The organism is Bacillus sp. 2205SS5-2 (assembly GCF_037024155.1).
GTDB lineage: Bacteria > Bacillota > Bacilli > Bacillales > Bacillaceae_K > Bacillus_CI.
In genome coordinates, this window is sequence record NZ_JAYKTS010000001.1 from 115,343 (window position 1) to 230,685 (window position 115,343).

The 115,343-nt window shown below is 37.0% G+C and carries 101 protein-coding genes, 1 other RNA gene and 6 pseudogenes (2 of these 108 running past the window's edge); 28 read left to right on the forward strand and 80 right to left on the reverse strand.

Annotated features, from left to right (window positions below):
* Window positions 1-810 carry the 5' portion of a LysR family transcriptional regulator gene (locus U8D43_RS00510; RefSeq protein ID WP_335868981.1) on the reverse strand. It extends 69 nt beyond the left edge of the window, so 810 of the gene's 879 nt are visible here — the first part of the coding sequence; it begins with the start codon at window positions 808-810; its stop codon lies beyond the left edge, outside the window.
* A gap of 108 nt (window positions 811-918) precedes the next feature.
* On the opposite strand from U8D43_RS00510, the gene U8D43_RS00515 reads away from it, so the two are divergent.
* The 3 genes and pseudogenes from U8D43_RS00515 to U8D43_RS00525 all read left to right on the forward strand — a co-directional run bounded on the left by U8D43_RS00515 (window position 919) and on the right by U8D43_RS00525 (window position 4,793).
* Entirely contained in the window at window positions 919-2,001 is a 1,083-nt protein-coding gene (locus U8D43_RS00515; protein ID WP_335868982.1) for a citrate synthase/methylcitrate synthase, read from the forward strand.
* 1,314 nt (window positions 2,002-3,315) lie between these two features.
* A pseudogene (locus U8D43_RS00520) lies at window positions 3,316-3,456 on the forward strand (helix-turn-helix domain-containing protein); the annotation flags it as partial.
* Window positions 3,457-3,632: 176 nt separating this feature from the next.
* The gene (locus U8D43_RS00525; RefSeq protein ID WP_335868983.1) at window positions 3,633-4,793 is read left to right on the forward strand and encodes an alpha/beta hydrolase; all 1,161 of its coding nucleotides are present in this window, start codon (window positions 3,633-3,635) and stop codon (window positions 4,791-4,793) included.
* Between the two features lie 375 nt (window positions 4,794-5,168).
* Here U8D43_RS00525 and U8D43_RS00530 read toward each other — a convergent pair whose 3' ends face one another.
* The 5 genes from U8D43_RS00530 to U8D43_RS00545 all read right to left on the reverse strand — a co-directional run bounded on the left by U8D43_RS00530 (window position 5,169) and on the right by U8D43_RS00545 (window position 10,535).
* On the reverse strand, window positions 5,169-5,441 hold the full coding sequence (locus U8D43_RS00530) for an SDR family oxidoreductase (RefSeq protein ID WP_335868984.1): 273 nt from the start codon (window positions 5,439-5,441) through the stop codon (window positions 5,169-5,171).
* Window positions 5,442-5,533: 92 nt separating this feature from the next.
* Window positions 5,534-6,355 carry an aminoglycoside adenylyltransferase domain-containing protein gene (locus tag U8D43_RS00535; protein WP_335868985.1) on the reverse strand — a complete coding sequence of 274 codons (822 nt, stop codon included), beginning with the start codon at window positions 6,353-6,355 and terminating at the stop codon, window positions 5,534-5,536.
* A 713-nt stretch (window positions 6,356-7,068) separates the two neighbouring features.
* The gene (locus U8D43_RS00540) at window positions 7,069-7,638 is read right to left on the reverse strand and encodes a hypothetical protein (protein WP_335868986.1); all 570 of its coding nucleotides are present in this window, start codon (window positions 7,636-7,638) and stop codon (window positions 7,069-7,071) included.
* A 476-nt stretch (window positions 7,639-8,114) separates the two neighbouring features.
* Window positions 8,115-8,330 carry a Type 1 glutamine amidotransferase-like domain-containing protein gene (locus U8D43_RS20870; protein ID WP_442893534.1) on the reverse strand — a complete coding sequence of 72 codons (216 nt, stop codon included), beginning with the start codon at window positions 8,328-8,330 and terminating at the stop codon, window positions 8,115-8,117.
* Between the two features lie 405 nt (window positions 8,331-8,735).
* Window positions 8,736-10,535: a peptidoglycan D,D-transpeptidase FtsI family protein gene (locus tag U8D43_RS00545; RefSeq protein WP_335868987.1), complete on the reverse strand. Its 1,800-nt coding sequence runs from the start codon at window positions 10,533-10,535 to the stop codon at window positions 8,736-8,738.
* A 731-nt stretch (window positions 10,536-11,266) separates the two neighbouring features.
* Between U8D43_RS00545 and U8D43_RS00550 the strand changes: the two genes are divergently transcribed.
* The gene (locus tag U8D43_RS00550; protein WP_335868988.1) at window positions 11,267-12,058 is read left to right on the forward strand and encodes a LysM peptidoglycan-binding domain-containing protein; all 792 of its coding nucleotides are present in this window, start codon (window positions 11,267-11,269) and stop codon (window positions 12,056-12,058) included.
* 782 nt (window positions 12,059-12,840) lie between these two features.
* Here U8D43_RS00550 and U8D43_RS00555 read toward each other — a convergent pair.
* Window positions 12,841-13,059 carry a spore germination protein gene (locus U8D43_RS00555; protein WP_335868989.1) on the reverse strand — a complete coding sequence of 73 codons (219 nt, stop codon included), beginning with the start codon at window positions 13,057-13,059 and terminating at the stop codon, window positions 12,841-12,843.
* Between the two features lie 390 nt (window positions 13,060-13,449).
* Here U8D43_RS00555 and U8D43_RS00560 point away from each other — a divergent pair, with 390 nt between their 5' ends.
* Window positions 13,450-14,325, forward strand: a complete 876-nt coding sequence (locus U8D43_RS00560) for a glycerophosphodiester phosphodiesterase (RefSeq protein WP_335868991.1) — start codon at window positions 13,450-13,452, stop codon at window positions 14,323-14,325.
* A 57-nt stretch (window positions 14,326-14,382) separates the two neighbouring features.
* On the opposite strand, the gene vrrA is transcribed toward U8D43_RS00560, so the two are convergent.
* Window positions 14,383-14,754, reverse strand: a complete 372-nt coding sequence (vrrA, locus tag U8D43_RS00565) for a VrrA/YqfQ family protein (RefSeq protein ID WP_335868992.1) — start codon at window positions 14,752-14,754, stop codon at window positions 14,383-14,385.
* 616 nt (window positions 14,755-15,370) lie between these two features.
* Between vrrA and U8D43_RS00570 the strand changes: the two genes are divergently transcribed.
* Window positions 15,371-15,874, forward strand: a complete 504-nt coding sequence (locus U8D43_RS00570) for a peroxiredoxin family protein (protein ID WP_335868993.1) — start codon at window positions 15,371-15,373, stop codon at window positions 15,872-15,874.
* Window positions 15,875-16,123: 249 nt separating this feature from the next.
* On the opposite strand, the gene gerQ is transcribed toward U8D43_RS00570, so the two are convergent.
* From gerQ to U8D43_RS00585, 3 genes are all read right to left on the reverse strand, one after another.
* The gene (gene gerQ / locus U8D43_RS00575; RefSeq protein WP_442893530.1) at window positions 16,124-16,483 is read right to left on the reverse strand and encodes a spore coat protein GerQ; all 360 of its coding nucleotides are present in this window, start codon (window positions 16,481-16,483) and stop codon (window positions 16,124-16,126) included.
* A gap of 132 nt (window positions 16,484-16,615) precedes the next feature.
* Window positions 16,616-17,092 carry a cell wall hydrolase gene (locus U8D43_RS00580; protein WP_335868995.1) on the reverse strand — a complete coding sequence of 159 codons (477 nt, stop codon included), beginning with the start codon at window positions 17,090-17,092 and terminating at the stop codon, window positions 16,616-16,618.
* Window positions 17,093-17,110: 18 nt separating this feature from the next.
* A complete protein-coding gene (locus U8D43_RS00585) occupies window positions 17,111-17,314 on the reverse strand; it encodes a hypothetical protein (RefSeq protein ID WP_335868996.1) in 204 nt (67 codons plus the stop codon).
* An 886-nt stretch (window positions 17,315-18,200) separates the two neighbouring features.
* On the opposite strand from U8D43_RS00585, the gene U8D43_RS00590 reads away from it, so the two are divergent.
* Window positions 18,201-18,368: a hypothetical protein gene (locus U8D43_RS00590; RefSeq protein WP_335868997.1), complete on the forward strand. Its 168-nt coding sequence runs from the start codon at window positions 18,201-18,203 to the stop codon at window positions 18,366-18,368.
* Window positions 18,319-18,501, forward strand: coding sequence for a hypothetical protein (locus tag U8D43_RS00595; RefSeq protein ID WP_335868998.1), 183 nt, complete (start codon window positions 18,319-18,321; stop codon window positions 18,499-18,501). Before U8D43_RS00590 ends, U8D43_RS00595 begins: the two co-directional genes overlap by 50 nt.
* A 291-nt stretch (window positions 18,502-18,792) precedes the next feature.
* On the opposite strand, the gene U8D43_RS00600 is transcribed toward U8D43_RS00595, so the two are convergent.
* The 8 genes from U8D43_RS00600 to U8D43_RS00635 form a co-directional block, all read right to left on the reverse strand.
* On the reverse strand, window positions 18,793-19,470 hold the full coding sequence (locus tag U8D43_RS00600) for a phosphatase PAP2 family protein (RefSeq protein ID WP_335868999.1): 678 nt from the start codon (window positions 19,468-19,470) through the stop codon (window positions 18,793-18,795).
* A gap of 959 nt (window positions 19,471-20,429) precedes the next feature.
* Complete coding sequence (locus tag U8D43_RS00605; protein WP_335869000.1) at window positions 20,430-20,561, reverse strand: YuzL family protein; 132 nt, start codon at window positions 20,559-20,561, stop codon at window positions 20,430-20,432.
* Between the two features lie 158 nt (window positions 20,562-20,719).
* On the reverse strand, window positions 20,720-22,201 hold the full coding sequence (gene argH / locus U8D43_RS00610) for an argininosuccinate lyase (RefSeq protein WP_335869136.1): 1,482 nt from the start codon (window positions 22,199-22,201) through the stop codon (window positions 20,720-20,722).
* Window positions 22,202-22,543: 342 nt separating this feature from the next.
* A complete protein-coding gene (locus U8D43_RS00615; RefSeq protein WP_335869001.1) occupies window positions 22,544-23,548 on the reverse strand; it encodes an NAD-dependent epimerase/dehydratase family protein in 1,005 nt (334 codons plus the stop codon).
* Between the two features lie 1,595 nt (window positions 23,549-25,143).
* On the reverse strand, window positions 25,144-25,569 hold the full coding sequence (locus U8D43_RS00620) for a YbaN family protein (RefSeq protein WP_335869003.1): 426 nt from the start codon (window positions 25,567-25,569) through the stop codon (window positions 25,144-25,146).
* A 784-nt stretch (window positions 25,570-26,353) separates the two neighbouring features.
* Window positions 26,354-27,484 carry a serine hydrolase domain-containing protein gene (locus U8D43_RS00625; protein WP_335869004.1) on the reverse strand — a complete coding sequence of 377 codons (1,131 nt, stop codon included), beginning with the start codon at window positions 27,482-27,484 and terminating at the stop codon, window positions 26,354-26,356.
* 573 nt (window positions 27,485-28,057) lie between these two features.
* On the reverse strand, window positions 28,058-29,539 hold the full coding sequence (locus U8D43_RS00630) for a BCCT family transporter (RefSeq protein ID WP_442893535.1): 1,482 nt from the start codon (window positions 29,537-29,539) through the stop codon (window positions 28,058-28,060).
* Between the two features lie 428 nt (window positions 29,540-29,967).
* Entirely contained in the window at window positions 29,968-30,339 is a 372-nt protein-coding gene (locus tag U8D43_RS00635; RefSeq protein WP_335869005.1) for a VOC family protein, read from the reverse strand.
* A 194-nt stretch (window positions 30,340-30,533) separates the two neighbouring features.
* On the opposite strand from U8D43_RS00635, the gene U8D43_RS00640 reads away from it, so the two are divergent.
* Both U8D43_RS00640 and U8D43_RS00645 read left to right on the forward strand, forming a co-directional pair.
* Complete coding sequence (locus U8D43_RS00640; protein ID WP_335869006.1) at window positions 30,534-31,373, forward strand: MerR family transcriptional regulator; 840 nt, start codon at window positions 30,534-30,536, stop codon at window positions 31,371-31,373.
* A 60-nt stretch (window positions 31,374-31,433) separates the two neighbouring features.
* A complete protein-coding gene (locus tag U8D43_RS00645) occupies window positions 31,434-32,789 on the forward strand; it encodes an MATE family efflux transporter (RefSeq protein WP_335869007.1) in 1,356 nt (451 codons plus the stop codon).
* Window positions 32,790-33,365: 576 nt separating this feature from the next.
* Here U8D43_RS00645 and U8D43_RS00650 read toward each other — a convergent pair.
* Window positions 33,366-34,868, reverse strand: coding sequence for a malate:quinone oxidoreductase (locus tag U8D43_RS00650; protein WP_335869009.1), 1,503 nt, complete (start codon window positions 34,866-34,868; stop codon window positions 33,366-33,368).
* A gap of 279 nt (window positions 34,869-35,147) precedes the next feature.
* Here U8D43_RS00650 and U8D43_RS00655 point away from each other — a divergent pair, with 279 nt between their 5' ends.
* Window positions 35,148-36,434, forward strand: coding sequence for a DUF2254 domain-containing protein (locus U8D43_RS00655; protein WP_335869010.1), 1,287 nt, complete (start codon window positions 35,148-35,150; stop codon window positions 36,432-36,434).
* A gap of 74 nt (window positions 36,435-36,508) precedes the next feature.
* Here U8D43_RS00655 and U8D43_RS00660 read toward each other — a convergent pair whose 3' ends face one another.
* From U8D43_RS00660 to U8D43_RS00685, 6 genes are all read right to left on the reverse strand, one after another.
* A complete protein-coding gene (locus U8D43_RS00660) occupies window positions 36,509-36,643 on the reverse strand; it encodes a hypothetical protein (protein WP_335869011.1) in 135 nt (44 codons plus the stop codon).
* A gap of 267 nt (window positions 36,644-36,910) precedes the next feature.
* Complete coding sequence (locus tag U8D43_RS00665; RefSeq protein WP_335869013.1) at window positions 36,911-37,090, reverse strand: hypothetical protein; 180 nt, start codon at window positions 37,088-37,090, stop codon at window positions 36,911-36,913.
* Between the two features lie 30 nt (window positions 37,091-37,120).
* Window positions 37,121-38,029, reverse strand: a complete 909-nt coding sequence (locus U8D43_RS00670; RefSeq protein ID WP_335869014.1) for a type II toxin-antitoxin system SpoIISA family toxin — start codon at window positions 38,027-38,029, stop codon at window positions 37,121-37,123.
* Window positions 38,030-38,348: 319 nt separating this feature from the next.
* Window positions 38,349-38,741: a histidine phosphatase family protein gene (locus U8D43_RS00675; protein WP_442893531.1), complete on the reverse strand. Its 393-nt coding sequence runs from the start codon at window positions 38,739-38,741 to the stop codon at window positions 38,349-38,351.
* A 290-nt stretch (window positions 38,742-39,031) separates the two neighbouring features.
* Entirely contained in the window at window positions 39,032-40,999 is a 1,968-nt protein-coding gene (locus tag U8D43_RS00680) for a hypothetical protein (protein ID WP_335869016.1), read from the reverse strand.
* Window positions 41,000-41,041: 42 nt separating this feature from the next.
* Complete coding sequence (locus U8D43_RS00685) at window positions 41,042-42,313, reverse strand: ATP-grasp domain-containing protein (RefSeq protein WP_335869017.1); 1,272 nt, start codon at window positions 42,311-42,313, stop codon at window positions 41,042-41,044.
* A 749-nt stretch (window positions 42,314-43,062) separates the two neighbouring features.
* Between U8D43_RS00685 and brnQ the strand changes: the two genes are divergently transcribed.
* Together brnQ and U8D43_RS00695 are read left to right on the forward strand one after the other, a co-directional pair.
* A complete protein-coding gene (brnQ, locus tag U8D43_RS00690; RefSeq protein WP_335869019.1) occupies window positions 43,063-44,406 on the forward strand; it encodes a branched-chain amino acid transport system II carrier protein in 1,344 nt (447 codons plus the stop codon).
* Window positions 44,407-44,492: 86 nt separating this feature from the next.
* On the forward strand, window positions 44,493-44,948 hold the full coding sequence (locus tag U8D43_RS00695) for a GNAT family N-acetyltransferase (RefSeq protein WP_335869020.1): 456 nt from the start codon (window positions 44,493-44,495) through the stop codon (window positions 44,946-44,948).
* A 685-nt stretch (window positions 44,949-45,633) separates the two neighbouring features.
* Here U8D43_RS00695 and U8D43_RS00700 read toward each other — a convergent pair.
* The 11 genes and pseudogenes from U8D43_RS00700 to U8D43_RS00750 form a co-directional block, all read right to left on the reverse strand.
* Window positions 45,634-46,614 (reverse strand): quinone oxidoreductase family protein, encoded by a 981-nt coding sequence (locus tag U8D43_RS00700; RefSeq protein WP_335869021.1) that lies wholly within the window; start codon window positions 46,612-46,614, stop codon window positions 45,634-45,636.
* A gap of 12 nt (window positions 46,615-46,626) precedes the next feature.
* A pseudogene (locus U8D43_RS00705) lies at window positions 46,627-47,112 on the reverse strand (enoyl-CoA hydratase/isomerase family protein).
* A gap of 184 nt (window positions 47,113-47,296) precedes the next feature.
* Complete coding sequence (locus tag U8D43_RS00710) at window positions 47,297-49,072, reverse strand: acyl-CoA dehydrogenase FadE (RefSeq protein WP_335869022.1); 1,776 nt, start codon at window positions 49,070-49,072, stop codon at window positions 47,297-47,299.
* 7 nt (window positions 49,073-49,079) lie between these two features.
* Window positions 49,080-49,829 (reverse strand): 2-phosphosulfolactate phosphatase, encoded by a 750-nt coding sequence (locus tag U8D43_RS00715; protein ID WP_335869024.1) that lies wholly within the window; start codon window positions 49,827-49,829, stop codon window positions 49,080-49,082.
* 78 nt (window positions 49,830-49,907) lie between these two features.
* Window positions 49,908-50,972 carry a phosphotransferase family protein gene (locus tag U8D43_RS00720; protein WP_335869026.1) on the reverse strand — a complete coding sequence of 355 codons (1,065 nt, stop codon included), beginning with the start codon at window positions 50,970-50,972 and terminating at the stop codon, window positions 49,908-49,910.
* Window positions 50,973-51,030: 58 nt separating this feature from the next.
* Window positions 51,031-51,909 (reverse strand): 3-hydroxyacyl-CoA dehydrogenase family protein, encoded by an 879-nt coding sequence (locus U8D43_RS00725; RefSeq protein WP_335869028.1) that lies wholly within the window; start codon window positions 51,907-51,909, stop codon window positions 51,031-51,033.
* 264 nt (window positions 51,910-52,173) lie between these two features.
* A complete protein-coding gene (locus U8D43_RS00730; protein ID WP_335869029.1) occupies window positions 52,174-52,746 on the reverse strand; it encodes a TetR/AcrR family transcriptional regulator in 573 nt (190 codons plus the stop codon).
* Between the two features lie 87 nt (window positions 52,747-52,833).
* The gene (locus U8D43_RS00735; protein WP_335869030.1) at window positions 52,834-54,441 is read right to left on the reverse strand and encodes a long-chain-fatty-acid--CoA ligase; all 1,608 of its coding nucleotides are present in this window, start codon (window positions 54,439-54,441) and stop codon (window positions 52,834-52,836) included.
* A gap of 261 nt (window positions 54,442-54,702) precedes the next feature.
* Window positions 54,703-55,476 carry an SDR family oxidoreductase gene (locus tag U8D43_RS00740; RefSeq protein WP_335869031.1) on the reverse strand — a complete coding sequence of 258 codons (774 nt, stop codon included), beginning with the start codon at window positions 55,474-55,476 and terminating at the stop codon, window positions 54,703-54,705.
* Window positions 55,477-55,919: 443 nt separating this feature from the next.
* Window positions 55,920-57,152, reverse strand: a complete 1,233-nt coding sequence (locus tag U8D43_RS00745; protein WP_335869032.1) for an acyl-CoA dehydrogenase family protein — start codon at window positions 57,150-57,152, stop codon at window positions 55,920-55,922.
* 474 nt (window positions 57,153-57,626) lie between these two features.
* Window positions 57,627-57,956, reverse strand: coding sequence for a four-helix bundle copper-binding protein (locus tag U8D43_RS00750; RefSeq protein ID WP_335869033.1), 330 nt, complete (start codon window positions 57,954-57,956; stop codon window positions 57,627-57,629).
* 577 nt (window positions 57,957-58,533) lie between these two features.
* On the opposite strand from U8D43_RS00750, the gene U8D43_RS00755 reads away from it, so the two are divergent.
* Window positions 58,534-58,668: a YjcZ family sporulation protein gene (locus tag U8D43_RS00755; protein WP_335869034.1), complete on the forward strand. Its 135-nt coding sequence runs from the start codon at window positions 58,534-58,536 to the stop codon at window positions 58,666-58,668.
* Between the two features lie 254 nt (window positions 58,669-58,922).
* Here U8D43_RS00755 and U8D43_RS00760 read toward each other — a convergent pair whose 3' ends face one another.
* The 3 genes from U8D43_RS00760 to U8D43_RS00770 form a co-directional block, all read right to left on the reverse strand.
* On the reverse strand, window positions 58,923-61,343 hold the full coding sequence (locus tag U8D43_RS00760; RefSeq protein WP_335869035.1) for a heavy metal translocating P-type ATPase: 2,421 nt from the start codon (window positions 61,341-61,343) through the stop codon (window positions 58,923-58,925).
* Between the two features lie 75 nt (window positions 61,344-61,418).
* Window positions 61,419-61,625 carry a copper chaperone CopZ gene (gene copZ, locus U8D43_RS00765; protein ID WP_335869037.1) on the reverse strand — a complete coding sequence of 69 codons (207 nt, stop codon included), beginning with the start codon at window positions 61,623-61,625 and terminating at the stop codon, window positions 61,419-61,421.
* A 14-nt stretch (window positions 61,626-61,639) separates the two neighbouring features.
* Window positions 61,640-61,930, reverse strand: coding sequence for a metal-sensitive transcriptional regulator (locus U8D43_RS00770; protein WP_442893536.1), 291 nt, complete (start codon window positions 61,928-61,930; stop codon window positions 61,640-61,642).
* 1,486 nt (window positions 61,931-63,416) lie between these two features.
* Here U8D43_RS00770 and U8D43_RS00775 point away from each other — a divergent pair.
* The gene (locus U8D43_RS00775) at window positions 63,417-63,563 is read left to right on the forward strand and encodes a hypothetical protein (RefSeq protein ID WP_335869039.1); all 147 of its coding nucleotides are present in this window, start codon (window positions 63,417-63,419) and stop codon (window positions 63,561-63,563) included.
* A 12-nt stretch (window positions 63,564-63,575) separates the two neighbouring features.
* Here U8D43_RS00775 and U8D43_RS00780 read toward each other — a convergent pair whose 3' ends face one another.
* The 5 genes from U8D43_RS00780 to U8D43_RS00800 form a co-directional block, all read right to left on the reverse strand.
* Window positions 63,576-63,800 (reverse strand): hypothetical protein, encoded by a 225-nt coding sequence (locus tag U8D43_RS00780; protein ID WP_335869040.1) that lies wholly within the window; start codon window positions 63,798-63,800, stop codon window positions 63,576-63,578.
* Window positions 63,801-64,477: 677 nt separating this feature from the next.
* A complete protein-coding gene (locus U8D43_RS00785) occupies window positions 64,478-64,936 on the reverse strand; it encodes a hypothetical protein (protein ID WP_335869041.1) in 459 nt (152 codons plus the stop codon).
* A gap of 42 nt (window positions 64,937-64,978) precedes the next feature.
* The gene (locus U8D43_RS00790; protein ID WP_335869042.1) at window positions 64,979-65,206 is read right to left on the reverse strand and encodes a hypothetical protein; all 228 of its coding nucleotides are present in this window, start codon (window positions 65,204-65,206) and stop codon (window positions 64,979-64,981) included.
* A gap of 514 nt (window positions 65,207-65,720) precedes the next feature.
* Window positions 65,721-66,836, reverse strand: coding sequence for an NAD(P)/FAD-dependent oxidoreductase (locus U8D43_RS00795; protein WP_335869043.1), 1,116 nt, complete (start codon window positions 66,834-66,836; stop codon window positions 65,721-65,723).
* A 53-nt stretch (window positions 66,837-66,889) separates the two neighbouring features.
* Window positions 66,890-67,645, reverse strand: coding sequence for a cysteine hydrolase family protein (locus U8D43_RS00800; protein WP_335869044.1), 756 nt, complete (start codon window positions 67,643-67,645; stop codon window positions 66,890-66,892).
* Between the two features lie 269 nt (window positions 67,646-67,914).
* Between U8D43_RS00800 and yxiS the strand changes: the two genes are divergently transcribed.
* Window positions 67,915-68,217: a protein YxiS gene (gene yxiS / locus U8D43_RS00805; protein WP_335869045.1), complete on the forward strand. Its 303-nt coding sequence runs from the start codon at window positions 67,915-67,917 to the stop codon at window positions 68,215-68,217.
* Window positions 68,218-68,376: 159 nt separating this feature from the next.
* Complete coding sequence (locus U8D43_RS00810) at window positions 68,377-68,568, forward strand: hypothetical protein (RefSeq protein WP_335869046.1); 192 nt, start codon at window positions 68,377-68,379, stop codon at window positions 68,566-68,568.
* Between the two features lie 151 nt (window positions 68,569-68,719).
* Here the strand turns inward: U8D43_RS00810 and U8D43_RS00815 are convergent, their stop codons facing one another.
* Together U8D43_RS00815 and U8D43_RS00820 are read right to left on the reverse strand one after the other, a co-directional pair.
* Complete coding sequence (locus U8D43_RS00815; RefSeq protein ID WP_335869047.1) at window positions 68,720-69,814, reverse strand: mechanosensitive ion channel family protein; 1,095 nt, start codon at window positions 69,812-69,814, stop codon at window positions 68,720-68,722.
* A 12-nt stretch (window positions 69,815-69,826) separates the two neighbouring features.
* A complete protein-coding gene (locus U8D43_RS00820; protein ID WP_335869048.1) occupies window positions 69,827-70,582 on the reverse strand; it encodes an exodeoxyribonuclease III in 756 nt (251 codons plus the stop codon).
* A 1,027-nt stretch (window positions 70,583-71,609) separates the two neighbouring features.
* Between U8D43_RS00820 and U8D43_RS00825 the strand changes: the two genes are divergently transcribed.
* The gene (locus U8D43_RS00825) at window positions 71,610-72,743 is read left to right on the forward strand and encodes a CAP domain-containing protein (RefSeq protein ID WP_335869049.1); all 1,134 of its coding nucleotides are present in this window, start codon (window positions 71,610-71,612) and stop codon (window positions 72,741-72,743) included.
* Window positions 72,744-72,804: 61 nt separating this feature from the next.
* On the opposite strand, the gene U8D43_RS00830 is transcribed toward U8D43_RS00825, so the two are convergent.
* Both U8D43_RS00830 and U8D43_RS00835 read right to left on the reverse strand, forming a co-directional pair.
* The gene (locus U8D43_RS00830; RefSeq protein ID WP_335869050.1) at window positions 72,805-73,533 is read right to left on the reverse strand and encodes a DsbA family oxidoreductase; all 729 of its coding nucleotides are present in this window, start codon (window positions 73,531-73,533) and stop codon (window positions 72,805-72,807) included.
* 579 nt (window positions 73,534-74,112) lie between these two features.
* The gene (locus U8D43_RS00835; RefSeq protein WP_335869051.1) at window positions 74,113-74,307 is read right to left on the reverse strand and encodes a hypothetical protein; all 195 of its coding nucleotides are present in this window, start codon (window positions 74,305-74,307) and stop codon (window positions 74,113-74,115) included.
* A gap of 236 nt (window positions 74,308-74,543) precedes the next feature.
* Here U8D43_RS00835 and U8D43_RS00840 point away from each other — a divergent pair, with 236 nt between their 5' ends.
* Window positions 74,544-75,509, forward strand: coding sequence for a sodium:calcium antiporter (locus U8D43_RS00840; protein ID WP_335869052.1), 966 nt, complete (start codon window positions 74,544-74,546; stop codon window positions 75,507-75,509).
* 305 nt (window positions 75,510-75,814) lie between these two features.
* Here the strand turns inward: U8D43_RS00840 and U8D43_RS00845 are convergent, their stop codons facing one another.
* From U8D43_RS00845 to ssrS, 5 genes are all read right to left on the reverse strand, one after another.
* Entirely contained in the window at window positions 75,815-76,267 is a 453-nt protein-coding gene (locus U8D43_RS00845) for an IS3 family transposase (protein ID WP_335869053.1), read from the reverse strand.
* Window positions 76,268-76,654, reverse strand: coding sequence for an IS3 family transposase (locus U8D43_RS00850; protein WP_335869139.1), 387 nt, complete (start codon window positions 76,652-76,654; stop codon window positions 76,268-76,270).
* 47 nt (window positions 76,655-76,701) lie between these two features.
* Window positions 76,702-76,992 (reverse strand): transposase, encoded by a 291-nt coding sequence (locus U8D43_RS00855; protein ID WP_335869054.1) that lies wholly within the window; start codon window positions 76,990-76,992, stop codon window positions 76,702-76,704.
* A 714-nt stretch (window positions 76,993-77,706) separates the two neighbouring features.
* Complete coding sequence (locus U8D43_RS00860; protein ID WP_335869055.1) at window positions 77,707-78,294, reverse strand: branched-chain amino acid aminotransferase; 588 nt, start codon at window positions 78,292-78,294, stop codon at window positions 77,707-77,709.
* 103 nt (window positions 78,295-78,397) lie between these two features.
* Window positions 78,398-78,584, reverse strand: a non-coding RNA gene (gene ssrS / locus U8D43_RS00865) — 6S RNA.
* Between the two features lie 148 nt (window positions 78,585-78,732).
* On the opposite strand from ssrS, the gene U8D43_RS00870 reads away from it, so the two are divergent.
* Entirely contained in the window at window positions 78,733-80,091 is a 1,359-nt protein-coding gene (locus U8D43_RS00870; protein WP_335869056.1) for a dihydrolipoyl dehydrogenase family protein, read from the forward strand.
* Between the two features lie 328 nt (window positions 80,092-80,419).
* Here U8D43_RS00870 and U8D43_RS00875 read toward each other — a convergent pair whose 3' ends face one another.
* Both U8D43_RS00875 and U8D43_RS00880 read right to left on the reverse strand, forming a co-directional pair.
* Entirely contained in the window at window positions 80,420-81,763 is a 1,344-nt protein-coding gene (locus tag U8D43_RS00875) for an APC family permease (RefSeq protein ID WP_335869057.1), read from the reverse strand.
* An 18-nt stretch (window positions 81,764-81,781) separates the two neighbouring features.
* Entirely contained in the window at window positions 81,782-82,924 is a 1,143-nt protein-coding gene (locus tag U8D43_RS00880) for a nitroreductase family protein (RefSeq protein WP_335869058.1), read from the reverse strand.
* Between the two features lie 1,464 nt (window positions 82,925-84,388).
* Here U8D43_RS00880 and U8D43_RS00885 point away from each other — a divergent pair.
* Together U8D43_RS00885 and U8D43_RS00890 are read left to right on the forward strand one after the other, a co-directional pair.
* Complete coding sequence (locus U8D43_RS00885) at window positions 84,389-84,988, forward strand: TetR/AcrR family transcriptional regulator (RefSeq protein ID WP_335869059.1); 600 nt, start codon at window positions 84,389-84,391, stop codon at window positions 84,986-84,988.
* A 117-nt stretch (window positions 84,989-85,105) separates the two neighbouring features.
* Window positions 85,106-85,378, forward strand: coding sequence for a Parvovirus coat protein VP1-like protein (locus U8D43_RS00890; RefSeq protein WP_335869060.1), 273 nt, complete (start codon window positions 85,106-85,108; stop codon window positions 85,376-85,378).
* 252 nt (window positions 85,379-85,630) lie between these two features.
* Here U8D43_RS00890 and U8D43_RS00895 read toward each other — a convergent pair whose 3' ends face one another.
* Complete coding sequence (locus U8D43_RS00895; RefSeq protein WP_335869061.1) at window positions 85,631-86,596, reverse strand: CAP domain-containing protein; 966 nt, start codon at window positions 86,594-86,596, stop codon at window positions 85,631-85,633.
* Between the two features lie 192 nt (window positions 86,597-86,788).
* Between U8D43_RS00895 and U8D43_RS00900 the strand changes: the two genes are divergently transcribed.
* The 3 genes from U8D43_RS00900 to U8D43_RS00910 all read left to right on the forward strand — a co-directional run bounded on the left by U8D43_RS00900 (window position 86,789) and on the right by U8D43_RS00910 (window position 88,857).
* Entirely contained in the window at window positions 86,789-87,040 is a 252-nt protein-coding gene (locus tag U8D43_RS00900) for a hypothetical protein (RefSeq protein WP_335869062.1), read from the forward strand.
* Window positions 87,041-87,157: 117 nt separating this feature from the next.
* Window positions 87,158-87,811, forward strand: coding sequence for an MtnX-like HAD-IB family phosphatase (locus U8D43_RS00905; RefSeq protein WP_335869063.1), 654 nt, complete (start codon window positions 87,158-87,160; stop codon window positions 87,809-87,811).
* On the forward strand, window positions 87,808-88,857 hold the full coding sequence (locus tag U8D43_RS00910; RefSeq protein WP_335869064.1) for an iron-containing alcohol dehydrogenase family protein: 1,050 nt from the start codon (window positions 87,808-87,810) through the stop codon (window positions 88,855-88,857). Before U8D43_RS00905 ends, U8D43_RS00910 begins: the two co-directional genes overlap by 4 nt.
* Window positions 88,858-89,021: 164 nt before the next feature.
* Here U8D43_RS00910 and U8D43_RS00915 read toward each other — a convergent pair whose 3' ends face one another.
* Window positions 89,022-91,349, reverse strand: coding sequence for a UvrD-helicase domain-containing protein (locus tag U8D43_RS00915; RefSeq protein WP_335869065.1), 2,328 nt, complete (start codon window positions 91,347-91,349; stop codon window positions 89,022-89,024).
* 151 nt (window positions 91,350-91,500) lie between these two features.
* Between U8D43_RS00915 and U8D43_RS00920 the strand changes: the two genes are divergently transcribed.
* On the forward strand, window positions 91,501-91,800 hold the full coding sequence (locus tag U8D43_RS00920; protein ID WP_335869066.1) for a DUF948 domain-containing protein: 300 nt from the start codon (window positions 91,501-91,503) through the stop codon (window positions 91,798-91,800).
* A 314-nt stretch (window positions 91,801-92,114) separates the two neighbouring features.
* A pseudogene (locus U8D43_RS00925) lies at window positions 92,115-93,258 on the forward strand (IS110 family RNA-guided transposase).
* A 185-nt stretch (window positions 93,259-93,443) separates the two neighbouring features.
* Here the strand turns inward: U8D43_RS00925 and U8D43_RS00930 are convergent.
* From U8D43_RS00930 to U8D43_RS01005, 16 genes and pseudogenes are all read right to left on the reverse strand, one after another.
* Entirely contained in the window at window positions 93,444-94,301 is an 858-nt protein-coding gene (locus U8D43_RS00930; RefSeq protein WP_335869067.1) for a YihY/virulence factor BrkB family protein, read from the reverse strand.
* Between the two features lie 122 nt (window positions 94,302-94,423).
* Window positions 94,424-95,374, reverse strand: a complete 951-nt coding sequence (locus U8D43_RS00935; RefSeq protein WP_335869068.1) for a tyrosine-type recombinase/integrase — start codon at window positions 95,372-95,374, stop codon at window positions 94,424-94,426.
* A 167-nt stretch (window positions 95,375-95,541) separates the two neighbouring features.
* Window positions 95,542-96,429: a stage II sporulation protein P gene (gene spoIIP / locus U8D43_RS00940; protein WP_335869069.1), complete on the reverse strand. Its 888-nt coding sequence runs from the start codon at window positions 96,427-96,429 to the stop codon at window positions 95,542-95,544.
* The gene (locus U8D43_RS00945; RefSeq protein ID WP_335869070.1) at window positions 96,404-96,958 is read right to left on the reverse strand and encodes an RNA polymerase sigma factor; all 555 of its coding nucleotides are present in this window, start codon (window positions 96,956-96,958) and stop codon (window positions 96,404-96,406) included. The genes spoIIP and U8D43_RS00945 overlap by 26 nt, the downstream gene beginning before the upstream one ends.
* A gap of 315 nt (window positions 96,959-97,273) precedes the next feature.
* Entirely contained in the window at window positions 97,274-97,714 is a 441-nt protein-coding gene (locus tag U8D43_RS00950) for a peptidylprolyl isomerase (RefSeq protein ID WP_335869071.1), read from the reverse strand.
* A gap of 309 nt (window positions 97,715-98,023) precedes the next feature.
* Window positions 98,024-98,224 (reverse strand): cold-shock protein, encoded by a 201-nt coding sequence (locus tag U8D43_RS00955; RefSeq protein WP_335869072.1) that lies wholly within the window; start codon window positions 98,222-98,224, stop codon window positions 98,024-98,026.
* A 239-nt stretch (window positions 98,225-98,463) separates the two neighbouring features.
* Window positions 98,464-99,090, reverse strand: a complete 627-nt coding sequence (locus U8D43_RS00960; RefSeq protein ID WP_335869073.1) for a YczE/YyaS/YitT family protein — start codon at window positions 99,088-99,090, stop codon at window positions 98,464-98,466.
* A gap of 246 nt (window positions 99,091-99,336) precedes the next feature.
* Complete coding sequence (locus U8D43_RS00965) at window positions 99,337-100,470, reverse strand: M20 family metallopeptidase (RefSeq protein WP_335869074.1); 1,134 nt, start codon at window positions 100,468-100,470, stop codon at window positions 99,337-99,339.
* Between the two features lie 337 nt (window positions 100,471-100,807).
* Window positions 100,808-101,401 (reverse strand): annotated as a pseudogene (locus tag U8D43_RS00970) (RNA-guided endonuclease TnpB family protein); the annotation flags it as partial.
* Window positions 101,402-101,567: 166 nt separating this feature from the next.
* The gene (locus U8D43_RS00975) at window positions 101,568-102,611 is read right to left on the reverse strand and encodes an IS3 family transposase (protein ID WP_335869076.1); all 1,044 of its coding nucleotides are present in this window, start codon (window positions 102,609-102,611) and stop codon (window positions 101,568-101,570) included.
* Window positions 102,608-103,120 (reverse strand): transposase, encoded by a 513-nt coding sequence (locus U8D43_RS00980; protein WP_335869077.1) that lies wholly within the window; start codon window positions 103,118-103,120, stop codon window positions 102,608-102,610. Before U8D43_RS00980 ends, U8D43_RS00975 begins: the two co-directional genes overlap by 4 nt.
* 63 nt (window positions 103,121-103,183) lie before the next feature.
* Window positions 103,184-103,690 (reverse strand): annotated as a pseudogene (locus tag U8D43_RS00985) (RNA-guided endonuclease TnpB family protein); the annotation flags it as partial.
* 9 nt (window positions 103,691-103,699) lie between these two features.
* Window positions 103,700-104,098, reverse strand: a complete 399-nt coding sequence (gene tnpA / locus U8D43_RS00990; protein ID WP_335869078.1) for an IS200/IS605 family transposase — start codon at window positions 104,096-104,098, stop codon at window positions 103,700-103,702.
* 452 nt (window positions 104,099-104,550) lie between these two features.
* Window positions 104,551-104,940: a spore germination protein GerW family protein gene (locus U8D43_RS00995; protein WP_335869079.1), complete on the reverse strand. Its 390-nt coding sequence runs from the start codon at window positions 104,938-104,940 to the stop codon at window positions 104,551-104,553.
* 1,041 nt (window positions 104,941-105,981) lie between these two features.
* Window positions 105,982-106,188, reverse strand: a pseudogene (locus tag U8D43_RS01000) (IS1595 family transposase); the annotation flags it as partial.
* Between the two features lie 992 nt (window positions 106,189-107,180).
* Window positions 107,181-107,984, reverse strand: coding sequence for an RDD family protein (locus tag U8D43_RS01005; RefSeq protein ID WP_335869080.1), 804 nt, complete (start codon window positions 107,982-107,984; stop codon window positions 107,181-107,183).
* A gap of 129 nt (window positions 107,985-108,113) precedes the next feature.
* On the opposite strand from U8D43_RS01005, the gene U8D43_RS01010 reads away from it, so the two are divergent.
* Window positions 108,114-109,070, forward strand: a complete 957-nt coding sequence (locus U8D43_RS01010; RefSeq protein WP_335869081.1) for a stage II sporulation protein M — start codon at window positions 108,114-108,116, stop codon at window positions 109,068-109,070.
* On the opposite strand, the gene U8D43_RS01015 is transcribed toward U8D43_RS01010, so the two are convergent.
* The 6 genes from U8D43_RS01015 to U8D43_RS01040 form a co-directional block, all read right to left on the reverse strand.
* Window positions 109,065-110,423 (reverse strand): DUF58 domain-containing protein, encoded by a 1,359-nt coding sequence (locus tag U8D43_RS01015; RefSeq protein ID WP_335869082.1) that lies wholly within the window; start codon window positions 110,421-110,423, stop codon window positions 109,065-109,067. The genes U8D43_RS01010 and U8D43_RS01015 overlap by 6 nt on opposite strands.
* On the reverse strand, window positions 110,374-111,303 hold the full coding sequence (locus U8D43_RS01020) for an AAA family ATPase (RefSeq protein WP_335869084.1): 930 nt from the start codon (window positions 111,301-111,303) through the stop codon (window positions 110,374-110,376). Before U8D43_RS01020 ends, U8D43_RS01015 begins: the two co-directional genes overlap by 50 nt.
* The gene (locus tag U8D43_RS01025) at window positions 111,266-112,417 is read right to left on the reverse strand and encodes a DUF4350 domain-containing protein (protein WP_335869141.1); all 1,152 of its coding nucleotides are present in this window, start codon (window positions 112,415-112,417) and stop codon (window positions 111,266-111,268) included. Before U8D43_RS01025 ends, U8D43_RS01020 begins: the two co-directional genes overlap by 38 nt.
* 30 nt (window positions 112,418-112,447) lie before the next feature.
* A complete protein-coding gene (locus tag U8D43_RS01030; RefSeq protein WP_335869085.1) occupies window positions 112,448-113,074 on the reverse strand; it encodes a DUF4129 domain-containing protein in 627 nt (208 codons plus the stop codon).
* Window positions 113,075-113,103: 29 nt separating this feature from the next.
* Window positions 113,104-114,036, reverse strand: a complete 933-nt coding sequence (locus tag U8D43_RS01035) for a glycerophosphoryl diester phosphodiesterase membrane domain-containing protein (protein WP_335869086.1) — start codon at window positions 114,034-114,036, stop codon at window positions 113,104-113,106.
* Between the two features lie 723 nt (window positions 114,037-114,759).
* Window positions 114,760-115,343, reverse strand: partial view of a lysine N(6)-hydroxylase/L-ornithine N(5)-oxygenase family protein gene (locus tag U8D43_RS01040; protein WP_335869088.1) — the final stretch only. The gene runs 721 nt beyond the window's last position; the window shows 584 of its 1,305 coding nt (coding positions 722-1,305); its start codon lies off the right edge, out of view; its stop codon occupies window positions 114,760-114,762.

Sequence of the window (115,343 nt, forward strand, 5' to 3'; positions counted from 1 at the left end):
AAAAGTTTCAGCTTCAGGAAGGGGAACTATTTTTGACTCGACCTCCAATAATCTCCCTTCTAATAACTCTCTTCTGACAGTAGAAGACGGAAGATAAGAAACCCCTAGCCCTTCCACGATAAATCGTTTAGTTATATGAGAATGGGAAACCTTCATCATCTTCGTTTTCGGATAAATATGCATTATTTTTTTACAAAGTGCTTCCCAATAACCAGGATGATTATGTGTGAGCAAGCGATTGGTTGATAAAATCTCTTCTTCATCTAGCGGGTAAGCAGATTCAAAATCTCTGCCATCATGTGGGGCTACTAAGATGATCTTATCTTTAGAAAGAAGAGTAGTTTCTAAGTCTGGATGGTAACTCTCAAGGACTGAAAGACCCAAATCCACGTTCTCTGAGAATACGGCATTTTCAATATCGACAGAATCAATAATCTGGACAGAAACTTCGACATCAGGATGTTTTTTGACATACTGCTTTAAGACATAAGGGAGAATCGTGTCTGCAATGAGCGGCGAAATCGCCAGTATTAGCTCAGTGGTATAGCCTTGAGTAAAAGATTGGAGATCTTGTCGAGCTTGTTCATGCACCGCAAGTAGCTTCTTCACGTGCTTGTAATAGCGACGACCAGCTTCTGTCAATTTGATTTTCTTTCCTTCGCGCTGAAACAATAACACTCCTAACTCTTTTTCTAATTGCTTTATATGTACAGTGACGGTTGGTTGTGAAATATATAATGCGTCAGCGGTTTTTCGGAAATTTCCTATTTCAGCAGCGAGTAAGAAAGTTTTCATCCAAGTAAATTCCATTTTGTTCCTCCTTATTAACAAATATTATCAAGTTAATTAAAAATATTCAATATTCTTAATTAACAAATTATTATACACTATTATTAACAAAAGGAGGGGATAACGATTATGTTTATTGAAGGATTAAAGGGAGTCGTAGCAGCTCAAACAAGAATTAGTGCGATTGATGGGATGAAAGGGAGGTTGATTTACAGAGGTATCGATGTACATTCATTAGCCATGCAGTATTCATTCGAGGAAGTATCATATTTACTTTGGTATGGACACTTACCGTCAGTGGAATCATTAGCTGCATTAAAAGCTGAAATGAGTTGTCAGCGAACTCTATCGACAACAATCAAAAGACTCATGGAACATCTACCTACAAATATGGACTCGATGAGCATGCTTAGAACCGTCATATCCGCTGAGGGAACGCAAGAATATCAATGGAAACCGACCATCGCAGAGGCCATTAAACTAACGGCTATGATCCCTAGTATAATAGCCTATTGGCATCGAAAAGAGAAGGGATTATCAATAATTGAGCCTAATCCACAGTTTGATCATGTCGAAAACTATTTATATATGTTAACAGGAGAAAAACCAACGCTCGCACAGATAAAAGCATTAGAAACCTACATGGTATTAACATTAGAACACGGAATGAATGCTTCAACATTCTCTGCAAGAGTCACAGCATCAACTGAATCGGATTTAGTTTCCGCAATCACATCTGCCATTGGGACAATGAAAGGACCTCTTCACGGTGGTGCACCTTCGGGAGTTATTTCCTTATTATCAGAAATAGGGGTAGCTGAAAAAGCAGAACCGGTGATTCGTAAAAAGCTATTAAGTGGAGAGAAACTTATGGGATTTGGCCATCGGGTCTATAAAACGCATGACCCGAGAGCCGTCGCACTTCGTGAATCACTGCTAGAAGTAGAAGGGGAGGATGAATGGTTAGATCTTGCCATGACTGTCGAAAATGTGGCCATTAAGGTCCTGAATGAGTTAAAACCAGGAAGATCACTATATACAAATGTAGAATTTTATGCGGCAGCGATAATGAAATCCATTGCATTGCCATCAACGTTATTTACACCTACTTTTACCGCCAGTCGTATTGTAGGGTGGAGTGCGCATGTTTTAGAGCAAGCAGAGAATAACCGCATTTATCGACCTCAAGCTGAATATATTGGCAGCAAGTAAATAACTAGCTTTTTCATAGAAAAAGAAGGATGATAATAACATTGTTATGTAAACTAAAAATCAATAAAATATATTGAGTGAAAGCAGTCATTCGATTAATCAAATGACTGCTGAAAATTAAAAACGAGTTTAAGTAGGAAAAACCCAAAATTCTATAAGAGCCGATCATCCAGTTTTAATAAAATGAAATGGAGGATTTAGTCAAAAATCAGGTGAAATAGCCACAATGTATACGAAATGAGCCAAATTAAAAGGACATGTAGAATTTCTTTTGGTTAAATTAGATTTACCATAACAGAAAAAATATTGCTGCTGGAATAATTATTAGTGAGATACAATTATTAATATAAGATTTTATAAATTTAATGAAGCTAACTGAATAAATCTATATTTTTTCATTCCGTCTCACTATAAGTAGTATACTTTTGATATGAGACTAAATATCATATCTTTATTCGACTTTCTATAATATATATTATGTAAACTAGATAAAAATCTTAAGAGAGCCACAACAAACAGGTCTTCTCTTCTGACGAGTTGCACAAAAGTATAAACTAAAATTCCATAAAAGAATAAACTCCTATACTCCTCTCTTTTTTGTATTAGATCATTATGAAGTATTGAACGTTAACACCAGAATGTTGAAACGAATATTCAGGTGTTTTTTCTCGAATTAACTTTTAAAATCTACGCAATGTTATAAGCTGCTTTTGCATAATCATTTTATTTCACTTATCATACAATTTCATGCTTTTCACAGCTATTACTAAAGTTCATTAACTCCTGTATCGCTAAGCAATTATTAAAAGTAGAAATTTTGCTCTATTATATAATAGTTTATCTTGATGTAGATCTATTACAACTCCTTGAAAAAGCTGATTATTTAATAAGTCCCATTTAGGATTATAAATATCTAAGTAAATACTAGAACCTTCTAGAGTTTTCTTAATTCGATAATAATCAAACTTCAATACTCTTGTTTAAACATCTAATAGTAATTGCCTAGTTTTGCGCTTTTCAATATTGAATTTTTGATATAAGTTTGCGTACATCATATCATAACGAGATGATCCGAGTTTTGGTTCATCCCATATTGTTGGTTTTATTTTAATACCATTTTCAAAGCCTCTATAATCTCTTGTGTAATTTACAAACATATTCCATAGATAATATGTTTCCGTTTCTATATTTAATCAAAACTGTTCTGCAATTGAACCTCTTGCTATTTCTTTTACATAAGATGTGCTTTCTCTTCCTACCTATATCTACAATGCCTTTTTAAGGACTTATAAATTGATACTGAGTTCAGATATAAGGTATCATAAAAATCACGCAGGAATGAATTATGCAGTAAAGCTATATAAAGAAGGAAATATGACTGTAAATCAAATTTGTGAAATTACAAATGTGTCTAGAGCTTCATTATATAGAAAGCTATCAGAAGAGAACAAATAGTCCTTCCTTACCCCATTATCAAGAAAAGGGCCATATTGTTGAAGATTATTGTGCAGATGATGTTATAAGGGGTTGTGGCAAAAGAGTCAAAAATGTTCGCTTTATATTGAAGGAAACAAAGAGAAATTGTTGAAGAATATTGAGAGTAATTATTTTGGGATGAAAAGAGGGGTTATATGGAAATTAAAGAGGTTCAGAGTCCATTTTACGGCCAAAACAGCGATAACGAGTTATATGAAACAATTAAATCGAGGGGTACACCGATCATTGAAACTGACAATGACGGGGTTTATATCCATTTTATATATTTTGGGAATCAAGGGACAAATTCGGTTCATATTTTAGGAAGTTTCCCGGGATGGGAGTTAGAGAAGGGTGAAATGGTTAAGTTAGAGGGCTCCCATATTTGGGTAAAATCCTTTAAAATAAGTCATCCTCTAGCTAGCACCTATTATTTTTCCGTCAATGATAACTATGGAGACAATTGGGGAGAACGCTTTAAACATTTTGTGACAGATCCGTTAAACCCTAGTAAAATGATTTTTTCTGAATCACCAACCGACAAACAAAAAAATAATACTGAGTTGTCTTACTTGACTTTCAACGAAGCTATTCATTCTGTGGATTTCCCTTCTAAGAACCCTAATATTGTGAAACACACCTTCACCAGTGAGCGATTAAATAATCAGCGAAACCTTTGGAGCTATGATCCTATTAAAAACGTTGATACACCGAAGAATCTACTAATTATTTTTGATGGGTCTCAATATACAGAAGCTGTTCCTGTTGCCAATATGATTGATTATTTGCATGAAGAGGGCAAACTATCTCCAACAATAATGGTTGGTGTAGATAGTCCTGATCGTTCTAATGAATTTAATGGGAATAACTCGTTTAATGCATTTTTAACCCAAGAATTACTCCCTTGGATTCAAAGTAACTTCAATGTTAGCCATAACCCTCAACAAACCGCTTTATGCGGGGCAAGCCTGGGTGGTTTGGCATCCTTTTATGCTGCAGTCCATCATCCAGATCTTTTTGGAAAAGTCCTTTCACAATCAGGTTCTTTTAACCGAAAAAAAACAGGAGAATACCACGACAAGTATTGGTCGGTTGATTATCTAGAGTCCATACCTAGACTACCAATTCGTATCTATATGAATGCAGGGCGACTTGAAATGGAGGACTTGCAAAAAGCGAATTTAATCACTTACCAAACACTTATGAATAAGGGTTACGACGTAAAATATGATGTATTTAGCGGAGGCCACGATGTTCTCTGGTGGCGTGAAACGTTTCTGGCTGGCTTGGAGTATTTATTTTGTGTAAATGAATGATCACATGATGGCTTGGGATGTTACAACGTTATTTTATTCAAGAAAATGGCGCTTTATGAAGTAACTAAAGCCTAATTTCTCACACGGAGAAATTAGGCTTTTTATATTTGGATTTCCTTAACGTTGTAAATCCGCATTTTCCTGACGCTACCCCTTCTATAAATTGTGCGACATCTATCCAAAGATTATTAGTTAAGTATTGATAAATACTTGAATCCGGATCATCATTAAAATCACCACATAGAATCTCATACGGTTTAGCAGTATTCTCTTCAAAAATCCAATCGTGTACTGAGTTGATAAACACCTGTTACATGGAACAAGTAAATAGCTGTTAACCTTTCTCTTCAAATAATTCTCTTTTAGCTACTTGTTCTAATGTTTCCTCAGCCTCTTAATTGCCAGGGAATGGGAATTTAATTGCCCACACCATGAATCCCTAGAACGATTTTTAATTTTGTCTGTTGCCAATGCCACAACCGCACGACCTACATACGCTGTTGTTTCGGTTGTTCCATCCTCTGGTCCAAAACCTGAATCTCTAACTCTTTCTGTCCTCATCCAACCTGGGCAAACTGCAAGTGCTGACACGTTGAAGTCTTTTAATTCCCTTGCCATTCCAAGTGTCGTACGATTGATAGCATTCATAGCTAAATCATAATATAAATTACCAGAAATCTGATCCTTGATAAATAATGTCACGTTAATAAAAATATAAAAAGCAAGTGACACCCATCAAATTAATAAGTTTGTTGAATGCTATTGCAATGTTGAATCAAATACTTAGAAAAGCTCAAGGTTTCGTTAATTCGTTTCTCATCAGAATTGAAAACGGTTTCATTTATTTTCCTTCGAATATTTAAAGCTTCATTGATTATGTTATGCCATTCTCTTGGAAGATTTAACAAGCCATATTCACCTGCTTCAAACTTTGAAATTATACTTAATTCCTTTAAGGTGTAGAATTGACGCAACAATCCTAGAACGGTCCATTCAACTTCTTCATCGATATCTGTGGTTGGCAAGTTTTTTATTTGTTCTATTGAATTCTCAATTTTTATGACCCTGCCTGCCCAGTAAGAATTCATATTTTCTAATACATACGAAGTTAGTAAGTTGGAACTAATATTAAAAGATCTTTCTGTTATATCTGAACCTAGTAAACTTATTCCTTTCTTTTTTAAGAGCCACCATGTAATTGGATTAAAATGCGTATAAAATCCTATCTTGCCTCCATTATAGTAAGGGAGGGATGTATTATCGGTAGGACGTAGTTCCCCTAAATCTTCCCAAACAATAAACAAACCGTCCATCTCGGGTTTAACAAATTTGTCGGCAATCACCTTATGAATATCTGTTAGTATTTGAATCTCTTTTTCTGTTAAGCGATTTTTTGTTATAACAACAAAATCTATATCGCTTGAATCATAAATATAAGCATCAAGTACAATTGAACCGTGTAAATATAATCCCTCTAGCTGATTCGGTAATCTTTCTGTCCAAAGACTTATATACTCATTTAAGACCTCATAAATTGAACTATGTAATTCGATGATAATCAACTCCTGACTAAAGTTAATTTATTTTTATTGTTTTGGAATGATACTTAGACGAAGTTAAAGTATTTTAAGTTTCCAATATTCCATTTCATTGACCAATAATTAAAGAAGGAAATAGTCAGAGATCATCGGCTGATCTTCCGTTATTACCCGCATTTGTTGAATAATGTTTAATATGTTTTTCACTTGAAAAAGGGTTAACCTTGAATGACGTCAATTATCTAATCTTCTGTTATTGCCTCTTTTATGGAATTAGAGAAGACTTAAAACTATGGTTCCAAAGGTTCCAACCTGATAATTTTTAATTTCTGTTTTTTGTTTGTGTCCCTTCTTTCTGTACAAGCGTTGCACTCTTTTGAGCTTTTGATTTATATTTAGCTTGTTAGGGTCAACGATAATACAAGCAAACAAAATTATATAGAAACAATACTAACAGATTGAAAGCTCATTATGACTTTATTATATTTTGTGTCCATACAATCCTTCGCACTCACATATCTATTTTATGTTTCCAAAAGTATCGTATCTCAATTACAATTCCTTTGTAATAAATTTTGAATCCAATTTTTGATGTTTCGTTTGGTGGTGATGATAACTGCAATCCTTTTATGTCAGTAGAAAACATTGTAAGTAGTTTAACATCAAATTCTAAACTCTTTTTCCTTTAATATTTTTGCTATCTGCCGTTTCTATATTTAAGTAATCTTGTGTGTTTCTTACAATCTATTCATCATTTTCATATATTGATAAAGAATAAATACAACGAAAGCAATCAAAATGATGTTGCTTTTTACATCGGATTTCGGGAGTCCTAAGTATGATTTTCCAAGAAAGTGGACATCCATATAATTTGATTTATTAGGGCGCCGTCTATTTATGTAAACATCCACCTGAGCAGGAAGTTGACCGGAAGGGTTCTTCCAAATATTTTGACTAATAAACTCATACTTTTCGAATGTGGTCGGATCCGTCCACATTGCTACTATTTGATATGGGGACTGCCCCGTACTCGTATTCCTAGCTCCAAACCCTTTTAACTTAATACCATAATTAATCGTTACACCTGTCACGTCTGCTACTATATGTTTTCCAGTTAACATCATGGATTTTCTTTTTATTTCCAAATACCTTTTATAAAGAAATGGCCCTAAGATCAAACTAGCTCCACCTACAGCGAATATAACTCCCATTTTAAACAGAAAGCCTGAAACTGTTCCCATACCTGATGAATGACGGATATAATATATACCAAGAAACATGAAGACCAGTCCTAAAATGTTAAACATCTTTTAATCTCCTCAACTTTTAAAATTATGTAAAATAATATACTTCGAGAATAATATAAAAAGAAATGTGTACTCTTATTACCGTTACCCACCTCAAGAGATACTTTTCTGACCATTTTTTTAACTAATCTATTCAATTCTATAAGTATATCCTTGCACCCTACACTTCAATAACGGTTAAACCGATGGAAAGCCACCAGTTAAACCCTCATTTTTTCCGGCATTAGTATATTTCCTTTTTCAATTCCCACTGTAGGGCTCGTTTTTCATGATACAGCTCTGAAGCTATTTCATCAAAATCTTTCTAGCCTACATGCTCCTTTTTTAACCCACTCATTTATGCCAAGAAAATTCCACATCAACAACCTTGCTTTTAAACGCAAAGAAGAGCGCTGATCTTATTACAGGTGAACGCCAAATTGTCGAGTAACTTTAGCCGAATAAATTTTAAATGTTACTCCGTTTCTCAGAGTTTATCAATTGTTAAATACCTTCTCCTGTTCTTTCTTTTCTTTACTATACGTAATATATAATTCATGAATCAAGTTAATCTCATCAATATAAACTATTTCGTTATTTATTTCTTTCCTAATGACTTTATCAGCATGTTTCTTTTTTTCTTCTTTTAATAAGAAAAAAGTACTTCCTCCAGAAACATAAATAAAAGTAGTTTTTTCAATAACTTTGTCGATATCTTATCTTGTGCTCTAAATATAACAAGTAAAAAATATTCATACCCCAATTTTAATGACTACTTAAGTCATAATCTATGTGATGTGTAACTTCATCCTCTAGGCTTGCCATAGAAATAAAGGTGACACGTTTATTTTGAAGACGTTATCCAACAAATTTTTAAAAAAATAAATATATCAATAATATCAGATAAAAGAGTGTGGATTATGGTTCTTGCGTTGTTCCTAATATCGGACACTCCTTCTTTTCCCCAACCATCCAGTCCATGTATCAGTACGGCAGATAAGGTGATAGCGATTACATTTCAAAGAATAATATCAAACGTGGAGGCATGATATTGAAAGGAATAGTCTTTTATATACCTATCTATATGGAAGATAACAGTTCTTCGGTACAGCTAGAGGTTATCTTTTTATGCTATCATCGTTTATCCAATTTAGGTATTTCAAACTATCCCTCATAACAGGTTTAAACACTTTTGAAACAGGTATAGATCCAGTTTCTGTTGGTGGTAAACTTGGTTCTTCCACTCCTACATAAACAATCAATTCGGGATCATCAGCTGGAGCCATTCCCAAGAAGGAAAACAAATATTCATTGGAAGCAGTTAAATATCCTCCTCCGTTTGGGTCTGGTATTTGGGCAGTGCCTGATTTACCAGATACTTGATAGTCATTTAATTGAAATTTCCTCCCTGTTCCTATATCGGATGTGACGGTTGAAGTCAAATACTCACGCGTTTTATCGGCAGCTTCTTTGGTGATAGGAGATCGTATGACCTCTGGTTGAAATTGTTTAACAACCCTGTTTGAATCGCTATCTACTATTTTTGAAACTACATAGGGTTTCATCATTTTACCGTCATTGGCAATCGCTGATTCTGCTTGAATCATTTGAAGTGCTGTCACGGTACTCCCTTGACCAAATATTGTAGTAGCTCTTTCAATTGGATTGTTATATTGAAGTATTCCTTCAGCTTCATTATGAAGATTAATCCCTGTTTTATGACCAAATCCAAGTGATTTTAAATAGTTTAAGTAGTTTTCCGTACCAATTTTCCTTAGCAGATTAATAAATGCTACATTTGAGGACCGTTGTAGTCCCTCTAAATATGAAATAGTCCCCCATCCCTTACCTCCATTCCAATCCCTTATTGGTGTAGGGTAGCCTTTTACAAATGACTGACCAGATTTATAAAACTCTTTCGGATCAAATACCATTCGATCAACTGCAGCAGCTAAAGAGAATGATTTCATAGTTGATCCTGGTTCGAAAGATGTTTCAACTATAAAGTTAGACCAACTGTCATCAATCCCTTCTTTTGTATCATTATTGAACGATGGCCTCTGTGCCATAGCCAATATTTCTCCCGTTTTGGGGTTAGATACAATAGCAAACATTTTTCTAGGGTGATATTCGTTTTCAACTGAATTCAATGCATTTTCTAAAATTTTTTGGATATTTCCATCTATCGTTAAATAAACATCATCACCATTATTTGGTGGGTTGATCGTCTTTTCTGAATTCGGTAATACATACCCCCAAAAGTCACTTTCATACCTCAAATGACCATCTATACCAGTAAGGATTTTATTTAAATTTTTTTCAATTCCCATTATCCCTTCAGTGATTGTATTGCCATTCCTTCTCACATCTTCTTGAACAAGTCCGATTGTATGAGAAGCAAACATCCCTTTTGGATAGGATCGTCTATTAGTAGGCAAAAACGTAATTCCAGGTAAATTTTCCCTTTCTATATTTTCTTTCATTTGATTTGTAATTCCGTTTCCTCCAGCTCCCAGCTCAACTTGAAATTTCCCTTTTTTGTTTAATAGTTTGTAAATTTCAGTCTTTTCTAAAGCGATATATTTAGACAACACATCAGCCGTCATTTTCTTGTTGACAACATGGTTGGGATTTTTAGGGTTGGATGTTACTGACTCTGATAAAATCGCTATTATTTTATATGAAGGAGTGTCTTTTGCTAAAACATGATCGTTTCGATCAAATATAGTTCCTCTATTTGCCTTTAATTTTTGATTCTTTAAATATTTACTCGAAGCTTCTGCAACTAAATTTTTCCCTTCTATTTCTCCTGTTACTTGTATATAAAGAAAACGAACAAATACAATAGAAAATAGGAGTAAAAATGTACAGAACAAAACGGCACTTGCCCGATTCATATTTGCCGGTTTTTTATTCATTTAATTCACAACCTTAACCTCTTGTTTTTTCACACTAAGCTTTTACATATAGCCATTCATCGAGTTGATCATCCCTTCCCCCTCCCAAAAAAGAATAAATTATTTTTTAAAATACCTCACCTCATTTGGTTATAGAAGTCAATGTAGTAGAATATTTTTTGGGTAATTTTAGTCAAAATGCTACATATTTCTACAAACACCCAATCATCGTATCACTAATCGATATAATATAAATCCCTCCTTTTTACCGAGAGTAAAGTACTGTTATTAAGTATTATTTTGGAATTCTGAAAACTCGGTAGTTTACGAATGGTAAGGGAAAGTGTTTTTATTTGATCTTGTATTTTGAACGAGAATTGACGTGGATCCTTTATATACATTGAATGGATTTAGATATGATAGATAAAACCAACCATTAGGGAGCATCGCATTTCAATATAGCTATCTACTATCAAGGTGAGTACCAGGTTTCTATTTTCTGACGATCACTCTTCTATGACTTTATATTCAAATCATTCAATCTGACCTATTCTTCCTACTATTTTACCGGTAGGAGGAATAGGTCATCTTTTGTAGTTATATGTAGGGAATCGATGACTGAAAATTGATGGGAACAGGAAAACAATGGGTAAAAAGGATTATAGTGGTGATAACACCATTAGGCTCTTCTCACTCTCTAATGACTAATATATAGTTAGTTGGAAAGTGTTTAGGAAGAGGAGATGGAAGAATTGAAAACAATTCAACTGAGTAGAAGAGAAAGAATAGCAATTGAAAGAAAGAAAGCTCTAAAAGAAAGAAACAAAAAATTAACGACCGCTACTACTATTGGGGCACTAGCCGCCTTATTGCTCTCGAGTGGAAATGTAAGTGCTTGCAGTGAAGAGTATACAATCAAAAAGCATGATACACTTTACAGTCTAGCTAAAAAATATGATGTTTCAATTGATGATCTAAAAGGAAAAAATTCATTACTATCGGATAAAATTTATGAAGGACAAACGCTTTTGGTGCCTTCTCATATTCCAAGTAAAGATGAAAATAAATATTCAGTCCAACCAGGGGATACGTTATACTCGTTAGCCAAAAAGTATGGGACATCAATCAATCATTTAAAACAATTAAATGAGATGGTTTCAGATCAAATTTATATCGGAGAATCCCTAGTGGTTCCTGCTGAACAAATCAAATCAAATACTGGTGAATTATACACGGTTGTTCCTGGTGACACTTTATGGGGCATAGCTCACCGATTTGGAATAAAACAAGAAGACTTGGCTAAATCAAATGATTTGAAAACGAATATGGTACTCATTGGACAAAACTTATTTATACCTGGAGAAGCTGAAGTGACTGAGGCTGAAGTTATAGGGACTTCTGATAAGTTTACTGTTGAATTTAAGAAAAATGGGAAAACATTCTCATTGGAAATTCCTTATGGTACTTCGTCTGTTTATCAAAAAAAATCAGGACAAATTGTAACCATCATACATAAAAATGGTGCTGTGATATCGGCAGCATAATACATATCTATTTTTTAACAGCCGGATTTCTATAGAATTTCGGCTGTGGTGTTATATGGGACACAATCCTAGTCCTCCTTTTCGGCATACCCTTCTTCTGATTCATTTATTTGCCTAGATGGAATTATCCAATGCTCACCCTGCGGTAGATATCGTAACCGAACCCATACAATTTCCGCCAAGGATTAACAGAAGGAATTCGTACGTATCAGTATTGTTGGTGACCCTATATCAACAAGGGCTTAAAATTCCCCATTTTTAACGGTCTAAAATCCTCCAATTTATCATTTTGCTAATACTGATTGAATTCCACCTTTCTGCTTTTTTTCCCGTAAGGCTGTTTTTGCAAAGATTGTGACTTTTCGCACCGATCTATAAACGTTAATATAGCTTTGTTTCGGGCATCATTCACGAACTGCGGAAGTGGCTGCCCTGTGGCGTTATTCATTTGACCCCGAGCCTCAAGCCACTGCAGCTGGATCCGTCTATTTTTAATGGAAATCAACAGTAGTATGGGTGGTTTAATCAAAACTCAGATGAAACAGCCACAATGTATACGAATAGAGCCTCCCGTAAACAAAAGACAACTTTACGAATGATAAGATCTGAATCAATAAAAAACATTGATCTATCACGCTAATTATTCAATAAAACGGGTGCTTCTATGCAATATTAAAAAAGCCATATTTCTCAATTTAATGCTGAGACATTTGGCTTTTTAATTTTGCAATTTCTTAACCTTGTTATTCCGCATTTCCCTAGCGCTACCCCTCTTTGTCCCTTTATTTATTTCCAACTATCGGCTGTTCGGCCACGCATTTTGTGATGACGTTACTAATACTCACCCCATTAATCGTACTGATAAATACACCAGTATTACTAGCGCCGGATCCCAATGAAGACTTAGTGCTGCTTTTATCTGCTTGATAAAATATATCTCCATTCCGTATGGTTCCACCAGAAATATTGGCAATTTTGACCTGACCTATAATGACCGGCAATAGATTCACTTCCTTTCTGGCTTTCTAGTAGAACAATATATGCTTCATTGACGCTGCCTGATTGGGGAGTTGTCCTTGTTTACTAAAAATATATACATTCTTTGCAATTTGTCATACATATCTGGGGAATTACTACCTCTACATAATCAAACACTATATATTACTTAGAAATGAGCCTAGTTGCACTATTTCTGATTTTCTGTTTCTTGTTCTGCATAGACTTACCTTTTCCATGTTTCCTACACTTTTTACTTGCCAAATATTTTCCCATCATAGTAAGACCGCTTACCTTGCGAGGGCGTTACTCCTGGGAATTTTTATGGAAAGGAGGATTCCGTTGTGAATAAGCAAAACATATGATAAAGAGAACTTAGATCGAGGTGAATTAAGTTGTCACAGCTGTTACCGCTTTATTTTATCTTATTGATCGTTATATTACTTACTTTTGAAGACTCAGGATTGAAACAAGACAGAACAAATAAACCACTGCTGATTGCCCATCGGGGCGGAGCTGGGCATAATATTGAAAACACAATTTCAGCAATCGATCATTCTATCTTCCTTCAGTCGGATATGATTGAGTTGGACATTCAAATCACAAGAGATAAGCAAGCGGCCATTTTTCATGACTATTCAATCGAAAAGTTTGGAAAGCCGATCTCAGCTTTATCAAGAAACCAACTGCATCAACTAACACTGTCCTCAAAACCCAAAATAGAAAAAATTCCTTTTTTAGATGAGATCTTTACAAAATATAAAAACAAAACCAAATTTCTACTTGAACATAAAGATAACTCGAAAGAAGACGTAGTGGCTGCTGTCATTAAGAATTATTATGATCCAACTGAAGTGAAAAAAAAGCTCATTGTTCAATCTTTTAATTTTAAATCTCTCCAAATCTATCGTAAACTTCTTCCAGATTTGCCTCTAGGCTATTTAACATTAGAGGTGCTTACAAATGAGCAACTAAAAAAAGTGTCAAAAATTTGTGATTACATCAACCCCTACTTTCGAATTCTATCACCAAAATATATCGAAAAAATTCATTCTGTTGGCTGTAAAACTTTCACTTGGACTTTAAATTCCCGGTCAGACCTAAAAAAAATCATGCTAATGGACGTTGATGGGATTGTAACAGATTTCCCGCACCTAAAATTATTGCCTGATACAACCGAAAGTCAAAACGTGATAACAGAAATTAATCATCACCTTCACAGCTTCCAATCCTTTTTAAAAGCATTATCATTCGAGATTTCAAACCTATGATTCATTTCCGAGGGAAAAACCCTCCATTTAATAAAAAATGATAGAGGGTTTTGTAGATTACTTTGTTTTTTTAAAAGAGGACAGCATCGCGGGAATCTTTTTCACCATCGGTCCATATTGCTCAATAAGTGGCGCGGCTGATTCAGCAACTTTCATCCACTCCTGTAAGGTGCTTGTATCTCCATCCGTCCTTGAATAATCAACTGATCCCCGTTCATTAGCCTTTTCTGATTTCACCTCTGCCTTCGCTTCTTTTCCGTTCTCAGTGTTCCTGATTGGGAAGAAACCGAATGGGTCGCGGCGGGGCTCATTGTTTAGTTGAGTTGTCCGGCGTTCTGGTTTTCCATGCAGACTGAAAGGGTGACCGGGACCACCAGATTGAACGTTTTCGCTCTTTTTACTTAATAGGGATGTTAATCGTTGTAACAATGGTTTAACCTCCTTTCTCTCTATCAGTTTATGTACAAACAGATTGGAGTGTACGGGTCAACAGCCGTGGAATGAGCATATAAAATGGTATTGAAAAATGAAACCCTGTTAAGCTGCCGTAATGAAACGGTGGTTTAGCTAAGGGTAATTTTTTCGAGGAGAAAAGTAAAAATTTAAAAAAACTTGGTGGACGAAATTGCATTTGATTTCATCCTTATCTTATTAATAGGTTATAGTCATACGATTATGAAGTATTCCTAACTGAAGTCAGCTTATCATATGGCTGTTTTCGCTTATGCTCAGCAACCTTGAAATCACTACACTTCGGGTCATCTTTTCGAATCATCTGATAGATGGATTTAGAAAAAATAAATCGAAATTCATACAGGATATTTTCTTCAAGCAACACTCCTTAAGAAAAATACTTTTGTTATTCCTCCTTTTTCCCCTCTACTTTGAATTCAACTTACCTCTATCTTTCTGTCTTTTTTGCATTTATTTTTGTAAACTGACAAACGATATTTCAAATCCATGTGCCAACGCGCATACATATTTTTTGAAGTGGAAGAGATAGTATAGTTATGCAAGTATTTAGCCAATTTAAGGAGGACTACCTTTGACTGTATTACAATTGAAAGATCAAGCACCTGCATTTACTTTGCCCAAAGTAAATGGAGACACATTTTCATTTGCCTCGCACCAAGAAGAACATAATAGCTGGCACTTCATCATTTTTTTCAGAGGATCTTGGTGCCCTGTTTGTGTTCAAGATTTGAAGGATTTCGAGGAAAATAGCGGTTTTTTCAAGGATAAAGGGGTTCACTTCATTGCCATTTCAACTGATACGAAAGAAGACTTGGCCAAAATGGCGGCGGATAATAATTTGAGTTTTCCTATCCTTGTCGATGAAAATCTCGAAGCATTAAAAACTTATGGAGTTCATTATCACGGTGAAGATGCTCCATATGAAGATCATGGTGCTCACGGAGAACCGGCGTATTTCCTTGTAGACGAAAAGGGGAAGTTACTCTATCAACAGAGGCAAACAAGTCCCTTTGGGCGTCCAACGGCAACCGAGCTAAGAAAAATTGTGCAATACATCAAAAAGAATCTTAAATAACAGCAGAATGGGGATGCCTTTTCATCATTTATGGTGAAAGGTCATTCCTTTTTTTATTCATTCCTACATTCGGGTGAAACTTCATTCTGGAGAGATAATTAATCTTTTTATTTGGCTCTTTTCCTGACCATATTAATTCTCTAACATTATTCAGCAAATTTCGTGACTTGCCACTTAATCTTGTTCTCATAGAAGTATAAACCCGCACAGTTCCCCAAAAGGAATAGCGGGTTTTAATCTTCTACAAATTCACTCTGATGTTTCCATGGAGGCCTGTATAGCCGGATTAATTTCCGTGTGAGGATAGTTAATTTGTTCGCCGAATTCTACCCAATCTAGATTTGCCATCATAAGCAGGTAGCGCTTCCCGCTGGAAGGGTCGCTAATTATGATGTGGTCACGGCCAGCCGTTTCAACGCGCCCATGATAAACCATAGCATTCCATTTATTGTTCCCTTGGTAAGTAAAATAGAAGGTCCCTATCTTCCCTTTGTTGAATCGCAGGATATTTTCAATAAATGATTCTTCTACCACGCCTGTTGGTAATTGCTGCCCGCTCCCCATAGGAACCACCGGAACGGAGTATGATGGTCCTGAAGGCATATTCATAGAGATTCCTCCTGCGTGTTGTGCGGTCCTATCCTGCATTATTGAAGGCGGATAATAACTAGGTAAATAATTCGTTGGATAACTACTGGAGTCTCCATATCTCATGTGAAGATCAGCTCCTTTTTTTAAAATTTAGCGATAAAACTCTGGGCAATAGCCCGGTACACCTACATAAAAACAATGATTTTTGTGTGCAAACTCAAACTGTGTCATGGGTGATCTTGGCATCGTCCCAGTACAAGGGGATCGAAATTTTTTCCCCGGACTCGGATTAAAAAACCACAAGCTCATTCTGGCCCGAGGGTCCCTGTAACCTTGCAGCAAATCCCTGGCCCTCTGGAGGTCAGCTTCGTCGGGACGTTGTGTATACAATGTACCGTTTAAGACGGGTTCAAAATGAGGAATATCAGTTCCAGGGATAGTTTGATAAATTCCATGCCTGATATTGCGCAAATTTTTGAAGTCTGGTGCACAGTCAGCCTCAACCCGATTGGCCACGACTGTTCCTACCATGTTCATCCCTTGGGCTCCTTCACCAACCGCTTCCGACAGCATGAGCCTAGCTAACGATTCCACATCACGAGAAGTATGTTTAATTCGTCTACCCATTTACTCACCCCCTTCAGCCTATACTAGTAACGTATTGCCAGATGATGGTTTTGGAAGCTTGCCTCTCAGCCCAAACTGAGGGAATCCAACCGCTAATCGAAAAAAATCTTGACCTGCTCCTGCGATTGGAGGCTCACTAAAGACTTGACGAAGGTAATCCCCCATCAAAATATTTTTATTGCTTAGCCTGCAATGGAACCATTCCGAGACAAAGAAGCTCATCGGTGTATTAGCCTCACTCAATTTTCATGGACCAATTTCTTCCTATTGCTCTTCATCTATAGCAAATTTTCAATATGGCTTTGCTAAACTCTCCTTGTCACTCCAGCCTTTCATTCCATTAGTTTGATTTCTAATACCAAACATTTAGGCTTCATCTCCCCAAAATGTTCTCAGACCGAGAGACATTATCTTTCTAAATATCTAATTGAAATGCTGGGAAATAGTTTGCCTAATGTAACAAAATATTGCTCAATAACTGGCTCAAGTGTTGCGTTAAAAACATGCCAAAATTAGTAATGCTGATAATCTTCATTCACTTTACTTTGTACAAAGAAAAAGCCCTTTATGATGGATAAGTCAGGTTGAAAACCCTCCAAATCCACTAATAAAGGACTAAGCACATAGAAAATAGCAAACTAAAAACATCATGTAGGCAATGGTTTTTATTAATTAATATTCAATTTTTTGAAGAACATGTGTAAGCAAAAAATTAGATTACAATACAAAAAAACTAACGACATAGTTTTTTCAGACGGCTCTTCTCGGTTACATCGTTGTTATTTAGTCAAATTTTAGCTGGAATCCTTCATTTCGCGGGTGATTCACATCAAATATAACCGGATAAAAACGCTGAAACAAAGTGATATCATCGGTTATAGACTAGTTTAAAAAGACTGTTTTCGCTTAGTATGTTGCTTTCGTATCAGTTTATTATCAATGAAATAGCATCCGAAAAGCGAAAGTGGCTTGTCCAGCAGCGGCGGGCAAATGTTATCCAACTCCAAAGGTCCTGACCTTTGGAGTTGGGTATTATTTGTCCCATAGCTGCTAGCCACTGCAGCTGGATCACGAAAAGCGGAAGTGGCTGCCCTGCGGCGTCAGGCAAATGAAGAACTCGGAGGTGATGCCTGCATCGCTGGAGGGTTATTCATTTGACCCCGAGCCGCAAGCCACTGTAGCTGGATCACGAAAAGCGGAAGTGGCTGCCCTGCGGCGTCAGGCAAATGAAGAACTCGGAGGTGATGCCTGCATCGCTGGAGGGTTATTCATTTGACCCCGAGCCGCAAGCCACTATAGCTGGATCACGAAAAGCGGAAGTGGCTGCCCTGCGGCGTCAGGCAAATGAAGAACTCGGAGGTGATGCCTGGCATCGCTGGAGGGTTATTCATTTGACCCCGAGCTGCTAGCCACTGCAGCTAGATCCGTCTGTTTTTGATAGAAATCAACAGTGACAAGGAGGATTTAGTCAAAAATCAGATGAAATAGCCACAATGTATACGAAAAGAGCCTTTAAAAAACAACAAACTTTGCGACAACAGTATTAATGAATAACCAATATCTGCGTATTAATAAGTCTTATCAGCAAAGTGGAATGTCCATTCAGAATCAAGAGACTAATGTGCTGATTGTATACTGCCTGAATGTACCTCCACATGTCCATCACAAGAAGGTCGAATGAAATCTGCGATTCTTCTAGTTTAAGTTTCCAATCTCGATCTTTTCCCCCATCTATTTTTCTTTATATAATTTGGAATAATTTCCGTTAAAGAATATAAAAACGTCATCCACGTCAATCCGACAAAATAGCCACCAATCACATCTGAGGCAAAATGTTTGTTTAACATGAGTTGACCAACCCCAATGAGAATAATAACGGCCACACATAACGAAAATAATACCTGCTTTACTCTTCTATTCTGTGTATCTAGCTGAATCATTAATATAAGAAAGCCAAAGTATAATAATCCCTTCACTGCATGACCACTTGGAAAGCTATACGATACAAGGTGTGATCCAAATCCCCAAAAGTCTATAAAAGAAACATCAGCGGGACGATCACGTTCAATAAATATTTTCATCAAAAAAGTAAAAATAACTCCTCCACTCATCATCGTCAGAAAAATAAACAGGCGATAAAAGTGTTTTTTTATGAGCAACCAAAGCAACATGATCATCGAAATAACTGCAAGCATTTTTGTATCCCCTAAAAAAGTAATCCCTTTCATCAAAGTCTGTAGTTCAGGGGTCATCCAAGAAAGAAACCAATCTTGAACATGTTGATCAAATGTGTCTAATCTCCCCTGTACAACCAAAAGAGAAAAAATTATTGAGAGAAGCACCAACGTAGAAGAAAGGTATATAAATTTACGTTGCATATCGAAACTCCCCTTTCAATGGAATTCTAAAATCCTGGTCACCCTTATTATTTATGGCTCTTTTCGTATACATTGTTGCTATTGACACAAAGAAAAAACAGGCAGTAGGGTTTTTTCGATTGATTTCTTCCTTTTTATCTAGAAATGAATAATTTTTCATTAGGAAAAGAGCACGAAGTCATACAAGTCAAGGGATTCCTTCATATTCGCAAAGTCACAATCTTTGCGAACCAGTCTATAAACGGTGTGATATAGTATTGATTCGTCTATTTTTGCTAGAGAACAACAGTGAAATGGATCATTTAATCAAAATTCAGATGAAATAGCCACAATGTATACTAAAAAACATTTACTAATGAGTAACGTGAAAAAGCGTCAGAATTTTTTGTTCCTCTCTGAAATATTTGATTTGATATTTCTTAAGATTAATAACAGAAATAAATGGAAGTTTCCTATTCTTAAATCAATATGAAAAAGTAAAAACAAATATTCTCAGACTTACCTTCCTTTACATGAGTCCTGATGAATTTGCTGAAGACTCTAATCATGAACTTTATGAGAGTAGAAAAAAAGGGAAAATACTTCTATTTATTTATGTATCATAACAACATACTAAATTCCTTTTTAATCCAGAAGACTGCAGCACATTCTTTGTGATATCACCTTAAACAAAAAAAGCCTGAACCCTCATACGGAAAATACCGCACATTAGGAATCAGGCAGTTGGATGGTTCTTACACGAGAACGCTTATTAGCAATTTTCCGGATAAACCCTGATATAAGATCTATTAAGCGTATTGATCTGGTTGATGGATGCCGAAAATATTTGCACTTTTTCTATAGTATCCCTTCCTTGACATTCTTAAAAGAGTAAGCTTTTCCATGGAAATTATTATCTTCTATACCTATTATACAAGTATAGAATTCATCGGCAAATAAATGACAACCACCATAGGTTGTTAAGTACGTTTTTGTTTGTTTCTAGAAGAATCAGCCTTTTTTCTTCCAGTTTCCCTTGTTGTTGTTCCTTGCCCTTTAGTATCTGATGAACCCAAACCAATTGTCGATGGATCAGCTTTTCTTTTTGACACACTTTTCACCTCCAATAATAGTGTTCCTTAAAACAATTTAGTTATGTTACTATATTGCAATTTGGATTCCCTTCACTTTTCAAGGCTCTTATTTTCAAAAATACAAACTTCCCAATGACCTGAAACCTCATCAACTTAAGGGGAAATAAATCGTTTTTTTAAACCTCATAATTGAGTAATCGATTCTTTTTAGTCAGTAACTCCTGAATTGTCTCTTCATAACACAATCGGTCGTTTACAAGGTTTTCTTGCCTTAACTTAATCATTCTGCTCACTTCATCCGGATTTGGTCCACCTTGTATCTTCCTAACATGAACAAAATATTCCGGAGAGATAATCTTCTTCCACGTTTCTTCAGTCAAAGTTACTTCGACAAATCCTTGAATCATTTCATTCACGTCTTCTATCTTCCAGTCAAAAAGTTCCATTTTGTTTTGGGTGGTTTGTTTTGCGATATAGCTTGCAATTTTGTGAGCTTTTCTGAATGAAATAGTGTAGTCCCTTGTCAAAGTGTCTGCTAATTCAGTGATAGCAATACACGATTGATTTGCCATGAATTTGGCCCGCTCTTTATTCACCTCAAGAGTTGCGATGACGGCATACATTAGTTTGAACACTCGGTTGGCGTTTAAAAAAGCGTTATAGAGATGTGGCTGCAAATCATCTTCTGTGTCGACAATATCTCCAAAAGGTGTATTATGAATCATATTCATTGCAGTATACGCTTCTCCGTACGAACTACTGGCTTTTGCTCTCGCATGTTCGATGGAAACAGGGTTTCGTTTTTGTGGCATAATACTAGATATCTGTACGTAGGGGTCCGCGACGTTAAAAGTTCCAAACTCTCGTGTAACATGCTGAAGAAAATCTTGAATCCATCGTCCGGCATTCACCATAGAAGTCATCATGACTGAGGATACTTCAAGTAGGTAATCCGCTCCACCGATACAATCATAGGAATTCTCCAAAATCGAGTCGAATCCTAATAGTTCACACATCCGTTCTCTGCTTATAGGAAAACCAGTCGTTGTTAGAGCTGCAGCGCCTAAGGGCGATTGATTCACGGTTTTGTACGCAGCCCATAGACGTTGACAATCCCGCAATGTAATGTCATAAATAGCTAAAAAGTAATGCCCTAATGTTGTAGGCTGAGCAGGTTGTGTATGTGTATACCCAGTGATAATCGTTTCTTTATGCTCTTCTGCTTTTTTCAATAATACTTCAAGTAGTGTGTATGCATTATCAATCAATTCGAGTAAATGATCTCTAAGAACAAGCCTGTACATACCAATGCCCATATCATTCCGGCTACGGCCAATGTGCATATTCCCCGCGAATTCGTAGCCGATCTCTTCTCCTATTTTCGCTTCCATCATAAAAAACAAATCCTCGTATCGTGGCTCATACTGTATTGTGCTTCGGTCCATTTCTGCTACTTTAGAAATTCCAATCAGCATCTCTTTTGCCATATTTCTAGGTATGATGTTTTGTTCTGCCAACATAATTACATGAGCTCGGTGTATATCAAACATTACAGGGAATAAAAAATCTCTCTGATCATTAAATATGGGTTTTAGCATTTCCACTTCATACGTTTTGCCCGGAAAAACATTCCCTTCATCTTTTATAAAACGTTCCATTTTCTCCAATAAGAACACCTTCTTCATTCATTTCATTTCTTAAAAAATTGTGTATAGGTTTGTCCTATTACAAAGCGATCATACGTTGCTTCATTGATTCAATATCTTAAGAAAATTCATTGAACAATTCTTTGGTTGCGAAAAATGTAATTCTCTCTTTGCATCGTTTTATTTAGGCTATTTGCGCTCGAATTGTTGCTTTTCGTATCCGTTGATCATTTATGATATCGCTTTGTTTCAGGGATCACTTCGTCTGTTTTTGATAGAAACAAACAGGGAAATGAAGGATTTAATCAAAAAACAAGATAAAATAGCCACAATGTATACGGAAAGAGCCTTTATTTAAGTGTTGGAGACAAGGTCTGTCCACTTCTTTAGTAAGTCCTGTTCGCGATTTTCGTTCATACCAGCTCGTTTTTCAATGTCTTTCGTTCTAGTCTCTGACCAGTCATATGTATCTTTTATCGTCTCTGCTAGTGGTCGAAAAGATAATCCACTCTTGAGTGCTTTTTCACAGTTTATTTGCGAAAACCCTCGCATTTCTTCTTTTTTTTGTATCCATAATGGAAGTTCCATCCATTCCCCTACTTTTTGACTAATTAAAAATGATTCTGACACAGGAATGAATCTTGTGTTTGGATTTAATACGTTTTGACAAGCCGAAAGGAATTCGCCTAAAGTTAATGGATAATCAGGGCCGGTTGCGTTAAATAACCCCTGTTGTTTCTTTTCAACCATCGATAAGATCCATGTAGCTAAGTCCCTTACATCAATAAACTGTGCAGGAGCATCTACCTCATTAGGAATTAGCACATCACCGCCTTTGGCGATACGATCTACCCAATACGTAAAACGATCAGTAGGATCAAAGGGACCGACAATTAATCCTGGTCGAATGATTAACGCTTTTTGATCAAATTTCTTTAGTACCTCTTGTTCGCAATAAACCTTTAATGGGCCGTAAGTAGCTCCAGTGATTTCTTCCACTGTTGGGTGGTCTAGTTTTCCAACCGCCTCATTTTCATCCATACCAATTTTAGAAAAGCGTTCATAAACGGAAATACTTGAAATAAAGGTATAGTGGTCAACTTGATTTAGTAATTGTTCTACAGATTGCTTCACCACTCTAGGAAAGTATCCACATGTGTCAATCACGGCGTCCCACTTTCGTCCCGCTACCTTTTCGATTTCCCCGTCCCGGTCTCCATGGATTTTTTCGAGGTCAGGGAAAACACTTGCATTACTTTTTCCACGGTTGAATAACGTTACTGTATGGCCTCTATTCAATGCAGTTTGAACGATATGTCTGCCTAAAAAATTCGTCCCACCGATCATTAAAAAATTCATTCTCATTCCTCCAGACGTAATTTTGTTTACGATGACTATTATTGAGGTGAAGGGGGATTGATTTCGTATTCTATCCATGAATTGAACATTCGAACAAAAATAGATGTGTCCCTATAAATATCTGCATGGTCTCCTCCTATTTGTCATGTTCAATTCACTAAATACCACCTCTATTTCCTTATATAAATTTCCCCTACAAGTTCCTTCACAGACTCCTATTTAAAAACTACCTGATAATTTTTGAATTAGCCGTTTAATAATATACAAATAAAGTCTCAGAAACTAAGCATATTGTAATTTGTTCTAGGATAACTTCTATCTTTTATATGATTCACTCTAGAGGTCACCTGATATATACAATTCTTCACCCTTTTGCGTTTTGAATCAAATTAGCAAGCGCTAATATCGATTTATCTTTCATAAGCATATCTTTGGTACCCTCTTACATTCTTCTTACTTCTTTCAGTACTGCTTCTACATCTTCTTAATCGAATCCTTCTATTGGACAAGAATTAATACCGATTTGAGTAGCACTTCGCATCATCTTACCTTTAGCAAAATTAGATTGGTTAAAAGCCTAATCAACTACAGCTCTATCAGAATCTAGTTAGTTGAAATTCTTTTATTGGCTTTTTTAGTGGATGGGTGTCTCATTTCTTACTAGAATAAGTGCGAAGTGGTTAACTACCTTTAATGGACCTTGAACTCCTTAAGCAGGAGGCATAAATTTCCCTCTTAGCTCTTTATTTTGCAGTACTATGATTTTAGATGGTTCATACAAAGAAATGGAGATTGTCAAACGGTTGGCTTTTAAACTAACATGCTTTATAACTTTGTCTTGCTAATCTTTTAACCTACTTATAGACTTTACCTTCTGGGAAAAACATTGATAGTAGCCACTTCTTGATACTTCTGCGACTTGGCAGAGATAACTCACCATATTCTTTAAACATTCTTTCTTAATGGTAAAACGTGTGAAAATGTATTATTCGTTTGGGAAAAGTACTATTTTTTCATCTCTTACTTGCTGAATGAATTCTACTTCACCGAGGAGTTCTTTAATAGATCCACACGCTTCGAAGATCTGTGTATAAAAATCATCCTTCTTTTTCTACACAAGATAGCTTCTGTTGAATTCGTTCGTATAAGTAACCCCTTTTGAACTTACCGAATTTGCAAAGGGTCTTGATGATAATTGCTTAATTTTTTTAATAGGCTCATTTCGTATACTTTGTTGCTATTGACACAAAGAAAAAATAGGTAGAAGCTTTTTTGACTGATTTCTTACTTATCATCTAGAAATGGAGAAGTATTCATGAGGAAAAGAGCACGAAGTCATACAAGTCAGGGGATATATACCCATTCGTAAAGCCACAATCTTTGTGAAAACAGCCTTTTAATGAATCATTTTTTCATCATGATGCCCTTCAGTTTCCCATTGGTTATCTATCGCTAATTATACAAAAAGCACCCTATATGTAGACTTATTTCATTGTCTACTCTATTGGGTACTTTTTAATTAAAATAGGGTTTTTAATTGTAGGAATCATGTTGGTTAATAAGATAAACCTTTTCGTGAAGAATCAAATATCTAGTTAATTCGTTTTTTTTAATACTAAGGTATTAGAATGATCTTGCTTTGGAACAATGGTCTTTATTTTTTTGATAAAATAATAATGTTTATATAATGCGAGTATAATCAAGATAATCTTCACTATAAGGAAGTCTACGAAAAAAATAGACATCAAAATAAAGAAATCCGCGATGATGTTAATTCTGATTTTTTCTTTTCGTGTCATTCCTGTTTTTTGTAGGAAAGCCTCCACATATTTTTTATAGATTGGCGTGCTTCTAAACCAATTATCAATCCGTTTAGAACTTTTAGCAAAGCAAAACGCAGCAAAAAGATAAAACGGTCCGCCAGGTATTACTGGAAGCACAGTACCTAAAACCCCTAACGATAGGGATAATAATCCAATTAGGAAAAACAGGATACTTTTTATTTTTTTAATTGAAATCACCCTTTTTCTCACTAAGCATAATTTAGATTCTATGATAGTTTTAGTCGTACATACACTTTATTATGTCATCTATTACGTTTAAACACAATAGAAGTACGGTCATGGAAATAGAAATCACTTAATAAGGTTGCCTGTTAATCTTTCGAGACTACGATGATAAGTTGGCTTTTTATATGTATTATCCTTATCTTTCAAATGATAGAACACTTTATTTCCTTTTCCAATATAAACACCTTTTCTTTTGGATTCGTTTCGACAATCCACTCGTTATGGAAATCAAAATACCCCATGCATGAATACATCTTATCCGCCTAATCGTACCTTGTTCACTTCCGCACTCTTTTAGTGTAGATAAAGAGAATAACCACATTAATACTTGATAATAACAAGATTGAACTAAGATAAATCAGAACTCCATATAATTGGCTTATTCCATCAACTTCCGTAAAAAACCACCAGATGCTCCCTATCCCTAAAATTGCTGTGTTCGTTAATAGTAATTTCCAAAATAGTAAGCTATTTTTTTGTTAATTCTGCTATCAATAAATCCCACTAACAGGGAAATGAAATATGATAGTATAATTATTCCGATAAAGATCATTAACTTCACTTATTATTATCACCAAATTTTTTAAAGGCCATTTGCACTCAGTTGGATAAGCAACAAGATAATTCAGCAAAATTAAATGTTCTTACGATGTCAAAAAACACTTAAAACATTCGAGTCATTTTTCACATACCTAAATATAGACTAATCTATTATTTTATTAAACAAAACATAATGTTAGGAGTCGATGAACACATCAATAATTTTTTTGCTAATATCATGATGAATGGTCCCGTCATGATTTAATAAGACCACTATCCCTAAATTGAGTTCAGGTACCATAGACATCAGTGACCTAACAGCTAATTGACCGCCTCCGTGTTCTACTAATCGGTATCCTCGATATTGGTCTGTAAACCATGCAAGTCCATAGCTTCTGTCCTCACTTTCGAACCGCCATTCCTCACTTACAGGATGTATAGGATTTTGCATTTCTTCAATTAAATCAGAACGTAAAATAGTTGATTCTTTATTTAAATGAAATTTTATGTATTCTCCTAAATCATTTGCCGTTGAATACAAATAACCAATAGGAGCTGAAAGTGAGTTTTTTGGAAAGGGTATTTCTATCTTATCCTTCCCTAAATAATATCTGGCACTGTTTTTATCGTTTTCAACTATACCAGAATCACTCGTTGTCCGGTCCATATTCAATGGGCTGAGAATTTCATCACTAAGATGTTTTTCCCACTCGCGGCCAGTCACTTTTTCAAACAAATCGGCAAGAATCACATATGCATCTGTACAATAATTCCACCCCATCCCCACTGGGTACTCCAATTCAACTTTTTTAAACCATCTCGTTATATCTTCTCGAGATTGTATACTTTTAATCTCTTCTTCTGTAAGGTGATAATAATCTAATGCTTCTTGAAATTCTGAGGGTGTATCTGAGAAGATTTCTTTTACATTCGGAGCAATCATATTGGCAATTCCTAAGTTTGAAGGAAATCCAGCTGTATGAGATAACAAATGTCTAATCGTGATGGTATCGCTCAACTGTTTACTTTTTGTTCTGAAGTAAGGTAAATATTTAAGAACAAGATGATCCAATGAAATCAAATTATTTTCAACAAGTTGCATAATGGAAAGCGCCATGAAATTTTTAGAAATGCTTTGAATGCTCATATATGTATCACCATCAATTGGTCGGTTTACTGGTTGAATTTGAGAGTGTCCAAAACCTGCCGAATAAATAATGTCTTTGTCTTTAACAATTGCAATACTCAAGCCAATTCCTTGATGTTCCTTAATCATTTCATTAATATAATCTGATATTTGCTTTAGTTTATCCTTTAAATTTTGCATACTCTTCTCCTTTAGCTGTTACGACAGGTTGATATTATTTTTCTAACTACCTTTTGTTCAACAAAACCCGGCTACTGAAAGATTTTTAGGAATTGCTATTAAGATTTTTTATTTCTATTTTTCGTTAGAAAGCTAACCATCCTTCATAATCATAATTGTCCTTAATGATCAGTACATCACTATAAACACTTTCCCTTATTTTAACATGATTATTATTCAACCAAATGGAACAATTCAAAAAAATGCAATCCGTATTCACGAAATGCACCCTTATATAGAGAGTTTTTTTAAAATCAAAAATACTTATTCTTCTATAATCAATTATTCTGTATCCTAAATGGTGATTAGCAATTCATGATGAAATCCATCATTGTCTCTTGGCATCTATTCCCCTTCATTTCTACGTTCGAAACCTAAGGCACTGGCTAAGCGAATCATATATACGGACTAGAGGTTGAATAAAAGATCAAGGAGGCTCATCCCCCGCTTAGTTTGCACGAATGCTTAGGACAAAGGAACGCTTCTCGTCGAACAAATTGATTTTGTCTGACAATTACAGGAAACGTCGGCCTGTTACTTGCTACTTTTTTCTTGCTCAATCAACATTTTTCGTGCAATTCTAGGAGCCAACCATAACGGTGGTAACAATAGCAAGGACACAGGCACAGCCGTAACAACAATAAAATTTTGCAAGGTTCCAATACTTCCTTCACCAATCATTAATAAGACAATCGCGAGTGTCCCAAAGATGAGTGCCCAGAACACGCGAATCCACTTAGCTGGATTGTCACTACCAGTCAAAGCGACTCCCACTGTGTAGGACAGGGAATCAGCAGTCGTCGCAACAAAGACAACCGTTACAATGAGAAAACCAATGGATAAGGCATAGCCAAAGGGAATCTGATTCATAATGGCTATGACAGCAGCAGGCATGCCAGCTTCATTCAACGCTGAGGAAATTGTTCCAGGATTTTGCATTTCGTAATAAATTCCGGATCCTCCTACAACAGTGAACCAAAAGTTACTCACTATTGGAGCAAGAATTGATAAGCCAATAACAATGTCTCGAATTGTACGACCACGAGATATTCGGCTTAGGAAAATAGCCATCATCGGCCCGTAACCCAAGAACCAGCCCCAGAAGAACACGGTCCACCATCCTAGCCAATCATAATCTTCTCGGTATAATGTCATGCGGAAGAAATTTTGTATATGAAAAGCTTCTGCCCCCATAAAGGCATCAATGATGAACATCGTTGGACCGAGAATCAATAAAGCAATCATCAATATTACTGTTAAGCTTACGTTTACACGGCTAAGCCACTGAATACCACGTTCAATTCCCGTCGCTGCTGACATGGAGGCTATAGCGATTAACACAAGAATGACAAAAATGTTTGTGACGATAGTATTGGGAACACCAAACAATGTATGCAATCCATATCCCACTTGAAGTCCCAGGAAGCCTATTGGTCCAATCGTTCCTGCAGACACTGCAATAATCGACACGACATCTGCAAGGGTCCCTAGCCAGCTATTATAAATTTTTTCACCAAAAATCGGATACAAAATCGCTCTCGGTTTTAACGGAAATCCCTTATGATAGTGAGCATACATCAGAACGATTGTTGTCAGAGATCCGAGAATAGCCCAGGCTAAAAATCCCCAGTGCAAATAACTTTGTGCTAAGGCAGGAATAACGGCATCCGCCTGTTTAGCACCCTTTTCAGCAAACAATGGTGGAGTGCTTAAGAAGTGATACATTGGTTCGGCTGCTGCCCAAAATACGCCTCCACTCGCTAATAATGTAGTGAGTACCATCGCCATCCAACGAAAATATCCGTTCTCAGGCACATCTAAATTTCCAAGTCGAACTTTCCCGACTTTTGAGAATGCGAGACCTAATCCAATTAGGAAGGTCGCAAGAAGCAATAATTGCCAATACGCCCCTAAATATGTAACTGAAAAGGAAAACATGTCGCTTATCCATCTTCCAATCAGCTCTTGATTATAAATGGAGACCAATACGAATAGAACCAAAAATCCACCACTAATTCCAAACGTAATCCAATCTGTTTTATAGCTTTCTCCTTGATGATTAATATTAACACCTACTTAATTTTTTTCTTAGTATTTCCAAAATGTTTAAGATTAATTGAAATCAAACGTTTATTATAGGGGTGAGGGTTGAAGAAATCAATGATAATGTATGGAAAGTGTTCTTGTTTAAAGAACAAAGCTAAAAATGGTCCTTCTTTACCAGTCGACAAGGGCAAAAAAAAGACTCTACCCAGTGAAATCCTTGGTAGAGTCTTTTTTGACTTGAGAGCTTTCTTTTAATTTTCTTGTCAAATATTATGGGAGATATGATTAATGATGTTGATACTAATCCCGATTTCAAAAGGAAATCAGATGCATTAATAAATTCGTGAAAAGTATGCTGGGACCTGCTTCTATAATCTTTACTTATACCCTCATAGAGCTTATCTATGCTGATCAACAAGAATTGGATTACCATCAGGGTCTTCAAGTGTAAAGCTTGCGGGACCTTCCGTTGTTTCATTAGCTTCTGTCAGAATTTTAACACCGTTTTCTTTAAGCTGTTGTTGGAGGAGTCGAATATCCGTAAAGGAATCGAGATTTTCAGCATTTTCATTCCAGCCTGGATTAAAAGTCAAAATATTCTTATCAAACATGCCCTGGAATAGACCTATTACACAGCTTTCATGTTTCATAATTAGCCAATTTTCTTCGATATTTCCTCCTAAATCTTTAAATCCTAGTTTTTCATAAAATTCTTTTGATTTTTTAATGTCTTTTACCGTTAAACTTACAGAGAATGCACCTAAGTTCATATTTTCCTCCTTTAATAATTTAATAATTGTGAAAATTCTTGCTTGTTTTAAGTGTACAACATTACATGATAGAATTCATCACATAACCTTAAAGAAACTCTTTCATTCAGGCCGTTTAATAATAGATTGTATTTGACGCAGGGAAATAGCGAGCACTTTATTTTTCTAAAAAAAAAATGAAAAGGAGTTTTTTTATGAAACATCGATTCCGCATCGGAGAGATCGCGAAATTGTTCCAAACGTCCACCTCAACATTACGTTACTATGATGAGATTGGGATTTTCCAGCCAAAGTATACCGATCCTGACAGTCAATATCGGTACTATTCCTTTGAACAATTTGTCGTTCTCGACACAATCATCTTCTTGAAGAAAAATGGCTTTTCCATCAAGGATATAAAGCAACAACTAGAGCAACGGACTCCAGAGAATACGAAAGGATTACTCGAAAAAAAACTTGAAGAAATTCAAGTAGAAATGGAACAGTTGCAGAAGGTATCCAAAAAAATTAACAGTAAAATTGCCACGATTGAAGAGGGACTTTCCCTACAATCCAACCCTACGTTGACTTATCGCAGGTTTCCAGAACGAGCGATCTTTTATCTTTATCATGATGAACCGATTGATTTGAATGAAGAACCGGAAGCAATCTATTTGAAGGATCTAGAGGAGTTCTCTCTGGCTGGAGTCGGATATGACGGGTTTTTCACTGGTGACTTTGGAGCTGTCGTTGATCTTGAGAGTCTCTCGGTGGAAGGACCAGTTAAATATCAAGCGGTTTTTGTATGGTTTCCTTATGTGTTAAAGGGTTTAAAGTCAGCCTATTTAGAAGCAGGAACCTACGCCTGCTATCCTCATCTGGGACCTTATGACTCGATAAAATCTAGCTATTCTTCAGTAATAAATCGCTTGCAACAAGAGCGCTATCACATAGCTGGGCTCCCTATTGAAATTGCCATGCTAGATGAGTCCGTCAACCAGGACGAAACAGCATTTGTGACCTGGATACAAATTCCTGTAAGCAAATTAGTTTGACCTTCAAGTTCCTTGAAGGTTTATACTTTCTTTTGTAAGACACACCAGGAGGATTAAAAAATGAATGAAGCACATGATAGCTTAAAACATCTTTCAGTTAAAAAAGTATTTATCCAATACTTCTTTCCAGCGTTACTAGGGATGATGCTGATGTCCGTGAACATCCTAATCGATGGAGTATTTGTAGGTAACGGCGTTGGTTCAGTGGGACTTGCTGGCGTAAATCTCGCCATGCCAGTATTTTCTTTGATTTTCTCAATCGCGATGTGGATAGGTATTGGCGGGGGAACAATGTATTCCATCTTTATCGGGAAGGAAGATGTTGCTAAAGCGAGGAGTGTCTTTTCACTTTCCGTTGCGATTACACTCGTCTTATTGTTCGTCATCGGAGCAATTGGTTATCTAAATGTAGATTTGATAGCGAACTTACTGGGGGCAAACGTCGACACCTTTTCACATACCGTCGAATACTTGACGATTCTATTTCTACTTGGATGGCTGATTGCCATTTGGCAACTACTCAGCATCTTCGTCCGAAATGATGGCAGCCCATCCTTATCAATGTATGCACTAGGTGTGACGGCCATCGTCAATATCGGCTTGAACTATTTTATGATTTTCATTTTGAAGCTTGGCGTTTTTGGTGCTGGTCTTGCCACTGTCCTGGCAAGTATAGTCGGGGTACTAGTCCTCTTGCTCCATTTTTTCAAAAAAAAAACGAATTTAAGGACGCCTTCGTTCAACTGGTCTTGGAGGATGCTCGGAAACATTTTTTCCATTGGTTTTCCAAGCTTCCTTGCAGAAGGTGGGACACTTGTTTTCATCGCTGGCTACAACTTAACGATTGTTAGTTTACTCGGTACGGAAGGAATCGCTGCTTTTTCAATCGTCAATTATTTGCACGGATTCATGTTCTTATCTTTCTTTGGGATTGAATCAGCGTTACAGCCAATGATTAGCTACTATCATGGTGCAAAGAAAAAAGTCCATATCATAGAGAGTGTAAAAATCGGTGAAAAAGCATCCTTCATTCTAGGCGGGATCCTGTTAATCATCGGCTTAACTGCTGCTCCTATACTTGTCATGCTTTTCGGAGTTGAATCTGAGGAAGTTCGTAAACTAGCTGTTCAGGGTATTCGCCTGTTTTTTACCGGTTATCTGTTTCTTGGTTTCAATTTCGTCTATATGACCTACTTTCAGTCTATCGGTGAAATACGTTCATCGACGAGTATCATCCTTTTGCGAAGTTTCGTTTTTCTACTAATCCTACTGTGGGTGCTGCCAAAATTCATCGGTATAATTGGTGTCTGGCTCGCGCTCCCGCTCGCAGAAATGTTCGTTACCTTGCTACTCGTCTTATTCACAAGAAAACGAGTCATCCAACAACCTCCAACTAAAAGGTCCTCACTGGTGTGAAGACCTTTCAGATGGCTATTTTTCTTCGTTGAAGTACACCCACCTTAGCGGGGTAGTGAATGGATAAACTGCCGCTCCATTTTTGAAAAAGGTGATTAACAATCAATTAAAAAGGCTGTTTTCGAAAAAGTGTGGCTATTCAAAAAGGAATATATCTCTTGATTTGTATGACTTCTTGCTCTTTTCCTCATGAAAATTTATCCATTTTTAGATAAAAAGTAAGAAATCAGTCGAATAAACCTTGCTGCCTTTTTTTCTTTGTGCCAATAGCGACAATGTATACAAAAAGAGCCATAAAAAAAGAACCTTTAATCCAAAACAGATCAAAGGTTCTATGTTTTATTGACCATTAGAGAAATATGCTACTTCACCTATTTTTAAGAAAATTTGTTTCTATACAAATCTTTTCATATACATTGTGGCTAATTCCTCTGATTTTCGGTTAAAGCCACCATTTCAATGTTGACATCCATCAAAACCAGACGAATTGATGCCCGAAATAACACTGATTCCTAGATGATCAACCGATACGAAAAGCCACAAACATTGTAAAAACAGCCTTTCACGATAAGACGATTAACTATAAACCGTTTCTTTTCGGCTCAGACCAAGCGACTTTTCTGTTGAAATATGAATTTCTTGGAACAGATCTGGGTTTTCGACTAGTGACACACCATATGAAGGTATCATTTCAGTTATTTTTGCCTCCCACTCTTTCATATGTTGTGGGAAGCATTTTTCTAATAACTCTAGCATAACGTGAACGGCTGTCGAAGCACCTGGAGAAGCGCCGAGTAATGCAGCTATCGAGCCATCAGCGGCACTAACCACTTCTGTACCAAACTGTAGTGTTCCTTTCCCCCCGGTGTCCGTATCCTTTATAACTTGAACACGTTGACCAGCTACCACTATATCCCAATCCTCGCTTTTGGCGCTCGGAATGAACTCGCGTAATTCTTCCATTCGCTTTTCATTTGATAACAAAACTTGTTGAATCAGGTATTTTGTCAACCCCATTTCTTTCACTCCTGCCGCCAACATTGTGACAAGATTATTCGGTTTGACAGTACTAATTAAATCAAGATTTGAACCCGTTTTTAGGAATTTTGGTGAAAACCCCGCAAACGGCCCGAACAGCAATGATTTTTTATTGTCGATATACCTTGTATCTAGATGCGGAACCGACATTGGAGGGGCACCAACTTTAGCTTTACCGTATACTTTTGCATGATGCTTCTCCACGACATCAGGGTTGTTACAAACCATAAATAATCCACTAACAGGGAACCCTCCAATCTGTTTTGACTCAGGTATTCCTGTTTTTTGTAGTAATGGTAGACTTCCACCCCCACCGCCAATAAAGACGAATTTAGCCGTATGGTATTCGACTTTCCCTCCTTCAATATCGTTCACTTTCACTTCCCATGAGCCGTCGCTTGTACGTTTAATATCCTCTACACTATGCTGATAATTGATTTCAACATTTTTACTCTTTAAGTGGTCATATAACATACGTGTTAATGCCCCGAAATTGACATCTGTGCCCGAGTCGATTTTTGTTGCCGCTATGGGTTCATTCGATGTACGACCTTCCATGATAAGTGGAATCCATTCCTTCAGTTTGTTAACGTCATCGGAGAATTCCATCCCTTGAAATAGCGGATTAGTTGACAGCGCTTCCAATCGATCCCGCAAAAAGGTTACGTTTTTTTCCCCTTGTACTAAACTCATATGAGGTATTGGCATGATAAAGTCCTGTGGATTCTTAATTAGATTGCGGTTTACGAGATACGACCAAAACTGTCTTGATAGCTGAAACTGTTCATTAATTTTTATTGCTTTGCTAATGTCAATTGATCCGTCAGATTTTTCGGATGTATAGTTAAGTTCGCATAGAGCAGAATGCCCCGTACCCGCATTATTCCATTCGTTAGAGCTTTCTTCTCCTGCGTTTGCGAGTTTCTCAAACACTTTAATTTCCCATTCTGGTGCTAATTCATTCAGTAATGCACCCAATGTGGCACTCATGACTCCGGCACCAATTAATATAACGTCTGTTTTATTCATTATTTTGCTCATAATATTCTTCAATACCCCCAATATTTGCAAAAAAGAGTAGACATCCCTGCTCAGATGTCACTAATAGTAAGGTGCCAGCTAGTAAAACACCTATTCTTTTTTAAATATATCCCTATCTTAGTCTATTATATTTAATAATAGATTACAATATCTACTATAATCAGAAAATAATAAGCCCTATTCACCAGGGAAAAGCGGTACGTCTTCTTACCTTTTCTGCATATCTACAATATGACAGGAAATACTATCACTACATTTTTAGAAAAGGTGATTCCTTCAATGAGAACATTCATTTCAGTGATAAAAAATAGTTTATGGTTTGTGCCGAGTATATACAGTTTTGTTGGACTTATCTTAGCAATAATCACGATAGCGGTTGATACCTATTTCATCAATGAGTTAACCGACGTGGTCCCAAATCTATTCTTTACGAGAGTGGATCTCGCCAGCACAATCCTCGCAACTTTGTCTTCAGCGTTGCTAACAATGACGACGTTTACGTTTTCGATTATTATGATTGTTCTAACCACTTATTCGTCACAATTTTCCCCTCGAGCTCTACCAAACTTTATGACGGAACGAACGACAATGAGAATGCTCGGTGTTTTTTTAGGAGGGTTTCTTTACTCAATTTGTAGCTTATTATTTATGCGAAGTGGAACTGAGGATGAGTTAGTCATTTCAGCAGTTATTGGCGTTTTTCTCACTATTATCTGTCTCGTCTTTTTCATTCATTTCATCCATCACATCGGCCGTTCGATCCAGGTTGATTTCTTAATTGAGAAACTAACGAAGGAATCCTTACAAACAAGTAAGGATATACAGGAGAAAATGAAAAATCTTCAATTTACGATTACGAAGCAATACGATCAGGTTTATCTTTATAAAAAATCATTCTTTAGTTCAGAAACAGTATATTTTCAACATTTGGACATTGATAAACTCCGTCTGTATGCAAAGGAAAACAAGTTATTCATCGAGATGCATCAAAAGATTGGGGAGTTCTTAACAAGTCATTCTCAAGTGTTTACGATTCACACAAGGGACGAACCGATAACAGATGACATGGTGTTACAGGTATATGATTTTTTAACACTTAGTCATAACCGTAGTACGTCCCAAGACATCTCTTTTTCTATTCAAAAATTAGTAGAGATTGCTTTGCGTGCAACGTCTCCGGCCATTAATGACCCCTTTACAGCTAAGCATTGCATTCGAAATATTGGAATGGTGTTAGGGGAATTTGCTCCGTTGCTGGAGGGGGATTTATTATTTCAGGATGAAGAGGAATATACTCTCCTTCTTCCGTTTGAAACGATGAGGAATTTGCTCTATTTTAGCTTTAATCAATTTCAAATGACGACTCGAGATGATTTATCCGTACTAGGGGCGATTCTAGACGCATTAATCACAACAGCACATAAAAGTTCTCATGAAAACAAGCAAGTAATCTGGTCTTATTATAGCTATGTGACATATAATGTTGCCCCTCTCGATCGATTACATGAACTTGACCAAGAATTCTTAATGATTAAGAAGAAAATGCTCTTTGACGCCACACGATGATTTCCACTTACTTAGGTATAAAAACCGATAATTCAGATACATTTTTAAGGGAGTGGGAAGTATTATACTCGCCTTTATACAAAAGATTTTTTTGAAAGTGTGCGTAACCAAACATCATTCTCTTTTTGCACACCAAATGTGATATTTTTGGCCACACAAGATCGTTTATTTGGATTTCGTGGTGGAAGAGTACGTTTTTTTTCTTTCATGGAACCCACCTCTTTTCGATTGATTAATATAGGATATGCGAATTCCGAAAAAATACTATAAAAAAAAAAGATGAAATAAATCATCTTCTCTTAAGGCTCTTATCTCATAATTTGTTGCTCTAGAATACAAAAACGGATGGAAATACACTTTTATTTCCTCATTTCGAGTTAAAAACAAGGCGAAAAGATGCCCCAAGCCATTCTTTATCCCGAAATAAGGACTCATTCGAAAAGCTACAATCTTTGCGAAAACAGCCTATGATAAAATCAGCGAGCTTGTCGAATAATTTCTCGATCTTCTGCTTTCATTCTTCCAATTGATCGTTCTAGGTTAATATGTGTCGGTCGTTTATTCGGGTTTCTAGGAGGCACATTGGTCGCACGGTGTCTGGAAGGGGTCTTTGTCTCCTCTTTGTTTCGGTTGTTTTTTTTTGATTTGACGATCATCTCTTCCACTCTCCTTTGCTTCTTTTTCCATCATAGCACATTTCCCTCTGTACTTCTATCTTCCTCGTTCGGATCGATTGTTTCTACTTGCTCTGTGTCTTCAAGCAACTCGTCTTCTCTAGAAAGTAGCCACATATCAAATGTATAAAGCAAATTGAGTAATAAAGAAGCATCTGCTCCAGTTACCTCGTTGCCCTGTTTAGCTGAGATGACGAAGATGATATTAAAATACTCTCCAAAATAAGGGAATAAGACATAGGAGCCATCTTTCTCGATGATTTCAACATTTTCTCCATCAAGGAGAGTATGGATTACTTGGCTTTTTCGCATCCCGACTCCTCGAAGTGTCCAAACATGATCGGTGCGTATTTTTTCGTAGGCCCGTTGAACGTTGTCTTTAAACACCTGTTCTTCAACAGACGATTCAACCCGATAAGAAAATACATCTAAATGGAATGAAGAGGTAAAATTCCGCAAATAAGCTAGAACAAACTCTTCATACTTTTCAGGGGTAAAATCAAATTCATCCACTTGCCAGAGCGTTTCACTTTTTGGCATCATTTGATTGACTTTAATCAGCTTTTCACTCAGCTCTATAAAGGTTCCTCTATTTTTATTAATGCTCTCCACTAGACCTTCTTGCTTGAGTTCATTAGACATGAATTTAGTAATGTCTGGCGTCTGAAAAATAAATAAATCAATAATGACTACACTTACTACAAGTGCAATTAAATACTCGAGTTTTCCACCTACCTCTGGGAAGGCTCCGAATACCCAGAGCAAATAAGACATGGATATGACTAAACCGTAATAGATTTTTCGAATTGCGACTCTGTGTCTTAAATAGTATTCTCTGCTCCATATGTATAGTCCGATGCTAAAGGCGATTCCCATTAGAATAATAAACAAAATGACAATCGAATACCATGTTACATTCAAGCAACCCTCTCCCCTTTTTGTAAAAGCTCTTTCTTATCTACTATACAGCAGGAATGGCGCAATTTTAAGAGAGATTTCATTGATTACTAGAGAAATTATGCAGGGAAGATTCTTCATGCCTTCAAGAAATAACTTGTTTCAAACAAGATTAGCTACTAGTTTTCTACGATGAAGGTTTCGTGAATATTTTATCTGAATTCATAACTGTTAAAATCTCCATTATCAGATGAATTTCGCAATACATTACCATCACTGGGTACACTCGTAAAATAAGCGCCAATACAGCCCGTTGTACATCTATGTCCAGAGATTAAGATATTTATTTCTCTCTCTTTATAGCGTCTAACTCGCTCATAAAATGAAAGACTCTTTCAAGAAAAAAACGGGCATCCTCAACACCCTTATAAACACATGTATCGGGCAAAACACCATTCATTTTGACCTCACTTATTTTTAACCCGTCTGCTTCACCAATATCAAAAACATCAAGTCGCGGGTCAACTATTGCCTTCATTCCCGTAACAATTTCTGCCGTTTGGATGGCTCTCACTTGGGGAGAGGTGAAAACCAGGTCAAATTTAATCGTTTTCAGCTTGTCTCTTAATCTTTCCGCTTGTTGCCGTCCAAACTCGTTTAATGGTAAACCATGTCGTCCTTGCATTCTTCTTTCTTTGTTTAGATCGGTTTGTCCGTGTCTCAGCACATAAATCATGTTTCCATCCACCTTCACATAATCTTCGAAACGATTGAAACAATTTTCTATTCATACAACCACTGATTTTTATCATAAACCATGTTCACAAGATGGATCCACTGTCCGTACATTCATCTTTAATTTTTGGATTAAGAATTTAATGCAAAGATAGTCAGGTATAATTCAACAAAGGACGTTGGACAGAAAATCGATATGTTCAACACCGCTCGTAGCGATTTAGTTTCACTTACACCGTTTTTAAAAAAAACGCTAAGCAAACAGTCCGTTTGCCTAGCAAATTTAGAAATTTAAAGCCAGGTATAATCTTTTCCCCAACTATTTCGTGCGAGAGATTCCACTTTTTCTACAATTTCAGATTCAACTGCAAATGCATCTCCTTGTTCATATGGATTGAAATGATAAGCATAGATGCGTGAGACAAATTCATGGAAAGGCAAAGAACATTCTCCGACTCTTTCGCCATTGTCCATGACAGAAGGCTTAATGCCCTGCCCCCAATCTTGTGAACCATCATTATTAGGATTATAAAAGTAGATTCTGTACTCTCCTTGAGGGTCTTCTGTAATTCTAAGGATTGATAGTGCGTGAAAACCAAGTAGTTTACCATGTACATTTGTAATAAATATGCCGACTGGGTTCGGATAAATTAACTCATAATCATCGTTGTATTCTGGATGATGTGTTGCATAAAAAAGGCGCACAAAATCCGAATAATGTGTAATCGCTCCAGTTAGAGGATCAATTGCATTGTTAAATCCCTTTTGAACCCAGTCCCCGTAAAACTCGGGGTTTACCCAGCGATGCCCGTCTTCACCTCGTAGGGATACTCTTGTCATCATTTCACTGTAAATACGATCTAAATGCGGAACAAGGATTAGTGAGACCGGATCAAGTTCTTGATGAAGATTAGGAGCTAGTCCTCCTGTTAAATCCTTGGAATGAATCGGCACTCCTTCAAACTTAATATCAATATCACCGTCGCGAGCCGCACGAGGAATGATTTCAAGCAAATAGCCTGGTGCATGCTGGGACCACAGACTTAAGCCTCGCGCAGCTTGGCACGTTGGATTCAATCCCTGTCCAATTCCGATTGGTTGTCCTAACACACTAATCACTCCGGCGAGGAGAACTGTGTTGGCAGTAAGACCTTCTCCGCTTTTAAAACTAAATAGAAGCGTATTCCGAACTTCTGGTTTAATGTCGAGTTCAATGAGTCTTCTCAAGCCCGGAATCACGGGAGATGAAGAAAGTACCCCTCGCTCAAGCAATAACGCTAAACCATAGACTGATTGCTTAGTAGCAGGGAAAATCGCCACTTTGATCAGCTGATGAACTAGTTCCGCATGCTCTTCAAGATTGGCTTTTCCTTTGTCCGTTAATTGTAGAGCAACTGGAACAAGGTCCTTTACCTTCCTGCTTAGAAAACGTAGCAAGATTGAGTGCTGAGGAGAAACCAAACCTGTCGTTCGCATCGAGTTTGCAAAATACGTTGCTTCTTTTTCTAACTCTTCGGTTGATAGAATCATCAGTTGTTTCCGGTAATCACCGAGACTTGGACTATTTTTGCTTAGAGGAGACGGTCCTTCAATAGCTGAAACATATCGTTCTAAGGCGCTTCTCTCCTCGATACTCATATTGGAATGGAGCATTTTTTTTGCGGTTTCAATCATTGAGATGGTCCGTTTAACCATGATTGGTCGTTGTGCTGTTAGACGCTCAATCTCTTTAATTAACGTAGTTGTTAGGGCTTGATAAGACAATTTCTGTGACAAAAAATGAAACAAGGAAATCGCTTGTTGGTTAGCTTCTTCTGATCCTTCAATTCGAGAAGCTTCGGTTGCTTCTGGAAAAAGAAGATTTAAATTAAGAACCATCACTTCATTTAGAAAGTCTTCGGCCATTTCTGCTGATACTTTTTCATGTTGGTACTCTCCCTCGGCAATGGATAGCATCCGGAGCTCACTTAGAACTTCAATTATGGAAGGAAGGCCTTTTGCTTGTAAAGAACCGGCCACTAGAGGTGGTTGAAGTTTAGATGCCTTCTCCCACGGACCATCTTGAAACACGCCTGCCCGCTCAAACCGACTTGCGGATCGAAATAAGGTTTGAAGTCCATTATTAGTTTCTAAAATGCGTTGGGCTTCTTGATAGACGTCTGTTTGATACATCGATTTTGCGAATGATGCTGCCGTTTCCAGTTGATTCAGTGCATGTAAAAATCGTTCTTCTAATTTAGAAGTTAATTCAGATGTCATTACGACACTCCTTTATGTTTTAGCATTCCACGGAACCAAGAACTAGAGGTAAAAATTAAATTGTTCATACTTTTTCATTAAATCTCTCATGACTTCGCTATCATCCCCGTAGAAGAAGATGGTTCCATAATGACTCCCAAATCCAATCCGCTCAGCGACTTTTCCTTGTGGTGGGCTAAACATATCATGCTTTTCAAAATAGTCATGATTCTCAAGCTCATCTGGTACTTCAAGCTTTTCTACGTAATTGACGTGAGGATGAACCATTAAACAACCTGCATGGTTTTCAGTTTTTTCTCCCAGTACAGGAAAGAAATCACGAAGTTCTTCTTCAGTAGTGTTCGGATCGCTACATAAAATTTGAGCTTGATACGCATTAAAACCGTAGGCACGTTCAATTAAGTCAAAAATATGTCCACCCGGCACACGTGCAGCGACTTCTCCAAAATGAAGTGTTTCATCTGATGTGATGAAGTATTCAGGGTGAATAACACCGTATTCTATTTCAAATGCCGCAATGAGTTTTTCGATAGCTTTCCTAATTAGGGGTCGTTTCGCTTCTAATGAAGGTGAAGGTGGTACGAAATTCGAATACCCTAAGCGAACATACTCCGTAATATTGAGAAATTGAATTTCACCCTTATGAATGAAAACCTCACATGAAAATTCCTGTCCATCTAAATGACTTTCCATTAATAGTGGAAAATCAGATTCTGTTAACTCGTCAATATCTTCTTGTCGCTCAATCGATCGATGACCAACCGAGCCCGCTTTATCAAGTGGTTTAACATGTATCGGATCATTTTTATCACCTTCGATTTTTAATAACGCCTCGTTCACACGTTTTAAAAATCTTCTAACATCTTCCTTGTCTCGAGCTTCCTCAAAAACCCCTACTTTAATTCCTGCGATTTGAGCTTTTCGTTTCATCATCCCTTTATCTCTCAAAAGAAGAGAGCGGTTGAAGATTCTTGGCTCATCCCGAAATCGTGAATTTAATGCTCCAGCCCATTCCACACATTCTTCATATAGAGGGATAGCAAGTTCTGCCCCTAGCTCTTTTAATTGTTTATACAAGTGATCAGAGCCTTCATTTAATCGATCGAAATCCCAGCCAATAAAAGCAATATCATGCTTTTTTGCATAGGATTCAAAGTCCGGAGGTCCAACAACGACAAAAGGGCGATTTAATTTTACGCTGGCCTCAATTGCTGGGAGACTCCAGCCAATTAAGGCCGTTAAGTAAGGTTTCGTTTTTCCTTTTTGTTCCACTTTTTTTGTAGTTTTTTGAACTTCAAGTTGATCTAATTCCATTGAATTCGCTCCTTATAAACTAAAGATTTAGTGGTTCTTACTTAACCATAACAGACGAAAGTATCTTTATTAAGTAATATGCTGATAATTCAATCAAATTCGACAAAAGCACTTATCACTTGACCTTAAACGACAAAGGTATATCCCTTGTATCTAGATAATAACTATATCCATCATTCAAATCCTTCATAGGTTTAACCCATTCCCTCTTCAACGTTTTGCCTTGTTTCTTAATCAGCATTAGGAAAATATTCATATGAAAGAATAGTTCTAAAATTTCGTTCAGCTATAGGGGTATACTAAATTGACAATGTAGATTTTCGAGTTCTATTCTTAAAACCTCTAATTCTTTTATGAAATATTCATTTTTATGAAGTAGATTACTTTAGGTATTTTTTAGGTTATTGATTAACGATTCAATATAAACTGGAAGAACTTATAACTAGACCGTTGAATGAATTCGTGTTAGTTTAATTTCTGTAATTATTTAAATTTTTTGATTTTCGACAACTTTCAAGTATTTATGCTAATATGAAAAAGTTCACAAGATTTAGATAAGGTGGCATCCGCAAAGTTTGTTCCTTGCGTACCAGGTTATAAACATTGATTAATTTGATTTAGGGTCATCTTTTCGTGATTTTTTGGAGGAAATCTCTACAAAACTGAATGTTTGCTGAAAATTATAGAGTCAATATCAATAGCAATAATGATTACGAAAAGAGCCATTGATAAACAGTAGGGGGACCAACATGAACACACAAAAACTATCTAGAAGCGAAATACTAACGATTGGATTTATGTTATTTGCACTATTTTTGGGCGCAGGGAACATGATATTCCCTCCGTTTTTGGGTCAGGAAGCAGGAACGAACGTTTGGACCTCGATAGCAGGATTTTTAATCACGGGAGTAGGATTACCTTTACTGGGGGTTATCGCAATTGCGAAGTCAGGCGGTGATTTACAAGTTCTGGCCAGTCGAGTTCATCCCCTCTTCGGCCTAATTTTTACGCTCATCATCTATTTAGCAATTGGACCATTTTTTGGAATGCCTCGAACAGGAACGGTCGCTTTTGAAATTGGGGCAACTCCTTTTTTGAGTGAAAAAACTATCAGTAGTGGGTTTGCGTTGTTCTTCTTTACGGTCTTGTTTTTTGCTCTAACGGTTTGGTTATCCATGAATCCATCCAAACTTGTGAATCGAATTGGAAAATTTTTAACTCCAGCGATATTAATTATCTTGTCACTATTGGTAGTTAAGAGCATCGTTTCACCGATGGGCAACCCTCAAAACCCATCCACAACTTATCTTCGAGAACCGCTAATTAAAGGGTTTATTGAAGGGTATTTAACAATGGATACGATTGGGGCGCTTGTTTTTGGAATTGTCGTGATTAACTCGATCCAAGCAAAAGGGGTTCACTCTCGGACCATGATTACAAAAATTTGCGTTACAGCCGGTATTATTGCTGCCATTGGATTAACACTGGTTTATCTTTCATTAGCTTATATAGGTGCAAGTGGTGTAGAGGCGATTGGTGTACAAGAAAATGGTGGAGCGATTTTATCTTCTGTAGCCCATCACTTGTTTGGTTCGATGGGGGCCGTTATTTTAGGAATTGTGATAACATTAGCTTGTTTGACAACGTCGGTAGGATTGGTCTCAGCAAGTGCACAATTTTTCAATAAAATATTACCGAATGTATCTTACCCTATTTTCGTAATCGTCTTATCCAGCTTTAGTATGATCGTGGCCAATATCGGCTTAACCCAATTAATTTCTGTGTCGATTCCAATTTTAATTATGATTTACCCTTTGGCTATTGTGCTGATTCTTCTTTCTTTTATTCATAATGGCTTTAACGGATATCGATCAGTCTACCTAGGCGCACTTATTCCTACCTTTTTCATCAGTCTCATTGATGGATTGAAGGCTGCCGGATTGAATGTCACCATCTTTGCTGAGACTCTTTCCGGTTTGCCTTTATTTGATCAAGGAGTTGGTTGGTTTGTTCCTGCCATTATTGGTGCAGTTGTTGGCTACGGAATAGCCATCTCATTAGGAGAAGTACGAAAGCCAGTTATTCATGAATAACTAAGAGTAAATAAGTAAAAAAACTGTCAACTCAACACATTGTTGAATTGACAGTTTTTAATTTTTACGATCGGAAGTGAAATAATGTGAACATTCGAAAAGCTGAAGACGAAGACGGGAGAATGATAATTCAGTGGTTAACAACAAAGCAAGATTGTGAATTTGTCACAGGAAAAACTTTATTCTCACTGGAAAACTATCAAAGTTGGTTTGATTCTCAAGATCAAGTCGGATTTATGTTGTTGGAGAAGAACAAGCCTGTTGCTTATGGCGAAATTTGGGTCGATGAAGAAGAACAGGATTTAGAATTAGCTCACTTAGTAGTTGATCCTTGTTTCCGCAATAAAGGAGTTGGAAAGAAGCTTGTTCAATTTCTGTTACAGGAGTGTGCTTCGTACTCCTATCCTACCATTTATATGAGAGTCACTCCCGAAAACGACCGAGCTTTGTCATGCTATTTAGGAGTAGGATTTGTAGAAGATGAGTCGATGCGCCCTCTTTTTAACTCCAAATGGATATGGTTGAAGAAAAGAAATGGATAGTTGTTCAATCTTTCTTACGTTCCTGAAAACACCTATTATACTTACAATATTTTTTAAGAAGGCTTTTTCCTCAGAGTTTGTGGCTTTTCGAATAAGATTATCCTCACGAAAAGCGGAAGTAGCTGCCCAGGGACGGCAGGCATCTGGCAGTACACGCAGTGAAGCCTGCTTCACGTAGGGGGCTGACAAATGCCCGAGTCCCTAGCCACTGTAGCTGGATCAAGAAAAGCGGAAGTGGCTGCCCAGGGACGGCAGGCATCTGGCAGTACACGCAGTGAAGCCTGCTTCACGTAGGGGGCTGACAAATGCCCGAGTCCCTAGCCACTGTAGCTGGATCAAGAAAAGCGGAAGTGGCTGCCCAGGGACGACAGGCAAATGAAGAGCTCGGAGGTGATGCTTGCATCGCTGGAGAGTTATTCATTTGACCCCGAGCCTCAAGCCACTGTAGCTAGATCCGTCTATTTTTAATGGAAATCAACAGTGAAATGGAAGATTTAATCAAAAATAAAATGAAATAGCCAAAATGAAGACGAAAAGAGCCTTTAAGAAAAGAGATGAATTTTTCATCCCTTTTCTTTATATGTGAGTAATATACGTTTTTATATGGTTTAACTATCTATGTTCAGATGCCTTTGGTTTGGGACCATTACCACTTATGCAGATGCCTTGTACACCGTTAAATATTTTAGAATTGAGGTACTAGTATCACTTTTCCTTTTGTTTGTCGTCCTTGAAGTCGTTCATGAACCTTTGCTGCGTCTTCTAAGGAAAAGACCTCACCAATTGTTAATTTCAAACGACCATCTGCTACATACGAAAATAGTTCTTGAAGACTCTGCTGAACAACTGCCGGATTGCGCATAATTTGTGGTAAGAAAAAGCCGATTACACTTTGGTTTTTTTTCATTAAAGAGGAAGGAAAGAAGCGACTTTGTTCTCCGCTTGCAACGCCGAAAATGACGAGCCTACCAAATGGAGCTAAGCAGGTTAATGTGTTATGAAACACATCTCCTCCCACCATTTCTAAAGCAATATCTACCCCCTTGCCATCCGTTGCTTTCAACACCTTCTCTTCCCATCCATCGTTCGAATAATTTATACACACATCGGCTCCCATGTCAGCAGCTAAGGCTAATTTTTCATCAGTACTTGCCGTCGCAATGACCTTCCCAGCTCCAAGTATTTTTGCTAATTGTACCGCTAGAGTTCCCACACCACCCGCCGCAGCATGGACTAATACGGTTTCGCCCTCTTCAATTCTTCCCATTGTTTTCAGTATATGATAGGCACTTAGTCCTTGAAGAGGTAACGCAACCGCAAGTTGGAAGTCAAAACCATGAGGTAAGGGTATGACCGCTCTAGCATCGGCAAGCGCATATTCCGCATACCCACCTGACTCCATCAGAGTGACGATTCTTGCTCCAGGTTTAATATGTTTTACCTCCTCGCCCACTTCAACCACAACACCAGCCACTTCTGCACCTGGAATAAATGGCAAGGATGTCTTCACCACATATTGTCCTTCTCTCCTTGCAGTATCAGCATAATTAACGCCTACTGCTTGTACTTCTATCACCACATCATATGCTGATGGCTTTGGCTTTTCCATTTCGACAACTTGTAATACTTCTGGTCCACCGTATTGAGAAAATTGAATGGCTTTCATGATATTCCTCCTCTAATTTCCTGTGAATTGTGGCTTTCTTTTTTCATTGAATGCAGATCTGCCTTCTTGGTAGTCATGCGTAGAAATCATAAGGGTTTGCGTCATAATTTCCTGTTCAAGAATTTCTTCTAGGGTTGAAGTGTAGGAGTGCTCAATCAGTTTTTCCTGCATACCGAATGTTTGACTAGGTCCGTTTGCAAATTTTCTCGCCCACTCATTCATTGCAGCTGATTAATCTTCAGGAGGATACCACGCATTAATGACGCCTAGCGAATACAGCTTTTTTGCAGGGATGGGTTCACCCGTAAAGAAATATTGTTTGGCTAAATGCGGTCCAAGTACTTTAGGTAGAAAATAGGATCCACCTCCATCTGAGACTAGTCCAACTTGCGAAAAACTTAAAGCAAATTGACTATCTTCAGCAGCGAGAATCATATCACACCCTAAAATGAGATTAAACCCTGCTCCGGCTGCAAATCCCTGAACAGTTGCGAGAATAGGCTTTTCTGTTCAATTCATTGTCAAAATACACTCATTTAAATGACCGAGATGAAAATTCCTGTGCATTGAATCACTGATGAAAGTGGTTGTAGATGCCAAATTATTACATCAATATAAGCAGATTATTCTAAAAGAGACTCAACCTAATAGTCAGAAATCATACTAGGTTCAGGAAAAGCTATCAACAGACATAGGAATGCATTTCATATTGTTTTTCTGCAATTCGACGATTACGAAAAATCGCATTGTCAAAGGAAGTATATCGATTACGCTCATTGAAGATAATCGAAAGAATATGTTGTAGTTTCTCTCCACTGGTAAGGATTGATATGATCCAACGTGCATGTTGCTCCGCCACCAACATGCTTTCCTCTAAAGTCGTTCTCGTTAAATCCATTTTGAGCTCAGATCGATTTTCTCCATTGCATTCAATGGATTTTAACGTCCGATAAACTACTGATTCACCTGCAAAGAGAGCGATAGCCATATCAGCTAATTTAATGAGCATTTCTTGTTCTTTCACTAGCGAAACACCGAATTTTTCAGAAGCGATACCAGCACACACTAAAAATAGATGACGCAGGATATCCACGGCTTCTTGTTCTCTGATCATTAACCCTGAATAAGAACCGACGGGATTTTCTAACTGATGCCACGCTGCCTCAATATTCGATTGGAGCGATATTTCTCCTCTCATCGATTTTCGAAATAGATGGGTAGGAATAAGTAATCGATTGATTTCGTTGGTTCCTTCAAATATCCGATTGATACGAGAATCACGATACATTTGGTCGATGCCATATTCTTGCATAAATCCAGCTCCACCATGAAGTTGTAGGGCCTCGTCAGCTACAAAATCAAGCGTCTCTGAGCCATAAACTTTGCAGATGGCACATTCTGTTGCGTATTCACTTAATCTTTGGGCGACCAACTCTTGATCGCTAGCTTCATCCAAACTACCAAGAGCATCTTCTAAAAGTCCTGCGGTTCGATATTGAAGGGATTCCGTCGCATACAGTCTAGCGGCCATTTTTGCTACTTTTTCCTTAGAAGCTGGAAAATCAGCTATTTTTGAGTTGAATTGTATTCGTTCGTTAATAAATTTTATGGTTTTCTTAAACCCTGCTTTAGCGCCCCCCATACAAGCTGAACCTAAGTTAAAACGACCTAAATTGAGAACATTTAAGGCGATGATATGGCCTTTTCCAACCTCACCGAGTAAATTCTCAGCGGGAACTTCACAATCCTCTAATAGGACGGAACAGGTTGAAGAACCTTTAATACCCATCTTTTTCTCTTCAGGTCCTATTGAGAGGCCAGGGAAATTTCTTTCCACAATAAAAGCGGAAAAGTGCTGACCATCAACTTTTGCATACACAATAAAGGTGTGAGAAAACGCTGCATTTGTGATATAAATTTTCGTCCCATTTAAGAGATAATGGGTTCCTTTTTCATTTAAAACAGCTGTAGTCTCTGCTGCTAGCGCATCTGATCCTGCATTCGCTTCGGTTAAACAATAGGCTCCAATATACTCTCCTGACGCCATTTTGGGAAGATAGCTTGATTTTTGCTTTGGTGTACCAAAATAGGTGATAGGTAAGGTTGCAATACATGTATGGTTAGCATGAGCCACTCCGTACCCACTACTCGGACCAATCATTTCTCCAACAATCCCTTTGCTCACCTTATCTAAACCCAGTCCACCGTATTGTTCTGGAATACTGTGAGCTAATAACCCTATATCTCCTGCTCGCTTTAACAAAGAAACTACTGTAGAGAAGTCTTGATTTTCTATTTTTTCTTTGCAGGGAATCACTTCTTTTTCGATAAACTTCTGAGCTGTTTTGGCAATCAGCAACTGTTCATCCGTAAAGTCTTCTGGCGTGAAAAAACGATTAAGAGAAGTATCTTTCAATAGAAAGTGGCTTCCGTGAACTCGTTCATTCGTTTTCCCCAAAATAACATCACTCCTTTTGTAGATTCGAGAGCTGATTCACAACTTTTTGATCTTCTAGAATCGGAACAATCGGCAGGTTTCTTTTCGTTGAAGCGAATAAAACTTCATCGAAAGAACTTACTTTTTGTAAAAACTGCCCAACTGAAGAAGCAGACAGGACATCGACCATTTTCGACGTCCCTTGATAAAAGAAAAGAGCCGTTTTAGCCGCATCACTTAGACTGTAGATTTGTTCATTATCCTTCATTAAACAATGAATAAAATCACCCGCACCGTAAAAATCCTCTAAACAAAACTCTCCCGAATTACCTGCACAGATCACGACAATCGTCTCTGCTCCTTTGATTTTTTTTACAGCATCAGAGACCGCTTGATTATTCAAAAGAGAAGCAACAAACACTTTTCGTGCAACCGCCGCATTACGAAGTGCAACCGTCCCATTTGTAGTGGATAGTAGAATTGATTTCCCTTTGACAAAAGGTCGTAACAAAATTGGGCTAGGATACAAAAACCCCTTAAGTGGGAATGCCCGATCTTCCCCAGCAAGGAGATAATCTCCTTTAGGATTAGTTTTATTTATATGTCTTGCTTCAGCCGGGTTTAATACGGGAATCACTTCCCTAGCTCCATCAAATAGAACAGACGTAATCGTCGTGGTCGCCAGTAATATATCGAGGACAACCGCAACTTTATATCCTTCTGTTAACTTGGCAGAATTGATTTCTTCTTTTCTCGTCAGAAGGTGTATTTTCGGCATAAATCCCCCTCAAATGATCACTTAATTTAGAAAATTTTATTCTTAGGAAGACCTTTGTTTTTAGAATATTAATCAGTTTCATTCCACAATAATATTGCGACTATGAATCAATAAACTTTTCACAAATTCATTAAAACGAGCAAAGCGCTGATCTTTCGTTTGTCCCTTTAGATAGCGATAATAGATTTGTTGACAAATCACAGCAAGTTTAAAATAAGCAAACGTTAAATAAAAGTTCATTCTTGATACATCTCTCCCGCTTTTTTTCGCATAGAGCTCGATAAATTCTTTTCTAGTCAAAAACCCTTCCATAACAGTGACTGGCGGTTTTCCTAATCCGTTTTTAAGAAGAGGAGGATCGTCTCCTTGAATCCAATAACTCATGGCAACTCCGAGGTCAACAAGAGGATCTCCAACAGTGGCCATCTCCCAGTCAAACAATCCGATCATCTCTGTTACCTTTTCACTAAACATGGCATTGTTCAGTTTATAATCATAATGAATAATCGTAGCTTCGTTGCTCGGAGGAAGGTTTTTGACCAACCAACTCATGACTTGATCGGCTTGTGGGATTTCCTCTGTTTTACTTCGTTGATAACGCGTAATCCATCCGTGAACCTGCCGTTCCATAAACCCATCTGCTCTGCTCATTTCTGGTAATTTAGTCTTTAAGTAATCAATGGAATGAAGCGTAACTAGCTGATTCACCATTTGTTCCGAAATGATTCGACCAAGCTCTTCTGTTTCGGTTATATGTGGAGGAAAGAACGAATCTAGCACTAAGCCATGCTTTCTTTCCATTAGAAAAAAAGGGCTCCCTACAATTGAAGAATCATTTGAAAAAGTAAGCGGCTTTGGTGCAAGCGGATAAAGAGGTTGCACCTCTTTTAAAAGATTAAATTCCCGCTCCATATTATGGGCTTTTGGAGCGACCGGACCAAGTGGGGGGCGTCTTAAGACTGCCTCCCATTCTCCAGATTTCAGAACATAAGTTAAATTTGAATGCCCTGATGGAAATTGTTGGATGTCTATAGAATTGAATGATAAACCTAATTGTGTTTGTAGAAATTCTACTAGTTTATGTGAATCAAGCTCTTCCCCCGCTCGTACCGGAATGCTGTCTTTTACAATCGGTTGTGACATGCTGGACCTCCTATTAACTAAATATTCTGTATATTAACAGTCTAGGTTTTCTATTTCTCTACGTAATGAGGTTTTCGTATTCGTACCATCCTCGTCCCGTTTTTCTACCCAAATGACCCTTTTTTATTTTCTCTATTATAAGAGGTGTTGGTTGTTCGGCAGGATCCCCAGTTTCTTCGTAGCGTTGTTGCATCACAAAGTACCCAACATCAATTCCTGATAAATCCATTAATTGAAACGGACCAATAGGGTGATGAAGTGCTTTTCGACAGATAGCGTCAATGTCTTGATATTCTGCTATCCCTTGCTCATATAGCGCCAGCGCTTCTTTTTGGAGAGCGCCTAAAAGTCGGTTGGCCACAAATCCTGATATTTCTTTGTTCAGTAATATGGCGGTACGGTTGACTTTTTCACATACGTCCATGGTTTTCCTAGCTGTCTCGTTGGAGGTTCTTGTACTCCTAACAACTTCGACACAATCCATTACGAGAGGAGGAAAAAAGAAGTGCATGTTGATCACCTTTTCAGGCCGATTAGTCACAGACGCTAGCAAACTATTAACGATGGTCGAGCTATTTGTAGCGAAAATGGCATGAGGAGGGGCTATCTCTTCCAATTTTGCGAAAACCTCTCTCTTCACTTCTAGTTTTTCTACTACTGCCTCGATAATAAAATCTGCTTTTAGACATGCTCTTTCAAGGTTGGTTGTAAAGCTTAGCCTCTTTAAGGCAGCATGGAGTTGTTGTTCGGATATCTTGCCCTTTAGTACCCACTTATTCATTATTCCATACAATAATTGCTCCGCTTTTTTTAGAGCAGCCTCACTCACATCTTGAATAGTTGTTTCATACTCACCAAGAGCACATAACATCGCAATTTGATGCCCCATTTGACCTGCCCCAATAACGGTTATGTAATGAATATCTGGGCTTTTCATCTTACCATCTCCTTGTTAATATACTGACTAGTTGGTATGTTGAAGTTCTTATTTACGTCTCTTTTCGTATATTTTGTTGAAAATATTTTAACTATAGATAAAATATTCCATTTTGCTGTTGATTCATAGCAATAATAGACGAATAGATATCCCGAAACTATGTTTATTCACCCAATAATGACTGGTTTGAAATGCAAAAAACTTTGCGAAAACAGCCTTATTTGAAGAGGAACAGCTACTCGAGCGCTCCTCCCCTATCTTCTATCATCTTTTACTATGTTGAATACCATTTAGTATCATGTCTAAGTAAATGTCTGTTACTTCTCTTTCTGAAATTTCGCCTGCAGGATTGAACCATTGATAACTCCAATTGCTCATACCCAAGATTCCAAACGTCACAATGCTTGGATTGAGATCAGACCGAAACTCTCCTTCTTCCATACCTTTTTTGATGATACCTTCAAGGTGAATTCGAAATAAATCACGTTTTGGGATAATTTGCGCTATTCTTTCTTCACTTAAATTTTTCATTTCGCGAAAAAACACTTTAGCGCTTGGTCCTTGTTGTTCAATATATCGAATTAGCATATAAACCATCTCATTTAACTTCTCTTTACAAGTCATAGTAGGTTCATCTATGATTTTTTGCTGATGCTCAAGCATTTCATCAATATAGGCTAAATGTATATCCATCAGCAGCTCTTCTTTACTCGAAAAATAATAGTAAAACGTGCCCTTTGTAACGTTTAGTGCGTCTACGATATCTTGTATCGAAGTCTCACTAAATCCCTTCTTCTCAAATAGCTCGATGCTTTTTTCTGTAATTTTTGCTTTCATGTATGAAGCCCCACAATCTGAATGTTGATATGGTTGAAATTATACCATACAGTCTAAGCTGCTTTGATGTTGAAAAAGGAATCCTTCTTAGCTCTTCACTTCATCTCTTAACGCACGACGAAGTATCTTTCCAACACTTGTTTTAGGTAATTGATTTCTAAATTCGACAACAGATGGGATTTTATAAGCTGCCATATTTTCACGACAGAAATCTATGATGTCCGCTTCTGTTGCTGTCTGTCCAACCTTTAACACGAGCACCGCTTTCACTGATTCTCCGCGGTAAGGATCAGGTACACCAATCACAACCGCTTCCTGAACGGCTGGATGTTCGTAAATAATTTCTTCAATATCTCGTGGATAAATATTAAAACCACTTGCAATAATCATATCTTTCTTCCGGTCAACAATGGAGAGGTAACCTTGTTCATCCATAAAAGCGATATCACCCGTATAAAGCCATCCATCACGTAATGTAATTGCCGTTTCTTCTGGCATATTCCAATATCCTTTCATGACTTGTGGACCTTTGATAATGACTTCTCCGAGCTCCCCAATTGGTACTTCCTTCTCTCCGGTCGCTAAATCGACGACTTTGTATTCTGTCGACGGAAACCCAATCCCAACACTCCCCGGTTTACGTTCAGCAAAATTTGGATTGCAGTTCGTACAAGGAGAAGTTTCAGAAAGACCGTATCCCTCGAGAATCTTCGCGCCGGTTTTTCGTTCGAATTCTTTTAATAGCTCTACCGGCATTGGTGCGCTTCCGCTATTACATGTATGAATACTATCAATCCCGTACTTTTCAGCCTTAGGGTGATGCGTAATCGCCACATACATTGTAGGTACTCCAGGAAATACTGTTGGTTGTTCGTTTTTTATGGTATTTAAGACTTCTTCAATTTCAAAACGAGGAAGCATTATTGATTCAGATGCCATATAAATGGAAAAATTCATACAAGCCGACATTCCAAATACATGAAAGAGTGGAATGATGGTAAGAAAACGCTCCTTCCCAACAGTCACTTCATGCTTGAAAAATTCTGCAGATTGAATAAGATTCGCCAATAAATTTCGATGAGTTAACATGGCGCCTTTCGATCGTCCAGTGGTTCCTCCCGTATATTGCAGCACTGCAACATCATGCTCTGGATCAATGGTTATAGGAATTAAATCACTCTCAGCAACCGCTAAAAAGTCGCTAAATCGAATATCGTCAATCGAAGATGTGTTAGGCTGAAAACTTACAACGATAATTGTTTTCAATTTTGTTTTTTCTTGTACACTTTTAATTTTTGAGTACAACGAATCAAGGACGACAATGGTTTCTGCTCCCGAGTCATTTAAAATATATTCTAATTCTCTTTCGACTAACATTGGATTCACTTGTGTAACGATACCACCGACTGTTAAGGTGCCATAATAAGATATTACGTATTGGGGGCAGTTTGGCAGCATAATAGCTACCCGATCACTTTTTTGAACATGATTCTTTTGAAGAGAGGATGCAAATAAGGAAACAGACTTCTCTAATTGTTGGTAGGTCAGTTTTTGACCATAAAATGAAAGAGCGACATTCTGTGGATATGTACTTGCTGTGTTTTGAAGCATCTGAGGCAATGTTTGATGCGGAATGTCCACTTCTGTAGAAATCGATTTTGGATAATGCGCAAACCAAGAATGAGTAGAACTCATATTTATCCCTCCACTAGTTATTATGTGAAACCATCACGATCCATCGAGAATGTTAATCTAGCATAATAAGATTTAGAATTGGATTCTTATTCTATCATTTTCATTTGCTATTTTTAAAAAATTCACCTAACACCTCCTTTTAAGTCATTACTTGGTGAAGCGCTATACCTACAATTCATAACGGAATAATGATTTAGTTCAGCGCGACTTTACCAATCTTGTCCACTACTCACCTCCTAGATTTACATATTATATTTACTTCTACATAGCGTGTGTGCCACCATCCACAACGATAACGTCTCCCGTAACATAGTTAGAAGCGTCGCTCGCTAAAAAGAGGGCAACCCCTTTCAAATCTTCCTCTCCTCCGAAACGTCGCAGAGGTGTATTCGCTAGGATTGGATCTTTTCCGTGGTCAATAATGACTTGAGACATTTTAGTAGGGAAAAATCCTGGTGCGATCGCATTCACGTGTATATTATGTGGACCCCATTTAACCGCCAAGTCTTTCGTAAACGTGATAACTGCCCCTTTACTTGTGTTATAAGCGATTGTATCCATAATCCGAGGATCTGTCCCTCCAAGGCCTGCAACTGATGCAATATTTATGATTTTACCTTTTCCTTGCTCAATCATAACTTTTCCGACAGCTTGACTCATCAAAAATGTCCCAGTCACATTCACATTCATGACTTTTTGCCAGGCTTCAAGTGGCATCTCCGCAACCGATGCTCCCCAAGTTGCTCCGCTATTATTGACTAAAATATCAATCGTTCCAAACTCCTTCTTTGTAAGTGTGACCACCTTTTGGATATCCTTATGGTTTGTGATATCGCAAGAGATTGCTAGTGTTTTCACACCATATTCTTCTAGTTTTGTTGCAACTTTTTTACAAGCTTCCAATTTCCGGGAGCAGAGAACCACATTTGCGCCTGCTTCTGCAAATCCTTCTGCCATTTGTGCGCCTAATCCGCGACCTCCTCCTGTCACTATGGCGGTTTTACCGGTTAAATCAAATAAGGATTGGACCTTCATAATTTCCTCTCGCTTTCTAAAAGAATTCTGTTTTAAAGCATCTTTTTAAATGGCTCTTTTCGTAAACATTGTTGCTATTTCATCTGATTTTTGATTAAATCCCCCATTTCACTGTTGATTTCCATTAAAAATAGACGGATCCAGCTACAGTGGCTTGCGGCTACGGGACAAATAACATCCAACTCCAAAGGTCAGGACCTTCTCCGGTGGATAACATTTGTCTGCCGCCGCAGAACAGCCACTTTCGCTTTTCTCGATCCAGCTACAGTGGCTTGCGGCTACGGGACAAATAACATCCAACTCCAAAGGTCAGGACCTTCTCCGGTGGATAACATTTGTCTGCCGCCGCAGAACAGCCACTTTCGCTTTTCTCGATCCAGCTATATCACCGTTTATAGACTGGTTCGAAAAGCAACAATCTATGAGAAAAACAGACTTTTAGATTAATGTGTATTCATAACAGACAGTGAACTGTGTTTTTTTATCTCTAGTTTAGCTACTTGTGCTCGGTGTACTTCATCCGGTCCATCTGCCAATCGAAGTGTTCGAGCATTTGACCAGTGTGCAGCAAACGGGAAGTCATCTGATACTCCGGCAGCACCAAAGACCTGAATGGTTCGGTCGAGAACTTTTAATGCCATCGATGGGGCGATCACCTTAATCATGGCAATCTCCGCTTTCGCTTGTTTATTGCCTACCGTATCCATCATATACGCGGCTTTCAAGGTCAAGAGCCTCGCTTGTTCAATTTCAATTCGCGAATCGGCAATCCACTCTTGAATCGTACCTTGCTTAGCAAGTGCTTTCCCAAAAGCTTCACGATATTGTACACGCTTACATATTTCTTCAAGAGCTCGTTCAGCTGAGCCAATTAATCTCATGCAATGATGAATGCGGCCTGGTCCCAACCGACTTTGGGCGATAGCGAATCCTTTTCCTTCCCCCAAAATCATATTTTCACTAGGAATCCGAACATCCGTAAAAGTGATTTCAGCATGCCCATGTGGAGCGTGATCATAACCGAAGACAGGTAGCATGCGTTCAATTTTGACACCAGGGGTCTGTAGAGGCACTAAAATCATTGATTGCTGCTCGTATCGAGAAGCTTCTTTATTGCTTTTTCCCATGACAATCGCAATTTCACAGCGAGGGTCACCTGCACCTGAAGACCACCACTTTCTTCCATTAATGATATAGTTTTTGCCATCTTTTACTATTTCCGTTTCGATATTAGTTGCATCTGAGGAAGCAACACCTGGCTCAGTCATGGAAAAACAAGACCGCATATCACCACGTAATAAAGGCAAAAGCCATCGTTCTTTTTGTTCATCCGTTCCAAATCGAACAAGCACCTCCATGTTACCTGTATCGGGCGCATTACAATTAAACACTTCTGGTCCAATTAATGATCTCCCCATGATTTCACAGAGAGGAGCATATTCTGTATTTGACAATCCTGCTCCATAAGAACTATCTGGTAAGAATAGATTCCATAGCCCTTGCTCTTTTGCTTTCACTTTCAGTTCCTCCATTATCGGAGGAATCGTACGCCAACGGCTAGGTTGCTCATTTAATTGTTTTTCGTAAAGACTTTCATTTGGATAAATGAAGCTTTCCATAAATGTATGTAGTTTTTTTTGGAAGTCTTGTACTTTTTGAGAATGGGTAAAATTCAATGCGATCTCCCTTTCGACTTTATTCGCTAACTAACCGGTTGGTATGTAGAGTCTCTATTATTATACTTCATCTTACAAATTTTTCAACTGAAAAATCAGATAATTCAGTAATTAATAGGTGGAGTTATTCTCTTTAGAATTTGGTTGACAAAGATCTACTTGTTTTTACAAAAGTAGCACCTCTTCATTTTTTCAGGTAATGATTGTTTACCTATTTTACTGATAATAACAAGGCTCTTTTCGTATACATTTGGATTTTTTATTTGATTTTTAATTCAGTGCCCCGTTTCACTGTTGATTTCTATCAAAAATAGACGAAATGATGCCCCGAACAAAGCTCGATCATAGATGATAAAATGATACGAAAATCCACAAATATTACAAAACAGCCTAATAAAAGGCAGAATGATAAGGAAAACGTTGATCCTAATTTCTACACCAAAAAAACGCCCAAAAGGACGCTTTTTTACTTGTTTACGCTGCTAATTTTTTACACTCATCCGCACATCTAAAGCAAGCATTTGCGCAATCTTGACAGTGTTGATGATTATGCTTTTTACACTCATTTCCGCACGCTTCACAAATGGCAGCACAAGCAGTCGCTAGCTCAGAAACAATAGGAGTTCCTCGGACTAATGCTTGTTCTAAGTAATTACAGATGTCGGCACATTCGCGATCCAAGCGAATGCAATCTGCCATCAGGTTTACATCACTTTCATCTAAACAAGCATCATAGCAGTGATTGCAAGCCACCATACAATCATGGAGGGTTTGGATGGCACTTTGGTATCTTTCATGAGACATAAAAACAGTCCTTTCTACTTTTCACTACATAGATAATATGTCCGAATTATTAACAATTAACATTATTTAATGATTAGGCTCTTTTCGTTTTCTTTGTTGCTCTTGACACAAAGAAAAAACAGGCAGTAGGGTTTTTTCGATTGATTTCTTCTTTTTTATCTAGAAATGAAGAATTTTTAATTAGGAAAAACTGCTTCAGCAAAATTTGTTGCTTTTCGATCCAGTTTATAAACGGTGATCTCGCTTTGTTTCAGGTCTTCATCTTATCTATTTTTAATGGAAATCAATAGTCTAATGGAGGGTTCAATCAAAAATTAGATGACATTGCCACAATGCACACGAAAAGAGCAGGACGTCATACAACTCTTGAATCTCATCCTTTTTCAAAATGCCACAATCTTGGGGAAACAGCCTAAAAAAATATCTTAAAATAGATGTCTTAAATGGTATTAATGTTTGAAATTATATTTCTTTCACCCTTTTGTTTAAGCGATTTTATGCAAGTCCACACATAATTTTTATCTGAACATATTCTAGTAAGGACTTAGGTTAATTATGTTGAAAAGAGGTGAACAAAATGGGCTATGGATTTGGTTGCTGTGGATATGGCGGTGGTCAGGTATACAGCGGAGGCGGCTATGGAAGCAGTTTCGTGCTTATCGTGGTGTTGTTTATTTTGCTAATTATCGTCGGAGCAGCATTTGTTTACTAGATAATTTGCATTAGGTAATGATAAAAAAGCACCGTCCCCTGATGGAGACAGTGCTTTTTTTGGCCTTTGTTGAAAAAGCTGTTGCTACTAACTCGAAAAAAATATCGACAGCAAGGTGTTTTTGTAAAATTCATTGCTTTTGATCTAGTAAAGAATATTTTTTGGTTATGAAAAGAACACAGTTATATATAGCTTTACGTTTTATTTTTATACCGAAAGCAACATTATTTGTAAAAACACCATTTTTCATTATCCTATAGCTTTACGCGTTGTAATCTCAGTGCATTTAATACAACTGAGACCGAGCTAAAGGCCATCGCAGCACCAGCTAACCACGGTGCAAGAAGTCCGATTGCAGCGATAGGAATGCCGACTGTGTTATAGGCGAATGCCCAAAATAAATTTTGTTTAATATTCCTAATTGTTTTTTTACTCATAAATATGGCATCCGCGATACTATTAAGATCTCCACGTATTAAGGTGATATCAGCCGCTTCCATCGCAACATCTGTTCCTGTTCCAATCGCCATGCCGATATCGGCTACCGCAAGCGCAGGAGCGTCATTAATCCCGTCTCCTACCATTGCAACGGCTTTCCCTTCATTTTGCAGTTTTTTCACTTCATGTGCCTTATCTTCAGGAAGAACCTCGGCAATGACCGTTTCAATACCGGCTTCTTTTGCGATAGATTGAGCAGTTTGCAGGTTATCTCCTGTAATCATCACGACTTCTAAGCCGATATCAGTGAGACGTTTGATGGCCGCTTTAGATGTTTTTTTAATCGTATCAGCTACCGCGATAAGACCAGCAAATTCACCATCGATGGCAACTAGCATGGCTGTTTTCCCTTGTTTCTCGAGAGCATCCATTTTTGCGAGGGCCATGTCAACTTTTATAGCGTTTTCTTTCATCAGCTTTCTTGTACCAACCAATACAGTTTTATCTTGAATAACAGCTTTAACACCAAAACCTGGAACCGCTTCGAACTCTTCACTTTCATACAGAGAAATCCCCTTTTCTTGGATTCCTTCCACAATCGCCACAGCCAGTGGATGTTCAGAAAAACGTTCGACAGCTCCAACATACGCTAAAAACACCTCTTCCTCAAATGAAGGTTCCGCAAGTATGTCAGTTAAAACAGGATTTCCATTTGTCACAGTTCCTGTTTTATCCAATAATACAGTCGTTATTCGATGAGTGGTTTCTAGATGCTCCCCGCCCTTGAAGAGAATGCCTGATTCAGCAGCACGACCAGATCCCGCCATGATTGATGTAGGTGTCGCTAATCCCAGCGCACACGGACAAGCGATAACTAATACGGCAATGAGTTTTTCAAGTGCTTCAGCGAAATTGGCTGGATCGATCCACAAGTACCAAAGTAAAAAGGTGATAATCGCAACACCTACAACAATAGGAACAAATATACCTGAAATTTGATCCGCTAGCCGCTGAATGGGAGCTTTTGATCCTTGGGCATCTTCCACAACCTTAATGATTTGGGCAAGAGCGGTGTCTTTTCCCACTTTTAGAGCCTTGATTTTTAGAAATCCATTTTTATTAATAGTGGAACCAATTACTTCTGCACCAATCGATTTATCCACTGGTACACTTTCTCCTGTAATCATCGATTCATCAATAGCGGACCGACCTTCCACAATTTCACCATCAACAGGTATTTTTTCACCTGGTTTTACAGAAATGGTATCCCCGACAACAACCTCTTCTAATGGAATGTTCATCTCTTCCCCGTTTCGGTTAACGGTGGCGGTTTTCGCTTGAAGTCCCATAAGTTTTTTGATAGCCTCAGAGGAACGGCCCTTCGCTTTTGCTTCAAATAGTTTCCCGAGAATAATTAATGTGATTAAGATGGCACTTGTTTCGAAGTATAATTCAACCATTTCTCCTGAAGAGCTTAGTGAGTTAATTGCTAAGTAAACACTATAGAAATATGCAGCCGACGTTCCTAGCGCAACAAGCACATCCATATTAGCGCTTTTGTTTTTTAAGGCTTTATAAGCACCAACATAGAACTGCCATCCGATGATGAATTGTACTGGCGTGGCTAATGCCATTTGGACCCATGGATTCATTAAGGCATCCGGAAGGAAGATAAATGAAGTAAAACTAAAATGACTCACCATGGACCAGAGTAATGGAAGTGAGAGAACCAAGGAAATGAAAAATTTTCGTTTTTGTTTCTCTAGCTGATTTAACCGGTGATCTTGTGATTGTTCGTTACTTTGTTCCTCCTTCACAATGGCTCCGTAACCGAGTGAATCCACTTTTTGAGTAATTACCTTAGTATCAATTAAATTTGGCATATATTCAATGGTTGCTTTTTCAAGCGCAAGATTGACATTTGCTGCTAAAATTCCTTCCTGTTTACCTAGCACTTTTTCGATTCGGGCAGAGCAAGCGGCACAGGTCATTCCAGTAATATCAAATTCCTGTTTATTGCTTTTCACTCCATATCCTAAGTCTTCTATCTTTTGCTTCAATTGTTGATTACTGACGATGTCTGGATTGAACTGTACAGATGTCTTTTCTAAGGCGAAATTAACAGTAGCATTTTCAACACCTTCTAGCTTATTCAATCCCTTTTCAATGCGGTTTGCACAGGCAGCACAGGTCATTCCAGTAATTTGTAAAGTTGAATCATTAATTTTGGTAGCCATTTCGCACCATCCTCCTATACCTATATGGGGTATGTTTTTTTGAAAAAGAAAACCGTGCTCTAGCGCACGATTTACTTATTCCACATCATATCCTTGATCGTCAATCGTCTCTTTTATTTTATCTATGCTTACTTCCTGCTTGTCATATTCAACAGCTACTTCATTTTCTTTTAGACTGACTATAACTTTTTTTACACCTTGTAATTTTCCGACACTTCCTTCAACAGCACTAACACAATGTCCGCAAGACATACCTTCAACCTTTAGTGTTTGGTTTTCCATTATGAATCTCTCCCTTATTTTTTCATTAGTTTTTGAACCGTGATCATGAATTCATCAATCACTTCTTCGTCACCCTCTTGAAGTCGTTCTAAAACACAGGTCTTCATGTGACCTTCAAGGAGGATTTTAGCGACACTATTCATCGCCGATTGAGTAGCAGAAATCTGGGTGATGACATCGTCACAATATGTATCCTTTTCAATTAACCCTTTAATTCCCCGTATTTGTCCTTCAATACGATTTAACCGTGTAACTAAATTCTTCTTTACATTCTCTGAATGATGACTCTTTCGATGACTATCCATTGAACAACTCACGCCATCAGGATTGGCGCCCTCCTGTTTTGAGGAATCTAAATTTGTAGACATGTAACCACCTCCGATAACGATATCATACCATACCCCCATATCGTATGTAAAGACATATAGTTATGTTTTTTTGTCTATATCGGCGATCTATTTCGCATTCCGTTCTATATAGTTTAAATTTAAGTCTTTCTTTTTGATTTAGATTTATTTAAGCAGGGTTGTTGATTTCCAGTGGATTCGGAAAACGGGTTTAACCTGTCCCACTTTTCCCCCAGGACATCGAAAAGCATCCTAGAATTCACACCGCATGAAGGAAATGCCAAGGTATTTTCGAGGAGTCGAGTGCCTTCTGCCCCAATTGATTTAGAGGGATTTTCATCTATCTCACAATGAATGTAAAACACTCTCAGACCATTCATTTGCATCTCTTAGGAAATACGTCAAACCTTAACGCTACCACTACCACTCAATACACAGCTAGAGAAATGCATGTGTATTGAGTCTATCCGACTGGAAACAATGTGATGAACTTGGACAATGCATGGAGTCAACTGTTTTGAGTAAATTCTTTGGTACAACTTATATATGTTTCTTATTAAGCTGTTTCTTAAAATTTATTTCGATTGACACCAGAACACTCCTTTTTCATCACTGCTAGATCTATTATTGAAACTGATTTAATAGATTTAAGTGAAGGGAAGAAAAAAGGCAAGGTGGTATATTCAAAAAGGTATGTAGTTTTTTTCAAAGGCTCTTTTCGGGTACATTGTGGCTATTTCATCTGATTTTTGACTAAATCCTCCATTTCACTGTTGATATTCATCAAAAATAGACGAAATGATGCCCGAAACAAAGCTATATCATAGATTATTAACTAATACGAAAAGCCACAATCTTTGCGAGAGCAGCCTTTTCAAAAAAGCTTTTAAAAAAACACTTTTCGGATACCTTATTGCTGGTGAATTTAATATTCAATAGCATCCTGATTTCAGTAGACTATTTCATTTACAAAGATTGTTTTTGCAAAATTAGTTATTTTTCGTATCTATTTCAATAAAACCTCTGCAAAAATAGTTCTTTTATCTGAATTATCGATTCAATAACAATGATGAATTCGAAACGAGCCTCAATAAAACAAAAAATTGCTCCGATACCGATATTTTTTAGTAATTAATTTATTGCTGTTAAAGTGAACCATCTTTTAAAAAGGCTGTTTTCGCAAAGATTGTGACTTTTCGAAATAGTTCTCAGTTCGTGATGAAGATTGACTTCGGGCATCTTTTCACATCATTTTTAACACGGAATGAGGAATGAAATTAGTGTTTCCATCCTTTTTTGTATGCTTCAGAAACAAAGTATGCGAAAAGAGCATTTAAAAAACAGTCCTTAGTTTTAGTACAAGTCACCCTTTTTCCACAAAATAATAAATATAGGTGATAAGATAAAAAGTATCACCCGATCGATTTGAAGGGAGATAGATTCAATGAATGCTATAAAAGAGGTTATAGAAAAAAATTCTGTTGACTTTTCAAAATTACTAGAAGTGGAAAGCGTGTTGCTCTCGGGCTCTCAATCAAACACCACACATGATATCCATTCAAATATTGAGTTAAAAATTCCATCGGGTTGAATCCACGCTTCATCACGAGAGGATTTTTTTGTTTACAAACGGTGTGCTTGCTTCGTTCTGAGTAGAATGGGAATTTGCGAAAACAGTGTTTTGAATACCTTTTGGAAGTAAATTCAGTGCAACAAATCCTATTGCTCCTAAGCCCCCTGTTTTTAAGATAGATCGTCTACTATACAATTTATCTTCTTTTTGATTCAGATTAATTTCTTTCTCTTCTCCCAGCTGTCTATCTTTCATATCCATTTCTCCCCCTTCATGCTCAACTAAATAATAAAGTGTATGCAATATTTCTCATACGCATGATTGTTTGTTTGATTTCATTATTTTTAATAACTGCAATTTTATTGTATTAATGTAAAATTCTTTTATAAAGTAAAATATATTTATCTGGGGAAACTTTATCATTTACCCTCTCATCTATTATTAATAAAGCTACTCCTTTATTAGACTGTTTGATAGAAAACTATCAATTTGACCTATTATATAGACCGTTATCTTATAAATGAACCATATGTATACAATCTTAAAATTGAATATCATAGTATATAGCTGCTTTCGTGAAGATTGTGGCTGTTCACAATAGAGATTAATTCTTGCTGAAAAAGACTTAAAGGAACTTTTCGCATCATTTATAAACCGAAAGAATCGTGGAGTGCAGTGTTTCCATCCGTGATTAGATACTAGAGCAACATTGGGAGCGAAAAGAATCTCGGTCATGGATTCTTCTGGTTGGGGTAATCTCGAAGAAATACTCGAAAACATAACCATAGCTATCTCTATAGTGGTGTATTTATTGCTGAGAAAAGCAACAATCTTTGCAAAAATAGCCTTTAAAAAGGATTAATTCGTGCACAAAAAAAAGACCTCGACATTTCATATTGTAAATGAACTGTCAGGTCTTTTGAAATAGGATATTAGATTCTTCTCAAATACATACTTATCTTAAATGATAATGGAAACAGAAGTAGCAATTGAAGAACGGGGATAACCCCAATATTCGTTTTATAAACTAATGGCATCGACGAACTATACGTCCATCTACTCGTATAATGAGCAGAAATTTCAAAATAAAAACTTAGAAACAAAGCGTACAAGACCATAATCACAAAGTCTTTTCGTTGAAATGGTTTTAAAAACCAATTAACGTCTTGGTTAAGAAGCGAAATCAGAACATATAAAATCAATGTCATCATGATGTCACCCCATATGGCACTCCACATTAATAGCGAGGTGAAATCTAGATCATCATTCATGTCATAAAAAATAGCACATTGACCATATTCCCAGCTAAATTGCAATATGAGAGACACAATGCCAATTAGTAAAACATTCCAAAGAAAATCAACTTTATATTTTCCCTTTAAAACATGCACTCCAATCACCCCAATCATCAATACGTTAACAGGAAAACCGACTTATTCTTCAATGGTAAAATCCCCTACCAGTCCCGCTTCTTTGTGACCAGCTCCTGAACATAAAAATTCAAATTCTCCACTTTTATTTGGAGTGAATTTTATCTTCATCGTTCCTCCTGGTTTTATATTCATGTGAATGGAACCATCTTCATCATGACCGCCACTTGCAAAAGCTTTTGTTCCGCCTAGTATTCGTTCGCCTGTATTACAGCAGTGTTGCCAAGACAACACGATATATCTAGAAAAGACAAGTTCGTATCGCTAATCAACAAGTCATAGAGATTCCTTGAAACTCTTTTTGAAGATGTAGTAGAAATTTCGTCGGTTTGAAAAACACTTCTTTATCCCTACGAACCCCATATATACGAAAAATTTAATGTTCCGTTAACATGCCATCCGAAATAAAAATGGCTAACCATTCACTTCTTGTGTTCGGTTTTTAAGAAACATTGAAAAAGACAGACTATAGCTCATTTTTCTCTTTTTTTGAAAACGCTACTAAAATTGAAGATGGCTTGCTTTAATCTTGCTGCAATTAATTTAAAAATCAGCCTCACCTTTTTTCGATCCATACCTTAAGCAGAATACTGGGAAATTCATGTATGACTTAATCGAAAAAAGGACAAGGATTACCTATTTACTCATTCTTTTAGTGAATCTATCGAAAAGCAACAATCCTTTTCATGACGATAACATTCAGTGAATTTTCCTATACAATCTAATTCTCTTTTTTCACCTACTTTTAAAAGAGAGCTTCTTCAAGTGGAAATTCCTTAGGATCTAAAATAGTATCTCTATCTAATACTAATTTCGCTAATTCGGCTCCTAAAAAAGGACCGGCTGTTAATCCAGATGCCCCTAGACCATTGGCTAGAAAGAGTCCTTTCCAGTTTGGTACTTCACCAAACACAGGCAAAAATTCAGGAGTAAACGGACGAAAGCCGACTCTCGTTTCAATATGGGTACTTTCCTTTAATCCGGGAGCTACTTGCAAAGCTTTCGACAGCACTTCATGAAGTCCCCCGGCTGTTACATTTGAAGTTAAATTTTCTTTATTTTCATGCGTCGCTCCGATGACAATTCTTCCACCGTCAAAAGCTAAAAGATATTGATTATTCGGTGGCATTACTACTGGCCATGATGAAGTATTTTCTTCTGATAATTGCAAATGAATGATTTGGCCTTTTTGGGCTGAAACATGAAAGCTAACCCCAAGTGGTAAAAGTAGCTTATTTGCCCATGCTCCTGCAGTAACGATTACCGTTTCAGCAAAAACCTTTTCATTATTGACAACAACCCCATTTATTTCATCGTTATCGATAAGTAATTCCGCTGTACCATGAACATGCTCCGCCCCATATTTTACAGCCCCACTAATAAGAGCTTTTCGAAGCAACCGACCATCTACTCTTGCAGCACCACTCACAAATACAGAAGAAAATCCTTCAGCGAGCAAAGGAAATCTCTTTAGCGTTTCTTCTTTTGAAAGCTTCAAAATTTCTCCCATTTCTGGTGCATCTTCTTTTCGCTTCAGTGCACGTTGAACCATTTTATCTATTTTATCCTCATCTATATGAAGACTCAGTGCGCCGACTCTCTGATAACCTGTAACTCTTTCTCCGATTTCTTCTAACTGTTGAATTAACTCTGGGTAATATTTAGCCCCTTCTTTCACTAGTTGGTACCAGCGTTTATTCCGGCGCTGGGAAATCCAGGGACAAACAATTCCTGCAGCAGCGTCAGTAGCTTGTCCTGAATCATTTCCATCGATTAGTGTTACGTCTATCCCGGATTTCGCTAAATGGTATGCCGTAGAGGCACCGAGAATTCCTGCTCCAACTACAATATATTTCTTCATGATAAACCCCTTTTTTTCTGTGTACAATCCACTACTATTCTACAAGATGTTTCTCATTCATTCAAAGATTGAAAAAAGGATCGCGCTTCTTCAGTCGTCAGCACCTCATTAGCAATCATTTGAAAGTTGGTAAGAGCTGCTTCATACCCGTCTAAATCCCCTATTTGAGCTGCCGCAGTAGCATCCGTCACTACTGAAACTGAAAAGCCTTGTTCCAGAAACTCTCTTAAATGTGATTCAACACATAGATTCGCAGACATGCCTGCTAACACGACAAAATCGATCCCACTCTTCCGTAACTGAAGGACCAAATCATTCGTTTCAGGTCCATAAATTTTGTGCGGGCTAGTGATAATTGCCTGGTTCTGAATAATATAAGGCTTTAGGATAGGTAAAAAATCCGCTCCAGAACCTTCAAAGTCCTTTAAACTTAAAGGACCTGTTCGATCATACATTTTGTGATCATGCATCCATGTTTCTAGCTCTCCAGTAAATTCCCAGTGATAATCATACGGGTAATAATAATGTGGAGAGACAAATGTAGGAATAGACATCTTTTTTGCTTCTTGAAATAGTTGCACTAAATGACCGATGGTTCCTTGGTTTTTCACACTTTTTTCAACTAGTGGCCAAGCTACACCATTTTCACTGAGAAAATCATTTTGAGGATCGGTCACTACCAGGGCGGTATTATTTCGATTCGGCTTCAATGGACCTTCTTTAATTTCTTTGTTCTCAATAGCCATAGTATTGCATGGAAACCGAAGAATAAGTGATATAAGCACTACCAAAACAAGTGCATACTTCATTTTCATCCTCCTAAGGGCGATTATTTTCGTGGAAAATTATCTTTTATTTAGGCTCTTTTCGTATGCATTGTGGCTATTTCATCTGATTTTTGACTAAAACCTCCATTTCCTTGTTGATTTCCATCAAAAACAGACGAAATGATGCCCGAATCAAAGCTATACCATAGATTATTAATGTATACGAAATGCAACAAACTATGCGAAAACAGCCTTCAAATTCGAAGTCTGTTATACTATTCACATTGATACATAATTGAAGGAGAATGATAATGGATCCAAAAGAAGTCGAAGCGAAGATTATTGAAAACTATCAGCGCGAAGAAAATATGATGATTCTTATTTTTGCGCAGTGGTGTATCAACGAAGACCTTGATCCCAAGGCCTTGTATTTAACAGCCTATCCCACTCAAATGGACAATCCAGCACTCACGGAAGCGTTAAACTTAACGGTTTCAAAAGAAGAAGCTGGGGAAATTGACGATGACACGGTCCTAGGTGTACTTTCTCTTTTTGGTAACGACGATTTAGCCTTTATTGTATCCGAAGAAATTTCCGGTAGAAACACAAAATAATTTCTGACATTACCGGTCAGAAATTCCCAAAATACATTCTAATCGGATTATTTACAAAGAATTCGGGTATAGAAGAACATAAGTATCTTTTCTAGTACCTAATACTAAGTTTTCTTCAATGTTTTCTATCTCGAGGAGAATTTGGTGGGAGGTGATTAGATGAGAAAAGTTACAGGAATCCAACCGCTAATCCACTATCTTCACTCGGTTCAATACCCTTTAAGTGAAGAAAAGATTCAGGAATTAATTGTAAGAAAGCAGATCCCTCATCTTAAACGAATGAATCATGTATTGATTTTTAATTTAGACTTTATTGATTCATGGATTAGAGAACAAAAAAAGAGCAAATAAAAAAAGAGCACCCTCGATATTTTTCCGGGTGCTCTTTTGATTTTCGATTTTCTATATTCTCTATGGTCAGTTTGAATCTAATTCAGACGAGTTGATACTACTAGCCCACTATTATTCAAGCATCACTACCTTAATTGTTCCCCATAGATTACTAGGTTGAAAGACTTCTTTCGACATGAGGACTCTCTTCTGATTGAGATTCAACGTATAAGGTCCGTGTTGGAAAGGCAACATCAACTTCTTCTTCTTCTAAGATATCTAATATTTGAAAATTTATTTCCTCACGAACGCGTAAGTATTCCCCCCACTGGGTAGTGTTGGTAAAAAAATAAAGGAATAGATCTAAACTATTTGTATTAAATTCGTTGAATCTCACAAAGATCGTTTCTTTGTGAATCTCATCATGATTCTGCAAGAGAAATTCCAATCGATGTACCACTCGTTGTATTTTCTCATTTGGTGTATTATAAGTAAGTCCTAGATTAAACGTAATTCTCCGTTTTCCCATCTTACTCCAATTCGTTATGGGTTCATTGGCAAGAATTGCATTAGGAACAGTCACAATTGCCTGTTCAAAGGTTCGAATCTTTGTACTCCTAAAGGAAATGTCTTCTATTGTCCCTTCCACACTAGGTGTTTCAACCCAATCTCCGATAGAAAATGGTCGTTCAGTAATAATTATTATACCTCCGAAGAAATTTCCGATAACATCCTTTGCAGCCAAAGCAAAAGCTAATCCACCCAGTCCTAATCCCGCTACAAATCCGTTAACATCATATTCAAACTCTTGAGCGATAATACTAAAGCTAATGGCTAACACAACAAACCTCAGCCCTTTCGAAATAAAGGGAATTAAAATTTCGTCCATTTCGATACTATACTTATCTCGAAAGCTTTTAAATAACACCGACGAAGCTGAGGTCAAATTAAATAACCCCCAAGTTATTTGAAGAATCACAAGCGAACGAAAAATTTTCTTAAACAATGGATTGTTTTGCTCCATAAAAGGGAACGAATCGGCCGCAATAAATATTCCGAAAATGATAAATAACCAAGCAATCGGGTTTTCAAAGGAATGAAATACATGCGTAAAAAACTTGGAACGAGCTTTTGAGCTTAGCTTCAACATTATTTTGAGCACGTATTTTGTAAAGATTTTTCTAAAAATAAAGAATGCGACTAAAATTCCTGCTGAAATACTCAGGTCCTTAAGACTATCTTTTGAAATCCACTCAAATATTTCCATTATTACTCTCCTCTATATCGACATCTCTATAACAATAGGGCAATGGTCACTACCAAGAACATGCGAATGGATATCTGCATTTTCTAGAAACGGGACAAGAGCGATTGATAAGAGAAAATAATCAATTCTCCAACCGATATTTCGTGCTCTTACATTACTCATATAAGACCACCATGTGAAGGCTCCTTCTTTATTCGGGTAGAGATGACGGAAGCTGTCGACGAATCCAGCTTCTAACAAAGACGAAAACTTCCCACGTTCTTCCGCTGTAAAACCAGAATTCCCCTGGTTGGGTTTGGCGTTTTTTAAGTCAATTTCTTGGTGTGCCACATTAAGATCTCCGCAATATATCACCGGCTTTGTTTGATCTAAACCTACCAAATAGTCACGAATAGCATCCTCCCATTCTAATCTCTCCCCTAACCTCGACAGATCTCGCTTTGAATTAGGAGTGTACAGATTGACAAGGTAAAAGGCATCATATTCTAGCGTAATAATTCGACCTTCTGCTTCAGAGGTCTTATCACCTACCCCATAGGTAACTGATAAGGGTTGATGCTTCGTGAAAATGGCCGTTCCTGAATATCCCTTCTTGTCGGCATAATTCCAAAATTGGTGATATTCTTCTAATTCTAATTGTATTTGCCCTGCTTGCAACTTCGTCTCTTGAATACAAAAAAAGTCAGCATTGACTTCCTGAAAATAATCTAAAAATCCTTTTTTCACACAGGCACGAATGCCATTTACATTCCATGATACAATTTTCATATACGAACTCCTACATTTATAATTTAAGGCGATTTCTGAAAATATTACTGCTTTACAATTATTATAAAAAAAGCTCAATGAGCATGATTCGTGTTTTCTCAACCAATCAATACATCATCATTTTTGATTAGGTTTAAATGAAGAACTAAAAAAACACCAAAGCCAATCTTTCTCTCCATGAGTTTCAAATTTGCGAAAAGAGCTTAATAAAAGGCTATTCCCCGAATACAGTTACTTTTAAATAAAGACTATAAGGTGTGGTAAAGCATTGTATAAGGGCATATTTGTATAGAAAATAATTTTTGAGTATCTCTAAATTACTTAGCTTATCTCAAATGGCTTTTCGAATTAATCCTCCTATTGTGGTGAAAAATGACTTCAGGCATCTTTATGCACTATTTTCAACTCGAAATGAGGAAAGTAAAGAGTGTTTCCCTCCGTTTTTATATGATATAGCAATAAAGTATGCGAAAAAAACCTTCAAAAAAAAACGGTACCGGTGCGGTTGCCACCTTAGCGTGATTGTCTTTTTTTGATGGACATCAACTGCAAAATGGAGCGTTCCATCTAAATGAATAGAGACCAATAAGAAAACAGTCTAACACATCTTTTCTCAATCTGTAACCTTCTTTATGCTCAGAAGCATGAAGTTTCTTTTCTAAAGACTCTTTTCGTTTACATTTTGGTTATTTCAGCTAATTTTTGATTGAACCTTCCAATTCACAGTTGATTTCCAATATAAATAGGCGAAAAGAGCCTTTCATAAATACCCCTCCTGATTAGGCAAAAACTAGTTAGTTTTATTTAGACCTTTTCTTTTATCGACAGTAATTTAATAGTATAGACTCTTAATGAGAGTATATTAATTCCCAATTATTTAACTAGTTTGTTTGAAGTAACGATAAAAGAGGGTGTTTGAAAAGGGAAGTTACTTCCGGTGAAACAAAAAAATATATTTATCAAGTTAATTAACTGCTGAAACTTCTCTTTTTCGGTTACAATGATGATAGAAATGGAGGGATATCGTTTGAAGCGTTTATTTCTGTTCCTCATTATTCTTTTAGCCGTCTACATAACTCACCCGATGTGGGAGGAAGAAGTAGAAACCATCCTTCAACATGATTTAGTTCAGGATTCATTAGAGTCCATAAAAGAAAGTGAATGGGTGTCCTCAGCCCTCAATCACATGGAATTTGCCTATACATCCTTATTACAGGAGATTGATGATCTTTTTGATGAGGGAATTACATCCCCTGATGAAGTGGATTATATAAAAGTTGCTAAACCAGAACTGGACCCGCCGGCCAAACAACCGATTGCTGTTTATAATTTGGAGATTGGTGATACTCAGCAACAGGTAAAAGAAGAATTGGGTGAGCCAAACCGTTCGACAACTAATGAATATGGTGCTCTTTGGCACACGTATCATCAAAACTATCAACATTTTCTGATGATCTCATTTGATGATAATCAACTTATTAATGGGCTTTACACCAATCAGGATTTAATTTCTAGCTCCCTTGGTATCACTTTAGGAGATACAAAGAGTCTCGTTCAACAAAATCTTGGAAGACCCTTAACAAAAATAAAGAAAGGCTCTTTCTATTATCAGCTACCTGACCATGGTGAATATGATGTGTTCTTAATTGAAAAGTCCTATGTAACTGTCTTTTATGATATTCATGAAAATAATACAGTCACAGCAATTCAGATCATCCAGAAAGAGTTGGAAGATACAAAACAAACCCTTTATACAGAAAATAGTGATGAACTAAAAACGGGATTAGAATATCAACTATTTGATGTAACCAATGCAGCTCGTGTAGAACATGGCCTTCATCCGCTTGCTTGGGATGATTCTGCAAAAGAAACTGCTCGAAAACATAGTTTAGATATGGCTGATAATGGGTACTTCGATCATACAAACTTAGATGGGGAATCTCCCTTTGATCGGATGTCAGAGGATAACATACATTTTTTGGTAGCGGGTGAAAATTTAGCCTATGGGCAGTTTAGTAGTATTTTTGCTCATGAAGGCTTAATGAATTCAGAAGGTCATCGAAAGAATATTTTGCAAAAGGATTTTGACTATGTGGGAATCGGCGTCGCCTTTAATGAGGAATCGCACCCATATTATACTCAAAATTATTTTGCTAATTAATTCTTCACTTTATTTTCATCAAAAAAATCCACCTTTCATCAAGAAAGGTGGATTTTTTTGATTACTGTTTATCTGTCGGTATTTCACAACCGTTTTCATCGCAAACCATTCCGTTGTTATCTCCCGTTGAAAGGTTTTGAAGTGGAGTAGATGGATGTTCTTCTTCCCAGACTTTCTCAAGAGCCCCTTTAAACACTTCAGCTGGTTGCGCTCCAGAGATCGCATACTTATTATTTACCACAAAAAAAGGTACACCTTGAACGCCGATACTACGAGCCAATTGCTCATCTTGACGAACTACTTCGTTGAAATCGTTTCCTGCTAATACCGATTGTGCTTCAGAACGATCAAGCCCAACCTCTTCCGCAATTTGGAGTAAGGTATCATGGTCGCCAACATGCTTCGAATCGGTAAAGTGGGCTTTTAATAAGCTTTCCGTTAAAGCTGCTTCTTTCCCTTGAGTTTCGGCATACTTTGCTAAGCGATGAGCATCAAAAGTGTTCGTTGGAATAAGTTGATCGAATTGAAAATCTAAACCAACACTTCCAGCTTGTTGGATCACTCCGTCGCTCATTTTCTTAGCTTGTTCAACAGATGTCCCGTACTTATTCGCAAGTAGTTCATGAAGTGATAAGTCGGTATCTTTAGCCGCATTTGGATCTAGCTCATAGCTTTTGAAAACTACTTCAACTTCATCTTTAAAAGGAACTGCTTCCATTGCTTGCTCTAGTCTTCTTTTTCCAATATAACAAAATGGACAAACAAAATCTGAATATACTTCTATTTTCATGGTTGCACCTCAATAATTGTATTTATTTGCTTAGAGTACCATAAATCAAAGAAACATACAGTCGATTTGCTCAAATGGCCAATTAGAACAAACGGGACACTGAATCTTATCGAATTTATCCTGCACGTAAAAACTATTAAGAACTATCACTTTTTCTACTTTCCTTCTTGCCTTGAAAAGCATTTCTCCTATTCCAGGCACCCGAAGAATAACGCCTGGAAGTAATTAAGAAAAGTAGCAAAACTAACTCCCTTCTTATATCAGGCATTATCAATTTATAATGAGCTGAAAAAGAAAAAATTTAAATCTGCCTATTTACAACGATTACATCTATAACTCCAAGATTGAAGAATAGGATAATTTAAGTATTCATAAGTTTTTTCCTTTATATGGAGAAATCACTTCTATGACTATCCCTAGTCCATAGAACTAATAATTTTCCAGGTGCACTGGGGTTTATTTGTGAATAGTAATGGAATTTATTTTTACTCAAAAATAAACCTCATCGGGATTTAGGGCTCTTTTCTCATTTAAGATATTATAGGTTAAACTATAACTTGGGGATAATTCTATTTTCGTTCACAACGATTGATTTAATGACTTATAGCCACCCGCATATTTCTTGATTGAATGAAGTGTCGTCTGTAAGTGATTCCGTATGGCTTGCTGGGTTAAGGTGATATCTGTTTGTTTAATCGAATGGACGATTGTCCGATGTTCTTCAAGACTTTTCTTGTTTTCTTGACTCTTATGGTCAATCACATTGTATATCATTAAAGTAAATCTTTTTCCTCCCTCAATTCTCGATGCGCTCTAACAATTGACAGAAAATAAAATCCGGGTTATATTTGTACTAACAAGGGGAGTAGCGACCGGTAATCGGCTAATGAATCATCATTACGGTATTTCGATACCTGGTTCATTAGACTAAGCGTATTCTTAGCCCGCAAGACCTTGGTACATATATTTGTGCCAGGGTTTTTTCGTGTCCTGGCCGAAAGGGGACGAACATGATCTATTTAACTTTTATACTTGCAGCCACTGTAGTCGTAGGAGCAGCTATTTACTTGAATCAATTTGGTGATGTGATTAGCCGGAAATCTTCTTTAAGTGGAGCCGTCGTGGGTACTTTTCTGATTGCAGGAGCAACTTCATTACCAGAATTAACAACAAGCTTAACCGCTGTCTACATTGATAGTCCCGATATTGCCGTGGGAAATATGCTCGGAAGTAATGTATTTAACCTATTAATATTAGCAGTCGTCGATTTAATCTACCGAAAGAAACGTTTATTTCAACATATTAATCATAAGGAATCAATGCCATCAGCTCTTTTTGGAATCTTGTTTTTAGTTATAATAGGTTTCAGCCTCCTTCTACCCGGTTCTATTGAATTATTTGGGGTGGGAATTGAAATGATTGTGGTCGTAGTTCTCTACATTCTGTCGATGAAATTTGTTGCAAAGGAAGAAATGCTAGTTCAACAAGAGGAGCCAGCTCGTAAGGACATTTCTCTTAGAAAAGCAGTCATCGGTTTTTCCCTTGCAGCCTTTATGGTCTTTGTATCCGGGAGTATTCTTTCTATCTCCGGAGATGCTTTAGCACAATCCACTGGTATGAATGCGAGCTTTATCGGCAGCTTTCTCATAGCGGCCTCCACCTCTTTACCTGAGCTGGTCACTGTTGTGGCGGCATTTAAACTAGCAAACTACAATATGGCCATTGGATCCATTTTAGGTAGCAATTTATTTAACATTCAACTGCTTGCTTTAACAGATGCTTTATATCGTAAAGGTCCTATTTTAGCAGTCGTTGACACATCTCACGTATTCATAGCATTCCTAGGTTTTGTCATGAGCCTAGTCATCATTTATTTGTTGATTCGCCCTACGATAATTCGAAATTCATGGCGTTATGCCGCACCTTCTCTATTAATGACGGTTTTGTATGTTGTCATCTCCTATATGATATTCTAACGAAGGCTGTGAGTGGCTATTCTCCAGACCTAATAGTTATTCTCTTCGGAGTTAGAGTTGACTAGGAAAAAGAGATTTTCACGTCAAATCCATTCACAAAAAAGCTCTGAGCTATAATGAACTGCCCCCTGTTAAGTAGACAGTGGAAATAATAAAAATGATTTAAGCTGAACTTCTGTCAAGAAAATGGACAATAAAAAATGAGATTTAATTTTCCTACTTTCCTACCGCACTTCGTTTGGTGGGGCATTAGAAAGAATCAATCCAAGACCATGATTGATCCTTTCTAACGCCAAATGGCTATATTATGAGATTGATTCTAGGATCGAAAGTTGATACTCTCGCTCAAAGTTATTTGGCGACAAATATCCCAGCTTAGAATGCTTCCTCTTCTCATTGTACCTACTTGTAATATAATGATTGATAACCTTCATCGCTTCTTCTTTTGTTTGAAATCTACGCCGATAGATAAGCTCTTTCTTTATAGTCGCGTGGAACGATTCGATGCAAGCGTTATCATATGGATCTCCTTTTCGATTCATACTAATTTTAGCCCCACTCTGAGTTAATTCCTCTACATATTCATTAGAACAATATTGGGAGCCACGGTCAGAATGATGGATCAATCCCTTACCTGGTCGTCTCGTTGCTTGAGCCATTCGCAATGCTTCTAAAACAAGTTCTTTTTTCATTGAAATCCCTTGGCTCCATCCTACAATTTTTCGTGAAAACAAGTCCATAATGGAAGCAAGATACACTCATCCCTTCAATGTTCGGATATATGTAATATCCGCTACCCAAACCGTATTTGGAATATCTACATCGAACTGTCTCTTCACTAAATTAGGATAGATCGTTATATCATGATCTGAGTCTGTAGTAACAACGTATTTCTCTAATGGAGTCGCTTTCAACCCCATTTCCTGCATATACCGAGCTACGGTTTTTTGGGAGACTTGGTAGCCCCACTCAATTAAATCATCATATACTCTTGGGCTACCGTAAGTTCCTTGACTCTCATGAAAAGACTTACAAATTTTTTGTTTCAGTTCCTTTTTCTTCTTTTCTTTTTCTGTCTCTTCCTGAGTTTGTCGATCGACCCATTTATAGTAACCGCTTGTTGATGCCTCCAGTACCTTGCACATCTTCACCACAGTATGTTCATCTTTGTGGAGATGGATAAATTCATACTTTACTCCTGCTTTTTCGTGAAGATGTGCATTGCCTTTTTTAAAATTTCATTCTCCTCTTGAAGAGATTTTAATTCTTTTTCATGCTGTTTCTTCAATTTGTTTAGGTCTGAAGGAGTAATATACTCAACAGATTTGTCAACATTTTTCGCCTCTTTTAACTTTTTTACCCATCGCATAATAGTCGAGTAAGGGATCTCTAACTCATAGGCTAGTTCTGTCACTTTCCTACCTTCTTCAACAACCATCTTAGCTACATACTCTCGATATTCGTTCGAGTGATGATTACTCATGTGAACACGTCCTTTTTAATGATAATTATTGTGCAACGGATTATCATTTTTATGCGTCCACTTTTAAGACTAACTTTAATTTTCATCTGATTTTTGATTAAATTGTCTATTTCACTGTTGAATTCCATTGAAAATAGACGAAATGATGCCCGAAACGAAGATAAATCACCGTTTATTGACTGGTTCGAATAACAACAACCTTTGCGAAAACAGCCTTTCCTAATGAAAACTTCTCCATATCTAAATAAAAAGTAAGAAATCAGACGAAATAACCTTACTGCCTATTTCTTCTTTGTGCCAATAGCAAAGAATATAAAAAGAGCCTTTTTAACCTAATTGAATATCATAAGACATTTCGAATCAATCGTCCGCACTCATTACTTAAAATTTGTATTTTGTTTTAGATTAGCACTTTGATTTTTCCCGCCCATACTTTAGCGCTGTGTAAGATAGATACAATTAATTCGGTAAAACAGTGATTTTCAAAAGGATGAATAGCACTTTTTACACATTTGATCATTTTTTTGGCGGTTGTTTTTTTCACAACATGCCTGGCAAACCACCGATACCGAATCAGGTTTCAATCCCCTCTCTTGATGATAGAATTGGATAAGCGCTTCGTTCCTCAGAAATACGGTTCCTACTATTGCGATCGCAGACAATAGTTTCACACTAAAAAAGCGAACTCAGCAATTTTCCCGAGTTCGCTTTATATTAGACTGTTTTCGCCTCATCCAGATACACATGAAGGTGAAAAACAAATATATATACGGCCTGATAAAGTTCATGAATCGTCATCTCTTCATGAAATCCTTGTAAACCATTTACCGAGAAATTCACATCCCAAAGTCCGTCCTCTCCATTAAAGAGCAGAGAATGCTTTGGACTGTCTCCAAGCTGGGAGTTAAAATAGTCAAGTAATTGAGGGCGATCATTTTTCTTTCTTCTCAATCCGAATAATACCTCATAAGTACCAAATACATCATCGATTTCTAGCGATATTCCGTCCACACCAATCAGGTCAAACCACTTGGAGTCAAGATAGATAAAATGTTCGCTATTCTTTTTAACATAGGATATTGGCTTGTTTAAAAATTCATCCGCCAATACATTCATTACCGACTCTTCTGTTTCTTTACTCATCACTTCAATCGTAGCATTAGTAAATCGAGTATCTTCCTCACTCTCTTGGACATTTGTTGGAAGGTCGATGTTCCATTGTTCAGCAAAGTTTTTTTCAAGCGGCAGGATTTTTTCGGGTGATTCTTGGTTAAAGAATTTTTGTAGCTTATCTTTTAACATTATTACGTATCCTCCTATTTTCACTCTCTATTAACATAACCAAATTAGCATGAAGAAACAACAAAAAACCAGTCCCTTGAGAGAAACTGGTGATAAGTCGTTAGGAACAGCCGCAAGTGCCGTAAAATTGGTAAGAAAGTTTTAAACCACCACTTCTCCAAGTGGGTGTTCGCAAAACTAATCTTGTCTTCCTCTTCGTGAGTGGCCTGACATTCTTAGTTCGATATAAAACTCCCGATTACAGCTTAAAGGTTAAAACTTAGTTAGTATTACGTACATCGCAGCTTGTAATCTTACTATACCCTTTTCGATGATTTTTTGCAAGCAAGATAATTATTTCAAAATAATTAAAGCGATTGTTTATTTATAACTTTTTCACTTTCCTCGTTTAGTGTTGTTTCTAAAAAGGAATAGTACTAGAAGAAGGAGTGTAAAAAAATGAAAACATATGATTTAGTTGTAATTGGAAGTGGAACTGCTGGAACTCTGGCTGCTAAAGAGTGTAGAGAAGCTGGTTGGAGTGTCGCCATAATTGAAGAAAGATTATTTGGAGGAACGTGTGCACTTAGAGGATGTGACCCTAAAAAAGTTCTTGTCGGAATAACAGAAATCTTAGATGGTGTACGGCGACTTCAAAAAAAAGGAATCACCGGGAATGTAGAAATTGATTGGCAAGATTTAATGGAGTTTAAAAAAACATTCACTGACGATGTTCCAGAAAATACAGAAAAATCACTACATAAACTAGGTATTCATACTTATCACGGTCAAGCTAGATTTGTTGCGGAGAATCGAATGGAGGTAGAAGATCAAATTATTGAAGGAAATAAAATCCTTATCGCTACTGGGGCCGCTCCGACTAAATTACCAATAGAAGGTTTTGAACATTTAGCATATAGCGATGATTTTCTTGAACTCTCTGCTTTGCCGAAAGAAATTCTCTTTATTGGGGGTGGCTATATATCGTTTGAACTCGCTCATATCGCTGCACGTGCTGGAGCAACTGTTACCATTCTTCACCGTAGCAAAGAAGCGTTGAAAGGGTTCGACCCTGAACTTGTCTCCAAGCTGATCGAAGAAACAAGAAAATTGGGCGTCGATGTCCAACTTTCAACCGAAGTTACGGAAATAAAAAAAGAGAATGATTCGTATATTGTACTTGGAGAAAAGCACGGTACCACTCAAACTTATAGAACAAATCTTGTCATCCATGGTGCCGGTAGAAGCCCGAATGTAAACCATTTGCAGCTCGATAATGCTAATATTCAGTCAGATAAAGGAGGGATTTTAGTAAATGATTTTTTACAGAGTGTCTCAAACTCTAATGTTTATGCAGCTGGAGACGTCGCAAATACGTTTGCCTCGCCACTAACTCCAGTAGCGGGAATGGAGTCAAAAATCGTTTCAGCGAATCTGCGGAATGGGAATAATAAAAAAATCAAAAAGCAGGCTATCCCTACAGCAGTCTTTACCCAACCAAAACTAACAAGTGTCGGTATCTCCGTTGCTGAAGCAAGCAAGCTAGATGATCTAGTAATCAATAAATTAGATATCACAAACTGGTTTACAAACAAGCGAACAAACCAAGATTCGGCCTTTGCTCACGTTATTATCGATTCAAAAAAAGATACGATACGAGGAGCACATCTTCTTAGTGAGGATGCCGCTGAACTCATTAATATATTTGCGCTTGCTATTAAACTTGATATAACCACTAAGCAGTTTAAAGAAATGCTGTTTACTTATCCAACCGCTACCTCTGATATTAAGTATATGTTGGCTACAAAAGATGAGTAAAATCGATTTTTCAACAAAGTAAGTAAAGAAGTTATTGTAAGGCTTTCTTATTAAATATTGCTCTATTTAAGATTCTCACCTAGTCCATCTAAACGGCATAAGTTTTAATTAAAAAGAAGCAGCACTTATACATGGTATAAGTGCTGCTTCTTTATTTTAGGCTCTTTTCGTATACATTGTGGCTAAATCACCTGATTTTAGATTAAATCGCCCATTTCATTGTTATTTCCATCAAAAATAGACGAAATGATGCCCGAAACAAAGCGATATCATCGTTTATAGACTGGTGCGAAAAGCAACAAACTTTGTGAAAACAGCCTTATTTTATTTACTCTTGTTCAGTTTTCCAATCTTGCGTTATACGAAGAGCATAATTAAATTGTTTTTTCTTACCTTGTATTCTGCCTAATGAGTAGATAATTACTCCGACTACTGTCCATAGAATTAATAAATTTAGTACTGATTGTAATAATGTAAAGCTAAAGTAAAGCAAGACACTTAGGGCAAACAGTCCACTAAATACTACAAGAACTTTCGGAGGTTTGATAAAAGCTGTCGCAAACAACGCCGGTCGCACAAATGGCAGAGCAATCATCGCGACTGCATGTCCCATGTACATTAAGAACATCCCTTGTAGAGACACATCGAGCAAGTAGCCAAGAGTTTGTGTCCAAATTAGTCCTAATACAATTGCCGTATTTACCATGATGGCAATATGTGGTGTTCCAAATCTCTTATTTACTTTTGCGAATCGAGCTGGAATAACGTGATCGTCAGCAAAGCTAAAGAGAATACGTGATACGACCATAACTAATGAGTTTAAAGTCGTCGCGAAAGCCATGATAATCCCGATAACCACAATCCATTTTCCCCATGCAGGCAAATAAACTGCCGCTACATCTGCCATCGCACTGCTTGAACTTGCTAGCTGTTGATAGGGCAAGACACCAAAAGCAACAAATGAAATTAAAAAGTAAATGATAACCGTTAAGATCGAGCCAATAAACATCGTTCTAGGCATTGCTTTTTGTGGGTTTTTCATTTCCCCTGCCGCTTGAGCGATTTGTTCAAAACCAAAATATGCGAAGAAAAGCGAGGGCAAGATACTCAGAAATCCACTCATTCCTTTAGGTAAAATCGGCGAATAATTACTCATTTCAATGTGAAATAACCCTGGTATAACAAGCACCAAAATTGCCACGAAAAGAATCAAGGACATCACCATTTGAACCACACCAAACCATTTTACTCCCACGATATTTAGCACAAAAAAACTTAGTAAAAGGATCGTCGCTAGCAATGGAATATTTGTCCATCCTGTTAAAGATGATAAATATTCGCCAAATGAAATGGCCATAATCGCCATGACACCTAGTAAAGCGATGTATTGAAACCACATAAACAAAAAGCCAACAAAATAGTTATTAAATGTACGACTTATATGAATATATGCCCCACCTGGACTTTGACCAAGTGGTGTACTAAGGAATATTAAGTACGCTAAAGCAGAAGCAAGTAAAATCGGAAACAACACCACGTACCCAAACGGAACGGATGGTCCAGCTTGGCCAGCCGCCTCTCCTGTCACGACAAATATACCGGCGCCTATCATACCTCCAATCATTAGTGCATATCCGTGTAGTGGATGTAAATCTCGTTTTAATTCATTCATGATGATACACCTTTCTTTCTATAAGTTTTTCAAAATCTCTTGAAGTGGTTTTTTCGTTATATTTGGTACCAAACAATTATCAGTTGGATACCCAACAGGCATGACGACAATCGGCGTTTCTTTTTTAGGTCTATCTAAAACTTCTCGTAAAAATGTCATCGGACTAGGTGTGTGTGTTAAGGTAGCCAATCCAGCATGGTGTAAAGCAGATAACAATACCCCAGTTGCAACACCAGCACTTGATACAGCATCAAAGGTACCCTTTTTCTCACTTTCTACTTTAAAGGCAACAATTAAATAGGGCGCATCCGTTAAATGTGGCTTCTGCCAATTCGTTCCGAGTGGCGCTAGAACACCTCTCCACTCCTCTGTAATCCTTTCTTCGTAAAAGGTTTTTTCTTCTTCTTCTGCTTTTTCACGAATTTTCTGTTTGAGAAGAGGATCACTGATTAAGTGAAAATGATATGGACTGTCATTAGATAGCAGATTATTTTCCATCGATTGCAGAGCCATCAACAACAATTTTTCATCTATGGTTTGAGAAGAAAAATCCCTAACATTTCTTCTTTTCTTGATAAGATTGTAATAACTTTCTGCTTTATGAAGTGAATTTTCAGTGTAAGTTTCACCAGAGTTTCCGACAGCAAAAACCAAAAAAGCTTCTTCATTTTTTGGTAGATCTATCAGTTGTTTCAATTTCTTTAAAGGTGGAAAAGCCAGAAAATTTAAACCTGCATGCAAGAGAGCAGCTACAAAGAATCCTGCACTTATGGCTGTCGATTCATTCGGATAATAGTGCTTTATTCTGTCATTTCCTTGAATGCCGTATTTTTGTTTTGATACGATTACAAGCTTTGGTGAAGAATGTAGTAGGTCAGCTTGTTTTATAGATGCTTCTTGATATAATTGCTTCACTTCTTTTCTTACTGATTCTTGTTGGACAATCGTATAAGTCCATGGCTGTTGATTCGCACCAGATGGAGCTGTGCCTGCTGCTTGTATTACTTTTTCGATTACTTCATCAGAAACTGGTATTGGTAAAAATGCAGAGGGCGTCATTCTCGTAGATATCACATCAAGATAGTTTTGTAGCCTTTCCTCTTCTTGATCTTTTGTTAGTTTCTCAAATTGCAATGAAACAAATCCATTCCCAGTATTCATTTTTTCTCCTCCTTTGCATACAAAAAAATCCCCCATCCCCTTAAGGGACGAAGAGACTCCGCGTTACCACCCTTGTTAGTGAACTTGACATTCACTCACTTCATTACAATACAGCTTGTTTCTAACAGTGTAATTCATGTAAACTAATGCCTGAATTTTCAGCTTCCATTCAGTCTCTATTTTCTGCGACTAGAACCACTACTTATCTGTTAACTGTAAAAATATTATATTTTCACTCTATCTCTTCTGATTAATTACTGTTAAGCTTAAACGCTTTTAAGCGCTAAAGTATATATTTATATTAACTGTAGTTTTACAATTTGTCAATAATAGAACAGAGAATTTTTTTTCATGGCGTTTCTTGAGCAAGTGAACCAAAGGAAGTTTTAACAGTGTACATCTCATTCTAATTTTGAGTGTGATTGAAACAGTACGATACGACTTTTTTATCCAAACGACTATAGATTTTCAAGTTTAGCCTAACAATCCAATCCTATTATTCTCGTTCCTTCCTATGTTCTTCAACGACATCAGTGCAATGAGCATTATGGCTCTTCGCTACTTAGTGTTGACAAGACAATTTTCTAGGGTTCAATTGATGCTACCATTTTAGCTTAATGTCAGGATTCTACATATTGATTAAAACAAGCGAAAAACCAAACCGGACAAGGGAATGAGTTCAATTGCTCGCTCAGCATTCACCACCTGTTACAAGAATAATTGATTGAGTTCTGAAACCTACATAGTTGTTTGAACTAAATACTAAATAGCGAAGAAGCAGCATTATTAACATTTCTAAAATTGAGTCTATTATAAAGAATTTTCAAAATTTTTCTTTTTCACATTTACCAAAAATGGTATATTTATTACAAACTATATATTTATTGTAAAAAGAAAAAAGGAGCCATTTGTATGAAAAAGACTGAATTAAGTAGGTTGATTATTGTAAGTTTAGTTTTTGGGAATGTTATCAGTTTGCTCATTAACAATTATCTACTCTATTTTCCTATTGCAATTGTCAGTTTTGTGTTTTTTTCTATCTAAATACCTTATTGTTTAAATTTAGATTATCTGAAAAAACTAAGTCTTACTTCATAAGTTCTTTGGTGGTATTTGCATCACTCATCACCCTCTTCTTTTTGGAAGATTTTTTCATGCAACTCGGTCTCCTTTTCGGTACATTCGCGGTCGTTATTATTAGTATTTTTGTTCTAATTGAAGAATCAAATAAGGTAAATGGAAACGTGTAACAAGTATTATCTCTATACCAGCTACATACAATTCTTTTTCTGAAGCTATTGAGAATAGTAAGGATCATCCGTTTCTTTCTTTTTTATCAAACTCACTTGTATAGATTTATCCCTTAGTAGAAGTTTTTTTCGTATACCTTGACAAATGATCATTTGATTCACACAATATGAGTATACTCATCTATGAACGCACTCATCTTTAGGAGGGGTAAACGTGAATTTACGTAATAAAAAGAAACAAGCAACAAAAGAAAAAATAATTGCAGTAGCAAATGCACTATTTAAAGAAAAAGGATATGAAAAAACAACCACTGATGAAATAGCTCAAAAAGCTGGAATTGCATCCGGTACAATTTTTAATTATTTCCCAAGTAAAGCGGAGATCTTCATTGAATCTTTGACAGAAGATTTTTCAGACGAAGTCAACCATACACCCTTTGAGCTTGATTCTACATTACCAATTGATGAAATTATGTTTAACTTCATTTATACTCGCTTATTTAAATACTTGAAAATCAGTAAAAAAATCCAGCGACAATTATTTTCAATTTCTATCACAGCTATAAAATCAAAGCCTGCCGTATTAAGAAGAATGATTAGCTTAGATTTTATGTTAGTTGATGAAATTATCGAAGTTCTTAATAAGTTAAAAGAGAAGAATGTATTGTCGCAGGATTATGAAAGTAATGCCGCTGCAGAAATCATTTATAGCATGTTGGCATTTGAATTCCTGCTTTTCCTTTATCAAGAAGACATAACACAAGAACAGTTATTTTCAGGAATAAAGACAAAACTTACTTTTATTTTTCAGTAACTCCATAAGACAAATCTTTCACAGTCGTCTAATTTCTTGCATTTCTGGGTATTCATACAAGCCATTTTGATTTGAAATGAATATCATTTAGTACAAGCAGTTAAAGGGGGGCTTTTAATGTCTAACCGCCGACGAAAAAAAATTGGTTTTTGCTTTCCTGGTTATCGTTGGTGTGGACCAGGATGTAGTGGTCCAGGGCCACCAACAAACACAGTTGACGCCGCTTGCAGAGCACACGATCAGTGTTATGATCGATATGGTCCATCACGACGCTGTGACATAGATTTTTTAAAACGACTCGAGAAAGAAATCAATTCGAACACTACTGAAGGTCGACAGGCTCTACTGATGTATCGGTTCATTAAGCTTCAGCTATTTTTTTCCATTTGATTGGCTGTTTTCGCAAAGATTGTTGCTTTTCGAATAGGAATTTATCCCCTGATTTGCATGACTTCGTGCTCTTTTCCTAATGAAAACTACCTCATTTTTAGATAAAAAGTAAGAAATCAGTCGAAAAAACCTTACTGCCTGTTTTTTCTTGGTGCCAATATCAACCAAAAATACGAAAAGAGCCATTTGATTTCAATATTCTACATTTTACAGTGGAAGAAGAGAATCCAGTTGGATTCTCTTCTTTATTTGTTATTTACCAATAAACATCTGTGTCCAATGATTTCCGCCTTCCGTATACCCAACGCCAATATGTGTGAATTTAGCGCTAAGAATATTGGCACGATGTCCTTCACTGTTCATCCATGCTTGAACTACTTCATTTGCCGTTGGTTGTCCTTGTGCGATATTCTCTCCTGCAGATTCATATGTTACACCAAAATCTCTCATCATGTCGAAAGGAGATCCATACGTCGGACTTGTATGAGAGAAATAATTGTTTTCCAGCATGTCATCAGACTTTTCACCGGCAACATTACTTAATTCAGTATCAGCTTTTAAATCGGGTAGCCCATTCTTCCTTCTTTCTACATTAGTTAATTCAATCACTTGCATTTCAATGTCACTAATACCTGCTTTAGGTACATTCGTTTTACTTTGCTCTGGAGCAGGCTTTGGTGTTGCTTCTTCTTGCTTTGGAGCAGGTGCTGGTGTAGCTGGCTGTTTAGTTGGTGTTTCTTTCTTTGGTGCTGGTGTGGCTTTTTCTTGAGCCGGTGTCTCTTTCTTTGGTGCTGGTTGCCCTTTCTCACCTGAAGGAGCTGCTTGTTGTCCTGGAGGAAGTTGTTTTTTCAGCTCCTCATCCACGTTCCGTTGGACAAATGGAATCACTTTGTCCATCTGTACGTTCCCATCTTTCAAAAACTCTTTCCCATCTACCTCATAATATTTGTACTTTGCTTCTTGTACTTTTACCGCTTTTGTATGTGGATACTTAGTGCTCGGAGTCGTAGTAAAGTCACTTGAAATAGTGTCCAATTTCAACGAATCATTTTTATGAAACTGGTTGTCGTACTTTTCTACGTCATTATTTCTAAAGTTAACATCTAAAGGTGCATTATTTGGATAGTTTGGATAATCATCCATGGATGTTTCGTTATTATTACATGCCGCCATCAGTAGGATAAACATGGCAACCAGTAAAAATCTTACTTTATTCAATCGTACCGCCTCCTCTGTCCAGATATTGATGTTACGCTACTAGTGTTCGTTAAATTCCAAAAAATATGGTTGGAAATTATCGAGAATTTTTATGCTACCTAGCCAAGATATATACATTATTAAGAATCAAAAAAAATTCCCAATTTTAAGAATTTTCCATACACTATGGTGAATACGAAAAAGGAGAAGATTATGAATAGACATCCAGCATATTTACGTAATGGTGATCAACGGATTTTGCCCTTTTTATTGCTCGGTAGTGTAGGAGGATTAGGATATGGTTATGGTCGACCGGGTTACGGGTATGGGTATGGACGACCGGGAATTGGATATGGGCGACCTGGATACGGGTATGGACGACCTAGATATGGGTATGGATACGGTCGACCGGGTTATGGCTTTGGACGTCCAGGATTTGGATATGGAGGGGGATTTGGATACTAATAAGTTCCGCACATGAAAATGTGCGGCTTTTTTTGCTCATTTCATCTCCTATTTTGTTTATAATTCATTATTTGCTACAATAACCATAGAAACACATTCAATCTTGGGAGGACTATTATGAAAAAATGGGCATTCGTTTCCGATTTTGATGGAACAATATCAACAAAGGATTTTTATTGGATCATCATTGAGAAATATTTTCCAAAAGGAAGAGAATTATTTCAGGAATGGAAAGCAGGCAAGATGAAAGACATTGATTTTTTAAGTACTGTTTTTACTTCCATACAACAAGAAGAAGCAAAGATCATTCAAGACATTCATGAAATTCCGATTGATCCATATGTTCCAGACTTTATTCGAAACGTTCAGGCTGAGGGTGCTGATTTTTTTATTTTAAGCGCTGGAACGGATTACTATATCCATCATCTTTTACAAAAATATAAAATTTCCGACGTTAAAGTCTTTTCAAATGAAGGAAGATACTCTGATCAAAACGTTCATCTATCGATTGATCCTGAACATAAGCACTTCTCAGAGCGTTATGGAATTGATAAAACCAAAGTAATTGAGGAGTTAAAAGAAGTTTATGAAACTGTATACTTTATTGGAGATAGCGAGCCTGATTCACACCCAGCAAAAGTTGCAGATCTGACATTTGCAAAAGATGCACTTCAAGATCTACTTCGTCAAAATGAAGTTCCTTTTATTGCCGTGGATACTTTTAAAGAAGTGGAAAGCTATTTACAAAAACAAGGAGTATTGTCTCGATGAACCAACCCGTAACGAGTATTCCTATCCCTGCAATTCTAGAAATTAGCCATGGAGCCATTCCGAAATTGGCCGAAATTTTAATGAGGCATCCATTCGAGAATGCCGTTATTTTATTGGATGATTTTTCAGAGAGTATTTTTAGTGCAGCCTTGAATAATGAACTTGAAATCAACGTAGAATTGAAGACGCTATCTCCAGAATTAGATTTAGAAGGGCTAATCAAAGAAGCTTTCAAGATGGCACGTTATGATGTTGTCATTGCAATCGGGGGAGGACGTGTTGTTGATTTTGGAAAGTACATTGCTTTTTCAAGAAGAAGTCCATTTATCAGTATCCCTACTTCTGCATCGAACGATGGCTTCGCCAGCAGCAATTGTTCTTTAGTTGTAGAAGGCAAAAAAACTACAGTTCCTGCAAAAGTACCATACGGGATCATCGTAGATTTAGATGTCATCCAAACAGCCCCTGAACGATTTATTTTAGCCGGAGTTGGCGATTTAGTTTCTAATATTACCGCCTTATATGACTGGGAATTTGAAGATTCGCATGGAAAAAGCACAGTCAATGCTTTTGCGCATATGATCAGCAAAAAAGCAGTTAATAGCTTCATCCGAACCCCCATGAATGATTTAAAAAATCCGATTTTTTTAAAAGAACTCATTAGCTCTTTAACTATGGGCGGCATTTCAACAGCGATAAGTGGTAATAGTGCCCCCATAAGTGGGTCTGAACATTTAATCTCTCATGCATTAGAGAAAATTAGTGCTAAACCAGAAATGCATGGAATCCAGGTCGGAATCGCCACCTATATCATGGCCCATGTACAAAACCACCGTGCAGAGAGAATTAACAAAGTCTTCCAACGAACCGGATTTTTTGATTATGTAAAAACGTTATCCTTAAAAAAAGCCGAATACTCTCGGGCAATTGAAATAGCTCCGAGTATAAAACCAAATCGTTTTACTTATCTACATGATGATGGTTTTCGCGAAAAGGCACTTTCCTTTTTAGAAACAGATGACATTCTACAAGAATTATTCACTTAAGATTCAGCTAATTAACTGAGAAGAAACAAATTAGATATTTTTTGCAGGCTACTTATATAGGTGTGTAGGCTAAATAAAAAAATCATGGACATAATATCCAAGATGTTTTTTTCACTTAATAGATCAGGCATTTCAACAACTTAGTGATTGCTTTCTAAACAGAATTAAACGCGCACTTGCACCTTTCGTTTTCGCTGTTTCATCGGTTGACGGCAAAGTGGACAATCCTTTTCTTCTTCATGGGAATTAATTCTCATCCAGCCATTACAGCTAGGACTTTCACAATCCCATACTAGTAGTGTCGTCCATTGTTTCTTGATCGTCTGGACCTCTTTTCGTTCTCTTCTGATTGACGTATCAATTTCTGATTTCGCATCTGAATATGGTTGAATAAAAAAGCGCGACACAGCTACTTTATCTCCTCTGTAATAAGCAGGAGAGGAGATGTATAATTCCTCTTGCGCACGAGTAATAGCTACGTACGCTAACCGACGTTCTTCTTCCACCGCATGTAGGACGACATTATCCTCTTGCCTCGAAGCCTGCGAGGATATCATATCTTTTCGTTTATCAGCTTCTAATGAAGAACTATGAGGGAGTATTGATTCAGACCCTCCAATCAGAAAGACTACAGGAAACTCAAGGCCTTTTGATTTGTGTATGGTCATTAGGGAAACCACATCAGAATCTGTCTTATTCCCTCTTTCCTCCATCTCTCTGTTTTTTTCTATAATATCATCGATGAATGAAATAAATTGTGCGACAGTATCAAACTGAGCAGCCGAAACTTCTAACTCTGATAGCGTTTCTTTTACCACTTCCTTGTGCAAAGTTAAGCTTTTTCGATCATCGGTTTCTAAGTATTTATCGTAGAAAGTTCGTATTTTTCGAATGGCTTGCTTGGCAGAAAGTTTGGTCAAAGATTGAATTAAACTAATCCGCTCTGATAGCTGCTTTTTTTGAAATGGTTTTAATTTAGGCATCTTTAATAAATGCTCAATGACTTGTGTTTTAGGATAAAATAGCTCTTCTTCTTCAATAAATCGATATGCCGTATCTCTTTGCAAGTACATAGTAGGTAAAATGTTTTTTAGTGCCTCGGTGTTTTTCCCATTTAAAGCGATACGAAGATAATCAAGCACGGGTTTGACAATAGAATGCTCATAAAAAGAATCACCGCGACTATAGGATACAAATGGTATATCATGGAGCACCATTTGCTCAAATATTGCCCGACTACTACTAATGGTTCGGTGTAAAATAGCAAAATCCTGATAAGACTGCTCCTTACTAGTTACCGCCCTCTTAATGTGTTCTATAATCAAATTCGCTTCTTCATCGGTTGTATTTGGACGTAAAAAAACCGGCTGAGATGAATTAGTCTTTGTCGCTTTCAAGGTTTTCCCATGTCTCATTGTATTGTTGGCAATGAGTTCGTTCGCTAACGATAAGATGTTTTGTGACGAACGATAATTTACATCCAGATAGATTTTAGTTGTTGCAGGAAAATCTTGATCAAAACCGAGAATAATCGAACTATCTGCTCCGTTAAAAGAATAGATTGTTTGATCATCATCTCCAACAACAAACACATTTTTATCAGGATTTGCAATCATTTTAATTAATTCATACTGTAAAGGATTCGTATCTTGCCATTCGTCACATAAGATATATTGAAAACGTTGCTGAAGATTCGCTAAGATCGACGGATTCTTCTTTAAGAGAAAATAAGATTCCAACAACATATCATCGAAATCAATAAATTGATTTCGATGTTTCCAACTTTCATATTTTACAAAAATTTCTTTGATTTCTTTTTCAATTTTGGTTTTACAGGGAACTTGATCTACCGAAATCATCTTATTCTTATAGTGAGAAAGTAGTGATAAAATGGTTTCTGGTTCATATGAATCTCCAAGTTTCATTTCCTTTAATATGATTTTGACTGCAGTATGTTTGTACTTCTCGTTGCTTAATATGTTTTGTGTAAAACCCTGCCATTTTAATATGGAAAGGAAAATTGAGTGAAACGTCCCAGTTGTTACATTAGAAATCATTGAGCGTGAAATCCTAGGTAGCTGTTCCATTCTCGCTTTCATTTCTAAGGCTGCTTTTTTCGTGAAAGTCAGTAGTAAAATATGCTTAGGTTTCACTTGACGAACAGACATTAAATAGCCCGCTCTAGAAATGAGAACTCTCGTTTTCCCACTTCCTGCTCCCGCTAAAACGAGAGCAGGGCCTTGTCCATGACGAACCGCTTCTATTTGCGGTTGATTTAAGAAAACGCCATTCTGTTCAAGTGAACGAAAAAAATAAGCATCTGAATGCTCTCCTGAAACCAACTCTACCGAAGTCTGGGCACTTGCGATCGTTGCTTTCGTTTGTAGAGATTTGGTTGAACCAATTGGTTGAGTGTGATAGAGAATGGATGAAACATTTTGGCTAGGAGGATTTTGTAGATCCGCTCTTGGTGTACTAGAAGTATTATTCATTGGTTTGCTTCCTCCTCAGTGTCGACTCATTATTTAATAGTAACAGATTTTCTAATAAGTTTGGTTCTGAAATGATCATTTGTTTGATGTTTAGTCATGATAATTGTTGGGAAAACCTAAAGAAAATGATGTAAAGGGGATGGATACAAAAATGATTATTATCTACATGAGTTTGACGGTTATTATTTTAACACTCATATATTTAGGTTTTCACGTGTTTCGAACGTATCAAAACACTCAGCATATTATTCAAGAGGTCAATAAAACCATTTTAAATATTCAAAATGATGTAGAGGGTATTAAGCAAGAGTCAAATGCTCTTTCTCATAAACAGCACACCTTAGAGATTGATTTCAAGCAAAAAACAAACGCTATAAAACAAACTGTTGATTTTGCTAAGCAAACCCCGCGCTTAATACATCAAGTTTGGAAAGCTGGTAATGGAAAATAAGAAAATCATTAAATTCCACGAATCAGGCATTACATCTTGCCGATTATCATATGATAGAAACTAACATGATTTTTTACTCGCACCCCCTAATGAAAATGGGGGTTATTTTTTTGCCATCTGACTATAACTGATAATACAACAAACAGGCAAGTACGTGGCTTTTAATGGTGGGTAAACCCTGTCATAGAAACTGTGAGGAATCGATTGTTGCACACCGCCTTGTTGACCAAGTTTCACTTGGATCACGTACAGAAAAATGTCGATGTACAATCTTTTCCACTGTTTGTTAACTACTGTTTAGGATGGTGTTAAGAATGGACGTATTGTTAAAGAATTGTGCTGGTTTAGATGTTCATCAGAAAGAGATTGTGGCTTGTGTCATTCGAGAAGATTCAGATGGACATTCCGTTACCGAAATTCAATCCTTTCCAACGATGACCAAAGATTTATATGAATTACTAAAGTGGCTAGAACAATGCAACGTTACTCACGTCGCATTAGAAAGCACAGGAATCTATTGGAAGCCAATCTTTAATGTTATTGAAGACTACTTTGATATTACATTAGCTAATGCACAACGAATTAAAAATGTACCAGGACGCAAAACAGACGTTGCCGATTCAGAATGGATTGCGAAATTACTTCAACATGGGTTGATTGAAAAGAGTTTTGTCCCTCCAACAGATATTCGTGAACTGAGAGATTTAACGAGATTACGCAAGAAATGGGTTGGAAATATAACCGCAGAGAAAAACAGAATACAAAAAACATTAGAGTGTTCGAATATAAAATTGGGCTCTGTAATCTCCGATGTTTTTGGTGTTTCAGGACGAAAACTACTCTCAAAGCTTGTAGATCAGGGGTATGTGGATCCGAAAGATGTGCTAGAAACAATCCATTTTAAAATGATGCCAAAAGCGCAACAAATTTCTGATTCCCTTTTCGGCACACTTAATACACACCAAATCTTTTTGATTCGCCAATCCTGGAATCACATCATCTTCCTAGAGGAACAATTAGAGAAACTTGAAAAACAAATTCAAGAATTGTTAAAACCTTATAAGGAACAAGTCGATTTACTGTTAACCATTCCCGGAGTAAAAGAGAACTCAGTCGCAAGCATTATTGCTGAAATCGGCATTGAAATGAGTCAATTCCCATCAGCACAACATCTAGCATCATGGGCGGGCTTAGCACCAGGAAATCACGAAAGTGCGGGTAAAAAAAAGCACCCGAACAACCAAAGGGAATCCACACATAAAATCGACATTATGTGAAGTTGCATGGGCTATCTCTAGGACAAAAAACACATGGTTGGCAGGTAAGTACTGGTCATTGGCAGCTCGACGTGGGAAGAAAAAGGCATTAATCGCAATCGCACATAAGACGTTAAAAATTATCTATCATATTTTGTCTGGAAAACAACCGTTTATTGAGTACTCAAACTCATTAGCTTAACCACTTTTCAATTTGAATATACTTCTGGCTATTGAAAAAAGTTTTAAAATCAATAGTTCTCTTTCTTATTGCCCTTTTTAAGAAAAAAAGACAAATAACAAAATTCCCAGGCACGAATGATATTCTTAAACCATAATTAAGTTCCCGACCTTTTCACATAAAAAAACCAAGTTTCCTTGGTTTTTTTATGCATTGAGTGATCGATCTTGACCAGTCGGTTTACTTGTGGACATTATAGTTCGGTGGTAAATAGCATTGATTTCTCCGCCAATAACAAGAGCAAGCCCGGTTAAATATAACCAAATCATAAGCACAATTACCCCTCCAATACTACCATAAGTATCAGAATAGCTTCCAAAGTTACTTACATAAAACGAAAAACCGAGTGAAATCGCTAACCATAAAAGTGTCGCTACTACTGCTCCAGGAAATACATGTTTATATGGATAATGTTTATTCGGAGCTAAATGATAAAGAAACGCCAATACGAATGAAATGATTACAATAGCGACCACCCACCGAAGCAACGAAAATAGCATCTTGAATTCAGAAGGTATACTAATATAACTTGAAATAAAATCTAAAATAACATTTCCAAATACCGGCAACAATAGTGCAATGATGAAAGCAATTAGTAGGCCAATCGTTAAAACAATTGATAACAAGCGAATTTTTATAAATGACCGTGTTTCTTTCATATCAAAAGCAACATTCATGGAATGAATAAAGGCTTGGACTCCATTTGACGCGGACCAAATTGTACCGATAATACCAAATGTCAATAATCCACCATTGGGTGATGTAACAATTTCCATGACATTTTCCTCTATTAATGTAGCTGTATCAGGTGGTAATACATCACGTATAAAATTAATGGCTTTGATTGGTTCAATTGATAGATAAGGTAAAATGGATAGCAAAAGAATCAAAATTGGAAATATTGATAAAACATAGTAATACGACTGCTCTGCAGCCAACCCTGTCGCCCGATCTTTTTTCATTTCTTTTAAAAGTTGTTTCCCATAGTCTATATAGGTTTTCATAAGTTTAAACTCCCCCCTTCTACCAATCTATACCCCCTGTTATTGAATTCAATCACTAAAAGAATAAATATATTTGTTTAAATAATAAAATTATAGTCTTGTAATTTTATTTTCTGCCTCGGTTAGGAAAAGTATTCATTAATATCCCTATCCATTGCTGCCTCTTTTTGCTTATCTGACACATGCGTATACTTTTGAGTCGTGTTGAGGTTGCTATGCCCCAGAAGTTCCTGCACAGTTCGAATATCTTTCCCCTCTCGAACCAGATGTGTCGCGAATGAATGACGGAGCTTATGACTTGAGATTGACTTGTTCTTTGCTCCTTCTTGATTCCATGATTTATTTATCATTTCCGTTATTTCTTGAATTCTTCTCCTGGAGATTCGCTTTCCTCTTCTGGAGATAAACAATGCGTTCCGATCACTCTTCATCGGAAATTGCCGCTCTTGTTCAATGTAGATCAAGATTTCAGCAAACAATTGTGAAGGCAGTGGAATATATCTTGTCTTATTTCCTTTTCCTACTATCGACAACCCTTGTTTTTCTTGATGCAATGAGGATAGATTTAAAGCATGAACTTCCGCAACACGTAAACCTGCAAATGCCATTAAGCCAAGCATCACTTTATTTCGCTTTATATGTTGTTTTTGAGAAACGAATTTTACTTGATTAAAAAAAGGTTTCAGCTCTTCTGTTTCTAAGTATTCAGGAAGTCGACCTTTTGGTTCCTTCGCACTTTCTAAATTGTTGGCAGGATTATGGGTAACAAGATCGTAATCCAGCATACACTTAAAAAATGAACGTAAAGCAGTCAATCTTCTGTTACGAGTTGTCGCAGAATTTTGACGTTTCGTTTTCAGCTCATTCAAGTATAGGGTGATATGTAATTTTTTTGTTTCTTCTAGGGAGACCCATTCATTATTTCGCCGAGTGAAAAACTCTAAAAAGAAATAGATATCACGCAAATAATTTTCAATCGTAAACATAGAATATTCTTTATTATCCATATGTGTTTTAAATAATACAAGTTCTTGCTCATACCAGTCTGTAATCCTATCATACGTTGTATTCAAAAATATTCTCACCCTTCCACTTTCCTTCTACTAATTATACTATGAATCTACAAAAACCGCACATAAGAGATATTATGCGCGGTAATCCTGTTAAATTGATTTAAATGCTATTAAGTACCTCTTAATCTAACAACACCCATGTAACAAATCCATGAAATTATCCTTTATTAGGAAGTTAATTCTTGAATCACATCTGCCAATATTTCGACGGTTCGATATTCTTCCTCAAGCGAATTTTCAACTCCTCCCACTTCCAAGATAATCGCTTTGTTAAAAAGATCTTGATTGTAGGTGTTTTCCGTTTCCAAACTAGATTTTACGATGACACCTCTTGAAAGACCAGGATAGGATTCTTCAATTTTATTGTGAAGTAATTCTGCAAACTCCACATTTTTCTGATAGTGCTGATTTAATGATGAAGCTATGAAAATTATTTTGGCATAATCTTTTCCATCAATAGAAATGGTTGTCTGTTTTCTTGCTTGAGAATCTCGGTGAATATCAAAGACCATTTCAATACTCTTATATTGATCCAAAGCTACTTCAAGTGGCTTTCTAGAAATGGTATAGGCGTCTGAAAACGACATCCTTCTGTCTTCTACGATTTCCAACGTTTTCGTTTGATCATGAAGAACATCAATATTTCTTTCAATTAATTCTCGCGTTAATCTTTCTCCAACTAAGGTAATATATTTCTTTTCGTTATGCACACCCATTAAAGAAGGCTTTTCTAGTTCAGAAGCGAACGATTCTGTATCATGTGTATGGTAGATATAAACAAGTGGTTCTCGCTCAACGACAATGGAAGGTTGCATCAATTCACCTAGAGACTTCGTAGAAACATATAATCCATTAAAGAGAAATAGCCAGGAAAGAGTAAATAAGACGACGATTATACTACTTGACAGAATGGAAAATTGCCTCCATTTTCGTTTTCTTTGTATTTTTCGGGCTCTTTGATTTAGGATATTTTTAGTTGAGTTAATGAACTCTTCTCGCGGGTTCAGTGGATAGGATTCTTTCATAAGATTAAACAAATCTTGATCCTTTTGCATTTTCGACGACCTCCTCAACATCAATATTCAACTTTTTCTTAAGATCTTTTAAGGCTCTGTGATAAGCGACCTTAACTTTGGCTTCACTACATCGAAGAATTTTAGATGTCTCTTTGATTGTAAATTCATTGATACCTCTCAAAATGATGATGGCTCTAAAGTGGGGCTTTAAGGTTGAAATAACTTGATGAAGAGTTTCCTTCAATTTCTGCTGTTCTATTAATTCATAGGGCAGCTTTTCAGAAGAAACAAGTTGCGTAAAGAATCCCTCTTTGAAAATGGTGACAAATTTCTTCCTTCGATAATGATCAATGGCCACATGTTTTGCAATAGAAAAAATCCACGTTTTCAAAGTGGTTCTTTGATTATATTTGGCTAAATTTCTGAGAACACGAATAAAGACCTCTTGAGTTAAATCTTCGGCATCATTTTGAGTTCCACTAAAACAAATCAAAAATCGATAAACATCCAAGTAGTATTTGCAGTATATTTCATTAATACTGTCTTCGATGTTGTCCAAATCAATCAAATTACTCCCCCCTCATTTTACCTTCATCTATTATTCGAATAACCCCTCAAAAAAGTTACAAGCTTATTGAGAAAAATCTTTTTCGGTGGGTACAATGGGTTCTTATAAACCGATTCATTTCTCAAATGGATTTCAAAGAAGATATTCTTACTTTTGATTATTTCCTTGTCTTTTTAACCGAGCATTTAATTTAAAATAACTTAAGAAACCTTAACTTAGTAAACTTACACGTTTTTGAAGCTAGTAATTTTCATCAAATCAATTAATAAGTAGGTAAACAAAAAAACCAACCCTAAAGGATTGGTTTTTTCAGTCTTACTCTTCGTCGAATACTTTTACTTCTTTCATTACGTCACCATTGCTCATTGAGCGAGCAGTTTCCAAACCAGACGTTACTTTTCCGAAAACAGTATGAACACCATTTAAATGTGGTTGTGGATCATGAACGATAAAGAACTGGCTACCACCTGTGTCTTTACCTGCATGAGCCATTGAAAAAGACCCTGCTTCATGCTTATGTGGATTTCCTTCTGTTTCACATTTAATCGTGTACCCAGGACCACCTGTTCCATTTCCACTTGGGTCTCCACCTTGGCTTACAAAGCCAGGAATCACCCTGTGGAATGATAAACCATCATAAAAACCTTCTTTTGCTAGTTTTTCGAAGTTTTCAACCGTGCCAGGTGCTTCGTTAGGAAATAAATCAAATTCGATTTTATCTCCACTTTCCATTAGTATGTATCCTTTTTTCGCCATTAACAATCATCTCCTTCATAAAATCATACCTATCATAACAGAAAAATGAGCAAGATAAAAATAAAAAAGCTTATTTTCAAAAATTCAAGAGGATTGGTCAAGATATTTGGAATAGGAAGGTCTTGTAGCTATTATGAGTCTCTTTGCATCAATTCAATAATCGAGGGATGGTTGAAGAGAAATTAAAATCATGGCTTACTACTTGGTTTTATGCGCACACCAATAAAGCCTAGATCAGATATTAGTTATCAGAGAGATATGAAAAGAAACTGATAAAAAAGGACTCTACAAGAGAGTCCTTCAAAAGAATTAAGCTTTATTTACATTAGTTGCTTGAAGTCCACGTTGACCTTGCTCTGTATCAAAAGTCACTTTTTGACCTTCGTCTAATGATTTGAATCCTTCACCTTGAATCGCTGAGAAATGTACGAATACATCTTCTCCTCCTTCGATTTCGATGAAACCGAATCCTTTTTCTGCATTAAACCATTTTACTGTACCTTGTTCCATTTGTGTTTCCTCCTGCGTGGATATTTATCCACATTTTATTACTATCGTTGCTCAATTAGGTTTCAAAGGTGAAAAATACACTAACTTCTTCTTTCCTTACAGACCGAACAAAAATAATTCTTACTTAGAATAACACATCAAAATAAATAAAGAAATAGGAAAACATAGGAAATGGAAAAAAAACTGATTTTTTAGCAGTGAAATGACTCTTGTCTAATATTAATTACTTGTTAAAAGTTCTATTCTACTGTGACAGCAATTTTTTCGACCGATTTTTTTTCAAATAATTGTTCGAAAATCGGGAAACTATATTGAACTACAAATCCTAATAGCACGGTTACTAGGATTGTTCCTACACCAATGTCGCCTTTAAATATGAATGCAAGTGTAAGGGCAAATCCTTCACTTATCCATCGAGAGTTTCGTAAATTCAAACCAAACCGTGTATGAATAGCTACCATTAGCGTATCCATCGGACTAGCTGGGAATTTTGCTTGTAAGTAAATCGCAATCCCAACCCCCATCGTTAAGATCCCAGAAGCAAGAGCTAATAATTGATTTCCAAGCATTTCAGGAGAAAAATTATTAAATACAATTATTAACCAAAAATCGATTAGGAGACCAATAAGAAAGATACTGGCTGCTGCAAAAACATCTGGCTTTTTTTTCATTATGATTGAGTTTAAAACGATCAGAAAGATTCCATTAATGAAAACAGCTGTCCCCACTGTAATTCCAAACATCCTTGATTCCCCAACAGCCAGTGCATCCCATGCTGATGCGCCTAATCCGGATTGAATTATTAATGCAACTCCCATAGTTAAGATTAATAGTCCGCCTGAGAAGAATAATAGTCTTTTTTTCAATCTAACCCTCTCCTTTTCTATAACTCAATGTTTTCTATTTATCAGATCCAATCCTAATTAAAGTAGGAGGTCTGACGACATTTCATTTGATATTCTTATTCTATAACAAATCTACCTTTTTGCCAAAGCAAAATTATGTCTGAATTAGAAACTATAACAAAAAACAAAACACCCATCGTTTGATGAATGTTTTCTATTTCATTGAAACTGTTCTATTTTGTACTTCATACGGCTTGCGTTTATGGCTTATTCTGATAGTCGTTCGATAACTTTAGCAAGGAGCAGCGTCCTCTCCTTCAGAGAAGGTATTTCGAGATATTCTTTATCGCTATGTGCATTTCCGCCAATGGGTCCTAGGCCGTCAATCGTTGCAATGCCCATTGCAGATGTAAACGATGCATCCGACCCTCCACCTGTTGACGTATCTTCAATATCTACACCAATCTCTTTACCTACATCCGTAATTATGTCTAAAAGTGAAGATGATTTTTTATTTTTAGCCATAGGAGGTCGATTTATTTCACCTTCAAGTAAAATTTTTGTACCTGGAACATCAGTTAATGAACAAATCTCTTCCATTTTTTCTTCCAGAAATTCTACTTGATTCAATGAGCTAATGCGGACATCCACTTGAGCAATTGCATGATCTGAAACGGTATTTGCCGACGATCCACCTTCAATTAATCCGATATTGACACTAATGCCATTTTCATGATCAGAGAGCTCGTGAAACTGAATCACTTTATGGGCTAGTTCCTCGATGGCGCTACGTCCCTTTTCAGGCTCAATCCCAGAATGCGCTGCTTTTCCTTGCACTTCAAGCGTATAGTTACCTTTTCCTCTTCTGGCTGAAACTAATGAACCATCTTTACGCGCCGGTTCCATAACGAGTGCAAAATCCTTTCCCCCCGCTAGCTTTTCAATTAATGAGCGAGATGTTGTTGAACCAACTTCTTCATCACTATTCATGACAATTACAACATTTTGAATGCTTTGACTACCTGAAAGGTCTAATGCTTTCAAAGCGTAGTAGACAGACACTAGACTAGCTTTCATATCAATTACACCTGGTCCATACGCTCGGTTGCCCTTAATGGAAAAAGGGCGATCCTTAACTGTCCCTTCTGGAAATACTGTGTCCAAATGGGAAAGAATCAATACTTTTGGATTTACTGCTTTTTTGTGATGAAGAACTAGATGATTACCGAACTCTTCTTGATAAATAGTTTTCACATTGAAGCCTAGCTCTTCGTAACACTTTCTGAGGATAGCTCCAATTTGATCAACACCTTTTTTATTATGTGATCCGCTCTCAGTATTGACCAGCTTTTCTAAAAACAAAAACATCTCCTTCTCTTCCCGATCTAAATATTCTTTCATCATACATTCCCCTTAATTTCTACTCTTCATCGAAAACTACTTCTATGCTAACCCCTAAATTATGCTTAATCCTGATTTTTCTTGGTTTAACAAATCTCATTTTGTATAAATTGATGCTATAATTTTTTCGATGAAATCTCTTTTTTGTATTGAATCCGTTCAAAACTGATAAAAAAAATCATTTGATTCTGTTCCTATAATCGGCATGTGAACTACACGCCACTTAACACCCTTACGGTTCGTTTGAAGTGGGTGCTTCTTGGGAAGTAGATCCTTTTTTAGCTATCTATATTTACCAAGCTATGAGGGTAGTTCCTCCCCCTATGGAAGATACCATTTACATGGCTAATTTTAGCAAGTTGATACTTGCATTTATGTCTCTATCATGATGGACATGGCATTCAGGACAATCCCATTCACGAAGTTTGAGATTTTTCACTTCTTTGTTTTTGTAACCACAACACGAACATAATTGACTGCTAGCATAATTCTTAGGTGCGATAATCAAATCACGACCTTTCCACATTACTTTGTAGCCAAGATATTCTCTGAATTTAGCCCAAGAGACTTCACTGATTGCTTTTGCCAACTTATGATTCTTTATCATATTTTTCACCTTCAAGTCTTCAATCACAATCACTTGGTTTTCGTTTGTGATTTCATTACTTACTTTGTGAAGGAAATCATTTCGTTGATTGGTAATCTTTTCGTGAAGTTTAGCCACTTGTAGTCTAACTTTAGTTCTATTACTAGACCCTTTCTTTTTGCTTGACAAAGAACGTTGAAGAAAAGCTAGTCTTTTTTCAGCCTTTCTCAACCATTTAGGATTTTCGTATTTTGTACCGTTAGACAATATTGTAAAGTCTTTCAATCCAACATCAATGCCAACCATTGTATCAAGTTTAGGGTACAACTGTTCATTTTCCTCCACCGGTGTTTGTCAAGATAGTTGTCGTATTTTCCTTGTTTACTAGTGTCAGTTTAATGAGTAGCTACCGCGCTTCGCTTGCTGGCCTTCTCCAAATAGAACAGAGCTCCCTCTGTTCTATTTGGAGAAGGGTAAAGGGGATTCCAGCACCATTTTAAGTGGTTGCGCACTATTCCGTTTCTTTTTCTTCTTTCATTGGATTTAATGCTACTGACTCATGTGGTGCCCAGTTCCTTGTAGATCTCGTCCAACGTTCAGGACGTTTCTGTTTCGCTTGTTCATATACATCTTTTCGTTTTTGAAGAATCTCCACATAAGCTCCTGTATGGCATTGCTCAGGTGTGACAAAATTGATGCCACTATGCAAATGCACAGAATTATACCAATGAACAAATTTTAGTCCCCATTCTCGCGCTCTATCAACCGTTTCAAATCCCTTATACGGGTAATCCGGCCGATATTTTAATGTTCGAAACATAGCCTCTGAATAGGGATTATCATTGCTCACTCTTGGTCTAGAGTAGGAGCTTTGAATCCCCAGTTTTTCTAGTAACACTTGAAATGTTGCGGCTTTCATGGGACTTCCAATATCGGAATGGAGGACCAATGGCTTTCCTTGTATCTTCTCATTTAGTACCGTTTTCTTCATTAATTCTTCTGCGTACTTTGCTTCTTCTGTTTCCCAAATTTCCCATCCAACAATCTTTCTACTAAATAAGTCGATAATCATATGGAGACGGTAAAACATCCCTTTTACCGGGCCTTTTAACCAGGTAATATCCCATGTCCAAATCTGATTTGGAGCGGATGCTAAGTGACTTTCTGGTAACTTTCGGACAGGTCTCTTACTTCTTCCCCGATGATTTTGCATCTTTTGTTCACGAAGCACTCGATAAAAGCTAGATTCAGAGGCGATATAAATACTTTGATCAGCTAATTTGGGCACAATTTGACTGGGTGATAAATCAGCGAATTCTTCTTTTTTAACAATCTCTACTATTTCTTCTTTTTCCTCTTTTGTCAGCTTGTTTTTAGGCTCTGGGCGTGGGGCAAGGGGGCGCTGATCCTCTTTAATGCCACCTGCTGAAACCCAGCGTTCATAGGTGCGCACACTTAGGTTTAGTTCTTTACACGCAGGGGCTAATCGCGCAACATTTCGGTTAGCTTCTTGGATGAGTTCTACGGCTAGTGCGCGATCTGACGGGTTGATCATTCGTCCCCTTGGTCCCCCCAGATCGCTTGCGCCTTTTTTCTTAATAGTAATAGGGCTGCAGCTTCTGCCAATGCTTTCTCTTTTTTAAGCAAATCTTTTTCTAATGTCTTGGCTCGTTTCTTTTCTTCTTTTAAGTCTTGATTTAACTGCTTTTTTTGATTGGATTCCTGACCATTTGCTTGAAGACAAGTATCACGCCATGCTTCGATTTGTTCTTTATATAAGCCTTTTTTGCGACAGTACTCAGCTAATTCTGCTTGATTCATAGAATATGTCTCCATCACGATTAGAAACTTATCTTCACTCTTCCACTGTTCGGACCCCTTACCATCTCCAGGCGTGGCATTCCCATTAGCCCGGGCTTCTTTCCTCCATTTATATAACGTAGCTTCTGTAATGCCTACTTCCTCACTAAATCGACTGATAGCCTCGTTATTTGGTGGCATCATTCTTTTTATAATAGCTTCTTTGATTTCTTTGGGATAACGTTTTCCTAGTTTCTCTGCCATGTCGATCAACCTCCGTATTTACTATAGTATAACACTAAAGTTCTCTACGACATTTATCCTAACAGAGGGGGACACCAAAACAGAAGCAAAATACTTTCCTGTTGGAGTTTGAGAAATTGTAACAGACTTAATCAGCCCAGAAAATTGTCTATGTTGCTTGATTCTTACCATTATTTTCAACTTTGGAAGTTTGATATAACTGTTTTCAATGCGAACAGTTCCTTTTTGGTTGTTGGTCGTATACCTGTGATGATTGTCTTTTTTGCTTTTGAACTTTGGAAATCCAGTGGACTTATCACGAAAGAAATTAGCGTATGCTTTGTTTAGATTCATTTGTGCATTAGCTAAAGCAAGGCAATCCACTTCCTTTAGAAACAGAAATTCAGCTTTATATTGTGCAGGAGTAGGATGTTTAATGGATTTGTCTATGCATTCTTGAGATTTTTTATAAGAATTGATTCTATCAGCAAACATTTTGTTATACACCAAACGCACACATCCGAAGGTTTTTGCGAACAATATTCGTTGTTCCTTATTTGGATAGAGACGATACTTATATGCTTTCAACATTACCAACACCTACTTCCTACCTTGCTTTTCAATGTACTGTTTGATTGTTTCTATGGAAGCACCGCCCGTTGTAATCAAACAGAAGCTTCTTGACCAAAACATTTCTTTCCAAAGCTTTTTTCGAACCAAGGGATAGTCACGTTTTATCAATCGAGAACTGGCACTCTTATAAGCATTTAGAAACTTGGATAATTCACTATTAGGATGTGCCTTGAACATGACCTGTATATGGTCTTTATCGTGATTCCAATCTTCAACCGAAATATTATACGACTGGCCTATTCTCACAAAAATATCTTTTGCATAGTTTGACATACTATCATCAAATATTTGTCTACGATATTTCACTACCAATACTAGATGATAGTGCAAAAGAAAGACTGAATGTTTATTACTATCTAATTTCATTATGTTATCAACCTTTCTTTATGTACAGACTGATTTTAACATAATTTGCTAATAGATACAAATACTTTCGCTGACGCCAACCGAAAATTCATCTCCCACTTACTCATTGGGCTACGCCCTTCACATTCCTTGAAGTGAGAGAATTCTTTTCGGAAACCTAGTTAAAAAGATATATATTCTTGTGAACCTCCCCAACTAAATCAATTGATTTTGCTGAATCATCACTTATCATCTTTCTAAATATTTTAGGAAAATAGATTTGTTTTTTAAAGCTATGAATGACGAGGCCTCTATACTTTACCATTGAGCGTTTAGAGAATAGGTTTCAATGACATTTTGATTTTTTCAGAATAACTGTAGTTAACTAGCAAAGAAACATTTTCTCCAAATTTTATTTAGATGTAAATAATGCATCATACATCCCGCAATAAATACTACAGAGCTTTTATGAATCATTGAACCTTCTTAATTAACCAAATCAGTCCAAAACTGAATACTGAAAAAAGCGAAAGTAACAGCTTAAGATCTATTATTGGCTTGAATTTCGTTCGTTTTGAAGAGATTTCATAAACCCCCACCGGAGTAACTGAAATATGTCCTCCTCCCCCTTCTCCTTTACTAGCTGAAGAACCATCATTTTCTCCCGCATATCCCCCACCACCACCAACAGAATAGCTGATTTTAGCGACTGGAATGACGCGCTTATTACCAAAATCAATCGATTCACCATATACTAATGTGACATCCTTCTGCATTGAAAATTTATTAAAAATAATCCCTATGGGTGTTATATTAGTATTTGCTATCTGTTCAGACATACTTGATACCGATTCTTTTTCCAACATAATCTCCCCTTTAATTGTTTTACTACTACTTCGACTCTCACAATGGAGAATCCTACAAATATAGTTCCTGTTTTCTCTCAAAATTCCCACCCATGTCTATCACATACATTTTGAAATTATACATTCTTCTCTTTTCGAAAGTACAAAAAATCCTTTCTATTATCCCAAAAACACATCATCAAATGATACTAAAGGTATAATGTCTATACTATAACAATAGTAAAAAACATTCATATTAAAGAAGCAGTTATGGACATTCGTGTAAAGATAATATTATTTATTTCAATTTCCGTCCTGTTAGGTTTATCTGCAATTTGCGCCTATTCCGTATTTCAAGTAAAATCTAAAACAATTGAGTCTGCACAGGTGAAGGTGTAATCTGATTTACAGCTTGGGAAGGAATTGATTAACAAAATATTCCATATAGACTAATCTCTTCAAGATTGCAATTATATAAAGGGAATACCTCAATGAGGTGAACATAGGGAGATAACAGTCAAAACTGTCACTATCTTCAAAAGCGATACAAGAGTATCCACAAATTTCAAAAAGGTGACGGTACTCGAACCATAAACACCCAGGTTTCTGATGAAGTTGCCAACGAAGTCATAACGGATGGGAATCTCTTAATAGGGCCGCCATGTTAATGGAAATCAAGGAAAGCCAATGAGAACATGGTTTTCCTTACTATAAACAGTTTTACTTTAGGTACTTGCCAAGTATGACAATATAGTCTGTTGCTTTGAATTTATTGTTTAAATGGGATAAATAATCTTTGACAGCTTCCACTAATTTAGCAGAAGAATTGAAATCCTTAAATTCGAAATCCTGACAGATTGAATAAATTCGCGAACTGTCATCAACTACCTAAAGTAAGTTAAAAGATTCACTTCCTGGTGGTCAATAGTCTCATAGTTTCTCTAAATCCTTTTTGAACTTTTTGGAATCTCTCTCCTAATTGCATTCCCAGTCCTGTAAAGTTGATGTATCGGTCAAAAAAAATACACTTTCATTTAGTGAAATTTTAAAATCACATTCTTATAAAAAAAATAAAACGTTGAACTTTGAAAGGCTTAAACTATCATAGTTAGCGGATATTTCAAATACAAATGATGATAAGAGGAATTCCTAAATATTGTGTTTTGTGCTTTCGTTACTACGACTATCTAAAAACAAGAACCACTCAAGGTAGTAGTCAAGATACTTTGTAGTCGCACCTTTAAAGCGGTTTATCCATTGTTTCATAAAGGCTGTTTTCGCAAAGATTGTGGCTTTTTGTATCAGTTTATTATCTATGATATAGCTTTGTTTCGGGCATCATTTCGTCTGTTTTTGATAGAAATCAACAGTGAAAAGGAGGATTTAGTCAAAAATCAGATGAAATAGCCACAATGTATACGAAAAGAGCCTTTATAAAAGAATGATAACAAATTCAACAAAAAAAGAAGCCAATTTTGTTCCTGATAAGCCCCCGATAGTGCAAGATATAGTGTGAGTACTTTCTATTTCCATTCCAAATAATATTTATGTAAAATAATGTTATCTAATAATCTAATATTGGAGGTATATCCTGAGAAAATACTTGAAATATCATCTTTCAGTTGCCGTTATTTTTTTCATGACTTCTCTTCTGTTATTTATTCTGATTGATTCGCCTTATCCACTCTCAGCAAGCCTTGTCATAAGTTTTTTTGCTTTTGAAATTAGTGTTTATTACTTTCATCAAAAAGAGAAGGATAAGCCTCTTTAAAGAATGTGAACTAGAAAACGATTAATGATGAGGAGATAACAACATAGAAGAAATATAAACCGATAGTGATTTGATTCGTTCGTATTATCAGCTCTAATGAAAAAAACATTCAATTCTTACAAAATCGTTGACCTGGATGAAACGTATTTCCTCGAAAGTTGTAAAATACAAAAGGTATTGCATCGGAATTCTAGGAAAAACGGTTGCTCCGTTACAAAACGAGGAATATTGAATGAGTAAGTATGTGTACTAGTCGTACTTGATTAGAATGCTATGAATTGCTCCTCGAGCTAGACCCAAATACATCATAAAAAATATTCATTCTTAACTTTTTTTAAAAACAGGGACCTTCACTAGAAATGAATGTCCCTGTTTTTAAGTGAAATTGTATTACGATGTAAGATGTTCAACTTAGCCTTCCAGGTAATAGTTGAATTTTCGACTCACCAAACTCTATTAATGAGATGTAAACATCCCCTGATCCAGACTACACCTCAAATTCCCACTCATCCTTCAACACTAAATACAAAATTAGCAGAGTGTTCTCGAGCTCTATTTGTGCTTTTCCATCTACTTCTAGACCGATTTTCGGAAACAGAATTTGTGCCATTTGCTTGGTTCTTAATAGTCGTTGTGAGTTTGTAAGATTTAGTAGTCGGTTGCTGTAAGAATTTAGTAGATTCCAATCTTTTTGAACAAATTGTTGGATTTGCCAGTTTTCTAATGAAAGATTTTCTTTGGATAAACCCCGCTGTTGGATGTCTTTTTCAATTGCAGAAGCTTTATGCTTTCGTTTTAATCTTCTTTCATGCACAACGATGGTTCCTGCGACAATATCACCCATTCGCTTATGTTTCGAGTGGAGAAAAATCATTGCAATGCCCAAGAAATAAGCCGTAGGTAACGAATCGATTAATCTTAATAGGTTACGAATAAAGCTGGATAATAGCGTGATACTGTGCCCGTTCTCTTGGATCACAACGATCCCTATAAGCCGTTTACCTACTGTTTTCCCTCCCCAGAAATATTCCAGGGCAAAAAAATAGCCCCAGTTTATCAGGAAGATCAAGACAATGAAAAATCCAATCAAATAGGAAGACAGAGTAGTCAAGCCAATAACTGATACTTCACCTGTTGCTGTCAATATAAAGATAACGATCATGAGAATATTTATCACGGTCAATAGTAGCTGATCAATAATGTGGGCTGCGGCCCTACTTCCTAGTCCAGCAGTTTGAAACTGAAGAGGAACATATTCAGGTGTGACGATATCTACACGCTCTTCTTGCATAGTAAAACCCCTCCTCATGGATTTAATTTCCTATCATGGTTTCAATTTATTAAAAATATTACTATAATAGTAGCTATGAGAATATTCTAACAGCTATCCTAAGTCAAATATAAACAAGTAGGTGTACCTATGAATGTGAAACAATTTATTAAACAGCATAGAGGAAATTGGCAACAACTGGAGACACTTCTGATAACCCTTCAGAAGAAAAAGAACAACACTGGGACGAATATTGAGCAATTTCACCACATGTATCAACAGGCTGCGCAAAACCTCTCATTTAGTCAGACGTATTTTCCAAATGAAGAGGTAACTTCCTATTTAAACGGGCTCGTCGCCAAATCTCATAATCATTTATACAGAGATCAAGTGTCAAGTGTGAAGCAAGTCACTCATTTCTTCACAACTACGTTTATCGGTTTACTGTTAGAGCAGTGGCGATTTGTAGTGGCAGCCATGCTTTTATTTATGGTTGGAGCCGTTGGTGCATTTCTATCGGTCTATCAAGACCCGCTTCACTTATACTCTATTCTGCCTAGTAATATCGCACAGGGAGTGGATCCTAGTTCACTCGGGCAAAGCGATGGTGAAGTGGATTCTTCCTTTATGTCAGCATCAATTATGACAAATAATATTAGAGTGGCGTTCCTGGCCTTTGCTGGTGGGGTATTCTTTGGACTTTTGACAGTCTATATGCTGGTTTACAACGGTATCATAATTGGTGCTCTAGCGGCTCTGTTTTGGCATCAAGATAAATCGTATGAGTTTTGGGCGTATATCGTTCCTCACGGGATGATTGAGCTTACCGCCATTTTCATTGCTGGTGGAGCAGGTTTAATGATGGGCTATAAGCTCTTTGTTCCCGGCCGTTATTCTCGAAGCTTTCAGCTGAAGAAGCAAGCAAAGCGCTCCGTTCAATTATTACTAGGTACGATTCCCCTCTTCGTAATTGCTGGGATCATCGAAGGCTTTATTACGCCAGCTACGATATCGCTTGAGTTCAAGTATGCGGTTGCTTTTATCACTGTTATTGGGTTAATTTTATATGTGCTGATTGGTCGGATTCTCTGGAAAAGAAACCTATAGAAGACCGCGATTCATAATTTCAATATAATATGAAACTGCTGCTGTTGCTAGCTGTTCCTCAGGGGCCTCCACCATTAGGAGACCCTGTTTTTCCCACTTCACTTTTTCTTTCTTTTTCACTAAGAGTTGCTTTTGGGCCATACTCTTGATCATCGTTTGCTTCACACCTAATGACGCATTCCTCGTTACACGAACTAAGGCTTCGTCCTCCACTCCAATCGTTAAAAAGACATGTTGTTTACGAAGTTGTTTTAAGTAGAAGAGCGCCCCATTTTCATGAACGAAGGTATGAACATCACTAAATAACAATAGTAAACTCCGCTTTTTTTGTCTGCTTTGCAAATAAAAAAGCACACTAGCATAGTTCGATTCAGCAGCTTCTACCTCAAGATTGTATATTTTTTGTAAAATATGTTGCAGATGGGCAATACCCTTAGCGGGTGGAATATATACCAATACATCCTTTCCAAATGCTAATACAGAGACGTAATCACCTTTTTGGAGCGCCGCAGCAGCAACAGTAAGCACAGCTTCGAGCGATTTTTCTAGTCGATTACCTTCGCGAAGCTCAGCTCCCATCATTCGACCACAATCGATCAATATCGTAATATACTTACCATGTTCAGGTTCGAATTCGTTCGTCATCACTTCTTGAAGCTTTGCCGTTTGCCTCCAGTTTATCTTTCTTGGATCATCTCCGAGAACATAATTTCTGATCTTAGAAAATTCTCCAACACCAGCTTGTTTTTTTCGAATTTTTAATCCATCGTATAACAAATAGTTTTGTGCGCTTTCTAATACCCTTTTTGTCTCAGTCAAGTCAGGAATCACCATTATCTCGTTAGCTAGATCCACCGTAAGTTGCTTTTCCCATAATCCTAAAAAGCTTCGATAACGTATATACAGTTCTTTTATTTGGTAATCCCCTCTTACAGGAGCTAATACTTCGTAAGATATAACTATCTTGGTATTTTTGGGTACAGTACCACTGAGAGGAAAGGTTGTTCGGAAATTTTGCGGAATTCCATCTAACAGCCGAAAATTCATATTGTAGTCACTAGGATTTGTAATCTCAATATCTACGGTATAAGGGACTCCTCTTTCTAATTGCGGTGGAATACTTCGTTTAAACATTAGCCTCTTTTTTGCAGGTGAAAGAGTTAAATCAAAGAAACTGGCTGTTAGTAGAAATGCATTTACAATGAAAATCAGCGTCCACGACAGCTCTAATGGCGTTGCCAATAATAAAAAAAGTGATAACAACAAGAACAACGTCAGCAGTCGCTTAGTTGGAACAATCCCCTTATCTTGGAACAGGAATCGAGCCCACCAACTCTTGAATAATTGTGTCAATGGTCACACCCTCCAATTCCATATGCGGAGATAATTGAATACGGTGGCGAAGAGCCGGTCGAGCGACAATTTTAATATCATCAGGAGTTACATAATCACGACCTGATAAATAGGACCATGCTTGAGCTGATTTCCCAATCGAAATGGCTGCTCTTGTACTTGCGCCAAAGCGAATCGATTCGGTTTCTCGTGTTCGTCTAACAATTTTCATAATATAATCTAATACTGCATCACTAACGGTAACGTTTTTAATCTCTTTACGTATACTTAGCAATGTATTTATATCTAGTATGGCTGCAATTTCACTGGCGGTAAATCTTTTTTCCAACACTTGTTTTAGCACATTTTTCTCTTCTTCTAATGAAGGGAAGTTAATATCTAGTTTAAATAAAAAACGATCTTGCTGTGCTTCTGGAAGCGGATAAGTCCCTTCAAACTCAATTGGATTTTGTGTCGCGACGACAAAGAAAACTTCTGAAAGTGGATAGGTTTCTCCTTGAATGGTAACCTGACTTTCTTCCATCGCCTCTAATAGTGCCGCCTGCGTTTTCGCTGGAGTACGGTTGATTTCATCCGCTAGTAAAATATTCGTAAAAATTGGTCCCTTAATAGTTTGAAAGTTGCTGTCTTTTAGATTGTAGATCGTGCTTCCTGTAATATCACTGGGCAGTAAATCAGGTGTGAATTGAATTCGGTTGAAGGTCCCTCCTACTAAACTAGCTAGTGTTTTCACCATTTGTGTTTTCCCTGTTCCTGGAACTCCTTCAAGTAAAACGTGCCCACCAGCAAGAATAGCTGATAGCAGTAATTTAAGATTGGTATTTTGCCCGACTATTCGCTCTTCATATTTTTCTATTAAGGATGTGATTTCTGAGTTCACGATCCTCCACCTCTTTTCTCATTCTATCTATTTTTAGGGACCACTGAAGAAATTCTTGTTTGGTTATTTTTTCTTTTGTTAGGGTGTCTGTTATCCCCGCTAAAAACGAATGGCGCTCTTTTTTCGACCATGAAAGCTTCGATAATGAATCTTCGATGTCCAGCCACTCCTTATGCACCGGGACACCCCAGCGCTCTTGAAGTAGCATTCTGACATAATCCCCCTGTATCGTAAGGGATGCCTGATATTGACGCCCCTTCATATACCAAGCCGCTAATGCCTGCAATTTTTCATCACTAAATCGAACGGTCTCTTCTCTTGGGATAAGGATGAAGCCAAATCGCTTCCCTCTGTACCAAAGCCAAAGGAAAACACCCAATGTTCCTTGAAGCAAAAGTAACAGGAACCACCTTGGATATAACGTCAAAAAGGTTGCCGCACTTTCTCCGCTATGAGAGTATTCGTCAAAGAGAATGGTCCCTTCCGCAGCGTTCCCCTCATTTAGTAGAGTTAGAATTAAGCCTATATTCTCACGTTTAGGAATGTTTTGATTCATGAAAATGGTCGGGAAGGTAGCCACAATTAATTGCCCATCTCCCTTGATTTGCTTAAATGCGAGCACACCTGATTTATCTTCAATTAGAACATCTTCTTCACCATTTTCTTCTAATCGAAAAGAGGAACTACGGCCAACAAGATCTATCTCCTGCATCTCATTGTCGGCAAAGATATCTTCCTTCATGGTTGTCTTAAGATCAAACATCCCTTTTGGATTTTCTTTTACTAATAGTATAGTATTTCCAGCCTCCATGAACGCTTCATACTCGTTTGTCTCCCTACTGTTAGGCATTGTGAACGGCTCGACCATAACGAGTAACTGGTTATCCTTACCAGAAGGCAATTTCTCTGGACTATAAATCCACCTTTTCACAGAAAGTTGCTCATCTCCAAGAAACTGATATATGGCCTTCATCCCAGTAGGAGAAGGCGATTGTGAATCGAAAGGGGGATATTCCTTTGGTTTTTGGGAGGTTACCAAGCTACTTAGCATAAGAAAGGCACTAATAAGTACAGCAAGCCCGGCCCACACTTTCCAATTTGAACTGAATTTCATCACTTCCTTCCTCCTTTCTATCTACTGGGTTTACTCCTCAACAACCAGCCACTCCATTACCTGGGCTTGAAATTGACGAAATTCCTCCTCTGTCACTGTATGTTCACCGTAAGCCACCTCATCAAATAGAAGCGCTAAACGGTAAAATTTTTCTGCGATTATTTGATTTACCTTTCGAAGTTCTTCATAATACTCCCAATTAGTTTTCCAAATCTTCGTCTGTAGCCATTGTTTCTCATCAAAATACAGAAGCAGAGCCAAAAATAGGTGCCGAGTTGCAAGCGAAAAGGATCGTTGATTGGCGTGTACGTCTGCCTCTTCTTGATGCTTTTGAAAGGACCAATGCAATTCACCTTGATTTTCCAATGGTTTATTCTGATGGAATCGTCGCTTGCTGAGCTTATTTCTTGATAAAGTAAACAAAACCAATAGTAACACCCCAACGAATAAGACGATTAACACAATTAGCAATACTGTAGATGTATCACTGGTGGGATTTAATGAAGGAAATAGCCTCACTAATAGATCAAGTAGCCACTCTTTTACCTTTTCCCACAAACTCACTAACAGTCCTTCAGAGTTCTGGTAGTAAGCTTGATATTCTTCTTCATCAACTATTTGCTCAATTTTCTCTTTCGCTTTCGATTCATTTATCACGATTTTCAACACCTAGCTTTGATATAAAATCATTTTTGGATAACATCATACTCATGGATAAGTTCTTTCAAGTCATCTCCATCATGTCTGGTTCGTAAATCAAAAAATATCACTGCAAAAGCGACGGCATTGACCATTGAAGTGAATAAAGTCACGAGACTGACAATTAGCGTAAATAAAACACTATTCCCTAAAAGGGCACCAAACGTAAATTCAAACGCCGATCCGACGATACCAAGAATAATGAATAACGTAATAAATAAACCTATAAGCACCCAGCCACGGTTTCTTGTAAGTTGCCAACTTCTTGAGAGCCCTAGTGCATCATCCTCAAGCACAACGGCCCCAAAATAAAAGCTCCAACGAATAAGCAAATAGCCAATCAGCAGACCAAAACCAACCAAGAATATTAGACTCATAATAATCGAAGCCCAAATATTCATTATCGATACAAAAAAACCTGAAGTAACCAAAATGATGGCCGGTAAGACAATGATACCAAAAGAAATAATCCAAAATAAAAGAGTACTTCCGATAATAGCCCAATAGCGTGTAAACGCCTTTTTAATGACATTTTTCACTGTGTATTCTTCGTTTAAACGAATATGATTGATAGCAATCAATACCGCTGCATCTGCTATAGGAACTAAAAAGAACGATAGAATCCCGATGACAATGAGCATCAAGGTACCGATCACATCAAATTCTGCCATTTCTGCCTCAGATTCAAAAAACGACTGATCAAAGCTCGAAATAATTTGCTCAAACCAGTTCGATCCTGTCCCTACTTCTCGAAAAAAATTAGTTCCTGTTAATAACTCCATCAGTGCTTGAACCAAAAAAATCGGACCTATCAGAATAAGGAAAATGAGTAGAAAATGTTTGAAATGATTTTTACTCAATCGAAACGTTAGATCAAGGATTTCCCCAAATCCTTTTGGCTTATTAAATTGTGAATTCACTTGCCTTCCCCCTAGAAGTAATTATTCGAAAATTGACAATATACATCTTATTTTATCATTAAATCTGTTGCATTGGATGGAAATTTGTAACTTTTTGTTCTTTAATTAACAGTAATAGGAAAGAAAAGGGCTTTCACAATTTGAGTATGAACAAATTGTGATCGTTCAAAAATCTAGACATTGAAGCTAATTTAATACTAATTTTATCTCATTGTATGGCTGTTTTCGCAAAGATTGTGGCTTTTCGAATTAGTTCTCAATTCGTGATGAAGATTGACTTCGGGCATCTTTTCGCATCATTTTTAACACGGAATGAGGAATGAAATTAGTGTTTCCATCCTTTTTTGTATTCTACAGCAACAAAGTATGCGAAAAGAGCCATTAATAAAAAGTAAGAAATCACTCGAAAAACATTACTGACTGTTTTTTCCTTATACTAGGAGCAAACTATGTTTACGAAAAGGGGCATTTCTAAAAAAGTGTTGTTTTTCGCAGAAGTGTGTAAATCGGGATGATGAAAGACTTTGGGGTTCTTTTCTTAGCCTATAGAATATATATTGACAAAACGAAGAATTGCCATTGGTTTTTTTACATATAAGCACGAAGTATTCAAATAAATGCCTGCTACTAAAAAAATGCCTGTCTCCCTATGTGCTTAACATGGGGTGAAGGCATTTTTTCTTTCTAACATTGTATTCACATCGCTTTTCGCTTCATTATTATTTACTGAAGCTTATCTGCATCAAAATTCTGAAATACATTTTTCTCTTGCATCGGAAATAGCTCTTTGTCGACTAGGTGATTGATAATCACTTTATTTCGGTGCACAGCTAGCCCTAAATTAGTGGACCCTACTCCATGACTATGAGAGATTCCGCTATGAACATAGATTTGATTAGGAATATTTAAGCGCAGACGATAATCCGCCTCTACCTCATATCTTCCATGGTCATCCCATTTAATATATGACCCTAATTTCTCTTTAATAAAGCTCGGCACATTCGGACGATAACCAGTACCTACGATTACCACTTCACTTTCATGAGTGAAATCTTTATCTTGTTGCCATTGATGACAGAAAATTTCACACTGGCCTTCCTCCACGCGTATTTCATTAACCTCAGTTAACACCTGAAGTCCTAAGTTCAAATCTTCACCTGATACGGAATGTTCATATAGTAAATTATAAATATCATTAATCGTATGAGAGCTTATTCCTTTATACAATAAATCCTGAGAAGCAAATATCTCATCTTTCTTTTCCTGAGGGAATTGATAGAAATAATTCACGTAATCAGGCGAAAACT

What these genes read in the sequence shown, in the direction of transcription:
- U8D43_RS00515 (WP_335868982.1), top strand. Translation starts at nt 919, where the DNA reads ATGTTTATTGAAGGATTAAAGGGAGTCGTAGCAGCTCAAACAAGAATT.
- U8D43_RS00525 (WP_335868983.1), top strand. Translation starts at nt 3,633, where the DNA reads ATGGAAATTAAAGAGGTTCAGAGTCCATTTTACGGCCAAAACAGCGAT.
- U8D43_RS00530 (WP_335868984.1), bottom strand. Translation starts at nt 5,441, where the DNA reads ATGAATGCTATCAATCGTACGACACTTGGAATGGCAAGGGAATTAAAA.
- U8D43_RS00540 (WP_335868986.1), bottom strand. Translation starts at nt 7,638, where the DNA reads ATGTTTAACATTTTAGGACTGGTCTTCATGTTTCTTGGTATATATTAT.
- U8D43_RS00545 (WP_335868987.1), bottom strand. Translation starts at nt 10,535, where the DNA reads ATGAATAAAAAACCGGCAAATATGAATCGGGCAAGTGCCGTTTTGTTC.
- gerQ (WP_442893530.1), bottom strand. Translation starts at nt 16,483, where the DNA reads ATGAATATGCCTTCAGGACCATCATACTCCGTTCCGGTGGTTCCTATG.
- U8D43_RS00580 (WP_335868995.1), bottom strand. Translation starts at nt 17,092, where the DNA reads ATGGGTAGACGAATTAAACATACTTCTCGTGATGTGGAATCGTTAGCT.
- U8D43_RS00585 (WP_335868996.1), bottom strand. Translation starts at nt 17,314, where the DNA reads ATGAGCTTCTTTGTCTCGGAATGGTTCCATTGCAGGCTAAGCAATAAA.
- U8D43_RS00590 (WP_335868997.1), top strand. Translation starts at nt 18,201, where the DNA reads ATGAAGAACTCGGAGGTGATGCCTGCATCGCTGGAGGGTTATTCATTT.
- U8D43_RS00595 (WP_335868998.1), top strand. Translation starts at nt 18,319, where the DNA reads ATGAAGAACTCGGAGGTGATGCCTGCATCGCTGGAGGGTTATTCATTT.
- U8D43_RS00600 (WP_335868999.1), bottom strand. Translation starts at nt 19,470, where the DNA reads ATGCAACGTAAATTTATATACCTTTCTTCTACGTTGGTGCTTCTCTCA.
- argH (WP_335869136.1), bottom strand. Translation starts at nt 22,201, where the DNA reads ATGGAACGTTTTATAAAAGATGAAGGGAATGTTTTTCCGGGCAAAACG.
- U8D43_RS00615 (WP_335869001.1), bottom strand. Translation starts at nt 23,548, where the DNA reads ATGAATTTTTTAATGATCGGTGGGACGAATTTTTTAGGCAGACATATC.
- U8D43_RS00625 (WP_335869004.1), bottom strand. Translation starts at nt 27,484, where the DNA reads ATGCAAAATTTAAAGGATAAACTAAAGCAAATATCAGATTATATTAAT.
- U8D43_RS00635 (WP_335869005.1), bottom strand. Translation starts at nt 30,339, where the DNA reads ATGAACTTAGGTGCATTCTCTGTAAGTTTAACGGTAAAAGACATTAAA.
- U8D43_RS00640 (WP_335869006.1), top strand. Translation starts at nt 30,534, where the DNA reads ATGAAACATCGATTCCGCATCGGAGAGATCGCGAAATTGTTCCAAACG.
- U8D43_RS00645 (WP_335869007.1), top strand. Translation starts at nt 31,434, where the DNA reads ATGAATGAAGCACATGATAGCTTAAAACATCTTTCAGTTAAAAAAGTA.
- U8D43_RS00650 (WP_335869009.1), bottom strand. Translation starts at nt 34,868, where the DNA reads ATGAGCAAAATAATGAATAAAACAGACGTTATATTAATTGGTGCCGGA.
- U8D43_RS00655 (WP_335869010.1), top strand. Translation starts at nt 35,148, where the DNA reads ATGAGAACATTCATTTCAGTGATAAAAAATAGTTTATGGTTTGTGCCG.
- U8D43_RS00660 (WP_335869011.1), bottom strand. Translation starts at nt 36,643, where the DNA reads ATGAAAGAAAAAAAACGTACTCTTCCACCACGAAATCCAAATAAACGA.
- U8D43_RS00665 (WP_335869013.1), bottom strand. Translation starts at nt 37,090, where the DNA reads ATGATCGTCAAATCAAAAAAAAACAACCGAAACAAAGAGGAGACAAAG.
- U8D43_RS00675 (WP_442893531.1), bottom strand. Translation starts at nt 38,741, where the DNA reads ATGATTTATGTGCTGAGACACGGACAAACCGATCTAAACAAAGAAAGA.
- U8D43_RS00680 (WP_335869016.1), bottom strand. Translation starts at nt 40,999, where the DNA reads ATGACATCTGAATTAACTTCTAAATTAGAAGAACGATTTTTACATGCA.
- U8D43_RS00685 (WP_335869017.1), bottom strand. Translation starts at nt 42,313, where the DNA reads ATGGAATTAGATCAACTTGAAGTTCAAAAAACTACAAAAAAAGTGGAA.
- brnQ (WP_335869019.1), top strand. Translation starts at nt 43,063, where the DNA reads ATGAACACACAAAAACTATCTAGAAGCGAAATACTAACGATTGGATTT.
- U8D43_RS00700 (WP_335869021.1), bottom strand. Translation starts at nt 46,614, where the DNA reads ATGAAAGCCATTCAATTTTCTCAATACGGTGGACCAGAAGTATTACAA.
- U8D43_RS00715 (WP_335869024.1), bottom strand. Translation starts at nt 49,829, where the DNA reads ATGCCGAAAATACACCTTCTGACGAGAAAAGAAGAAATCAATTCTGCC.
- U8D43_RS00720 (WP_335869026.1), bottom strand. Translation starts at nt 50,972, where the DNA reads ATGTCACAACCGATTGTAAAAGACAGCATTCCGGTACGAGCGGGGGAA.
- U8D43_RS00725 (WP_335869028.1), bottom strand. Translation starts at nt 51,909, where the DNA reads ATGAAAAGCCCAGATATTCATTACATAACCGTTATTGGGGCAGGTCAA.
- U8D43_RS00730 (WP_335869029.1), bottom strand. Translation starts at nt 52,746, where the DNA reads ATGAAAGCAAAAATTACAGAAAAAAGCATCGAGCTATTTGAGAAGAAG.
- U8D43_RS00735 (WP_335869030.1), bottom strand. Translation starts at nt 54,441, where the DNA reads ATGAGTTCTACTCATTCTTGGTTTGCGCATTATCCAAAATCGATTTCT.
- U8D43_RS00740 (WP_335869031.1), bottom strand. Translation starts at nt 55,476, where the DNA reads ATGAAGGTCCAATCCTTATTTGATTTAACCGGTAAAACCGCCATAGTG.
- U8D43_RS00750 (WP_335869033.1), bottom strand. Translation starts at nt 57,956, where the DNA reads ATGTCTCATGAAAGATACCAAAGTGCCATCCAAACCCTCCATGATTGT.
- U8D43_RS00755 (WP_335869034.1), top strand. Translation starts at nt 58,534, where the DNA reads ATGGGCTATGGATTTGGTTGCTGTGGATATGGCGGTGGTCAGGTATAC.
- U8D43_RS00760 (WP_335869035.1), bottom strand. Translation starts at nt 61,343, where the DNA reads ATGGCTACCAAAATTAATGATTCAACTTTACAAATTACTGGAATGACC.
- copZ (WP_335869037.1), bottom strand. Translation starts at nt 61,625, where the DNA reads ATGGAAAACCAAACACTAAAGGTTGAAGGTATGTCTTGCGGACATTGT.
- U8D43_RS00770 (WP_442893536.1), bottom strand. Translation starts at nt 61,930, where the DNA reads ATGGATAGTCATCGAAAGAGTCATCATTCAGAGAATGTAAAGAAGAAT.
- U8D43_RS00775 (WP_335869039.1), top strand. Translation starts at nt 63,417, where the DNA reads ATGAATGCTATAAAAGAGGTTATAGAAAAAAATTCTGTTGACTTTTCA.
- U8D43_RS00780 (WP_335869040.1), bottom strand. Translation starts at nt 63,800, where the DNA reads ATGAAAGATAGACAGCTGGGAGAAGAGAAAGAAATTAATCTGAATCAA.
- U8D43_RS00795 (WP_335869043.1), bottom strand. Translation starts at nt 66,836, where the DNA reads ATGAAGAAATATATTGTAGTTGGAGCAGGAATTCTCGGTGCCTCTACG.
- U8D43_RS00800 (WP_335869044.1), bottom strand. Translation starts at nt 67,645, where the DNA reads ATGAAGTATGCACTTGTTTTGGTAGTGCTTATATCACTTATTCTTCGG.
- yxiS (WP_335869045.1), top strand. Translation starts at nt 67,915, where the DNA reads ATGGATCCAAAAGAAGTCGAAGCGAAGATTATTGAAAACTATCAGCGC.
- U8D43_RS00810 (WP_335869046.1), top strand. Translation starts at nt 68,377, where the DNA reads ATGAGAAAAGTTACAGGAATCCAACCGCTAATCCACTATCTTCACTCG.
- U8D43_RS00815 (WP_335869047.1), bottom strand. Translation starts at nt 69,814, where the DNA reads ATGGAAATATTTGAGTGGATTTCAAAAGATAGTCTTAAGGACCTGAGT.
- U8D43_RS00820 (WP_335869048.1), bottom strand. Translation starts at nt 70,582, where the DNA reads ATGAAAATTGTATCATGGAATGTAAATGGCATTCGTGCCTGTGTGAAA.
- U8D43_RS00830 (WP_335869050.1), bottom strand. Translation starts at nt 73,533, where the DNA reads ATGAAAATAGAAGTATATTCAGATTTTGTTTGTCCATTTTGTTATATT.
- U8D43_RS00835 (WP_335869051.1), bottom strand. Translation starts at nt 74,307, where the DNA reads ATGATATACAATGTGATTGACCATAAGAGTCAAGAAAACAAGAAAAGT.
- U8D43_RS00840 (WP_335869052.1), top strand. Translation starts at nt 74,544, where the DNA reads ATGATCTATTTAACTTTTATACTTGCAGCCACTGTAGTCGTAGGAGCA.
- U8D43_RS00850 (WP_335869139.1), bottom strand. Translation starts at nt 76,654, where the DNA reads ATGTGCAAGGTACTGGAGGCATCAACAAGCGGTTACTATAAATGGGTC.
- U8D43_RS00855 (WP_335869054.1), bottom strand. Translation starts at nt 76,992, where the DNA reads ATGAGTAATCATCACTCGAACGAATATCGAGAGTATGTAGCTAAGATG.
- U8D43_RS00860 (WP_335869055.1), bottom strand. Translation starts at nt 78,294, where the DNA reads ATGTTAAAAGATAAGCTACAAAAATTCTTTAACCAAGAATCACCCGAA.
- U8D43_RS00870 (WP_335869056.1), top strand. Translation starts at nt 78,733, where the DNA reads ATGAAAACATATGATTTAGTTGTAATTGGAAGTGGAACTGCTGGAACT.
- U8D43_RS00875 (WP_335869057.1), bottom strand. Translation starts at nt 81,763, where the DNA reads ATGAATGAATTAAAACGAGATTTACATCCACTACACGGATATGCACTA.
- U8D43_RS00880 (WP_335869058.1), bottom strand. Translation starts at nt 82,924, where the DNA reads ATGAATACTGGGAATGGATTTGTTTCATTGCAATTTGAGAAACTAACA.
- U8D43_RS00890 (WP_335869060.1), top strand. Translation starts at nt 85,106, where the DNA reads ATGTCTAACCGCCGACGAAAAAAAATTGGTTTTTGCTTTCCTGGTTAT.
- U8D43_RS00900 (WP_335869062.1), top strand. Translation starts at nt 86,789, where the DNA reads ATGAATAGACATCCAGCATATTTACGTAATGGTGATCAACGGATTTTG.
- U8D43_RS00905 (WP_335869063.1), top strand. Translation starts at nt 87,158, where the DNA reads ATGAAAAAATGGGCATTCGTTTCCGATTTTGATGGAACAATATCAACA.
- U8D43_RS00910 (WP_335869064.1), top strand. Translation starts at nt 87,808, where the DNA reads ATGAACCAACCCGTAACGAGTATTCCTATCCCTGCAATTCTAGAAATT.
- U8D43_RS00915 (WP_335869065.1), bottom strand. Translation starts at nt 91,349, where the DNA reads ATGAATAATACTTCTAGTACACCAAGAGCGGATCTACAAAATCCTCCT.
- U8D43_RS00920 (WP_335869066.1), top strand. Translation starts at nt 91,501, where the DNA reads ATGATTATTATCTACATGAGTTTGACGGTTATTATTTTAACACTCATA.
- U8D43_RS00930 (WP_335869067.1), bottom strand. Translation starts at nt 94,301, where the DNA reads ATGAAAACCTATATAGACTATGGGAAACAACTTTTAAAAGAAATGAAA.
- spoIIP (WP_335869069.1), bottom strand. Translation starts at nt 96,429, where the DNA reads ATGCAAAAGGATCAAGATTTGTTTAATCTTATGAAAGAATCCTATCCA.
- U8D43_RS00950 (WP_335869071.1), bottom strand. Translation starts at nt 97,714, where the DNA reads ATGGCGAAAAAAGGATACATACTAATGGAAAGTGGAGATAAAATCGAA.
- U8D43_RS00955 (WP_335869072.1), bottom strand. Translation starts at nt 98,224, where the DNA reads ATGGAACAAGGTACAGTAAAATGGTTTAATGCAGAAAAAGGATTCGGT.
- U8D43_RS00965 (WP_335869074.1), bottom strand. Translation starts at nt 100,470, where the DNA reads ATGAAAGAATATTTAGATCGGGAAGAGAAGGAGATGTTTTTGTTTTTA.
- U8D43_RS00975 (WP_335869076.1), bottom strand. Translation starts at nt 102,611, where the DNA reads ATGATCAACCCGTCAGATCGCGCACTAGCCGTAGAACTCATCCAAGAA.
- U8D43_RS00980 (WP_335869077.1), bottom strand. Translation starts at nt 103,120, where the DNA reads ATGGCAGAGAAACTAGGAAAACGTTATCCCAAAGAAATCAAAGAAGCT.
- tnpA (WP_335869078.1), bottom strand. Translation starts at nt 104,098, where the DNA reads ATGAAATTAGATAGTAATAAACATTCAGTCTTTCTTTTGCACTATCAT.
- U8D43_RS01005 (WP_335869080.1), bottom strand. Translation starts at nt 107,984, where the DNA reads ATGCAAGAAGAGCGTGTAGATATCGTCACACCTGAATATGTTCCTCTT.
- U8D43_RS01010 (WP_335869081.1), top strand. Translation starts at nt 108,114, where the DNA reads ATGAATGTGAAACAATTTATTAAACAGCATAGAGGAAATTGGCAACAA.
- U8D43_RS01025 (WP_335869141.1), bottom strand. Translation starts at nt 112,417, where the DNA reads ATGAAATTCAGTTCAAATTGGAAAGTGTGGGCCGGGCTTGCTGTACTT.